This is a genomic window from Alteraquisediminimonas sediminicola (assembly GCF_019740335.1).
GTDB lineage: Bacteria > Pseudomonadota > Alphaproteobacteria > Sphingomonadales > Sphingomonadaceae > Alteraquisediminimonas > Alteraquisediminimonas sediminicola.
The window spans coordinates 111,920-222,289 of the sequence record NZ_JAHXZS010000005.1 but is presented as its reverse complement, the minus strand read 5'-3'; the positions used below and the strand labels follow the sequence as shown (position 1 = coordinate 222,289).

Genomic DNA, 110,370 nt, shown 5'->3' with positions numbered 1-110,370 from the left:
GCAGCTCCGGCTATTGCAGGCCGCGGCTGGTCCGGCCGACCATCGACAAGCTTGCCCGTATGCAGGCCCGCTCGGTGATGTTCGAGACCGGCAAGGTGCTTTTTCCGCGAGAAGCCCCCTGGCTGGCCATCTATCTCGACGAGCTGCTGGGATTTCCCAACCGACGCCATGACGATCAGGTCGACAGCACCTCTCAGGCGCTCGACTGGTTCCAGCAGAAGTTCTCGGGCGACATCTCGCCGCGCATTCGCAAACGCCCAGAGGGCAAGCGTCGGCCAGCCGGAGCACCCCGACGGACCTGAAGTCAGTCTCGTGCGGATATCAGCGACTGATATCCGCCGAGATCAGCGTGGCACTGCAGTCACTGCTGTTGACCATGCCGATCGCCTGCTGGACATTCATGCCGCCAAAGCCGTTGCGGGCACGGTATTGCATGGCGATCGCGTGGCTCCCGTTCCCGTCGAGCGGTCCGATGCGGGTGGCCGCATGCTCGAACGAGTCGGGGTCCCGCAACACTGCCTTTACCTGCTCGATCAGGCTCCTGTTGCCGCCATCCCAATCGTTCAGGCAATGCTGGCCAAGTCGACGATCCTCTGCCTGCCGGACAATCTGTGCCGGGTCAGGCTCCTCCTTGCTGTCCGGCACAAGGGTACAATAGGCCAGTGGCAGCAGGATGAGCGCGACCATGATGCCGGCCTTCGTGTTCACCCGTCGTTTGCGGATCTCGATCTCGGCATCGCTGAACGCGTACTGACAGTGCGGACAGACGGCGGCTTCAGCCGCGATAACCTTCCTGCACTCGGGACAAGGTAAATCCCACATTCGTCATCCCCCTTGCATCTGGCGCCCATTGCACCAGCTTTCCTCTTCCATTTCCGAAGCGATGCCGCGATCCTGAGCCTTGGCGGATCGCCCGGATCAGCGATCCCATACGACGGCATAATGGCCGCTCCTGATCACGACGAGCGCCGTGTCCGGTACCGGCCGATAAGTATAGGTAGCGCCTCTGCCGCCGAGATAGGCGAGGAAATCAGCCCGTTTGAACCGCAGCGTCTCCATGGTGTCGCGAACATCCTCATGGATGGACTGGATATTGCGGTTGGCAAAGAACAGTCCGCCAGTGAACCGGATATTGCGGCTGCCGGGCCCGAAGCTGGACACACTGATATCCTCTGACCAGAGGCCTCTGCTGTACAGTTTTGCCTGCAGTTTCCTCACGCGTGGCAACGCCTCTGCCTGAAGGGCACTTGCACGCCGGGCATATTCGGCACGCAGGGACTTGTCCTCGTCCGTCAGCGTGAACAGCTCTCCTTGCTGGTAGATCTCGCCCATCGCGACAAAGAGAGCGGCAGCCAACTTCACCGCGGACTTCGGATCACCCGCCAGTTCCAGTCGACCGTCACGCTTCAGGCTCGCCACCTCCCTCGCCAGCACCGCGCGATAATTGGTATGGGCTGGCGGCACGTCGGATTTGAGGACCGCTGTACTGGTCTTCAACGCGTGTGACTTACGCTGTGTTTGCCACGCCGGTGGCATGGGTGCGCCCGCGCGAGGCGCCGGACTGCGGCCCTGCATCACGATGAGTCCGGACACCGCGAGGATCAGCCATGTTAATCCCAGCAATCGGATGGCGACACTATAGGGCTTCGACAACAGCACCCACACGAACAGGAACGGGAAGACGGCAATGGCCATGACCAGCCATATATCGACCCGGGCGATCTCCTGGCCACCTTCCGACTGTTCCTGGTCCATGCGCATGATCCGATTCACTGCAGACAATAAGTAACATGGATAGCGCTCGATACGGGCACACAAGTCAAGTCAATTGTCACTGATCGTCTGTAGATTGATTGTCGACATCCACGCACTCCTCAGGCGTGGATATCCGACTTCGTCTTGCCGCCAATCTCAGGCGCCTTCGTCACCAGAAGGAATGGAGCCAGGAGCATCTGGCGTTCGAGGCCGGCATCCACCGCACCTATATCAGCGACCTCGAGCGCGGTGCCCGCAACCCGACAATCACCATTGTGGAAAAGCTGGCCACCTGCCTGCAGACATCCGCCGGGGAACTGCTGGACTGAGGACGGAGCGACAAGCATAGAGGTCGCGGGCTGCTCCCGACCTCGATCAGCTACCCATATGGATCGGCTTTTTTCGCAGAAAAGCGGTGATTCGCTCCCTTCGCGCAGCACCCCGAAACCCGTCGTTCGTTCACAGTGATATCGTTAAATCGGATTAGCTTGAATTGGGCCGATCTCAGCGGACAGTCAGCAATTAGGATCAACGTGCCCTTACTCGGACATTACTGACACTGAAAGATCTACCGGCACAAGCGTCTGATCGCTAATGATGCACCGGACGCTCCCATTGTCGGGCCAGCAGTACACACCGATGCTCCAGAAGAGTCGCTCAACGTGCCGGCTCAAGGTGGTCACGACAGACAAGTCGAGCGCGCCGGCGTCAGTGTAGCTCGAGGCAAGGTCGCGTCCGAACAGCGCAAGCCAGTGGTCGAGGCCATAGGGAGCCAGCCTCGCCTTGAGGCCGTCGCCCACGAATGGCTGGTCTTGTGCCAAGCCGTCTCGGTGGCCGATCCAATCGGCAGCATGAGACAGGATGGCAGAGACGGTTTCCAGCGCGACGTTGAACCCCTCGCCCACATCGCTGCTGTCGGTCATGTTTATGCGCGCCGCGCTGACCGCTTCGCGCGCATGTTCTAGGCTGTCGAGTACGAGGTCCGCGTAGGTAATGCCCTCGTCCGGAGCGACAAACGCGGCCTGCTTTGCGCTCCAGTACCCCGAAGGTGCGCGGGCGACCGCAAGGTGGAATTCGCGCGCCATTTCGTCCGGCTTGAAGCTCGCCGGGGTGGCGAAGCGCGCCGAGTTCGCAATCCCCGCCAGCATCTTAATAAGGAGATGCAGCGTCATCGCCCGATCTTCGGGGTTTTCCGAGGTCCAGCCTGCAGCGATCCATGCTGCTAGGACGAGATGCTCCTTGCGCTTGCCATTTCGCTTGACGGTCACCGGCATCGCCGCGCCCGTTCCATAGGCCAGCGCGCCACTTACCATCGGCGGGAGATTGGGATCGCCACGGTCGAGCGTGGCAAGCGCGTCCGCGTAGTCTGCGGCGATCGTGATCCCGTCCAGATCGTGAAGCGGCATGTCCCGCGTGAGCGCTTTGATGACCGACTGGAGGATATCGGCATACGCGCGCGCCAGCAGGTCATCGCCGAAGTCATGAAGCGTCACGCTATAGGAGAACTGCTCCTGCTCGAATTCGCAAGGCTGGGCCGGCGGAAGTTGGTCAAGCGCAAGCGACCTCACCTCCTCCGCTCTCGCGATGGACTCCGCAATTGCGTTGGTGAGCGCCTTGGCTGGGCCGCTTCCGATAGCAGAGGACAGTTTATCTTCGTCGTGCGACCGCGCGCTTATGAAGAAGCCTTGGCAGGCCGCCGCCGCCGCCGCGTTGAATGTTGAGAGATCAACGGTTATGGCTGGATCGCGGCGCCCAACCAGCATGCGATCGTGTGCTAGCGGAAGAAGAACCACCTCGGCGTCCCTGCCACAAGTGAATAGAAGCGGCTCGAGCGGCCCATCGGCAGACCTAGACAAAGCGACCGCGTCCGGAAGGATGAGATCGGACGCTCCTTCCATCGACCACGTGAAACCGCTCAGGACTCCCACCCATCCATGGTCATCAAGCGGCTTAGCGACGAGCTCGTTGTGGCTATCTCGAACCATGTCCGCGAGACCATTGAGTACTGTCGCAAGGAGGGGGGAGAGCATAGTGGCGGCGCTGGCCGCAAGCTCGTCTCCACGTTCGCGGATAATGAATGTGAGGAAACGCTCACTGAAGGCTGGCGGGAACCCTGCCGGCACGAGCTTGAGGGCTGTGTCCCTGATTGCTTCCGTAACGACACTGGCCAGGGCGGGGGTGGCGAAGCCGAGCATAGTCGCAAACCGCTGCGGATCGGTAAAAAGCGCCTCAATCTCCTCCATCATGCTGACCATGCCCGAGGATATAGTGCGGCGCAGGTGCGCGGTACGCATGACAAGATGGACCACGGTTCTCGCAGCGTGCTCTGGCTCGACGCTGGTCCTTGGCGCTGATCCGCGCAGGATCGCCACGTCGCGGCTGAAGTCTCTCTCGAATTCGGTTATTGCGTCGTCGAGCGTCACTTCTCCAGGTAGGCCCTTGCGCGAGTAGAACAAGTCCTCGACCCCCACATCACCGATGCCAACTGGTCGGGCGCGCGCACAGAGACGATGCAGCCAAGTGCGTTCCCCCTCAGTTCCAGAGTCGTCGCGTTCGATCAGAAAACCGCGCTGAAGAAATCGCGGAACGTAATGCTGTCGCTTACCTGTCATTGGCCCTCATTAAGTTCGTTTTCAGGTTAACACCGTGACTGCCGCATTGTAGCAGTCTCAGGGGGGCAACATATGCAGAGTATAACTACTGGTGCCAAGCTTGGCTTACGCACGGCCCTGAGGCTTCCCAGCGGTGAAGTCGAGCACTACCACATCGATGAGTGCGCGGCGCGCGCCGGGTATCCGTTCGATTAGCATGGTGCGCATCGCCTCCGCGCTGGCAGGGGCTGGATGACCATCGGGATGCGCCTTCAGTCGCCGGTTGGTCGCCGACGGTAGATCGCCGAACCACAAGACGCAGTAGATGCCGCGTTGTTCGGAACGCCAGTCGATCAAATATTGGACGTCGAGTTGGCCGGTAGCGGCGTCCCAGACCTCGTTGTGCCACTGGCCTTTGACCTCAACCGGCAATTGCATCGTGCCGCGCGCAAACGCCAAGTCGGCGCGCTTGGTCTGCGGCATGTCCGCCTCGGTGATCCGCTGGATATCGTACCGGGCAAGCTCGGGTCCGATCATCGCAGTCAAGCGGTCGCGGCAGCGATTCTCGTCACGTGGGACGCCCTTGTCAGTCCAGAATTCGACGACCGAATCCAGATCGTCGCCGATGAGCTTGCGCTGTGCGATGGCCATCTCTTCGCGCACCAGCGCCTTTAAGTCCTCAATGTTGCCCGGAAGGCCATCGTGGAGCAGTGCGGCGAGATCAGATGGCATGAGTGCTGAAAAATTCTCTTCGGCACGCTTCTGGCGTTGTTCCACCGCCATGTGCCGGATCAACTCGGCATAACTATCCTTCGGCCCGGTGATGAGGCGCTCCATTGCCTTAGCTGCCTCCATGCTGGGATCGTCGGCGATCCGGCTGATAAGGGAGCGCAGAAAGTCGGTCGCGTCGTAATCGTTGGTATTGCCTGATCCGGTGCCTTCGAGCACTGCATATTGCCATTGGTCACGGAATTCGCTGATGATCCATTCAGCTTGCGCCACGGTCAATGGCAGCATCCCACCACGCCGCTCAAACTGTAGCCGGTTGCGCAGAAACCAGATGAAATTGGGGTAATTCACGCCGATCCCGGAGAGAGCAGGCCGCACCAGCTCGAACTGGACCAGCACGTCGATCGCCAGCCACGACAGCATATGGTCGAAACTGCGGAACACCGTCACGGCGCGCGTCTCGGCCACATCGCGCAGCGCGTCGAGTGCGCCACCATAGGTCAGGCAATCGACCAGATCCGCCTCTACGGACTCCGGCACATTGGGAAACATGGTCAACCAGTCGGCGCTGAGCGCCGCCCCGGTCGCCTGCCATTCGGGATCGTGGGCGAGCTTGTAGAGCCCGGCGACATGCTCGTTGCCCGCTTTAAGCGCGGGCTCGATCCAGAGCCGCGCGAATGCATTGCGTGCTTCGAGTGTGGGGATTACCTCGGCTTCCAGCGCGACGCGCAGCGCTTCTTTTTCCTCGTCGAGATTCCAGCCATGATCGTCATGGCTGAGCAGCAACGCTGCCTGTTTGAGCGGCTCGGACAGGTCCTCAAGGCCCTTGCCACGACGCAGGCGCTCGTAAAGCCCGGCCATGATCGGAAAGCCGTAATTGTAGATCGTGCCGCGCGTGAAACCGTCGGCGATCTCAGCCGGCGTCGGCAGGTCGGGCCGGTGCAGTACCTCCTCGAACCCGATCAGCGCGTCGTCGCGCAGTTCCGGCCCGATCCAGGACGCCAACCGCTCACGCGGCGGCAACTCGCTTGATAGGTCGTGGAACCGGTCGAGATAGGCTTGCGCCGACGGGAGGAGCGCCGACAATTTGCCCGCGCGCAGATCGTCGCGGACCTTGCCCAGCTTGCGGCGTGCGGTCTCGAACTCCACCTTGCGCTTGCGATCGCGCTTGGCCGCTTCCATCTCCTGACGGACCTCCCACGCGGGTTTCTTGGGATTTTGGAGCTTGCGAAGGACGTCGCCGAGCGGCTTGTCACCGCGGCGGAACTTGTCCGCCGCCGCGCGCACGTCGGGATCGAGACCATCGGGACCCCAGGCGATGCGCACCAGATCCTGCCAATCCTGGCGCAGCGCCGGATCCTTGTTGTCGCCTCGCGCAAGGCGGTCGAACACGACGATGATGTCGCTAGGCCGTCCGACCAGCTGTACGAGGCGACGCTGCAGATTGAATTCGGTAACCCACAGGCTGTCCTTGCGGTGATCGTTCGCCAGTGCGTGCGCCTGGACCGCACGACGCAACCCGTCCTGCGCCCCAAGTCGTGCGGCAAGCGTCTGCTGGACGTCGCGGTGATAACGGTGCGCCTGTTCGATCGTCCCGAGCCAGCGCCACAGCGACGGTGCCTCGGCCGGTCCGATCACGCCTTCGTCGATCCCACGAACGACGAGATTGGCCACGATGTCGGCGACCTCGCCGGCATTCTCCCAGTTGCCGTCGCGCAGCAGATCGGCATAATCGGAGATCAGGTTGAGCACCCCAACCAGCCGCGCCGAGGGGATCACGGCGAACAGTCGTTCATAGCTGCGTGCGGTACGGACGCGCCGTCCCGTGCGGCGCGGCAGCGGAAAACTGGTCACCCCCATTTCGGCGAACAGGGTCGTGACCAGTAAATCGTCTGACACGTCGGCATTGATCTGCTGGATCAACTGACGCGCGAGCCGCGGCGCATCGTCGCCGCCCTGATTGGTGAGCACCGCGATCGTCACCTGCCACCAGGCACGGTCGCGGTGCGGCAGCAAGGCCTCGGCAGCAGCGTTGCGCTCGCGATAGAAGCGCTCCGGTGCGAACACAATCTCTTCCAACGTATCGGCAAGCTCGGCCGCGAGCGGCGTGCCCTGAAGCCCTTCGATCAGCAGCGAGCGGAGGTGCGCGCTGCTAGTTGCCGAGGCGATGATCGCCTTGATCTTGGGTTTGAGCGCCGGGATCATCAGCCCGGCTGCAGTCTTATTGTCCCAGTCCGCCGCACGGAAATAGGGGTCGCCCTCGGCGAGCCGGCACAACGCCTCGAACAGGCAATCCGAGAGATGCGGCGTAAGGGCCGCGGTTTCGCCGTAGCGCAGCACGCCATAGGGGTCTTCGGTGATCACCCGCACGGCCATCATCGGGCTGTGATGGGCGATCCAGGCATGAAGCCCGCGCAGGCTCGCCGGAACACCGCCGCTGCCATGCAATTGGGCGAGCACGCGTCGTTGCGCGCGTGGCGTCGCCGCCTGACTCGCGAGCCATCGCGCGCCGAGATATTCGGTGATGACCCGGTGGATCGGCTTGGCGCGCGACGGGCCGACGCTATGGAACAGCTTGGAGGAAAAGATCGCTCGGGCGGCCCTAGCATCGGGCAAGGTCTCCAGGTCGGCGAGCCGGATATCGCCTTGCTGCACCTGCGCCGCACCCGCCACGCTGGCGGCTTCGGCGCCTGCGAACAACAGTCCGGCGGCGATTGCCCCAGCGGCATCGAGTGCTTCGTCCTGCGTCAGCTGGGCCAGACCCTCATCCTGCCGATCGGAATCGTGTTCGGGCCAGATCAGGGTGCAGACACGCTCGAACAAAGCCGCGCGCGTCGCCGGCAATTGCGTGTCGGTTTCGGCGACTCGCCCCATCAAGCCGAGCGTCAGCGGGTTGCGGTAAAGTTCTTCGAGGCCGTGGCTCGCGAGGTGTTCGAGCACGTGATCGGCATCCGCGCTCGGATACTGCGCGACGAGAAACGTGTGCGCTTCGCTGCGATCGAACGATTCGAGCGTTAGGATTCTCGGTTCGACGCCATAGAGTTGGCGCAGGTTCGTCACGCTGCGCGTCTGCCATTCGCGCGAGCGGCACGACAGGATAAACGGCGGCAAGTCTGCTTCTTCGAGCTGCGCCAGGATTGCGTCGACCGCGTCGCCTTCGCGTCGCGACAGTGCTTCGTCGAGGCCGTCGATCAGCAGCGGCTTGCCCGCCGGGACAAGTTTGGCCGGGGTCTTGGCATTGATGAAGCGGGTCGCGGTCACCAGCTCGACCCCGAGCCGCCGACCAAGCTCGTACATCAACTCGCTCTTGCCCATGCCCGGTTCGCCGAGGACGATCTTGCTGCCAGAAAGCGCGAGTAGCCCGGTTTCATCGACCCAGTTTTCGAGAAGCGTCTTATCGTTGATCGCGAGCCTGCGCGGGAAATAGGAGGGCACCGACGATAGGCCGAAGTCTTCCACTAGATCGTGAGACGGGGCTGATGTGGTCACGGGCACCATGTCAGGCACTCCCTGGCCCGATAGTTGTGCGGGGGCCCCATGAAGCGAGCGGACGCCGAAGCACCGCTCGATCAACCCCGGCACTCGATCCGATTATCGTCGTCATTCACTCCCTTTCGCTCGGCAACATAGCCGTAAGGACGTGCCTACAAAAACACCCGAACCGCGAAATTACGGACGGCTGCTGGGGCTCCACTTCTTGGAACTAGAACCGGCCCTCGCGGTGCGCCGGTTGAAGTTATCGTCGTTCGGTCATCGGCATCTCGCTGTAAACCAGATGCTCGACTTTATCCAAGAAAGAACGACCGCCGGGTAGCATTCTGAACGAACGGAAGAAATTTTCTCGGCGTTCCTGAAAGAAGCCGTTCCGGACTGCCAACACAGCGGACAATCACGTAGGTCATAACTTATCTGCCGAGTTGCGTGAGTACCTTAGCGGCCTCAATCAAGGTAGCCATGTTCTGAACTGCCGTAGCGAGTTGTTCAATATCTTGGGGTTTTGTGGCAGTCTGTGTCGCCGACAATGAGACCGCCAGCAAATGGTGGTCTTCCATGATTATGCCCACGACGGTGCATAACCGGTCAGCCATATCCAGTAGCTCGTTCCCAAATGGTATTTCGTCCATGGGACGACACATGCCCGAGACTGTGCGGAAGTCCATATGCAGCTTTTTAAAGGCCTGACTTTCTTGACTGGACTTCCTGATTGCTGAGGCTGTCAACCTCGACCGGCGGTACGCTGACCGGACGGGGTGGTGACTTCATCATTATCGACGACCCGATCAAGGCCAAGGACGCGCATAGCGAGGTCGCGCGACAAGGTGCAATCGACTAGTTTACCGGCACCATGTTGAGTCGTCTCAACAATCCAAAGACAGGTAGAATCCTCCTAGTGGCCCAGCGATTACATTTGGAGGACCTGCCCGGACAACTCGCGGCTGGCGGTGGATGGGATGAGCTCTGCCTGCCGCTTATTGCACCACGACAGCAGACCATCCCATTATCAGACGGCGGTGAGGTAACGCGCTATCCGGGCAATATCCTTCATCCAGAACGGTTCGATGAAGCAGAAATCGACCGGCTCCGCCACACGCCAGCTTTGTTCCCGATGCTCTGGAGCAGGCGATCCATGATCGGCGACCTGTCCATCGTGGAGGGCTGGTCCATTACAGTGATCGTGGGTCGTAATATGTATCCATCAAGTACACTGAACGCCTGGCGGAAGCCGGAATCGAGCCATCAGTTGGCAGCGTTGGTGACAGTTATGACAACGCCTTGGCGGAGACAATCAATGGCCTTTACAAGGCTGAGGTGATCCACCCGAGAGGACCATGGCGATCGTTCGAAGCCGTCGAATATGCCACGCTGGAATGGGTCGAATGGTTCAACAACAAGCGCCTGCTGGAACCCATCGGTAATATCCCGCCCGCTGAAGCCGAGGCGCGCTACTACGCCATACTGGACGAACAGTCCATGGCTGCGTAACTTTAACCAAATAGCCTCCGGTAATCCCGGGGCGGTTCAATATCGCCTAATCGATATCATGGTTATCTGTGTTGACATTGGAACCCGACAGGACCGAATATCTGAAATCTCGTGGTGAAATATTGAATTCGCGACGAAATACTTTGCTAAAGGTACTCGAATCGCTGAACCCCCATCGAAACGCGATGTCAGTTATTGTGGATCGTGTAAAAGCTGGGGATGAGAGTTCCTGTCTGCAGCGGTCTAGTCGACGTCGCATGATATAATTTGCAGCCGTTGTATCCAAAGAGTGGAATAGGCGATGCAGGTGTCGGGCTGATATCCCGTTTTTCTCCGCAACTGCGGCAATCGATAAATCGAAATCGTCGAGGTTTTTGTCTATATAGTTTTTCACCCGTTCAAATAATTTGGCATTGGAAGTTTGGTTGTTCCTTGCCTCTGATGCACCAATTGTGATTGCAAGCATGTTGAGTGTGGCGTCGAGTATGCTATCCGCGCGGTCGCGAGGAAGTTCGCCAAACTGGTTATCTAGTGACAGAATGTGTTCCGCGAACAAACGATTAAGACCTGATTTGGCTATAATCGGCTTCCCCACATAATCGCTAACCTGCGGAAGGACCCGGTGTAGGCGGTCATGTGAGACGGCCAAAGTGATCTGGTGGAGTTTTTCGCCTGTGATAAATGTCATCGGACGGGTGCTATCCCATACGACGAAATTTCCGGGCAGCAGTTCAATCTCCCGTCCGTCGATTATGAGACATTCGGAACCGCTCGCAATATAGAGGATATTATAAAGCGCTTCTTTGTCTTGAGCAATTTCTGCTGGGCCACGCACTCCTCTCACATTCGGATGTGCTGCTGTTAGGTTGACCATGCGAAAGTCGCCGAACCGACCGTCGCGAATGAAGGCGGGGAAACTATCATATGATTCCCGTTGGATTGCCCAATGTAAATGAGCTTCGTTGACAAAGTCACACCATCTCGCGAATTGCTGATTCGGAAGGACATTTTTTGTCGACCAGCCGGATAGATTGGCCCAACTATCCGCGATCATTTCGTTGGCGCCCATCAAGCTCTCCATTTCTTTCTCGGCATTCTGCGACCGATAAAAGTGCTTTAGATCGTGCTGAAGTCTGCTTGTCAATGAGAGATCTGGGTCGCAGAAAACGGAGAACGGCAGGACAGATCGTTGTAGCTGATTGAGAGCCAATGCTGCGTTCCCGGGTGCGCTGAGGACCGCAAAGTGCCAGAAGCGCCATGATCCAGGACGGCTACCCGTGGAGACAAGTTGTGCCGCCTGATGTCACTCTGCGACAAGCGCCCCGTCCTTAGCCGCCAAGACGCGTCGTCCGAGTTGCTCTAATTCTTCATCATCAGAGATGAAAGGGTATGATGTTGACGAATGAACCGATCGCGATAGTGACGCCCGAGCAGGTGACGCCAGCTTGGATGTCTCAGGCTCTGGCATGCCGAGGGATAGGTGCCACAGTTGAGAGCCTGACCGTGGACCTCGTGGGAACCGGGCAACTTGGCGAAACTCGACGGTTCCATTTGAACTATAAACGGGGCGCGCCCGCTAGTGCGCCCCGCACACTCATTGGCAAATTCCCTTCAGACAGTGCGATTGCAGCCAGCAGCGGCCGCTCGATGGGTCTTTATCGCGCTGAGGTGATGTTTTATCGCGAGTTGGCCCATCGCGCTCGTATACGAACTCCGGATGTTTATGTCGCCGAAATTAACGAGAGTAACGACTTCATCCTTTTGCTTGAGGACATGGCGCCCGCAGTAATGGGCGATCAGATGCGTGGATGCACCATCGATGAGGCAAGTAAGGCCCTGTCCGAAGCAGCACTTTTGCACGCGACCTTTTGGAATGACACCGAACTTCTAAAACAGGATTGGCTTTCTGTACCGCCGGGTGCGCAAGGTCTTTACACAACCGATCTTATCGAAAAGTCTTGGTACCATGTTAAGAAGGACTATGATGGTCAGCTGTCGCCGGAAGTAACTGAAGTTTGCGATAGGTATGTCCGTAATCACGCGTGGTGGAATAGGCCTCGAGATACCCCGAAGTGCTTCTCTCACAATGACTTCCGTCCTGATAATCTGCTCTTCGGCGGCCCCGACGATCGGGTCGCAGTAGTGGATTGGCAGACAAGCTCTTACCTTAGTTCGGGTATGGATGCCGCTTATTTTCTAGGGGGTATATTCGATCGAGAAACTCGCAAGGCTAACGAGCGCGATCTTCTCAAGCAATATCATAACGATCTATTGAAGCATGGAGTTACCGATTACGACTTTGATCAGATGATGAGAGATTATGCATTTTTCAGTTTTGCTGCGATTGCCGTTGCGATGGCGGCGACCTTGATCGTTAAGCGCACCAATCGCGGTGACAAGTTATTCATGCATATGATTACCGGAGCAGCACATCAGGCGATCGACAATAATGCTCTAGACCACTTCCCGGAGTAAATCCATGCGATTAGCCAAGCCGCATCTGGACATTGGTCTGTTCACCCAGAATATTGAGCCAGCCGCTAATTTCTGGAGTAAGGAAGTCGGCCTACGCATCGACACGATATTGCCGATGCGTTCAGGCTGGGCGCAGCACCGATTTGACGCCCATGACTCTGTTATTAAGATCAACCATTATGTCGACCCGCTGCCACAAATTCCTTTGACTGGCTATGTCGAGCTGATCATCGCCTGTGAGGCAGGGACGGTGTGGGCGGGCAAAGACCCCGACGGTAATCGAGTACGTTTAGTGCCTAGGGGACTGGACGGAGTAACTGGAGTCGGTATCGTTATTTCTTCCCCCGATCCTGCAAGACTGATCGATTTTTACGTCAACGCCATGGAGTTCGACCTCATCAATACACGAACAGCATGTTGTGGTGATACGTTACTGTTCTTCGTGGATGGGCCGGGAGGAAGCGAGACGACCGATTTTATTGGTTTTGGCGGTTACCGCTATTTAACAGTCCAAATCTATGATGCCGATGATGCCTGCAACGGCATCATCGCACGCGGTGGAAGGCTTGCCCGAGCACCTGAAAACTATGGCAAAGTTGCCCGTGTCGGCTTCGTCAAGGATCCTGACGGTAATTGGATCGAGATATCAGCGCGAGCGTCGTTGACCGGTGTAGTGCCAGCCTAGAACATCGAGCGTGAAATCGAAATTGAGGGATTCTTAAGAGGTCTGAGTTGTGCTGCGCTATGGTCGGAGGAGGATCATGAGAAAAGCCTGTTCATCCGATCGCCGCGCACGCGTAATGGCGGGCGTCTCATTGGGTCATTCGTATCCGGATGCCTTACTGCGCTTTGGAGTGAGACTTGGCCTTGCGGTGATGTTCTTCAAGCGAGTGACAGTGAGGGCTGGGAGGCATCGGCATGCCAACTATGACGACCCGGAGAGGGCAAGTTGGTGAGCTACATGGCCACGCTGGTTGGCTGGTTGGAGGCGCGGTCGGAGGTTACCATGCTGGCACTGGTGGCACGATTGAAAGCGGCTGTTGGAATCTGCGCTCAGGCCATAGGGGGGCGAAGATAGAGCGCTTGAAACTGCTAGAGCTTGTTAAAATGTAGGACGTTGAATAGCGCGGCAAGGCTAAAGAGAGGATGTAGTGATTGGCTGAGTTAGTCACCATCGATGAATTACCGAGATGGGTGCCGGGCACGATGCTTGAGTCAAGCCAGGACTTGGGTTGGAAAAACGTCGGCCTTCGCAGTTATCGCTATCCGGGACATGACGTCCTGTTGCCTGGGCTTCAGGATTTTATGATCGTCGCCTATCTCGAAGGGGCAACGAAGATGCAGCGCCGGTTCGAAAGCGCCTGGACCCAGACTCAATGCGCTCCCGGGAAACTTTCTCTCCTCACCCGATCGCAGGACTCTCACTGGTTTTGGCCAGAGAAGGTAGACGTCTGTCATGTCTATCTGTCCGAGAAGATTATTGCAGGGGTGGCTTTCGACGTTCTTGGACGATCGATCGCAGATGTCACTCTACGGGACATACTCTCGCTGGAAGACCCAATAATGAGCACGCTCGTTCAGGCTTTCCGCTGCGAAGCGGCTGCGGGAGGTGTGGGCGGGGCTATTTATGCAGAGGCTCTAGGTGTCCAAATGGCGGTCCATCTCCTACGGAACTACGCCGATGTTCAAATTAGAGACAAGGCGACTGGGAAGCGGCTTGCTTCAGACTTCATCCGACGAGCGCAGGAATATATTGAGAGCAACCTCGGGCAATCGTTGACGCTCGAGGACATAGCGGCTGAAGTTGGTCTCGGCACCTGGACCTTTGGCAAGCTCTTTCGCGAGACGCTTGGCCGCTCTCCACACACATATGTGATCGAACGGCGCGTAGAGCGTGCCGAGAGATTCCTGAAACAAGAAAATATGCCCCTAAAGGAGATAGCGTTCGCTTGTGGGTTTGCGGATCAAGCCCATATGACGCGTGTGTTCAGGACGTTACGCAATGTAACTCCCGGATCGCTGCGTCCCGGTCGGACAGCCGCCTAGCCCTATTTTGGTGGGAGCGTATTTTTTGGGAATCCTTCGGCCTAAAATACGTGCTTCCAGAGGAGGGGGGCAATTCTGATCGCGACGGGGAGAGGCTTCGGCCCGCAGCCGCAGCCCAACTCGCTGGCAGCCCGCTATGCTATCCTTGAACATATTTCACATTTCAATGCCCCCATTGCGGATGCTTGCTGGCGGCACGGCAAATCAGACATCTGCCGAAGTAGTGCTATCACGATGCTAGTGAAGGCAGCTTGCGTGAAAGTTCACGAGATTCTTCAACATTGAGCACGGTTTGTTCAATACATCCCTCCGGCAACGCAGATAGGAGAGAAGGTAAGAGGTGCGTAGATATTCTCGCGCTACCCAAAAATAATGCGGGGAAGTGATGGCAGAAAATTCAAACATGATGGCAGAGTATGCCGGAGATAGTTCTAGTCTCTCCCGTTTCCTTGCCTCGCGCGACTATCTGCTTCGGTCGCTAAGCGGCCAGAATGAGGTCGTTGAAGAGTTTGAATGGCCCATCATGACGGAATTCAATTGGGCAATTGACTATTTCGACGGCATGGCGACAGACAACGATGCACCGGCTATCTGGATAGTCAACGAGGGTGGCGGCGAATACAAAGCATCTTTTAAGCAGCTCTCTCAACGGTCAAATCAGGTTGCCAACTTTCTTAGTTCCCAAGGCATCAGTCGCGGCGATCGCCTGCTGCTCGTGCTGGGCAACGAAATCGCCTTATGGGAGACGATGCTCGCGGCGATGAAGTTGGGTGCGATTATCATTCCTGCCACCACACTTCTGACTGCCGACGACCTTGAAGATCGCATTTCTCGAGGCGGCGTCCAAGTGATCATCGCCGCAGTCGACCTCGTGTCGCGATTGGAGGGCAGTGCAGACAATTGTATACGGGTAGTCGTAGGCGGGGACGCATCGGGTTGGGTTAATTATGATGCGGCGAAGGCTGAGTCGACGGAATTTGTTCCGGATGCCCCGACGAAGGCAAGTGATCCCCTGTTGTTATATTTTACATCGGGAACAACATCGCGACCGAAGTTAGTGTTGCACACCCATGAAAGTTATCCGGTCGGACATCTCTCAACGATGTACTGGATCGGTCTACGGCCCGGGGATGTGCATCTCAACATAGCTTCGCCAGGTTGGGCAAAGCACGCATGGAGCAGTTTCTTTGCTCCTTGGAATGCAGGTGCCTGCATCCTCATCCACAACAATGCGCGTTTCGATCCAGCCGCGTTACTGAGCGTCGTTGAGCGCTGTGGAGCAACGAGCCTCTGTGCGCCGTCTACTGCTTGGCGAAGACTGATTCAGGAAGATTTGGCCGCCTGGCGCGAACGCATTTCGCTTCGTGAGCTCATTGGAGCTGGCGAGCCGTTAAACCCGGAAATCATCAATCAGATTCAAGCGGCTTGGGGCCTCACGGTCCGAGATGGCTACGGACAGACAGAGACATCTGCACAGATCGGCAATTCGCCAACTCTGCCACTGAAGCCAGGTTCGATGGGTCGACCGCTACCGGGATATGCAATCGCGCTGCTGGACCCGGACGGAATCGAGGCGGCGGAGGGCGAGATTTGTATTGACCTGCGACACCGGCCCACAGGCCTGATGGTGGGATATATCGATAGTTTAGACGCAACCGCAGAGGCGATGCGCGGAGGTTATTATCATACTGGTGATACGGCGTTCCGCGACGATGACGGCTACTACACATTTATAGGTCGAGCAGACGATGTTTTCAAATCGTCAGACTATCGCATCAGCCCCTTCGAGCTCGAGAGCATCCTCATCGAACATCCATTAGTAGCCGAGGCCGCGATCGTTCCAAAGCCTGACGCCATTCGTCTCGCGGTCCCGAAAGCCTATCTAACAGTCACAGCTGACGCAGAAATCGGTCGCGAACTGGCGGAAGATATCTTCACCTTCGCTCGCAGCCGGACTGCACCGTACAAACGAATCCGCAGCATAGAATTCGTCACCGAGCTCCCCAAGACGATATCCGGCAAAATTCGCCGGGTCGAATTACGCATCGAGGAATCTCGCCGTTCAGCGGCAGAACAACGTGGTGCCAACGAATATCTTGAGAGTGAATTCGCTTCTTTTCAGATTACTCACAACTGAGAGTGGGACGATGTCTGATCGCACAATCCCTCACATAATTGTAACGCTATTTTAGAGGATTTTCTACGATGAACACAGAACATGCCATTGCCTCTCCTGAGATTTTGGCTCCGCCACTTAAGCTGGATGTGATGATCATTGGCGCGGGAATCGCGGGCCTCTACCAGCTCCACAAGCTGCGCGAAATGGGCCTAAAGGTACGTGCTTTCGAAACAGGGTCGGGCGTTGGTGGCACATGGTATTGGAACCGCTATCCAGGTGCACGTTTCGACTCTCAGGTCGAGGATTATAACTATTTCATCTCTAAAGAGCTCTATGCTGCATGGAAGCCATCGGAGCGTTATCCCGCGCAATCGGAAACGGAGCAGTGGCTGAACTTTATTGCGGATCGGCTCGATCTTAAAAAGGACATCCAGTTCAACTCAAAAGTTGAGTCAGCGGTCTACAATGAGACGACCGGTCGATGGCTGATAACGACTGCTGACAGCCAGCAGATCGACGCGCAGTATCTAGTTGCCTGCTGCGGCATGCTGTCTGCGCCGATAACCGATATCTTCCCCGGCCAATCGTCGTTCAAGGGGCGGGTGATACAGACGGCTCTTTGGCCCAAGGAGGACGTCGAACTGGCAGGCAAGCGTATCGCCGTAGTGGGAACGGGTGCCAGCGGGATTCAAGTCATTCAGTCCATCGCGCCCATATCCGGGCATCTGAAGGTGTTTATCCGCACGCCGCAATATATCGTTCCCATGAACAACCCAAAATATGATCAGGCGGAGTGGGATAAATGGACGTCTCAGTTCGATTACCTTAAAAAACGTACTCGTGAGACCTTTGCTGGATTCCATTACGACTTTGAAGTTGGTGCATGGGCGGACAAGACCCCGGAAGAACGTAATGCTATACTCGAGAAATACTGGGACCAGGGCTCGCTACAGATCTGGCTCGGTACATTCCCAGAGATGTTTTACGATGAGGCGGTCAGTAAGGTTGTGTCTGAATTCGTTGCCGAAAAGATGCGCGAGCGACTGCACTACGATCCCGCGCTTTGTGACCTGCTAATTCCTGTCTTTGAGGACTACGGCTTCGGTACGCATCGGGTGCCGCTGGAGAGCAAATATCTCGAGGTCTATCATCGCGATAACGTTGAGGGCGTGAACTGTCGGATGACGCCGATTACGGCAATCGTGCCCGAGGGCATCTTGACCGCCGATGGCAAAGTTCATGAGGTAGATATTATCATCCTCGCGCTAGGCTTCGACGCTGGATCCGGCGCATTGTCTAGGATCGACATTCGTGGGCGTGATGGTCGCTCCCTCAAGGACCAGTGGAAGCAGGAAATTCGCACTGCACTTGGCCTCCAGGTTCACGGTTACCCGAACCTTTTCATGACTGGTGCGCCGCTCGCACCTGCCGCTGCGCTCTGTAATATGACGACCTGTCTGCAACAACAGGTGGACTGGATCGCTGAGTGTATCGATTATGCACAAAGGCATGACCGCAAGACCGTGGAAGTCACTCAGCAACTGGAAGATGAGTGGGTCACCCACCATGATGAGACGGCAGCGGAAACTTTAATCGTAAAAACAGACTCTTGGTACATGGGTTCCAACGTGCCTGGGAAACCTAGGCGGCTGTTGGCCTATATCGGCGGCGTGGCGGCCTATAACGCCAAATGCAAAGAGTTGTCCGACGCGGAATATTCGGGTTTCAAAATCGTTTGACCTCAAAAATTGGACAGCACGCCATGGTTGACTTTTACACATCCGAAAAACATGGGCCGTTCACGCTCATCGACGTTGGAGATCTACCGCTTGAGGATGGCGGCGTGCTGCCTCGCTGCCAGCTTGCCGTAGCTACCTACGGCGAGCTGAACACAGAGAAAGATAACGCGATCCTTGTTCCAACCTGGTATTCGGGGACGAGCGGTATCATCCAGCAGGTGCTAATCGGCGATGGGAGAGCACTTGATCCGCGTCGCTATTTCATCATTGTTGTCAATCAGATCGGTAGCGGGCTTTCGACCTCACCTCACAATGCCGCCAATGAATTGGCGGGCCCGGCTTTTCCTCATGTGAGGATTGGGGACGATGTTTGCGCACAGCATAGACTGGTGACCGAAACATACGGAATCAACCGTTTAGCGCTGATGGTGGGGGCCTCAATGGGCGCGCAGCAAACTTATGAATGGGCTGTACGCTACCCCGATATGATAGCACGCGCGGGCATCATCGCCGGAACCGCGCGTAATAGTGAACTAGACTTCCAGCTAGCCCAGACACTGATCGATGCGATCACCAGCGATCCCGGGTATCTGGACGGCGCCTATACGTCCGCGACCGACGTGTCGGCAGGCCTCGCTCGTCATGCGCGATTGTGGACAGTTTTGGGCTGGAGCGACGAGTTCTTCCGCGAGGGCCGCCATAAAGCGATGGGCTTCGCAAGCATGGAGGCTTTCATCGACGGTTTCATGGTTCCTTATTTTTCGCCGATGGATCCAAACAACTTATTGAATCAGATATGGAAATGGCAACGAGGTGATGTGAGCCGACATACAAATGGTGATCTCGCCGCTGCGCTGGGTCGCATTCGCGCAAAGACCTTTGTCATGCCGCTCGCCCGCGACGCTGTATTTCCCCCAGCGGATTGCGCTGCCGAACAAGCAATGATTCCAAGTAGCGAATTACGAGTGCTCGATAGCATAGATGGCCATCTCGGCTTGTTCGGGACGGACCCCGCCATGCTGGCTCAGCTTGATGCCAATCTGATCGAGTTGCTCGCACGCTCAGAGAGCTAGAACATCGGGTGTCGGAGCTATGAATGACGATCGGGTTGTACCGGCACATCCCAAAAGGAGAGAGAGAATGATTAAGGTGAGTGTGATGTATCCCTATTCTGTAGGCGGACGGTTCGATCACGATTATTACCGGGACCGCCACATGCCACTCGCAAAAGCGCGTCTCGGCGAAGCCCTTCTGTCGTATGGCATCGACAAGGGGGTGAGTGATGGTACGCCTGATGGCGCCCCGTCCTTTCACGCCGTGGGTCACCTCTTGTTCAAGTCGGAGGAAGCGTTTCAAGCAGCTTTTACGCCGGTCTCCGGTGAAGTGCTCGGAGATATTCCGAATTACACCGATGCCGCTCCGGTTCTGCTGGTGAGCGAAATCGTTATCGACCACACGGCTTAGCCTAGGGCAGATAACTTAGTCCTTACCGCTTTCGCTATGCCAAAATCAGCCCAAATTGATTGGATATTGTGTCATGCATCTAGCCCGTGTTCGCGATCTTATTTCACAAAGAGCATTGAGTTTTCTGGAAAAGCAGGAGCATGGTCTCTTGATCGATGGAAAATGGCAGCCCGCCGAAGGTGGTGCCACATTCACTACCATCGATCCGTCGAATGAAGAATGTGTCGGCACGATTGCGAGCGCAGGCGCCGTCGATGTAGATCGCGCGTTGCGGTCGGCGAAAGCTGCGTTGGACTTCGGGCCTTGGAGCCGTATGCGACCGGTTGAGCGACAGAAACTGATGCTTCGGCTGGCTGATCTGATCGAGGCAAACGCGGACACCCTGGCGCAGCTGGAATCGATCGATAGTGGCAAGTCGGTAGCGATGGCTCGCGCCGTCGATATTGCGCTGAGCATTGACTTCTTCCGCTACATGGCAGGCTGGACGACCAAGATCGAAGGCACCACCTCCGAACATTCAGTGCCCTACGCGTTGCAGGCCGAAATGGTGCACTTTACGCGCCGCGAGCCTGTGGGTGTTGTCGCGGCGATCGTGCCTTGGAATTTTCCTTTGCTGACTGCGGCGTGGAAGCTCGGACCGGCGTTGGCTGCTGGCTGCACAGTCGTTCTCAAACCTGCCGAGCAGACACCTCTCACAGCCTTGTTTCTCGGGGACCTGATCCTCGAGGCTGGCTTCCCCGCAGGCGTCGTCAACATCGTGACCGGAGATGGCATGAATACCGGCGCTCGGTTGGTTGCTCACCCTCTAGTCAACAAGGTCAGTTTCACAGGGTCAACTGAGGTCGGCAAGCGGATCGGACATGCATCTGTAGAGAACATGACCCGCTTCACGCTCGAACTGGGCGGCAAATCACCAGTGATAGTGCTCGACGATTGCGACCCTGCCAAGGCTGGTGCCGGCGCAGCTAGCGCTATCTTCTTCAACCAAGGACAAGTTTGCTGCGCCGGCAGCCGCCTCTATGTGCCGAAGAAGGATTTCGACAACGTCGTCGGAGAGATTGTGCAAATTGCTGAAGCGATGAAGGTCGGGAGCGGACTTGATCCAGTGGCAACAATCAACCCCTTGGTCACACACGAGCACATGCAACGTGTAATGAACTATATCGATATCGGCCTGAGCGGTGGCGCGCGGCTTGCAACCGGTGGTGAGCGCGCAGCGAGCTTGGGCTATTTTGTCCAGCCAACCGTCCTCGTCGATGTGGATCATGATCATCGCGTGGTGAACGAGGAGATCTTTGGACCCGTGCTTGTGGCCATGCCTTATGACGATCTTGACGATGTTATCGCGAAAGCGAATGATTCTCCTTACGGATTGGGAGCCAGCATCTGGTCCAACGATCTCGCTCGCGTCCATCAGTTGATCCCGAAGATCCAGGCAGGGACTGTATGGGTCAATTGCCACAGTATGCTAGACCCATCAATGCCGTTTGGTGGCTTCAAGCAGTCCGGTATCGGCCGTGACATGGGCAAGGCGTCGCTCGACGCCTATCTTGAGACAAAGTCGGTCATGATGATGCTTGGATAGGCTTTCAGCCCCTGTGATTAGGGTTGGACGGGTTCGGAACGAATATGGATCTCCGCATCATAGCGGTATGAACTGATGCCGTTAGAAGTAAAGGGTTTCTCTGGTGGTGATGACCTGCTGATTTTGTCATCCATGTCCCTCAAGGGGGACGGGACTTGTCTTCGGGGGCCTTTCACTCGCGTTATGTGATCGCACTATGCCCCTCGAGCCATGAGAGACGTTGGCGGTTTGCGGTAAGAAATCACATCATTCATTTGTCTGAAGATCGATATTGGCACTCTGCGCCAATTTTTGGGTCACGGTAAACCAATCGGTCAGCTTAAGGGCGGCCTATGATGCAGATACCTAAACTAAGCTCATACCAAAAAGAAACTTAGGGAGAGATAAAAATGAAGAAATTTGATACTTTCACATACTTTCTGATGGCGACCTGCGCCTTTCCCTCCGCGTTATTTGCTCAAGATCGACAGCAGTCTGCGCCCGCCGAACAAGTGTCTGCCGGTGAGCCGACCGGTGCAGTCGGCGACATAGTCGTCACGGCCAACAGACGTGCGGAATCCATCCAAAAGGTCGGCGCATCGGTGATGGCATTTACCAGCAAACAACTCGAAAGCCTCAGAGTGGACTCGGTCGGCGAACTTGCTGGTCTCACGCCGAACGTATCGTTCAAGAAGCAGTGGGGTTCAAAGGGTAACGCAAGTCTGTTTTACGTCCGCGGAATTGGCCAAGCGGACTTCAACGAGGGAAGTGAATCGCCGACGACCGTCTACATCGATGACTTCTATATCCTTTCCAGCTCTGCCGTGGACTTCCAGACCGACGACATAGCCACTGCCGAGGTTCTTCGCGGGCCGCAGGGCACGCTCTTCGGTCGCAACTCTAGCGCCGGCGCCGTGGTGATGCGCACCAACCAGCCGACCTATGAGTTGGAGGGGGGCGCGAAAGTCTCCGTCGGCAGCCGCGATACTACGGGCATGTCGGGAGCATTGAATGTCCCGATCGTGGAAGATCGGCTCGCCATCCGCTTCTCCGCAACGCGGGAGACCAGCGGCGCCACCACGAAGAACCTCTATGACGGCCCAGGTGAAGGCGCTAACGATACGCATGAAGGCAACTTCTTGGCAGCGCGAGCAATCGTGCGCTGGGATCCGCTTGATGACCTGAGCGTTCGCTACAAATATCAATATGGCCTCTCCAAGGGGCGGAACGGAGGCGATAGCTCAGAACCGATGCTCCAGATTGCCGGCGCTACGATCAGGAAGCCGGATGGAACCGATGGTTTCGGCTATAATCCGTCCCAAGCTGGGCAAAACAGCACCACGGTAATCTCGGACGGCATCAACGACTTCCGGAACAAGGTGCAGAACCACCTCTTGACGATCAGTTATGACCTTACCAGCCGGTTCAACATTACTTCGGTAACGGGTTATTTGAAGCAATTCAAATTCACGCTTGAGGAATGCGACGGTACGCCGCGGACTATTTGCGCAGCATACCAGACCAATAATCAGAAATATTGGACACAGGAACTGAGGGCATCACTGGACCTTGATAAAGCGCGGCTGACGTTCGGCGGATTTTATCTCAACCAGAAATATGCTAATCAGTGGACCCTGCCGATCGTTAGCGGTACCGGCACCGCTCAAGGCCATCAAACGATCCAGCTCGGCGATACGCCTGGGGGTCTGGTCCAATACACGCCGAACACTTCCAAGGTTGAATCGTACTCTTTCTTCGGCAATGTGTCCTATGACGTCACTGACAAGCTTACCGTAGCAGCGGGCCTTCGCTGGAACCACGAAACGCGCGATTTCAGGGAAGTCGAGGGCCTATACACGCATAATTATCCAGACACCGGACGTTACACATTCAACGGGAACACTTTTGGCATCCTCGCGCTCGACGCAGATGGCATGAGGGATCTGATCGCAAACCATTTGACTGGTGTGGCCGATCCGGTTGGCGATCCTGTCGTGGATTATTCGGACAGATTTAAGACCAGCTTCCTCAATTATCAGCTTAGCGTTGACTACAAGGTTACCAGTGATGCGCTGCTGTATGCGAGTTTCAAGCGGGGCGTCAAATCAGGCGGATTCAATAACGGCTTGGTCAATTTTTCTGCATTCGATTTAGGCGCTATTCCCTTCAAGAATGAAGTCAATAATGCTTATGAGTTAGGCGCGAAATGGCAAAGTGCCGATCGCCGGATCAGGATCAATCCGGGCTTATTCTATTACGACTATAAGAACTTTCAGGCGACGGCGTTCACCGTCATCAACGGAACCCTCGGCATCCAAGTAATCAACAAGGATGCGATTGTGTACGGAGCCGAAATTGACACTTGGGCCAATCTGGCGTCCGGATTGGACCTGACCCTCGGCGCCGGCTATGTGCATACCAAGGTCAAGGATGTTACTAACGTCGGCGCTGGCGTGGCCGTTACGAAGAATCGCGAACTCGGATCTGCGCCGCATATACAGAGCACCGGCTCGTTGCGCTATGAAGCGGAGGTGCTCAATGGAAAGGGTACTTTGAGCAATCAGGCGTCGTTCAACTATACGGGTTCCCGCTACGTCGACGTGCTCAATGACCCCACCACCAAATTGCCTTCCTTCATCAACATCGACTATAATATCACTTACGAGTCCACTGATGCTGGATGGCATGTCACATTGTACGCGAAGAATTTGACCAATAATACTAAACCCCTCCAAAAATTTAATTTTGCGAGTCTGTATAACACTGGGCAGGTAAATTATGCCCCGCCACGAGTTTTCGGAGCAGAATTCGGCATCAAATTCTGATGTAAAATTGTTCGATAAATGGAGGCCCGGAACGAGAAAATCGTACCTGGTCTCCATCTTTTCAGTCCCATGAGTATTCGTTATTTTTATCATCGGACACTTTTGGAAGCGTTGTGAGCTGCCATGACGGACATAGGTAAATTGGCAGTCCGGATCGACAACTTGGCGCCGTATATTTGGACTTGAACGGATTGGTGCCGGTCACCTGAGCGCTTTATGCTCGCATTGGTGCACCCGTCAGACATCGAACTTGCGCTCTTTAAATTGTCATCCCGCATTTCACCAAAGCACTCGACTTCCGATTTTATCAGAGCATTGGTGTGATTGAGCATTCGTCGAGATGACGGTGCCGGGTGCTGGCCTTGATGGTGCGACCATCAGGGCATTGGGTGGTGGGAGCGGGCGCGGTGCCGGCTCCATCTGGAGGCACCCCCATGATCAATATACATCCCCAGCAGGATGCCCTCTCGCAACGCTGGTTACCTCGCCCCGACAGCAAGATGGCACAAGTGCTGCATCTGCTTGGACGGCAGGACGGTGTTTCACTCGCTGACCTAGGTGAACTCACCGGCTGGCAACCCCATAGTATCCGCGCGGCGGTGAGTGGCTTGCGCAAACGCGGCTATAAGATTGAATATACCATCAAGGATGGCACTTCTCGCTATTACCTTATTGGCGCAGAACAATGACGCGCGAGGTGTCAGACAGGGTGGCGCATCTTTCCACCCTTTCACCCGCGGAGACCAAAGCCGAGTGGCAGCAGCTATTCGGCGAGGCGGCACCCCAAGTGCCGATCTCGATGTTACGGTTATCACTGGCCCATCACCTTCAACAGGAGAGACTGGGTAGCTTGCCACCGTCAGCACTGCGGATGCTGGAGGCGCTGATGAGTGATGGCGAGGTTAGCGAGTGTGAGCCGGAGATTCACCTCAAGCCGGGTACAAGGTTGCTGCGGGAGTGGAACGGGCATGTCCATGCGGTGATGGTGACGGAGGAGGGGTTTACCTATGCGGACCGGCATTATGGTTCGCTCTCCCATATCGCCCGCGACATCACCAAGGCCCATTGGTCGGGTCCGCGGTTCTTCGGTCTCCGGCGACCATCGTTGCCACCGGCTCGCAAGCCGCAGATGCAGTGCCGGGAACAGGAGCAAAATCATGGCGCGGCGTAGCTCGGCAGTACGGTCCAATGCGCCATCAGGACCATCAGCGGGCGTCAAACAAATCCGCTGCGCCATCTATACCCGTAAATCGACAGAGGAGGGGCTGGAACAGGAGTTCAATAGCCTTGATGCCCAACGTGAAGCCTGTGCTGCCTATATCGTCAGCCAGCGCCATGAGGGCTGGGTGCAGATGCCAGACTATTATGATGATGGCGGTTATTCGGGCGGGAATATGGAGCGTCCTGCACTCAAGCAACTGTTGGCGGAGATTGAGGCCGGGCGCGTCGATGTCATCGTCGTTTATAAGGTCGATCGCCTGACGCGGGCCTTGTCCGACTTCGCCCGGATCGTGGACATCCTTGATCGCAGCAAGGCGAGCTTTGTCTCGGTCACACAGGCATTCAACACGACCACCAGCATGGGGCGCCTGACCCTCAATGTCTTGTTGTCCTTTGCCCAGTTCGAGCGCGAGGTCACCGGAGAACGTATCCGGGATAAGGTGGCCGCTTCCAAGAAGAAGGGGATGTGGATGGGTGGGCCCGTGCCATTGGGCTATATGGTCCAGGATAGAAAGCTGATCATTATCCCGGAGGAAGCAAAGACCGTACAACTAATCTTCCAACGCCATCAGGCCTGTGGCTCGCTCAAAGCCTTGGCCGATGATCTGGCGGCCCGGGGGATCACATCCCGGCTACGGACGATGAAGGATGGCCGGACCATTGGTGGTCAGGCTTTCAAATCCGGCGCGCTCTATTGGATCATTCGCAATGTGATCTATGCCGGTCTGATCCCGCATAAGGAAGCGCTTTATCAAGGCGAGCATCAAGGGATCATATCACGCGCACATTGGGATGCATCACAAGCGTTGCTCAATACCAATGCCCTTCGACCCCATACGGGTCAGCCCTCTATCCTACGCCATATGATCGTCGATGGGTTGGGACGATCCATGACCGTGGCGCATGGCCGCAAAGGCACACGGCGCTATCGCTATTATGTGTCCAAGCCAGTGGACGGCATATCGGAACCGACCTGGCGTCTCCCCGCTGGGGATCTAGAATCACTGGTCCGTATCGCGATGACGGAACTGCTGACAGATCCACTGCGTTTGCAAACCGAACTGGGTCAGCTCGATCGCGATCATCAACTCGCCGATGCGGGCAATACATTAGCAGAGCAGCTGAAAGCTCCCATGACCATGCGTGCCCTGCTGGAAGATCTGCAGGCGGCCATTACGCTCAAGCAGGATGAGATCGTGATCTGCATGGAGGGTGCATCGCTGATTAATAAGCTCGGCATCGTCAACATCTCCTTGCCCATCGGCCATCAGGTGCAGTTGCACGTGCCGGTCCGCCTGCGGCGCAGAGGGCATGAACTGCGGCTTGTCATTGCGGCCCCCAATAGTCGACCAGCTGAACGGGATGAGCGGTTGATCAGATTGCTGGCTTCTGGCCGCGCGGCATGGCAGCAACTGGTGGCACGACAGCCTGCATTTGACAGCCATCAGCGCAGTCATCTGGTGCGATTGGCGCGGCTTAATTTTCTCGCCCCCGATATCATCATGGCGATCCTGGCGGGACGTCAGCCGGTTGAGCTGACCAGTCGCTCGCTGCTTCGCCTATCGTGTCTTCCACATGACTGGACCGAGCAGCGGCGGGTCTTAGGGTTTGGTTGATCGCAACCTAGCACCTCAACTCAGCATCACCGGCCTGATGGGCCGGTTTTTTATTGGCTGCCTTGCAGTGCAATAGGCCAGATATTCCGCAAATAGGTTTGAGGACAGCAAAGTGGCTAGTTGAGACGGCGGGCGATATTGGCGGTTTTGAGGCGCTGAAAGCCCGCGTCTCTGTCCTCAACCGAAAATGGTCCGTCGCAAATGGCGCAGAACTGCGCCATTCACCCGCCAGTTTATACTGAGACCCGAATATCGGGTTATCTGGGGGAGTGAATGGTGCTGCCGGTGAGGATTGAACTCACGACCTCAGCCTTACCAAGGATGCGCTCTACCACTGAGCTACGGCAGCACTCGAACCGCGAACGGTTATGGTGCGGGGGCTATGGACAAAGGGTTGCGCCCCGTCAACCCCATGGGTGACGAGGCGGCCCTTTTTTCCTGATTTATGCGTTCAAAGCCTTTTTCAGCAGTTCGTTCACGACCTGCGGATTGGCCTTGCCGCCCATCGCCTTCATCGTCTGGCCGACGAAGAAGCCGAACAGGGCTTCCTTGCCGTCCTTATATTGCGCGACCTTGTCGGCATTATTGCCGAGAATGTCGGCGATCACCGCATCAATCGCGCCGGTGTCCGAGGTCTGTTTCAGGCCGCGTTCCTCGACGATCTTGGCCGGGCTGTCGCCGGTGTCGAGCATGATCTCGAATACCTGCTTCGACAAAGTGCCGGACAAGGTGCCATCGGCGACCAAGGCCAGCAATTCTGCGGCCTGTGGCGGGGAAACGGGGCTGTCTGCGATGCCCTTGCCCAGACGATTGAGCGCGCCGAACAGTTCCGACATGACCCAGTTCGACGCCTGCTTCGGTTCTGCGCCGTTATCCAGCACCTTTTCGAACCAACGGGCCATTTCGGCCTCTGCCGTCAGGACATCGGCGTTATAGGCGCTGATGCCGAGCTGTTCGATATAACGCGCGCGCTTGGCGTCCGGGAGTTCCGGCAGCGAGGCGCGGCATTCTTCGATGAATTCTTCCGTCAAGACGAGCGGCAGCAAGTCTGGATCGGGGAAATAGCGATAGTCATGCGCGTCTTCTTTCGACCGCATCGACCGCGTGGTGCCGCTGTCCGGATCGAACAGGCGGGTTTCCTGTACGATCTTGCCACCGGCCTCCAGCACATCGACCTGACGATTCGCTTCATGTTCGATTGTCGCCATGACGAATCGGACGGAATTGACGTTCTTGGTTTCGGTACGGGTGCCGAATTCTTCGCCCGGACGGCGGACCGACACGTTGACGTCGGCGCGCATCGAGCCTTCTTCCATATTGCCGTCGCAGGAGCCGACATAACGGAGCAAGGCGCGCAGCTTGCGGACATAGGCACCGGCCTCGGCAGGCGAGCGCATATCCGGGCGCGAGACGATTTCCATCAGGGCGACGCCGCAACGGTTCAAATCGACATAGGACATGGTCGGATGCTGATCGTGCATCAGCTTGCCCGCGTCCTGTTCGACATGGATGCGTTCGACGCCGATGTGCTTGGCTTCCGGAATCCCGGCCTTTTCATCCGCGTCGATCAGGATCGTGCCTTCGCCCACCAGCGGGTGGTAGAGCTGCGAAATCTGATAGCCCTGCGGCAAATCCGCGTAGAAATAATTCTTGCGGTCGAACCGCGACCAGCGATTGATCTCGGCATTGATCGCAAGGCCGGTGCGGACCGCCTGCCGGATGCATTCGCCGTTCAATACCGGCAGCATGCCCGGCATCGCCGCATCGACGAGCGACACCTGCGAATTTTGTTCCGCGCCAAAGGCTGTGGCGGCCCCGGAGAACAATTTGGAGTTGGAGACGACCTGTGCATGGACTTCGAGGCCGATCACGACCTCCCAATCGCCGGTGGCGCCCTGAATGCGATAGTTGCTCATCTTACCACCATTTCCCCGCACGGGCCGTAAAGCCAGCGCGTTCCTCAATCGCCAGACCTGCGTTCAGCACGCCCTGTTCATCCAGCGCGCGGCCAATGATTTGCAGGCCAAGCGGCAGGCCTTGTGCATCCACGCCGCCCGGTACGGACATGGCAGGCAGGCCTGCGAGCGATGTCGGCACGGTGAAGACGTCGTTCAGATACATTTCCAGCGGATCGGCATTTTTCTCGCCCAAAGCGAAGGCTGCCGAAGGCGCGGTCGGCGTCAACAGCAGGTCGCATTGTTCGAACGCGCGTTCGAAATCGCGGGCGATCAAGGCGCGGACCTTTTGCGCCTGGGTATAATAGGCATCGTAAAAGCCCGCCGACAGCACATAGGTGCCGATCATGATCCGGCGCTTGACCTCTGGTCCGAAGCCTGCGGCGCGGGTGGCGGCGTACATGTCCTGCAAGCCTGCGCCATCGGGCAGGTTGCGTAGGCCATAGCGCACGCCATCATAACGGGCGAGGTTGGACGAGGCCTCTGCCGGGGCGATGATATAATAGGCCGCGAGCGCATATTTGGTGTGCGGCAGCGAGACGTTGACGATTTCGGCCCCGGCATCCTTCAGCCATTGAATGCCCTGTTCCCACAAGGCATCGATTTCGGCGGGCATGTTATCGACGCGATATTCCTTGGGAATGCCGATTTTCTTGCCCTTGAGATCGGCGGACAAAGCTGCTTCCCAATTCGGCACCGCGAGTTCGAGCGAGGTTGAATCCTTCGGGTCGAAACCGGCCATGTTTTCCAGCATGATCGCGCAGTCGCGCACATCATTGGCCATGGGGCCGGCCTGATCGAGCGAGGACGCGAAGGCGACCACGCCCCAGCGCGAACAACGGCCATAGGTCGGCTTGATCCCCGAAATGCCGGTGAAGGCCGCAGGCTGGCGGATTGAGCCGCCGGTATCGGTGCCGGTCGCCGCCGGGCAAAGGCGCGCGGCGATGGCGGCGGAGGAACCACCCGACGACCCGCCGGGTGCCAGCGGGGCGGTGTCGTTCGGACGCCGCCACGGCGAGATCACATTGCCGAAATAGCTCGTTTCATTCGACGAACCCATGGCGAATTGATCGAGGTTGAGCTTGCCGAGCATGCCCGCGCCCGCCGACCATAATTTGCCCGAGACGGTCGATTCATATTGCGGCTTGAAGCCTTCCAAAATGTGGCTGGCCGCGGTGGTCTGCACATTTTTGGTGGCGAACAGATCCTTCATGCCGATCGGCACGCCGGACAAGGGCTTGAGATTGCCCTCGCTACGGTCGCGGTCGGCCTGTTCGGCGGCCTGTAGCGCATGATCGGGGGTTTCGACGATGAACGCGTTCAGCGCCTTGGCGGCGGCGACATTTGCGTTGAACGCATCGGCCACTTCGCGGGCGGAAAAATCACCGGCGCGAAAGCCGTCGCGCAGGGCGGCAACGCCGAGTTCAGTGAGATTGGTCATTATTCGATCACCTTCGGCACGCCAAAGAAGCCATGTTCTGCGGCGGGTGCATTGGCCAGCACGGCATCGCGGATATTGCCATCGGTGACGACATCTTCGCGCAGGCGCAGCGTATTCGGGATGACGGCGGTCATGGGCTGGATAGCAGAGGTATCAACCTCGCCCAGCTGTTCGACAAAGCCGAGAATGGCGTTCAGTTCGGGCACCATCGCCTCAACTTCCGCATCGCTGACGGCAATGCGGGCGAGCGAGGCGATCTTGCGGACGGTGGCATGATCGACGGACATAGTTTTCCCAACAGATGGAATGTTGTGGCTGGCCCTATCGCGAATTGCGGTGGAAGGGAAGGGGATGCCGCGCATTCGGGTTCAACACTGTTCAGCTTTGTTCAGTGGCGATACAGACGGGGTGTGATTATGCGTCGGGCGATGAAATGGAGATATGTGTGATGTTGATTGCTGTGCGCCTGACCTTGAAAACAGGCCGGGCCTTGGGAGTGGGAATTTTATCGGCGGCGATGCTGGCGGTGCCGGTGGCGGCCCAGCAAGCGCCAACGGTCCCTGCGCCCAATGCGGTGAGCCCGCTTGCCCAAGTGCAGCGCCATTTGCGCGAGGTGACCAGCATGACGGCGGATTTTGCCCAGACCGACCGGCGCGGGCGTGTCGTGACCGGGAAATTGACCCTGAAACGTCCGGGTCGCGTGCGATTCGAATATGAAAAGTCGGTGCCGATGCTGATCGTCGGCGATGGCCGCGCACTGACCATGATCGATTATAGCGTGAAGCAGGTATCGACTTGGCCGATCGGCAATTCGCCTTTGTCGGTGCTGCTCAACCCCGATAAGGATATGTCGCGTTTTGCCAAATCGGTACCGAGCGGCAATCCCAATCTGGTGCTGGTGGCAGCCAAGGACCCCAAGCACCCGGAATATGGGGTGATCAGCCTTGCCTTTAATCGCATGGCGTCCGCCCCGGCGGGGTTGATGTTGCAGGGCTGGAGCGTGATCGATGCGCAAAATAATCAGATGACGGTGCGGCTGACGAATCAGCAGTTCAACGTGCCAATTTCCGACAAAGCGTTCCTCTGGCGCGACCCACGCCCTCGGCAGAAGATGTAAACTTAATTTTATTCATCTGGGGGACAGCTTTCCTGTCGTATAAATGACCCATGCAGTTCGGTTGCTGATGCGGGTTTCCCCCCTGTTGCCCGCTCGATTTCAACCGACTGTGCCTGCGTGATGAACGTCATGGCGGCCCTCGCTCCCTGCCCCCGGAGCGGGGGCCTTTGGCGTTTTGGGGCATGGCGCATTGGCGCGTCCTGCAAGGACGAGGCAGGGCCAAATCTGAAATGTGGGAGAAGTGGGAGGCGTTCTGTTGCCCGGTGCCCCCCAAACCGCTGGAATCTGATTCTGTTGCCCGGTTCAGCCCAAACCGCGTTCTTTTAGGGTAATGTCAGGCCACGAAGGCCCTCAATTACGCAGCAAGAGCAAGTGCTTCGTTATCGTTGGCACTTATAGGTTTTGAACGGTTTCACAGCGCATTCAGGCCGAGTAAAAATATCGCTTTTCAACACACGTCGATCCTAGTTCGGCCCCATCATGGCCGGCCTTGCCGCGAACTACGCCAAGGTCGGTGATGGTGGAGCCGCCGGGTACCGCCCCCGGGTCCGCTGCATTTATTGCACGACACAATTTATCACCATAGCCGGACGAATCCGGCATGGCTGATATAGGTAGGCGGCCTTGATCAATCAAGGGGTGGCCCTGTTAGGGTCAATCAAGATTCGGGCGCAGCCATCTTTCTGCTTCGGCCAAAGGCATGCCCCGGCGCTTGGCATAATCTTCGACCTGATCATGGCCGATGCGCGCAACGCCGAAATATTCGGCCTGTTGATGGCCGAAATAAAAGCCGGATACGGCGGCTGTCGGTAGCATCGCGAAGCTATCGGTAAGGGTGATGCCGGTCGCGGGCGTGGCGTTCAGCAGATCAAACAGGATCGGTTTCAGGCTGTGATCCGGGCAGGCGGGATAGCCGGGGGCCGGGCGGATGCCGCGATATTCTTCCTTGATCAGCGCTTCATTCGTCAGTTGTTCGCCCGGCGCATAGGCCCACAAGGTGGTGCGGACATATTGATGTAGCCGTTCGGCAAAGGCCTCGGCAAAGCGATCGGCCAGCGCCTTTAACAAAATGTCGGAATAATCATCATGGCCTGCCTGAAAACGGGCGATATGCGCGTCGATCCCATGGATGCCGACGGCAAAGCCACCGATCCAATCGCCATCATGGCTGATGAAATCGGCAAGGCACATATTGGCACGGTCGCGGCTCTTGCGGATTTGCTGGCGCAGGAACGGAATGCGGACATGTTGTTCCTGTTCGACGAGATGGATGATGACGTCATCGCCCTCGCGGCGGCAGGGCCAGAGCCCGACCACGCCGGTCGCCGTCAGCCATTTTTCCGCGATGATCTGATCGAGCATCTTTTGTGCGTCGGCAAACAGGCTGGTCGCGGTTTCGCCGACGACCTCATCCGTCAGGATCGCCGGGTAATTGCCTGCCAATTCCCATGCGCGGAAGAAGGGCGTCCAGTCGATGCAGCTACGCAGATCGGCGAGATCCCATGACGGGAAGACATGCAGGCCGGGCTGGGCGGGCGGCGGCGCGATATGGGCCATGTCGGCAGGGAAGGCGTTGTTGCGCGCATCTTCCAATGACAGCAAGGGATTGGCTTCCTTGCCTTCACGCAGATCGCGAATGTGCTGATATTCCGCCGCTACCTTTGCGATAAAATCTTCGGCCTGTGTATCGGACAGCAGCGTGGAGGCGACACCGACCGCGCGGCTGGCGTCGAGGACATGGATCACCGGGCCTTCATAGGCCTTATCGATGCGGAGCGCCGTATGGACCTTGGAAGTCGTCGCGCCACCGATCATCAGCGGGATCGTCATGCCGATGCGCTGCATTTCTTCGGCGACCGTCACCATTTCATCGAGCGATGGGGTGATGAGGCCGGACAGGCCGATGATGTCGGCGTCATGTTCTTTCGCCGCCTCCAGAATCTTCGGCCATGGCACCATGACGCCAAGATCGATCACCTCATAGCCATTGCATTGCAGCACGACGCCGACGATGTTCTTGCCGATGTCATGCACATCGCCCTTGACCGTGGCCATGATGATCCGGCCCTTGGCCTTGGCGCCCGGTTCTTTGGCGGCTTCGATATAGGGGATGAGATGGGCGACCGCCTTTTTCATTACGCGGGCCGATTTCACCACCTGCGGCAGGAACATCTTGCCCGAGCCGAACAGATCGCCGACGACGTTCATGCCGTCCATCAGCGGGCCTTCGATCACTTCAATCGGACGCGCGGCCTGTTGGCGGGCTTCTTCGGTGTCTTCGACGATATAGGCATCGATGCCCTTGACCAGCGCATGTTCAAGCCGACGGCGGACTTCCCAGCCGCGCCATTCTTCGGCAGCCTTTTCGGCGATGACATCCGTGCCTTTGAAGCGTTCGGCGATGGTGATCATCGTTTCGGTGGCTTCGGGGGTGCGGTTGAGGATCACATCCTCGCACGCATCGCGCAGCGCCGGGTCGATCTGATCGTAAATATCGAGCTGGCCCGCATTTACGATGGCCATGTCCATGCCCGCCGGGATGGCATAATATAGAAACACCGAGTGCATCGCGCGGCGCACCGGTTCATTGCCGCGAAACGAGAAGGACAGGTTCGACAGCCCGCCCGAAATATGGACATGCGGGCAGCGGGCCTTGATCTCGCGGGTCGCTTCGATGAAATCGACGGCGTAATTGTTGTGTTCCTCGATCCCGGTCGCGATGGCGAACACATTGGGATCGAAGATGATGTCTTCCGGCGGAAAGCCGATGCCGGTGAGGAGTTTATAGGCGCGTTCGCAGATCTCGACCTTGCGATCCTTGGTGTCGGCCTGCCCGACCTCGTCGAACGCCATGACGACCACGGCAGCGCCATAGGCCATGCACTTGCGCGCATGTTCGAGGAATTGGGCTTCGCCCTCTTTCATGCTGATCGAATTGACGATCGGCTTGCCCGATACGCATTTCAGACCGGCCTCGATCACCGACCATTTGGAGCTGTCGATCATCACCGGCACGCGGGCGATATCCGGTTCTGCGGCGATCAGCTTGAGGAAGGTCGTCATCGCCATTTCGGCGTCGAGCAGCCCTTCGTCCATGTTGACGTCGATGATCTGCGCGCCGTTTTCAACCTGTTGCCGCGCGACATCCACGGCCTTGGCATAATCGCCCGCCATGATCAGCTTTTTGAACGCGGCAGAGCCGGTGACGTTGGTGCGTTCGCCGATATTGACGAAATTGGCGGAGGAAGAGCTGGTCATATAATGTCCGTTCAATACGGGGAATGCAGATCGAAAATCAGGCCGCGATGGTCATCGGTTCCAGCCCGGCGAGATGGGTCAGCACCGGCGGGTGGCTGATTTCGCGGGGCTTGAGACCGGTGACGGCCTTGGCGATGGCGGCGATATGCGCGGGCGAGGAGCCGCAGCAACCGCCCAGCACATTGACCTGACCATGATCCGCCCATTCGCGCACCAAGGCGGCGGTTTGCGCCGGGAGTTCGTCATATTCGCCAAGATCATTGGGCAGGCCCGCATTGGGGTAGATCATGATCAACGTATCGGCGATGTCGGACAGCACGCGCACATGCGGGCGGAGCTGTTCCGCGCCGAAGGAGCAATTGAGGCCGATGGTGACGGGCTTGGCATGGCGCACCGCATACCAGAACGCCTCGACCGTATGGCCGGACAGGTTGCGGCCTGAAAGATCGGTCAGCGTCATTGACAGCATGATCGGAATATCGCGGCCCAGCGCGTCTTGCGCCTCCAGCACGGCCTTGATCCCGGCCTTGGCATTCAATGTATCGAACACGGTTTCGATCAGGATGAAATCGACGCCGCCTTCGACTAAAGCGTCGATCTGTTCGCGATAGACGTTTTTCAGCGTGTCGAAGTCGATTTCGCGATAGCCCGGATCATTGACGTCGGGCGACAAGGACAGGGTCTTGTTGGTCGGGCCAACGCAACCGGCGACAAAGCGCGGGCGACCGTCCTTGGCTTCATATTCATCCGCCGTGCGCCGCGCGAGCTTTGCCGATTCGACGTTCAGCCGATGGACGAGATGTTCCGCCCCATAATCGGCCTGGCTGATTTGGGTGGAGGAAAAGGTGTTGGTCGAGATGATGTCGGAGCCGGCATCGAGATAGGACCGGGTGATCTTTTCGATCACATCCGGGCGGGTCAGGATCAATATGTCGTTATTGCCCTTTTGATCATGGCTGAGGCCGAGATCACCGGCGTAATCTTCTTCTTTCAGGCCAAAACCCTGAATCTGGGTGCCCCATGCGCCATCGGTCATCAGGACGCGCTTGGCGGCTTCGGCGAACAGTTTTTCGCGGGCGCTGGTCATGCGGTTTTCTCCTGCGGGTGCTTGGAACGGATACCGAGCAAATGGCAAATGGCGTAGGACAATTCGGCTCGGTTGAGGGTGTAGAAATGGAACTGGCGCACGCCGCCCGCATAGAGATTGCGGCACATTTCGGCGGCAAGCGTCGCGGCGACCAACTGGCGCGCGCCGGGCAGATCGTCCAGCCCTTCGAACAGGCGATCCATCCATGCCGGGATTTCCGCGCCGCATTGCTGGGCGAATTTGCGGGCCTGTGCGACATTGGACACGGGCAGAATGCCGGGGACGATTTCGGCGGTGATCCCGGCGGCCAAGGCGCGATCCTGAAAGCGGAAGAACGCTTCTGGTGAGAAAAAGAATTGGGTGATGGCGCGGGTTGCGCCTGCGTCGATCTTCGCCTTGAGATTGGCGAGATCGGCTTCCGGGCTGATCGCTTCCGGGTGGGTTTCCGGATAGGCGGCGACCGAAATTTCGAACGGCGCGATATCGCGCAGGCCGCGCACGAGATCGGCGGCGCTGGCATAACCATCCGGGTGCGGTACGAATGTGCTGCCCATGATGGGCGGGTCGCCGCGCAACGCGACGATATGGCGCACGCCCGCATCCCAATAGGCACGGGCGACCTCATGAATTTCGTCCTTGCTCGCGTCAACGCAGGTCAGATGCGCGGCGGCGGGGATATGGCTTTCGCGCGCGATGCGGGCGACAGTGTTATGGGTGCGTTCGCGGGTCGAGCCGCCCGCGCCATAAGTGACCGAGACGAAACGTGGCCCCAAGGGTTCCAGCGTCTTGAAGGTTTCCCAGAGCTGTTCTTCCATCCGGGGGGTCTTGGGCGGGAAGAATTCGAAGCTGATGTCTACATCGCCAGCAAGATCGGCGAAGAGCGGGCCGGAGGTCAGCACCGGGCTTGTCATGCAGATATCCTTGTTACGTTTTGAGCAGGGCGTTTGGTCCCCTGCCAGATTTTTACGGTGAGTTCGCGGCCTTCAAGCGCCGCTATGACGTCGCAGTCAAGACCGTTTGCGGCCATCCAGCCCGAAATCTGGTCATCGGCAAAGCCGAGCCGGACATGGGCGTGTTCGACGCGCAATTCCTCGCGATGATGCGGGGCGAAGTCGATCAGGATCAACCGGCCATGATCGTCGAGCACGCGGGCGGCTTCGGCAATGACGGCGGCGGGGTGTTGGGCATAATGCAGCACCTGATGGAGGATGATCGTATCGGCCTGTGCATCGCCCATCGGCAGAGAGCCGATATCGCCTTGGCGCAATTCGATCCGTTCCAACCCGGATTCCGCGAGCTTGGCGCGGGCGAGGCGGAGCATTTCCGGGCTGCGATCAATGCCGATGGCGCTGGTTGCCTGCTCGCCGAACAACGCGAGCATCCGGCCCGTGCCGGTGCCAAGATCGACCAAGCGGCCAAGATTGTTATTGGCGAACAGATTTTGGAGCGCGGCCTCCACCTCGGCATCGGCGATGTGGAGCGAGCGTAGCGCATCCCATTGTTCGGCATGTTCGGCGAACCAGCGTTCCGCCGCAGCCGAGCGATCTGCGCGCACAGCCGCCAGACGGGCCGCATCCGCGATCAGCCAATGATCGGTACCGCTTTCGGCCTCCAATGCGTCGATGGCCTTGAGAATCGGTTCGACCCGTTGATCGGGGCCGAGGCCGAGAAAGACCCAGCTGCCTTCTTTATGGCGTTCGGCAAGGCCCGCATCGGCGAGAATCTTGACATGGCGGGACACGCGTGGCTGGCTTTGCCCCAAGACCTGTGCCAGTTCGCCGACGGATAACTCCATTTCGCGCAGCAGATTCATCACGCGCAAGCGGGTAGGGTCGGCCAAAGCCCGGAAGACATGGAGCGCATCAGACATGATATAAGGACATAAAGAATTCTTTATATCATGTCAACCGAGTTGCGCCCGCCCTGCCCCATGCGTATTACTCCGTAACATTATTGTCGGGATATCTTTGTTGTGAAAATTGCCCAGATCATGTCGAAATGGCCTTTGTTGATGATGTGCTCGCTTGCTGCCTGCGCGACGACCGCCGACCGTGAAGCGGGCGACCCGCTGGGCGGTTTCAATCGCGGGGTGTGGAAGTTTAACGATACGCTTGATAAGGTCGCGCTGAAGCCCGTGACCAAAGTATACCGCGCCGTTACCCCGCGACCGGCGCGGCGTGGGATCACCCGCATTTTTGATAATCTGGCGGAACCATTTTCGGCGGCGAACGCGTTATTGCAGGGTAGGCTCAAGCGTGCGGGCCAATCCTTGGCGCGGTTCGTGATCAATACGACCCTTGGCGTGGGCGGCATTGCCGATCATGCGACCGGCTTTGGCATCAAGGCGGCGCCGGAAGATTTCGGCCAGACCATGGCGATTTGGGGCATGCGGCCGGGGCCGTATCTGGTGTTGCCATTGCTTGGCCCATCGGATTTCCGTGATGGAATTGGCACCGGTGTGGGCTTTTTCACCAATCCGTGGCGGGTGGCGTTGCGTGAATCCGGTGCATCGCAAGGGCTGCGCTATGGCGTATCCGCGCTGGAGGTGATCGATACCCGTAATCGACTGATCGAAAGCGGCGCTGATGGTGCGCTGGAAACCAGTGCAGATTCCTATGCGATGGCACGTTCGGCATTCCAGCAATTCCGGCAGGCGCAGGTCGAGAACCGGGATGAGGGTGGCGATAATGGCCATCATGGCGAAAGCGATCTGGATCGCGCGCTTGATGCGGCGGTGAGCGATGCAGCGGCGAGCGATGTGGGCGTGACCGATGGCGCCAATCCGGCAGAGGTTTCGCCAGAGGTTCCAGAGGTTGCGCCGGGGGTGGCAGACCCTGCTCAGGAAAATATAGCGCCAGATCAGATGAATGCGCCGATGCCGCCGGTGGATGCGGGCGCGCCTGCGCCGAAGGTACTGCCTTGAGCCTTATGGTGAAATTCGGACCGATTTGATCATTGCATGCGCAGATGGGCCGGGTTACCACATGGCCGCTCTGGCGATTTCTCGCTGTAGCCGGTTTTGTACTTAGGAGGATAAGCCTATGAAGAAGTCATTTGCTCTTTCACTCATATTGGTAGCCTCGCTTGGCCTTGCGGCCTGCGGTCAAAAGACTCAGGAAGAAGGCGCGGAAGCAGCCGATGCGGCGGCGGCTGATGTGGCCAATGCTGGCGAAGCGACGATGGAAGCTGCGGCGGGCGCTGCCGATGCGGCTGGCAATGTGGTAGATGCCAAGGTTGATGCGGCTGGCGAAGCGGCGGCTGCGGCGGGTGAAGCTGCCAAGGATGCGGCTGCCGGTGCGATGGAAGCTGCTGGCGGCACGATGGAAAAGGCCGGCGCTGCGACCAAGGATGCCGCCAAGAAAATGTAATTTCTGCCCTTGGGCATGAAATGATGATAAGGGGGCTGCACCTGCGGGTGCGGCCCTTTTATATGGGCCTTGCGCCTGTAGTGCCTATGGCATGCATGCCGAATATGGAGTCGAGCATTGATACGGATCGTCAGCAATTTGCGCCTGAGCCTTTTTGCCCTTGCGGCATGTGTGGCGCTGCCTGCCTGTCAGCAGGCCAGCAACGAGCCGGCACCGTTGGAAGGTGCTGCCATCGGCGGACCGATCAACCTCACTGACACCAAGGGCCAGCCATTTACCGAGGCGATGCTGCAGGGCAAATATCGCATGGTCTATTTCGGCTATAGCTGGTGTCCGGACATTTGCCCGACCGATATGCAGCAGCTTGCGCTCGCGTTCCGCAAGTTCGAGGAAGAAAGCCCGGCATTGGCGGCCAAGGTCCAGCCATTGTTCATTACGGTTGATCCCAAGCGGGATACGCCGGAAAAATTGGCGCAATTCGTTGCGGCCTTTCATCCGCGCTTTATCGGCCTGACCGGTAGCGACGCGCAGATCGCGGAAGTGACTCGCGCCTTTGCGGTGCCGGTGATGAAGGGCGATGCGGATGACAAGGGCAATTATCTCGTCAACCATGGCCGCATGACCTTTTTGATGGACCCGAATGGCAAGCCGATTGTGCTGCTGACGCCCGATCAAAAGGCGGAGTCGGTGCTGGCCGATCTGGAAAAATGGGTGCGATGAGCAGGCCGTTCTGGGAGGAGAAGCCGCTCGAAAAAATGACGCGGAGCGAGTGGGAATCGCTGTGCGACGGATGCGGCAAATGCTGTCTGCATAAGTTGGAAGATGAAGATAGCGGCGAATTGCTGCCGACCAATGTGGCGTGCCGGATGCTGGATCGTCGCACGGGATTCTGTTCGGATTATCGCAATCGGCGAATTCATGTGCCGGAATGCGTGCGGTTGACCCCGCGTCTGGCACGTGAGATCGAATGGCTACCGGGGACCTGCGCCTATCGCTTGCTGGCGGCGGGCGAACCGTTGCCGGAATGGCATCCGTTGATCACCGGCGATCCGGATAGTACGCGCAAGGCGGGGCAATCCGTTTCGGGCTGGACCGTATCGGAAGATGAAGCGGGCGACCTTGAATATCATTTGATTGACCGTGACCTCTGATCCGGCGCTGCATCGCATTCGCATTGCCGAACGCGAGATGACATTGCGGCTGGTGCGCCGTCCGCGCGCCCGGCGCTGGACGTTGCGTTATGATGGACGACAGCATCTGTTGTGCCTGTCGGTGCCGCCGCGGGGATCGGTCAAGGCGGCGCTCGATTGGGCTGCTGGACAGGGTGATTGGCTGGATCGGATCTTGGCACGCCGGGTCGCGCATCAGCCGTTGGATCATGGAGCAACCATCCCATTTCAAGGTGTGCCGCATCGGATTGATTGGCTGGAGACCCGTCCGCGCCGGGTCGAAAAAGCGGATGGCGTGTTGCTGGTGGGCGGTGATCGCGCCGGGATCGAGCGGCGCGTCTTGCGCTGGCTGCGCGAACAGGCGCGGCATGAATTGAGCACGCAGAGCAGCGCGATGGCGGTGCAGGCCGGGCGGGTGATCCGTTCGGTCGGGGTGGGCGATCCGCGCACGCGCTGGGGGAGTTGCACCGCATCCGGGGCGATACGTTATAGCTGGCGGCTGATTTTGGCACCGCCCGACGTGTTGACGGCGACGGTCGCGCATGAGGTCGCGCATCTGGTGCATATGCACCATGGACCGGAATTTCATGCGCTGGTCGCGGCGCTGCTCGGGCGGGAACCGAAGGCGGAGCGGGCGTGGTTGCGCCAACATGGCGTGGCGCTGCATGCCATTGGCGCCGGGGCGGCGGTGACCGGCGCGTAAAGCGTTATTTTTTGTCGGTGTCGAACAGGCTGGCGAGTTGTTCGACCATTGTGCCGCCTAATTGTTCGGCGTCCATGATCGTCACGGCGCGTTGATAATAACGCGTTACATCATGGCCGATGCCGATGGCGCAGAGTTCGACCGGCGAGCGGTTTTCGATCCAGGCGATCACCTGCCGCAAATGGCGTTCGAGATAGGCCCCATTGTTGACGGACAGGGTTGAATCATCGACCGGCGCGCCATCGGAGATGACCATCAGGATTTTGCGTTCCTCGCGCCGGGTGATCATCCGGTTATGCGCCCAGAGCAGGGCTTCGCCGTCGATATTTTCTTTCAACAGTCCTTCACGCATCATCAGGCCGAGCGAATTGCGCGCGCGGCGATAGGGTTCGTCGGCTTGTTTATAGATGATGTGGCGCAGGTCGTTGAGGCGGCCCGGCGTGGCCGGGCGACCGGCGGCGAGCCATTTTTCGCGGCTTTGCCCGCCCTTCCATGCGCGGGTGGTGAAGCCGAGAATTTCGGTTTTCACGCCGCAGCGTTCGAGCGTGCGGGCCATGATGTCGGCGCTGATCGCGGCGATCGAGATTGGGCGACCGCGCATCGAGCCGCTATTGTCGATTAACAAGGTGACGACGGTGTCGCGGAAATTGGTTTCCTGTTCGATCTTGTAGCTGAGCGAATGGCCGGGGCTGGTGACGATGCGGGCGAGGCGCGCCGCGTCGATGATGCCTTCTTCCTGATCGAAATCCCAACTGCGCGATTGTTGCGCCATCAAGCGGCGTTGCAGCCGGTTGGCGAGCTTGGTCACCGCGCCTTGCAGATGGACGAGCTGTTGATCAAGATAGGCGCGCAGCCGGGTCAGTTCCTCGGCCTCGCATAATTCGGTGGCGGCGATTTCTTCGTCGAACGCGGTGGTGAAGGCCTTGTAATCGAAATCAGGCGCAAGATCGGACAAGGGCCGGTTGGGCCGGACCGGCATCATGCCCTCTTCGCCATCATCGCCCGTTTCGGCGTCCGTGTCTTCGGGCATGTCTTCGTCGCGCTGTTCGAATTCGCCCTCGTCGCCGTCGCTGTCGATCGGTTCGGCGCGCATCTCCATCTGGCTGTCAGAGGAACCGGCATCGTCTTCGCTGTCGCGGTCTTCTTCGCCCTCGGTTTCGTCGTCGCCGCCTTGCTGGTCCTGCTCTTCGGTCGGCTCCATCTCGTCGCTGGGGGCCTGGGTGAGGTCGAGATCCTGCAATAATTTGGTGGTGAGCTTGGCAAAAGCGGATTGATCGTCAAGCGCTGTGTCGAGCGCATCGAGATCCTTGCCAGCCTTGTCCTCGATCCATTGACGCACCAGCGCCAGACCCGGTTCGGCGATGGCGGGCGGGGCATCGCCTGTCAGCCGTTCGCGCACCAACAGGGAAAGGGCGGTGGCCAAGGGCACGTCTTCGGCCCGTTGGGCACGTACCAGCGGGTCCGAGCGCAGGCGCACGTCGAGCGCATGGCCGAGATTGGCGCGTACGCCTGCCATGTCGCGTGCGCCCAAGGCTTCGACCCGGGCGGTTTCGACCGCATCGAACACGGCGCGGGCGATGGGATCGCTGGGGGCGGCGCGCAGGTGCAGGCCAGTGTCGTGATGGCGCAATTGCAGCGCCATGGCATCGGCAAAGCCGCGGGCTTCGGCGACCTGATCGGCGGGGAGCGAGCGGGCGGGCAAGGGCACGCGCAGCACCTGCCCCACATGATGCGGTGCATCTGCCGTGAAGGCGACCTCGATTTCGGGTTCGTGCGCAATGGCCCTTGTCGCCCCGGTCAGGACGGACTTGAAGCGATCGAGCGGCGTAGTGTCTGCCATGATGCATTCGCCATAAAGGCGCTTTTGCAATTGTCCAAGCACTCAAGTGAGGTTTGTCGATCAAACTTAGGAGGACGGGCGTGGGAATCTTTGATCGGGGGCTGTTGGCGGGCGCGGAGAATGCTTAAGGGAATGTTTGTCAATTGATGCGACAAGGCCAAGAGATTGTCGGCATTTTTGACACAGGAGTAGATTAAAGGGTGGTAGCCGCGTGATCAGGTTGTTTAAACATTATATTCCCCATGCTGTGATGTTGCTGGGGTTGGTGGACCTGCTTGCGTTGTTTTTTGCCGCCGAAGGTGGCTGGATCATTCGATATGGGCATGTGCCGGAAGCGCTGGGGCCATTTCAGGATCGCTTGATTCCCAATCTTTCCTTTGCCGTCGCGCTCCAGTTCGCGATGATTGCGGTCGGCTGTTATGGCACGGATGCGCTCCAGTCCTTGCGCTTTGCGATTTCCCGATTGTTGGTGGCGATTTCGCTGGGAATCATTCTGCTGGCGTTGCTGTTGCTCGCCGTGCCGATGGTGGAATTATGGCGTTCGGTGTCGGTGATTGCCATGGCCCTTGCCTTTGGCATGTTGGTCTGCGTGCGGTTGATGCTGGGGCGGTTGCTGGGCGGCGAGGCGTTCAAGCGGCGCTTGCTGGTATTGGGCGCGGGACCGCGTGCCGCGCGGATCGAGGAAGTGGCCAATCGGACCGGCGCAGGATTTTCCGTCACCGGCTATGTGGCGATGAATGATGGGCCGCAGGAAATTGCCGGGGCGATCAACCGGCGCGATATCGAGAGTCTGGCCGATCATGTGGTGCGTCTGCGCGCGAGCGAGGTCGTGCTGGCGTTGGAAGAACGGCGCAATGCGTTGCCGCTGGCGGATTTGTTGCGGATCAAGACGACCGGCGTGCATGTCAATGAATTGTCGACTTTCATGGAGCGGGAAACGGGGCGGGTCGACCTCGACAGCATCAATCCGAGCTGGTTGATTTTCTCGGACGGATTTTCATCGGGGCGGCGTTTGTCCGGTATGGCCAAGCGCATGTTCGATATTGTCGCGAGCGGGATGTTGTTGGTGGCGACCGCGCCGTTGATCCTGTTGTGCGCGGCCCTGGTACGGCTGGAAAGTCCCGGCGGGTCGTTTTACCGACAGCAGCGGATCGGACTTTTCGGCGTGCCGTTCAATATGATCAAGCTGCGGTCGATGCGCCATGATGCAGAGGCCGGGGGCGAGGCGATCTGGGCGCAGGCGAATGACCCGCGCATCACACGGGTGGGCGCGTTGTTGCGGATGACGCGGATCGACGAATTGCCGCAGGCGTGGAGCGTGCTGAAAGGCGAGATGAGCTTTGTCGGCCCGCGTCCCGAACGGCCAAGCTTTGTTGCCGATCTTGAAAGCAAGATCGCTTATTATGCCGAGCGCCATATGGTGAAGCCGGGGATTACCGGTTGGGCGCAGATTAATTATCCTTATGGCGCGTCGATCGAGGATGCGCGGGCCAAGCTGGAATATGATCTTTATTATGCCAAGAATTATACGCCGTTTCTTGATGTGTTGATTTTACTGCAGACGGTGCGCGTGGTGCTGTGGCCGGAGGGTGTGCGATGATGACGGCGGTGTTTGTCAGCCTGTGGACCCATGCGCTGGCGTCCGTTGCCTTTGCCATGCTGGCGTTGTGGCAGGCAGGGCGGCCCACACAGGCATCGCGGGGATGGGTGTTGGCGCTGGCCTTTGCACTGACATCGGTCTGGGCGCTGACCATTTCGGTGTTCGGGCCATATTCATTGGCGGCGATCATGTTGGAATCGATGCGCAACATGGGCTGGCTCGGATTCATGCTGGTGCTGTTTCTGCATGGGCATCGCGGTCCGCAGCGGCGCTCGGTCATTGCGGTCTATGCTGCCTTGTGCATGGTGACGGTGGTGGCCGTGCCGGTGCTGGTGTCGTTCAATGCGCAACCCGGTGCAAGCCATGTGTCGGAAACATTGTTTTATTCAGGCACTGCGTTGCGGATGATCTTTGCGGTCGGTGCGCTGTTGTTGGTGCATAATCTGTATACCGCCACATCGCCCGATGGGCGCTGGGGGATCATGATGCCGATCGTCGCGCTGGCGGGGATGTGGATGTATGATCTCAATATCTACACCACGACCTATTTGACCCATCAATTATCGCCCATGCTGTTTGCGATGCGTGGCATGATCATGGTGATGCTGGTGCCGTTGTTCGTGTTGGCGGCACGGCGCAACCGCATGTGGAAGCTGCAATTGTCGCGTCGCCTGACGTTTCAATCCTTGTCGTTGGTGGCCATAGGTTTTTACCTGATTTGCATGGCGATTGCGACCCGCGCGATTGAGGCCGTCGGTGGCACCCGCGCCGAGATAGGCCAGATTACGGTCGTGTTCGGCATGTCGGTGGTGGCACTGGTGTTGTTGCCATCGGGTCGGGTACGGGCGTGGTTGAAGGTAAAAATCGCCAAGCATTTCTTTCGCCACCGTTATGATTATCGCGAGGAGTGGCTGCGATTTACCCGGACATTATCCAGCCCCTTTGATAGCGATGAGCCGATTGCCGAGCGCGTGATCCGGGCGATTGCCGATATTACAGAGTCGCCGGGCGGTGCATTGTTCATGCCGGACGATACGGGTCGGCTGAAACTCACGGCACGGCGTAATTGGAGTGGCCTTGCGGATGAGGATTTCGGCGATGCGGCAAAGATGAGCGCATGGCTGGAAGACACCGGGCGGGTGATTGAATTTGGCGCATTGCGTGATCCGCGCGAGGATGGCTATGCGGATGATGGTGTCGATGCTGTGCCGGGGCGTTTGGTGGAAGAGCAACTGGCATGGGCGGGCGTGCCGTTGATCCATGGCGACCGATTGTTCGGGCTGGTGGTGGTGCAGTCGCCCTTGGTCGATCGCGCGCTGGATTGGGAAGATTTCGATCTGCTCAAGATCGTGGGAAGGCAGGCGGCGAGCTATCTGGCCGAAGCTCAGGGACAGGAGGCTTTGTCGGATGCGCGGCGATTTGACGAGTTCAATCGCCGATTTGCGTTCATCATGCATGACATCAAGAATCTGGTGAGCCAGTTGAGCCTGTTGGCCCGCAATGCAGAGCGCCATGCGGATAATCCAGCATTCAGGGCGGATATGATCGCGACGATACGCGCCTCGGTCGACAAGATGAACGACATGTTGGCGCGGCTTTCGCAGCATCATCAATCGCGGGCGGATGAGCCGCGGGCTATGCCGATCAAGCATCTTGTGGCGCAGATATTGGCCCCTAAACAAAAGCTGGCCCCGGTCACATTCGGAGCGATGGACGATCTTGATGTGATCGTCGATCCGGCTCGGTTGGAACAGGCGTTGCTGCATCTGGTGCAAAATGGCTTGGATGCCAGTTCGACCGGTGGCGGGGTGGCGGTCAGTATCAAATGGATGGGCGGGATGGCCCGGATCGAGGTGCGGGACGAGGGGTGCGGCATGACGGCGGAATTTATCCGGACCCGATTGTTCAAGCCCTTTGCCTCTACCAAAGAAAATGGTTTCGGGATTGGTGCATTTGAAGCGCGTAGCTTGATACAGGCGATGGGCGGGCGGATTGAAGTGGAAAGCCAGCCGGGCAAGGGTAGTTGCTTTGCGATTTTATTGCCGCTGGTCCAAATGGCGGGCGGTGAGGGCGAGGCGGCGATGACGAGCGATATTACAAGCGGAAAGATGGTGGCCTGATGTCGGAAAACCGACCGAAATTGTTGATCGTCGAGGATGATGAGGGGCTGCAGCGTCAATTGCGCTGGGCCTATGAGGATTATGATGTCGTCATTGCCGGGACGCGCGCGGCGGCGATTGATGCGTTGCGGGCGGAAGAGCCGGCGGTGGTGACGCTGGACCTTGGCCTGCCGCCCGACCCGGATGGGACGAGCGAGGGCTTTGCCACGCTGGCCGAGATTTTGGCGCTGAAACCCGACACCAAGGTGATCGTTGCGAGCGGCCATGGCGCGCGTGAGAGCGCATTGCGGGCGATTGCGGGCGGGGCCTATGATTTTTACCAGAAGCCGGTCGATATTGACGAACTCGGCCTGATCGTGCGGCGCGCGTTTCATCTGCATGGGATTGAGGCCGAGAATGAGCGGCTGGCGCAGATGGGCAGCGGGGATGTGACGGTGTTGGGCGGGATGATCACGGCCGCGCCGGAAATGTTGAAGGTCGTGCGGACGATTGAGCGCATTGCGCCTGCGGATGTGTCGGTGATGCTGTTGGGGGCGTCTGGCACCGGCAAGGAATTGCTGGCCAAGGGGGTGCATGACAGTTCCAAGCGGCGCAAGGGGCCGTTTATGGCGATCAATTGTGCCGCGATTCCGGAAAATCTGTTGGAAGCGGAACTGTTCGGATACGAAAAGGGCGCGTTTACCGGGGCGATCAAGACCACCGAGGGCAAGGTGGAATTGGCCGAGGGCGGGACGTTGTTCCTGGATGAAGTCGGCGATATTCCGTTGCCGGTGCAGGTAAAATTGCTGCGGTTTTTGCAAGAGCGGGTGATTGATCGGATTGGCGGGCGCAAGTCGATTGCGGTCGACACGCGGATTGTGTGCGCGACCCATCGCAACCTTGATGAGATGATCGCGGCGGGGACGTTTCGCGAGGATCTTTATTATCGATTGGCCGAGATTGTGGTGAAAATCCCGAATCTGGCCGAGCGCCATGGGGATGTGACCTTGCTCGCGAAGCATTTCGTCAGTCGATTTGCGCGCGAGATGAATCCTCAGGTCAAGGGGTTGGCCCCGGATGCGTTGTCGATCCTCAATGATTGGGGCTGGCCGGGTAATGTGCGCGAGCTTGAAAACCGGATGAAGAGGGCCGTCATCATGGCGGATGGCAAATTGTTGACGGCTGCCGACCTTGATCTTGAGGGGCGCGAGGGGGCCGGGGAGTTGCTGAACCTCAAGGCGGCGCGCGAGGTCGCGGATCGACGCGCGATGCGGCAGGCGATTGCGCGGTGCGAGGGCAATGTCACGGCGGCGGCCAAGCTGCTTGGCATCAGCCGTCCGACTTTATACGATTTGTTGAAGCAATATGGGATGCAGGCGGACGGGTGATGCGCGCCGCCGGTTGATGCATTCGGTTTGGGGAGGTTCGGAAATGAAGTTATTTGGCAGCAGCTTTTCGCCTTTTGTCCGTAAGGTCATGGTCTATGCGGCGGAATGCGGGATCGCGCTGGATGTCGTGCCAGCGGGACCAGATAGCGTTGATCCCGAATTTTTGAAGGCCAGCCCGTTCAAGAAAATACCGGCACTGCTGGATGAGGATTTCAGCTTGCCGGATTCATCGGCAATCATTGCCTATCTCGATGCCAAATTTCCTGGCAGCGGCTTGATTCCGTCTTCGCCGCAAGACCGGGCAAGAACGATCTGGTATGAGGAATATGCGGATTCGATTTTAGCTGCGGGCGTGTATGCGATATTTTTCAATCGCATCGTCGCGCCGAAATTCATGAAAATTCCGGGGGATCAGGCGGTCGCGGACAATTTCGAGCGCGATAAATTGCCGGCCTTGATCGATTATCTTGAGGGCGTGGTGCCAGCATCGGGCTTTCTGGTGGGGGATTGTTTCAGCCTTGCGGACATTGCGGTGGCATCGCCCTTTGTCAATTTTCAATATGCCGGGGTGAATTTGGACCCGGCGCGTTGGCCCAAGGTGAATGCCTATTTGGCCAACATCCTTGCACGGCCCAGTTTTGTGCCGATTATAGAGAAAGAGCGCAGAGTGTTGGCGAAGATTGGCTGAGTATAAATAACCATATAGGTTATATTGTCTTGACATCGTCACGCTGATTTGGTACACAACAGGAACACTGAAGAATTGCGAGCAGGGCCTTGGCGATGGGGACACCCGGCGTCGAGGCTGACCGGCCCTTTTCATTGGGGGTGAGGGATGGCGGGCGATGTAGGCGGATCGGTGGCATCCGGTGGCGGCGCAGGGCCGCGCAAGGTCGGCGGTGTAAGGCGAGCGAGGGTTACCAAGAAAGCGGGGACGAATCTGCCGGTCAAGGCGGGGGCCAAGGCCAAGGGGCGCAAATTGCCGTCGCAAGCGATCCGGCGGGCGTGTTTTCTGGAAGTGTTGCGGCGGACGGCCAATGTCAGCCGGGCGGCACGTGAGGCGGGGCTGGCGACCAGCACCGTTTATGCCCAGCGCGGACGGAGCGCGGGCTTTGCCGCCGAATGGGATGCCGCAGTGACCGAGGCATTGGACGCGCTGGAGGAAGAACTGGTGCTGCGCGTGCGCCAAGGGGTCGAAAAGCCAGTTTTTTATGGTGGGCAGCAGGTCGGCAGCGTGCGGCATTATTCGGATGCGCTGGCGATGTTCATTTTGAAAGCACGCAGGCCCGATGTCTATGGCCGGGTGGTGGCCGAACGTGCTGCCGCCGAGCAGGGCGAGGGCGATGAGCCGAGCCAGGATGAGGCGCGGGCCGAGGTGTTGCGGCGGCTGGCGCGGCTGGGGGCATCGGGGGATGTGGACGGGGCGGACGGTGATTGATCCATGAGGATGTGCGATGACGATGCAGGCGAATATGTCGGTCGCGGCGCAGGTGGCGCGGGCGGGGGGGGCGGGCCTTGCGGCTTTGACGCACGCGACCGGCGATTGGCGTGCCTTGTTGCGGGATTGGTCGTTCTGGGCGGATAAAAGGCAATTGCCGCCCGATGGCGATTGGCGAACGTGGGTGATCATGGCGGGCCGGGGCTTTGGCAAGACACGGGCGGGGGCGGAGTGGGTGCGGTCCGTTGCCGAAAATGCGCGTGCCGGTGAGACGGTGCGGATTGCGTTGGTTGGCGCGACGATGGAAGAGGCGCGGGCGGTGATGGTCGAGGGGCCGAGCGGCCTGTTGGCGATTGCGCCAACGGCGACACGGCCCGTTTGGGAGCCATCGCGCGGGCGGTTGCGCTGGAAAAGCGGCGCGGAGGCGTGGCTCTATTCAGGGGAAAGTCCGGAGAAATTGCGCGGGCCGGAGCATAGCCATGGCTGGTGCGATGAATTGGCGAAATGGTCGCAGGCGCAAGCTGTGTGGGACAATCTCGCGATGACGATGCGGGCGGGGCGTGATCCGCGTGTGCTGGTGACCACCACGCCGCGCGCTGTGCCGATATTGCGGCGAATTTTGGCGGCGGCGGATACGGTCGTCACCAAGGGCAGGACGCGCGATAATCTGATGCTACCCGATGCGTTTCGCCACGCCATGATGGCGCATTATGGCGGGACAAGACTTGGCCGACAAGAACTGGAGGGCGAATTGATCGAGGATGTCGCGGGGTCTTTATGGCCGCGCGCGTTGATCGAGGCGAGCCGGGTGGGCGCGGATCAATTGCCGCTGTTGCGGCGGTTGGTTATCGCGGTCGATCCCCCGGCAGGCGCGGGCAATGGCGATGCGTGCGGGATTGTGGTGGCCGGGTTGGGGCGTGACGGCGTAGCGTATGTGATTGAGGATGCGAGCGTCGAGGGGCGCGGGCCGGAGGGCTGGGCAAGGGCGGTGGCCGCCACGGCGATGCGGCATCAGGCCGACCGGGTGGTGGCCGAGGCCAATAATGGCGGGGCGATGGTCGAGAGCGTGTTGCGGGCCGCCGCCTTTGATCTGCCGTTGCGGCTGGTGCATGCGAGCAAGGGGAAATCGGCGCGGGCGGAGCCGGTGGCGGCGTTGTTTGAAGCCGGGCGGGCGAAGCTGGTCGGCGGGTTTGCGGCGTTGGAGGATGAATTGTCCGGGCTGATTTTGGGCGGTGGATATGAAGGACCGAGGCGATCGCCGGACCGCGCCGATGCGATGGTTTGGGCGCTGACCGAGCTGATGTTGGGCCGGGGGCGCGGTGAGGTGCGGGTGCGGGGGTTGTGAGGCTTTGGCCTCGCGTTGCAGTGATGCGGGCAATCTAAAAGGACATTCGATCATGAAATGGTTCGGCAGGAAATCGGCCGGGCGCGATGTGTCGCGTCCGGCGTTGGCGCGTGGGGTGGGGTTTGCTTGGGGGGGGGAGGAAGCCGGCTATTGGCCGCGTTCTTATGAGGCGCGGGTGCGGTCTGCCGTGATGGATAATCCCGTGGCGTTGCGCGCCGTGCGGATGGTCGCGGAAGGGGCGCAGAGCGCGGCGATTTATGGCGAAGGGCCGGACGGCGCGGCGATGGCCGGGTTGATCGGCGGGGCCACTGGCGATGGCTTGATCGAGGCCGTGGCGGCGCAATTGTTGCTGCATGGCAATGCGTTTGTGCGCGTGGCCTTGGGGGGCGCGGGGGAGATGCCGGTGGCGCTCTATCCGTTGCGGCCAGAGCGGGTGACGGTGATTGCCGATGCGGCGGGCTGGCCGATGGCGTATGAATATCGCGTCGGCCAGACGATTGAGCGGATTGCGGCGGTGGATGAATTTGGGCGCGTGGGCGTGATCCATATTCGCCAGTTTCACCCCATGGACGATCATTATGGATTGGGGTGTTTGGAGGCGGCGGCCGGATCGGTCGCGATTCATAATGCCGCGCAAAAGTGGAACAAGGCGTTGCTGGATAATGCGGCGCGGCCATCAGGCGCGCTGGTGTTTGATCCGGGCGAGCCGGGGGCGGCGTTATCACCCGATCAGTTCGAGCGATTGAAGGCCGAGATCGAGGCCGGGTTTCAAGGCGCGGCCAATGCCGGGCGGCCTATGTTGCTGGAAGGCGGATTGAAGTGGCAGGCGATGAGCATGTCTCCTGCGGATATGGATTTTGCGGGCCTGAAAGCCGGGGCGGCGCGGGATATTGCGCTCGCGTTCGGGGTGCCTTCGATGTTGATGGGCCTGCCCGGCGATGCGACCTATGCCAATTATCGCGAGGCCAATCGGGCGTTGTGGCGGCTGACGATCTTGCCGTTGTTGAGCAAGATCACCGGGACGATCGAGCGCGGGTTGAAGGGATATTGGCCCGAGGGGCGGTTGTTGGTCGATACCGATATGATCCCGGCGTTGAGCGAGGATCGCGAGCGATTATGGGCGCAGGTGACGGCGGCGGATTTCCTGACGGATAGAGAGAAGCGCGAGATGCTGGGCTTTGCGGCGCAGGTGGCAGAAGGGGGGCGCGGATGACCGAGGCGGCGTTGCTGGCGCAATTGGTGGCGCAGGGCGAAGGGCGGGGCGCGGATTTGATTACGCTGCGCGCGATGATTGAGGAGGCGAGCGATCTGGGCGCGGCGCGGGCGTTGCACCGGCTGGGCCTGTCGGATGACCATGCGGCGCGGGATATGAATGAGCTGCGGGAGTTATTGCGGGCGTGGCGCGATGCCAAGGCATCGGCGCGACATGCCGTGATTGGCTGGCTGGTGCGAATGATGTTGGCGTTGATGGTGTTGGCGCTGGCGTGGCGTTTGGGGCTTTCCGACAGGTTGGCGGCGTGATGCGCTTTGCGGGCTATGCGGCGGTGTTTGACCGGGTGGACCGGGGCGGGGATGTGATCCGGCCCGGCGCATCTGCGCGGACTTTAGCCAGAGCGGGAAGCGGCGTGCCGTTATTGTGGCAGCATGATGCGGGGCGCGTGATCGGGCGGGTGGAGCAGTTGCGCGAGGATCGGCGCGGATTGCGCGTTATTGGTCGGATCGAGGGCAAGGGACCCGTCGCGCAACAGGCGATGGCGATGCTGCGGGCCGGGCGCGTGGATGGATTGTCCTTTGGCTATCGCGTGGTGAAGGGGCGGGCCGGGCGCGTGCGCGAATTGCAGGAGCTGGAACTGATCGAGGTATCGGTGGTGGCGACGCCGATGCAGCCATTAGCGCGGGTGCATATGGTGGAGGGTTAGGCTGCCAATCGGGGTGGCGTGACGAGGGTGTGGATGGGCCTGTCTCTGGCAACAGAGGCGGGCCTTTTTTGTGGGTTTTTAACTTGGAGCGACAAGATGGGGAGCGACAAAATGGGTGATGTGGACTTGGGCTATGAAGTGAAGGCCGATGCGTTGGAGGCGAGCTTTGAGGCGGTCGAGCAGGCGGGCGATGCGCGGATTGAGGCGTTGACCAATGAGATTGGCGCGTTGAAGCGACTGGTGGAGCGCCAGACGTTGCAGGCCGGGCGACCCGCGCTTGAGGGCGGGGTGAAGAGTGCGGATGGCGAGGCGGCGCGCAAGCAGTTTGTCGATGGCTATTTGCGCCGGGGCCTGTTGGGCGTGGAGATGAAGAGCCTGATCGGCTCCAATAACGCCGATGGCGGCTATGCTGTGCCGCGCACGATCGATAGCGTGATCGATGCGACGATGAAGTCGATTTCGCCGATCAGGGCGATTGCCAATGTCGTGCAGGTCGGATCCGCTGGTTATCGCAAATTGGTGACGACCGGGGGGGCACCATCCGGTTGGGTGGCCGAGGATGCGGCGCGGCCTATGACGGATACCCCGGACTTTAACGAAATCGCGCCGCCGATGGGCGAGCTTTATGCCAATCCGGCGGCGAGCCAGACGATGCTGGATGATGTGCAGTTCGATGTTGAGGCGTGGCTGGCCGATGAGATTGCGCGTGAATTTGCGCGGGCCGAAGGGGCGGCGTTTATTGCTGGCAGTGGTGTTAATCGGCCCAAGGGCTTTTTGAATGGGCCAGTGGCGGCGACCGGCGATGCGATCCGGCCTTTTGGTACGTTGCAATATCTGGCGACGGGGGCGGCGGGTGGCTTTGGCGCGACCGGGGCGGATAAGCTTATTGACCTCGTGCAGACATTGCGCGCGCCGTATCGCCAGGGCGCGGTGTTTGTGATGAACAGCGCGACGGCGACCGTGATCCGCAAGTTCAAAACCGCCGATGGCGCGTTTTTGTGGCAGCCGGGCCTGAGCGATGGTCGGGCGGATACGTTGTTGGGCTATCCTGTCATCGAGGCCGAGGACATGCCGGATATGGCGGCGGACAGCCTGTCGATTGCCTTTGGTAATTTCAAGGCGGGCTATCTGATCGCCGAGCGGCGCGAGACGACGATTTTGCGCGATCCCTATAGCAATAAGCCGTTTGTCCATTTTTACGCGACCAAGCGCGTGGGCGGCGCGGTGATGAACAGCGAGGCGATCAAGCTGTTGAAGTTTGGCACGGTGTAAAAATCGAGTGATTTCTAGCCGGATGCTTGCATTCGGCGGCTCGGAAATAACGGCAATTAAAAACGTTCGTTTTGAGGGTCGGGGGCGTGTGCCTCCGGCCCGTTTTGTTGGTGGCGTAACGGGAGTTAAGGGCATGAAGAAATGGATTTTCAAGCGGCTGCGTGAGCCGAGCAGCTGGGCCGGATTGGGGGCGCTGGCCTTGGCGGCGGGCGCGAATGTCGAGCAGGTGCAGGCCGTGGGCCAGATCGGGGCGGGCATTTTTGCATTGCTGGCGATTGGCATCGGTGAGCGCGGGGGGGCGGCATGACTCTGGTGGCGCCGTTGATCGTCGAACAGGCGGCGATCAACGAGGCGCGGGCGTGGCTGCGGCTGGATGATGTGGCCGAGGATGGGCTGATCGAGGGATTGGTTCATGCGGCGATATTGTTGGGCGAGGCGTATATCGGCCAGTTGATGGTCGTGCGCGAGGTGACGGAGCGGGTGCCCGCTGCATCGTCTTGGCAGCGGTTGCGGCATCGGCCTGTACGGGCAATTCAAGGGGTGTCTGCAGTGTCCGATGCGTTTGAGGTCAGCCTGTTGGGTAGCGGCGATTATGCGGTGGATATTGATCCGGCGGGGGATGGCTGGGTCCGGCAGGCGGGCGATGTCGGGGCGCGTTGGCTGGAGGTGCGCTATCGGGCGGGGCTCGGCTTGGGCTGGGGTGATGTCCCCGCGTCGCTGCGCCAAGGGGTGATCCGGCTGGCGGCCCATGGCTATACCCATCGCGATGACGGCAATGATGAAGGACCGCCCGCTGCGGTGACCGCCATGTGGCGGCCCTGGCGGCGGATGATGTTGTGAAGACCGGCGGCGAGCTGGCCGGGCGGATGCGGCATCGCGTGGCATTTGAGCGGCGCGACCCGGCGCGGGATGCGTTGGGCGGGGCGGTGGGCGAATGGGTGACGGTGGCGTGTTGTTGGGCCGCGATTGAGGCCGAGCGGCCCGCCGCGCCGGTATCGGGCGTGCGGGTGACATCTTGGCCGCGATATTTGGTCACGATCCGGACGCGCGGGGACATTGATCTTGATTGTCGGGTCGTCTGGGCGGGGACGAGCTATCGCCTGATCTCCATTTTGACGGACCCGGTGTGGCCGGATCGGATGATGCTGGTGATGGAATTGGCGGCATGAGGGCGCGGGCGGTGGCGCGGGCCGAGGCCTTGGCGGCGGTGCGCGTGGCGGCAGTGATCGCGCAATTGGTGGAGACGGCGGCGGCGCGTTTGCCCGGCGATGTGCGGGCCGAGGCGGGCGCGGCGGGGGAATTGGTGCTGATTGGCCGGGGGCTATTGCGGCGCATGGCCTTTGATGCGCGGCTGCGGGATTTCGGGAGGGTTGACGGATGAGTGCCGAGGCGATGGCGGTGCAGCAGGCGGTGGTGGCCGCACTGGTGGCGGACCCGGTGTTGATGGCGGCGGTATCGGGCGTGTTTGACGGGTTGCCGGTACGGGCGGTGTTGCCTTGGGCCGGGGTCGATTGCGGGCCGGTGACGGATTGGAGCCACAAGACCGGGCAGGGGCGCGAGGTGCGGGTGACGATCAGCCTGTGGAGCGATGGCGCGGCGGCGAGCGCGTTGCATGGCCTGATGGCGCAGGCGGAAAAGGCGATGTTGGGCGTGGATTTGGCCGCAGGGGCGATGCGGGTGGTGAGCCTTGTGTTTTTGCGGTCGCGGATCGTGCGGGATGCCGATGGGCCGTGGCTGGGCATGATCGAATATCGCGCGCGGATTTTGGCAGAATAAGGGGGATTGAGATGGCGGCGGAGAAGGGAAGTGCCTTTCTGTTGAAGATCGGCAATGGCGCGCAGGTGCCGGTATTTACGACGGTGGCGGGGCTGAAGACGACGCAATTGACGATCAATGGCGATCCGGTGGTGATTACCAACAAGGATTCGGGCGGGTGGCGCGAATTATTGTCGGGCGCGGGGGTCAGGTCCGTGTCGGTCGCGGCGAGCGGGATATTTACCGGATCGGCGGCGGAGACGCGGTTGAAGGCCAATGCGTTGAGTGGCGAGGTCGATGAGTATCGGTTGAGCTTTGAAGGCGGCGAGCAGTTGCAGGGGCGGTTTTTGTTGACCCGGCTCGAATATGCCGGGGATTTCAATGGCGAGCGCAATTACACTTTGGCACTGGAATCCTCTGGTCCGGTGACGAATTCATGAGTGCGGCGAACCCGGCGCGGGGCGAGGCGTTGCTGCGGGCGGGCGGAATGGAATTGGTGCTACGGCCCAGTTTTCAGGCGTTGGTCGCGGCGGAGGAGGAATTGGGGCCGTTGTTTGAACTGGTCGAGCGCGCGGCATCTGGCCGGTTGGGGATAAGCGAGCTTGTCACCTTGTTCTGGCATTGTGTGACGGATCGACCTGAAGGGTTGCAGCGCGAGCGATTGGGCGAATTGGTGATGGCGCAGGGGCTGGCGGGCGTGACCCCGGTGTTGCGGGTGTTGCTGGGCCAGATTCTACAGGGGCGATGATGTTCGCGGCGCAGGCGCGGCGGCTGTGCGGGCTGGCGGCGGTGCTGTGCGGCTGGCGGCCCGAGGAGTTCTGGCGGGCGACGCCGCAGGAATTGGGCGATGTGATCGCGGCTTTTGCGGGCGAGATGAGGCTGGATGCGGCCATGCCGGTCGATGCCGGGGCGTTGCGTGCGCTGATGGAAAGGTTTCCGGATGGATGAGGTGATTGACCGATTATTGGTGCAGGTGCGGGCCGATACCGGCGCATTTGGCAAGGATGTGGATGTGTTGCGCGGCCAGATGGGCGGGCCGTTGGTCGATGGTGCCGAAAAGGCGGGGCGGATGATCGAGGGCGCGTTGTTGCGCGCGGTTCGGACCGGGAAATTCGGCTTTGAGGATATGAAGCGGGTCGCGCTGTCGGTGTTGGCGGAGATTGCTGCCAGCGCGATTTCGAGCGGAATTGGTGGGATTGGCGGCGGTGCGGGTGGCGGACTGGTCGGCGCGGGGGTCAAGTTGCTCGGCGGCCTATTGGGTGCGCCGGGGCGGGCGACCGGCGGGCCGGTATCGGCCGGGCGGGCCTATCGTGTCGGTGAAAATGGGCCGGAATGGTTCACGCCCGGCGCGGAGGGGCGGATTGCGGCGGCGGGTGGGGGTGGTGGCGGTGGCGGGCGCGAGGTGCGGGTCGCGATCAGCATCAATGCGCCCGCAGGCAGCGCGCCCGATATGCTGGCGCGATCATCCAAGCAGGTGGCGCGTGCGGTGCGCGGGGCGATGGAGCGGGCGGGCTAAGCTGGCGGCCTGAATTGTCGGATGCGTGTTGATCGTTGAGTAATAAAGGGGAAGCGGCATGGGATATTGGCTGGCAAGAGCTGGTGATGCCTTGGCGCAGGGCTGGTTGAAGCGGTTTGATCCGCGTTTCTGGACGGTGAATTTTCCACGACCGATGATGGCCTCGGTCACGACCAACGGTTTTGATGCGTTGCGGGTCGATGTGGTGTTTTACAAGGCGAATGATCTGGCCGGACTGATTTGGGATGCGGTCGATCATTATGACCATCCGTTGTTGGCTTATGCCACCAACCGCGATTTTCGCGGATGCAAGCTCCAGTTTCGGTGGCGGTCGGGCGGGATTATTCCGCTCAATCAATTGAATGGTCCGGTGTTGACGATTGAGGGGCGCGACCAGAATGGCACGCCGCGTAGCTGGTATGTGCGGCTGTGGAATTACGCTAAGGGGTCTGCGACCGATGCGGTGGTGTCGCTGGATTTCGATGCGATGGCGGGCGGGTTTTTATTGCCGCGCGAGGCCGTGCCGGTATGGGCCGGGGATATTGACCGGATGTTTATTTCGCTGGTGCCGCCGGGATATGATGCGGGCGGCGCGAGCCTGCCGGGGGCGGTGGAAGGCTGGGCCGAGATGAGCGGCATTCGGTGCGATGGGCCGGGGTCGATGCTGGCGCTGGGCGATATGATCGCGCCGGAGCATGGACTGCGGATCGCGACTGGATATGACGATAGCTATAATCTGACGCCGGAGCGGATGCTGCGGAACATACGGCAGCTTGGGTATCGCGGAACGATCAATCATTATGTCGGGATGAGCCATTATTTTCGGCTCGAACCCGCATCGGGCGGACATTATGTGAGCCTGTCGGGCGGGGTGTTGAATGCGCCGTGCAGCGCATGGCATCACGATTTTGCGGCGCGGGCGCGGACACAGGGATATGAGGTGATCTGGTCCCTTTCCTATGAATTGTTCGATGCCCATTGCTGGAACGATTGGAAGCAGCGCGACCTGAATGGTGTTGCGGCGCAGACCGGATGGGTGCCACCGTCCACGTTATTATCGCCCGCGCATCAAGGGGCGATGGGATATTTGCAGGCGGTGGCCCGCGCCTTTTGCGCGATTGCGGGCGGGGCGGGTCTGCGGGTGCAGTTTCAGGTCGGCGAGCCCTGGTGGTGGACGACCAATGATGGCCGGGTGCATCTGTATGATGAGGCGGCCAAGGCGGTATTTGGCGGTAATCCGGTGGCGATTGCGGATGTGCGCGGCGCGATGACGGCGGCGCAGACGGCGTTGCTGGACAAAGCCGGGGCGGTGCTGGCGGCATCGACGGCGGCGCTGACGGCGGCGGTGCGGCTGGATCATCCCGATGCGGTGTTGTTGATCCTCGTTTATTTGCCGACGGTGTTGGATGAGGCGGCGCCGGCATTGAAGCGGGCGAATGTGCCTTTGGGATGGGCGCGCCCCGCGTTCGATGTGTTGCAATTTGAGGATTATGATTGGGTCACGGCCAATAATGCCGGGTTGACCGCGCGCGGCACGGCGGTGGCGGGCAAGCGGCTGGGCTATCCGGTGTCGGCGCAGCATTATTTTGCGGGTTTTGTCCTGTTGCCTGCCGACAAGGCGCAATGGGCGCAGATTGATGCAGCCGCCGAGGCGGGCCGGGCGCGCGGGGTGGCCGAGACCTTTATTTGGGCGCTGCCGCAGGTGATGCGCGATGGCTATTTCCATTTTGATGAGGAGGACGGGCGCATGCAGGCATTTGACGATGTGGCGTTCCCATTGGCTTTGGGTCGTGAGGCGACCATTGCGCCGCAATTTTCGACGGCGATTGTGACGACGGCATCGGGCGCGGAGCAGCGCAATGCCGAATGGGCGGATGCGCGGTTGCAGATCGATGCCGGGCCGGGGTTGCGGTCCGAAGCGGATATCGAGACGCTGATCACGTTTATTCGGGCGCGTCATGGCGCGGCGCGGGGGTTTCGTTTTCGCGACCCGTTCGATTTCAGCAGCAATCATATGACGGATGCGCCCGGTGTGCTCGATCAGCAGATCGGGATTGGCGATGGCAAGACGACCGCGTTCGACCTAGTCAAGAATTACGGCATCGCGCCCGATTATCAGCATCGCCGGATTACCCGACCTTTGACCGGATCGGTGCGGATTGCACTGGCCGGGGTCGAGATTTTGGACGGCTGGACCTTAAGGCCAAAGGGGGTGGTGAGCTTTGATATTGCCCCGGCAGCAGGCGTGCCGATTACGGCAGGATTTTTGTTTGAGGTGCCGGTGCGCTTTGCCGAGGATCGCTTGGAGGTGAGCCGGGCGACTTTTCGCGCGGGCGAGGCGGCGAGCGTGCCGATGGTCGAAGTTCGGGAGGGTTGAGCCATGCCGGACTGGCTGCAACCGGAGGTGATGACGGTCGCTTTGTGCTGGCGATTGCAGCGGCGCGATGGCGTGGCGATCGGGCTGACCTCGCATGACCGCGATCTGTGGCGGGATGGCCTGACCTATCGGGCGACGCCGGGGATCGTGCCGAGCGCGATCCATCAGAAAAGCGGGATGGGCGTCGATACGATGGAGGTGACGGGTGCGCTATCCAGCGATGCGGTGCGTGAGGATGATTTGATCGCGGGGCGTTGGGACGGGGCGCAATTATTGCTGTTTGCGATTGATTGGAGTGACCCTGAGGGCGAGGCGCTGGTGATGGCGCGGGGCGAATTGGGCGAGGTGGCGATCAAGCATGGCAGCTTTACGGCGGAGTTGCGAGGGCCGACATCGATATTGGAGCGGCCTGTGGTGGAGCTGACCTCGCCCGAATGTCGCGCGGCGCTGGGCGACCGGCGGTGCGGGGTGGACCCGGCGGGCTTGACGGTGTTGGCGCAGGTATCGGCTGTGGCGGCAGCCGATGCGTTCACGGTGACGGCGGTGCCGTCCAAGCCATTGGCCTATGGCCGGGTGCGGTGGATGAGTGGCGCGAATGCCGGGCTTGAAAGCGCGGTGCTGGCGGCGAATGGGGGGCAGATTACCCTGCGGGAGCCGCCGCCTTTTGCGGTGGTGGCGGGGGCGCGGCTGGAATTGATGGCGGGGTGCGACAAGCGTCTCGTCACCTGTCGATTTACCTATGGCAATGTCGCCAATTTTCGGGGTGAGCCGCATTTGCCGGGGAATGACCTGCTGACGCGTTATCCGGGGGCCTGAGCCATGCAAGATATGGGGGAGGACGTGCCGCTGGTGCAGGCGGCGCGGGCGTATGTTGGCGTGCCGTTTCGGCCACAAGGGCGCGATCCGGCGCTGGGGCTGGATTGCATCGGTCTGGTGCTGGTGGCGCTGCGTGGTGTCGGGGTGTCGGGGGTGGTGCCAGCGGATTATCGGCTGCGCGGCGATCAAGAAGCGCGATTATTGCGGGAAATGGCGGCCTTTGGCCTGCGGCGGATCGAGGCGGTGACGCCGGGCGCGGTGTTGGTGATCGCGACGGGGGTGATGCAGTCGCATCTCGCGATTTGGACGGGCGAGGGGCTTATCCATGCCGATGCGCATGCGCGGCGCGTGGTCGAGCGACCCGGGCCGTCGCCCTGGCCGATACGGTCGATCTGGGCCGCACATTATCAGGGGAATTGAGATGGCGACATTGGTGCTGACGGTCGTCGGGACGTTGGTGGGCGGGCCGATTGGCGGTGCGATTGGCGGTGCGATCGGCCAGTCGATTGATCGGGCGGTGTTTGCGCCGAAGGGGCGGCAAGGGCCGAGGCTGGGCGAGCTTTCGGTACAGACCTCGGCTTATGGCACGCCCTTGCCCCGCATATTCGGGCGATTGCGGGTGGCGGGGACGGTGATCTGGGCGACGGATTTGCTGGAAACGCGGCAGCGATCTGGCGGGGGCAAGGGCAAGCCCAAGGTGACGACCTATAGCTATGCCAGCAGTTTTGCGGTGGCACTGTCAGCACGGCCAATTCGGGCGGTGCGTCGCATCTGGGCGGATGGCAAATTGTTGCGCGGTGCGGCGGGGGATTGGAAGTCCGATCTGTCGGCCTTTCGGCTGTGGCGCGGGGATGAGGGGCAACGCGTCGATCCGTTGATTGCGGCCTATAAAGGGGCGGATGCGCCGGCCTTTCGCGGGCTGGCGGTGGCAGTATTCGAGAATTTGCAATTGGCCGATTTTGGCAATCGCATTCCGTCTTTGACATTTGAAGTTGAAGCGGATGCGGGCGATGTGTCGTTGCTGACCATCGCACAGTCATTGAGCGGCGGGGCGGTGGCGGGCGTGTCGGGCGGCGTGGTGAGCGGTTTTGCCGCGAGTGGCGATAGCGTGCGCGGTGCGTTGGAAGGGCTGGTGGCAGCATTTGGGCCGACCTTGGCGGATGATGGGGCGCGGCTGCGTCTGATGGCGGAGGATGAGGCGGTCTGGACCATTCCCACCGATGATATCGGGGCGCGCGCTTTGGAAGCGCGCAGCGACCCGATGCGGGTCGCGACGGAGCAGGCGGGGGCGGGGACACTGCCCGATGGGGTGGGGATCGCCTTTTACGATCCGGGCCGGGATTTTCAGGCGGGTTTGCAACAGGCGTCGCGTCATGGGTTGGCGCTGCGCAGCGAGCGGGTGGAATTGCCCGCGGCACTGCCTGCGGCCCAAGCGAAAAGAGTTGCGGAGACGATGTTGGCGCGGCTGTGGCGCGACCGGATGACCGCACGGGTGAAGCTGCCGTGGCGCTGGGCTTTTTTGCGACCGGGTCAGCGCGTGGTTTTGCCGGATTTTGCGGGGGAATGGCGGATCGTCGAGCGTTCGGTGGAGCGCGGGGTGGTTGAGTTGACATTGGTGGCGCTGGGGCGGCCTCTACCGATAGACGATGCGGCGGCGGATAGTGGCGAGGCCATTGCCAATCCGGATGTTGTGCATGGCGAAACGGTGTTGGTGCCGATCGACATGCCGATGTTCGATGAGGCCGCGCCGGATGTGCCGCGATATTGGGTGGCGACGGCCGGGATGTCGCCGGGGTGGCGACAGGCGGTATTGGCGGCGAGTGTGGATAATAAGGTGAGTTGGACCGATCTCGGGCTGACCGCGCCGCCTGCGTTGATCGGATCTGTGGAGCAGGTGCTGGCACCGGGATCGGCGTTGTTGATGGACCGGATTCACACGATCAATGTCGCGATGCTGCATGAAGATATGTGGCTGGAAGCGGCAGATGACGATGCGTTGCTGGCGGGTCGCAATTTGGCGCTGGTGGGGGATGAATTGATTCAATTCGGCGCGGTGCAGCCGCTGGGCAATGGGCGATTTCGGCTGTCGCGGCTGTGGCGCGGGCGGTTGGGAACGGAATGGGCGATGGCGATGCATGGGGCTGGCGAGCGGTTTGTCCTGATCGAGCGCGATAGCTTGTTAGCAGTGGAACCGGGGCGGGCGGCGTTGAATACGTCGGTAGCCTTGTTGGCGAGCGGTATTGGCGATGTGACCGGCCCGGCGACGGCGGATATGTTGTTTCGAGGGCGCAATGTCCTGCCTCATGCGCCGGTGCGGCTGGAGGCTGAAGAGCGGGCGGACGGCGATCTTGCGGTGCAGTGGATCAGGCGCGACCGGACAGGTTTTGTCTGGACGGACGGGGTTGATGTGCCGATGAGCGAGGCCGTTGAGGCTTGGCAGATTCAGGTGATGCGCGGCGAACTGGTCCTGCGCAATGTGACGACCGATGTGCAGGGTTGGATCTATGATGCGGCGTTGCGTCAGGCGGATGGCACGATGCAGGGCGCTACGTTTGAAATTATAGTCCGGCAGGTGGGTGTTTTTGGTCCCGGCCAGCCGGGGCGGGTGATCATCCCCGCCTGATATCATCAAATTGTCGCCGGTTTTGATGGGGGCGGGTCGAGGCAAGGCCGGTTGCCGCGCAATGAGTGGAGTAAGTAATGTACACAGATCGCTATAGTCTGCCGTTATTATATGCTGGTCAGGCACAAAAGGAGATGACGTTCAATGAGGCGCTGACAAGGCTGGATTTTTTGACTAGCCCAGCGGTGGAGGCGATGGCATTGGATGCGCCGCCGGATAATCCGGTGACGGGGCAATGCTGGATTGTCGGTGCAGCGCCGAATGGGAGTTGGATCGGCCATGCGGGCGCATTGGCTGGATGGACCGAAGGGGGGTGGCGTTTCATGGCACCCCGGGCAGGCATGTTTGTCTGGGTCTTGAATGAAGGCTGGTGGGCGCGATTTGATGGGGATATATGGTTGGGCGGCGATATTGCAGCCCGATCAATTACGATTGAGGGCGTTCAGGTAGTCGCGGCACGCCAACCAAGCATTAATAATCCAATTGGCGGCGGGACTGTCGATATTGAAGCACGCGAAAAGCTGATCCAAATATTGGAGGCATTGCGGGTGCATGGTCTTATCGCATCTTAACTGACAATTTCATTACGGATATATTAACAATATCTAGTCAGGCGCATTGCATATGCTCTGCTTATTTCCTTGATTGTGGGACATTATTGCAACAGTTCGCAACGTTGCTCACTTGCCAGAATATAAAGCATACCTTAAATGATCTCGTATTCCGAAAGGAATAGCGATGAAAGGAAATAATATGCGGAAGCTCGCTTATACGCTCGCGCTCGTCTCGACGGCGCTCGCGACGCCGGCGCTGGCGCGCGACAATACCTGGTATGTCGGCATTGAAGGTGGCGGCATGATCGTCGAGGATATCGACTATGATGTGATCGCTACGCCAAACGCTGTTACTGTCGATAGCAAGACCGGCTACGATGTTGACGGCAAGATTGGGTATGATTTTGGTCCGTTTCGTGCGGAAGGCGAAGTCGCCTACAAGCGTGCCAAGGTATCTGGCCTACGTGACAATGTTCGTGCGTTGGACTTCGACGGCAAGGGCAGTCATTCGGCGCTCAGCTTCATGCTGAACGGCTTGCTTGATTTCGGCAATGATGATGGCTGGCAGGCTTCAATCGGTGGCGGTGCGGGTATTGCCCGCGTACGTGCCTCGCACGTTCGTGCCACGTCGGTGAGTGCTGATCTTGTGAGCGATTCGGATTCGAAGTTCGCTTGGCAGGCGCTGGCTGAAGTGCGCCGTGCACTGAGCGCAAATGTTGATGTCGGTGTGAAGTATCGCTTCTTCAACGTCGATAATGCCAAGATGAACCTCGCAGATGGTTCGGGCACGACCAAGAACGATTTCCGTTCGCATTCGTTGCTCGCAAGCTTGATCTACAATTTCGGTGAACCGGCTGCACCGCCGCCGCCGCCACCGCCGCCGCCGGTTGAAGTGGCACCGCCGCCACCCCCGCCGCCACCGGTTGTTGAATGCCAGGCCGGGCCGTACATTGTGTTCTTCGATTTCGACAAGAGCAATGTCACCCCGGAAGCGGCGTCGATCCTCGACAATGCTGTGGCGAATTATGCGAATTGCGGCACCGCCGCCGTCCAGCTTGCCGGCCATGCCGACAAATCGGGACGTCCGCAGTATAATCAGGCGCTGTCCGAACGTCGTGCTGCGGAAGTCCGCGGTTACCTCGTGTCGCACGGCATCGCCGATGGCGTGATCGCTAGCCAGGGCTATGGTGAAACCCAGCCGCTGGTTGAGACTGCGGATGGTGTGAAGGAACCGCAGAACCGTCGCGTGGAAATCAAATACGGTCAGTAATTCTGCGGGGGCTTTGCCCCGGCTGATGCACTGCAAGAGAGGGCGGGCCTTAATGGTCCGCCCTTTTTTATTGTCCTGATTTCGGGGCGCGTGCGGATCGTTTTCATATGCGTATTCAATGGAGGCGAATATGTCGGCTAAAAATTATGCGCTTGTGGCCGCTCTTCAGCAGGCCCTGCAGCAGTGGGGCTATGATCCCGGACCGATAGATGGCGTGAATGGGGTAAGGACGCATCAAGCGATCCGTGCATTTCAGCGGGATCAGCGTCTGTCAGTCGATGGGGTTGCGGGTCCGATGACGCTGCGCCGCCTCCGGTTGCATAGGGGCGGGACCAATATATTTGGCTGGTTGGAGGAAGCGCGCGCGCAAAAAGGCGTATCTGAGTTGATCGGGGTTGGGAGCAATCCGGTTTTGATCGAATGGGCCAAGCGTCTTGGCCTCGCTTATCAGGATGATCGCCAGCCTTGGTGCGGATTGTTCGTGGCGCATTGCATTGCGCAAGCCTTGCCCGTCGAGGCGCTGCCCATGCGCCCGTTGGCAGCGCGTAGCTGGCTGCAATTTGGTCAGCCGTGCGATGTGCAGATGGGGGCGGTGCTAATATTTTGGCGGGGTACGCCAAGCGGTTGGGCTGGACATGTCGGTTTTTGTGTGGGAGCCGACAGGGCGGCTTATCATATCCTTGTTGGGAATCAGGGGGATGCCGTCAGCACGGCTCGCATTGCGCGTAACCGGTTATTGGGCGCGCGATGGCCAAAGTCCGTGGCCCTGCCGGTGCATCCCGATCCGCTATTAGGCAATGCCGCACCGGTGTTGTCGCAAAATGAGGCGTGATTGCGCGTAAGTGCGAAGTCTTTGCCTTTTTGCATCCTATGGTCGATAGGGCGGTCATATGAAGCATCTATGGCATCTGCTCCACCATTCCGATCATGTCTTTGCACAGATCGTCCGCTATGGCCTGACCGGCGGGTTTGTGACGATTATCGCGGCGGGCATTTATTGGATATTGGCCGATCCGGTCGGGATCAATCCGCAATTGTCGAATGGTATTGCGTGGTTATTTGCCGTGATGACCGGCTATGCGATCCATAGCCGGTGGAGCTTCAAGGGCCATAATAGCACGGCATCCGAAGCAGTGATCACGGCGCGCTTCTTTGCAGTGGCGTTGATCGGCCTTGGTCTTAACAGCCTATGGGTATGGCTGATGACCGACTGGCTTGGCGGCCCCGACTGGTGGCCGGTGCCGCTGCTGGTGTTCGTAACCCCGGTGCTGGTGTTTCCGCTTAATCGTTATTGGGTGTTTCGCTGATCGCCTGATCTTTTTGTCCCGAGCTGGGGCGCAGGCGGAGCTTGGGTACGCTGCTCTTGCTTTGCAGCGAAGCGCCACGGCCGGACAGCGACGGGTTGGTCATGAAATAATGGTGGAGATTGAAGGGCCGTGCGGTCGCCTCCACGCGGTCATAATGACCATCGGATGCCAGAATCCAGCTTTGTTCGGTGTCGATCAGATTGGCGACCATCACCTGATCGAGGATCTGCGCATGGACCGTCGGGTTCTCGATCGGCAGCAAATATTCGACCCGGCGGTCGAAATTGCGTGGCATCCAATCGGCGGATGAAATGAATACCTTTGCCTTGCGATTGGGCAGAGCGGCGCCATTGCCCGTGCAAATGATCCGGCTGTGTTCGAGGAAGCGTCCTACGACTGAGCGCACACGGATATTGTCCGATAGGCCCGCCACGCCGGGACGCAGGCAGCATATACCGCGCACGATCAGTTCGACTTCTACCCCGGCGCTGCTCGCTTCATATAATTTGTCGATCACTGCGGGGTCCACCAGCGAGTTCATCTTGGCCCAGACGACACCGGGTCGACCGGCGCGGACATGGGCGATTTCCTCATCGATCAGCGCCATCAGGCGATTGCGCAGTCCATGGGGCGAGATCGTCAGCAACTCCATATCATGCGGCTCAACATAGCCGGTGATATAGTTGAAGAGCTGTGCCGCATCGCGACCGGCACGCGGATCGGCGGTGAAGAAGCTGATGTCGGTATAGATCTTGGCCGTGATGGGGTGGTAGTTGCCGGTCCCGAAGTGGCAATAGGTGCGGAAGCCATCGCCTTCGCGTCGCACCACCATTGAAACCTTGGCGTGGGTTTTCCATTCGATGAAGCCATAGACGACCTGCACGCCTGCGCGCTCAAGCGCACTTGCCCACATCAAATTCTGCTCTTCATCGAAACGGGCCTTCAGCTCGACCACGGCTGTCACCGATTTGCCTGCCTCTGCCGCGTCGATCAGCGCGCGAATGACCGCCGATTGCTTACCTGCGCGGTACAGCGTCTGTTTGATCGCGATGACATCGGGATCTTGCGCAGCCTGTGCGAGGAAGGCGAGCACGACATCGAATGATTCATAAGGGTGGTGGACGACGATGTCCTTCGACCGGATGGCGGCGAAGCAGTCGCCACCATGTTCGCGGATGCGTTCCGGGAAACGGGCGGTGAACGGCTTGAATTTGAGTGCCGGCAAGTCTTCATCGACCAATTGTGCGAGGTCTGCGATGCCGATAAAGCCGTCGACTTCGGTGATGATGCTATCCGGGCTGCCTAGTTGATCACGGATCAATTCGGCCAACACAGGCGGCATATTCGCGGTGTGTTTCAGACGAATGACCCGGCCGCGTCGCCGCCGCTTGATCGCGCTGCGGAAGAAGCGGACGAGGTCTTCGGCCTCTTCTTCCACTTCGATATCGCTGTCGCGGATGATGCGGAATGTGCCATGACCATCAACGCGATAGCCGGGAAACAATGTCCCGACATGGCGGATGATGAGCGTTTCCAGCGCAATATAGCGCCCTTCTGTGCCCGGCATCCGCACAAAGCGCGGGAGTGTGCCGGGGACCATCACCAATTCCTTGATCGGCTCATTATCGCTCAGCCTTACCAGATCGAAGATGATGCTCAATCCCTTGTTCGGGATGAACGGAAAGGGGTGGGCGGGGTCCAGCGCCTGCGGGGTCAGTACGGGGAAGATCTGGTCGCGGAAATGCTCTGCAAGCCAAGCTTCGCTCTCAATGTCGAGTGGGTCCAGGCCGACGACCCTCAACCCTTGATATCCAAGGTCGAGCCGAAGTGCGCGCCAGACTCGCTGTTGTTCCATCATCAGTGCATCGGCGCGTTCATAGATCGCGGCCAGTTGGCGTGCAGGCGTTAACCCATCGGCGGATCGTTCTTCGACCCCTTCCAGCACCTGACCAACCAGACCCGCCACGCGGACCATGAAGAACTCATCAAGGTTGTTGCCCGAAATCGAGAGGAAACGCAGGCGTTCCAACAAGGGATGGTTCTCGTTGCAGGCCTCTTCCAGTACGCGCTCGTTGAAGCCGAGCCAGCTCAGTTCCCGGTTGATGAATCGCTGTGTATTTTCGCGACCTTTGTCCGCCAACCCATTGGTGCTGCTGGTGGTAGGGGTAGAATTGTCATTTGCGCGTTGTGTCGAAGATTCGGTCATATTCATGACTATACACGCAATTTATGACGGGTCGATGACGGATGGCGTGGCCATTTGGAGCGCTGCGCGCGCCTGTGGAATCGTGAATGCGCCTTGCTTGCCTGCCGCCAATATCAAGGCGCGATCGACAAAGCGGTCCGCGGCGACATAGTCGCGTTCAAGACGGCTGGAGAGATAGGCGCGGGTCTCAGGCTCGACTATCAACCCATGACGTTCCAACTGCGCAGCGATAATGTCGATCAGCAATTGCTCGTCAGGATATTGAATTGTCACCGTCGGCGTCGCCGCGAGTCGTGATGCGAGGTCGGGGAGGGAAACCTGCCAATGGGGCGGGGCCTCATTGGCGATCCACAACTGGAATTTACCGGTTTCTTGTGCCTGGTTCCATGCATGGAACAATTCTTCTTCCGGCACATTATCCGCATTGTCGATTAAGCGTGCGTCGGTGCGGGCGGCAAACGCCCGTCCCAATAAAGACTTGCCAGATTTCCGAGGGCCGACCAGCAATGCCGTCCGCACCGGCCATATCGCAGGGCGATCAAGATAGCGCACGGCGAGCCGGTTCGCTTCACCGACAATGAAGGACAAGGGCTCGTTCCACTGGCGCCAATCCAGCGGCAGAGCGAGCTGGCTCATTGCCCTGTTCGCGCCTTACGAATGATGAGGCCGCTGCCGGTGCTGTCCACCTGCCAGCCGCGTGCCGCGAGCGCGGTGCGAAGGGCATCGAGATTGCCATCATAGCCGATGCGATACACCGATGTGCCGCCAATCGCGAGCGATCCCATGTTCAGGCTGCGCACGCCGAACATGCCGCGTAGCTGTGTTTCGGCGGCGGCAACCGAGGCGGAATCCGGCGTATCGATCTGAAGCGAGAAGCTTTGGGTCGAGGCGGATGGTGTTACCACCTGAAATTCATCATCAACGAGTTGTTCATTGGCGCTCTCGACCAGTTCTTCTGCTGTCGGCTCCGGTTCGATGATCAGCGACGGATCGGGATGCAGGCGGCCCTCGGCCATCGCTTGGGTCAGCGCGACATCAACCCGTTTGACCCCTTCGTCCATCAGCTTGGCGATGGCGGCATCCGTGCCGACACGCAAGGTGAAGCGGCTGATGATCTGCCCATCCGGCCCGTGGCGCACGGTGAATATCCCGATCACCGGGCCACCCGGATAATGCCATGTCAGCCGCACTTCCGGTATGATCACATCCGCCGCGCCATATTGATCGAGCAGCATCCGCCACCAGCCGCGCCCCGGGCGTCCGCTTTGCGCAGCGTTCAACAATAGTGGGTCCGCCCCGGTGCCGGTGGGCCGGACATAATCGATCGGGCTGCTGCCCGCGCGAAAACGCGCCCACGCCTTTTGCCATTCGGTGCGGGATTCGAAACTTTGCGGCGTGGTGCCGATCCATTGCACCGGCAAGACGAGCATCGGCGCAGAGCGCGTGACCTGCCCGGTAATGCCGAGCAACTGTCCGGCGCGCGCGCGGTCGAACAAAACGCCCAGCCGGGCGATATAACGGCGCGGCGCGATGAATTCTTCTTCGACCACCACGGCAGAGACAATGCCGTCCAGTGCCGAATCGGACAGGGTCGGGGCGGTACCGCCATTCATCTTGGCCCAAAGCGCGCGCCATGCGCGGCGCTGCGCTTCGCGCCAGCCAGCGATTCGCGCGGCCTCGGATGATTTTGACGCTACGTCTACGACAACGCCCGTGACCTCAAAGCTGCCGGAACTGTCAATCGGCGGCACGCCGCGGTCCGTGCCCTCGATTTGGGCGCGCAGCAGGCCGGTTGCGCCCAACGCGAGCGCCAGAAACGCCACGGCCACCAGCCCATAACGGCGCAATAACGCACCGACGCGCAAGGTCGTCTGGTGGTTTGAAATGGCGGGCGCAAGCATCACGTGCGCCTTTTGGCGACTTATCCATGGAATTCCAAGTCCGATATGGCTATCGGCGGAAAAATGGATAGCAAAAAAACCCCGACCGAATCCTACACCTATGCCAAGGCAGGCGTTTCGATCGCCGCCGGTAACGCATTGGTGCGGGCCATCGCACCCCTTGCTAAGTCGACCCGTCGCCCCGGCGCGGATGCCGAACTTGGCGGCTTTGGCGGCTTTTTCGACCTGCGCGCGGCGGGTTTCACCGATCCGCTGCTGGTCGCGGCCAATGACGGGGTCGGCACCAAGCTCAAGCTCGCAATCGAATCCGGTCGCCATGAAGGCGTCGGCATCGATCTCGTCGCGATGTGCGCGAACGATCTGATCGTGCAGGGCGCGGAGCCATTGTTCTTCCTCGATTATTACGCGAGCGGCAAGCTCGATAATGTCGTCGCCGAATCGGTTGTCGCCAGTATCGCGGCAGGCTGCATCCAAGCGGGCTGCGCGTTGATCGGCGGCGAAACGGCGGAAATGCCGGGCATGTATGCCGAGGGTGATTACGATCTCGCGGGCTTCTGCGTCGGCGCGGTGGAGCGCTCGCAGGTGTTGACTGCCGATAAGGTGGCCGCAGGCGATGTGATTCTCGGCCTCGCGTCTTCCGGCGTGCATTCCAACGGTTTCTCGCTGGTGCGCCGCCTCGCGACCGACAAGGGCTGGAAGCTCGACCGTCCGGCCCTGTTCAATCAGGACGTGCTGCTGATTGATGCGCTGATGGCGCCGACTCGCATTTATGTGAAGTCGCTGCTGCCGCAGGTTCGCGCCGGTAAAATTCACGCGATGGCGCACATCACCGGCGGCGGTCTGCTCGAAAACCTCCCCCGCGTCCTCCCGGCCCATCTTCATGCCTATGTTGATGCCGATGCATGGCCGCAGCCCCGGCTGATGGCGTTCCTGCAGGCGCAGGGCAATATCGAACCGGGCGAAATGGCCCGCACCTTCAACTGCGGCGTCGGCATGGCGGTTGTGGTGGCGGCGGACGATGTCGCGGATGTCACCGCCGCACTCGAAGCTGCGGGCGAAACCGTGCATCGCATCGGTCATATTACCGAAGGGCCGAAGGGCTGCACCGTCTCCGGCTCGGATGAAACTTGGGGTGGCCGGGGCAACTGGACCGCCACGCATTGTGAATAAGACTGGGGTGAATAACAAGCGGGCCAAAGTCGGCGTCCTGATCTCCGGGCGCGGGTCGAACATGGCGGCGTTGCTATACGCCGCCAAACACCCGGATTGTCCCTATGAAATCGTGCTGGTCGCGGCGAATGATCCGGATGCCAAAGGGCTGGTGCTGGCCAAGGCCGAGGGCATTGCCACATTCGCGCACAGCCATAAGGGCATGAAACGCGCCGAATTCGATGCCATTATCGATGCCGAACTGCGCAAGGCCGGGGTCGAATTTGTCGCGCTCGCGGGCTATATGCGCCTGCTCTCGCCGGAGTTCGTGTCTGGTTGGGCACAGCGGATGATCAACATCCACCCGAGCCTGTTGCCGAAGTACAAGGGACTACACACCCATGAACGGGCGCTGGCCGCGGGCGACAAGGTCGGCGGCTGTTCGGTCCATGTGGTCACGGCTGAATTGGACGATGGCCCGGTGCTGGGCCAGACCGAAGTCGCGATCCTCGCTGATGACACGGCGGATAGCCTTGCCGACCGCGTGCTGATTGCCGAGCATCAGCTATATGCGCGCACCTTGGCCGCGTTCGTGCGACGAGAATCCGCCCAAGGTTGACGCCATAGCCCCCGACTTTGTATAGGGCGGGCCAAGGCGACCAACAGGGTCGCCTTTTTCTTTTGCAACACAGGACGTCTGTTTTCCGTTAGATTTCGTCAGAAAGGAAATTTTGCCATGACCATTACCCCGCTGATGCCGGTTTACCCGCGGTGCGGCGTGCGTCCGGTCCGAGGCGAAGGCTGCTATCTGATTGGCGAGGACGGTCGGCGTTTCCTTGATTTCGCGAGCGGCATCGCCGTCAACGCATTGGGCCATGGCCATCCCCATCTCGTCAAGGCGATTGCCGATCAGGCAGCGACCCTGATGCATGTGTCGAACCTTTATGGCTCGCCACAGGGTGAACATCTGGCGCAACGGCTGGTGGACAACAGCTTCGCCGACACCGTGTTTTTCACCAATTCCGGCGCGGAAGCGGTGGAATGCGCGATCAAGACGGCGCGGCGTTTCCATTATGCCAATGGCAATCCGGAACGCTTCACCCTCATCACCTTTTCCAACGCCTTTCATGGCCGCACGCTCGGCACGATTTCGGCGACCAACCAGCCAAAGATGCGCGACGGGTTCGAACCTTTGCTACCCGGCTTCAAGGTCGTTGAATTTGGCGATCTTGATGCGGTGAAGGCGGCGATGGACGAGACCACTGCCGGTTTCCTGATCGAACCGATTCAGGGCGAAGGCGGGCTGAAACCAGCCACCCCCGCATTCCTTAAGGCATTGCGCGATCTCGCTGATGAAAACGGGTTGATGCTGATCTTGGATGAGGTCCAGTGCGGCTATGGCCGGACCGGCACCTTCTTCGCGCATGAACAATATGGCGTCACGCCCGATATCATGGCCGTGGCCAAGGGCATTGGCTCGGGCTTCCCGCTCGGCGCGTGTCTCGCGACCGAACATGCCGCCAAGGGCATGGTCGCGGGCACCCATGGCTCGACCTATGGCGGCAATCCGCTCGCGATGGCGGCGGGCGAGGCGGTGCTGGACGTGATGCTGGAGCCGAGCTTCTTTACCAACGTCAAGGCGATGGGCGACCGGCTCCGGTCCTCGCTGGAACAGCTCATCCCGAATCATGACGATCTGTTCGAAGAAGTACGCGGCATGGGCTTGATGCTCGGCCTCAAGCTCAAGGTCGATTGCCGTGCCTTTGTCGCCCATTTGCGCGATAATCATGGCCTGTTGACGGTCGGCGCGGGCGAAAATGTCGTCCGCATCCTGCCGCCGCTGATCATCGACGAAAGCCATATCGCCGAAGCCATCGAGAAAATCTCCGCCGCCGCGCGGGATTATGAGGTCGCCGCATGACAACGCCGCATCGCCATTTTCTGAACCTGTCGGATGCGGGCGGCGACGCCATCGCATTGATGCTGAATGACGCGATTGACCGCAAAGCGGCGCGACGCGGCCTCCCCAAAGGCACGCCCGATGCGGATGCGCCGCTTGCGGGCCGCACCTTGGCGATGATCTTCGAGAAAAATTCGACCCGCACCCGCGTATCGTTCGATATGGCGATGCGCCAATTGGGCGGCACGCCGATGGTGATGGACGCAGGCTCGATGCAACTTGGCCGGGGCGAACCGATTTCGGATACTGCACAGGTGCTGTCGCGCATGGTCGATGGCGTGATGTTGCGGACCGATGATCATGCCAAGGTCGTGACCATGGCCGAAACCGGTTCCATCCCGATCATCAACGGCCTGACCGATCTCAGCCACCCCTGCCAGATCATGGCCGATCTGCTGACCGTGATCGAACATGGCAAGTCGCTGCCGGGCCTGAAATGGGCATGGCTGGGCGATGGCAACAACGTCCTCCATTCGATCATCGAGGCCGGAGCCTTGCTCGGCTTCTCGGTCATGGCCGCCTGTCCGGAAGGCTATGATCCCGATCCGGACTTCACCGCACAGCATGATGCCAATTTCTCCCTGACCCGCGATCCGTTGGAAGCGGTGAAGGACGCGGACATCGTCGTCACCGATACCTGGATTTCCATGGGTCAGGCCCATGCCGAGGCCAAGCTCGCGGCGATGATGCCCTATCAGGTGACGACCGCGCTGATGGCCAAGGCCAAGCCCGACGCCCTGTTCCTCCACTGCCTGCCCGCCCATCGCGGGGAAGAAGTGACGGCAGAGGTGATCGACGGCCCGCAATCGGTGATCTGGGATGAGGCCGAAAACCGCCTCCACGCCCAAAAATCGATCCTGCTCTGGTGCTTCGGGTTGCTCGGATGACCAGTCCCGCGCCTGCGCATAATGTGGCGCTCGGCTTCACTATCCCGGCGCGCAATGCGCGTGGGCGCGTGGTCAAGCTGTCGGATACGCTCGACCTCATCCTGTCGCACCATAATTACCCCCCGGTCATTGCAAAGCTGCTGGCCGAGGCCTTGGTCCTCACCGCCTTGTTGGGGTCGTTGCTGAAGGAAGAAGAAGGCCAGCTCACCGTGCAGGCCCAGTCCGAAGGCGGGATCGTCAGCCTGTTGGTGTGCGATTATCGCAATGGCGAATTGCGCGGCTATATCCAGCATGATGACGAACGCCTCGCCGAAATCGGCCCGACGCCGTCTTTATTCGGCCTGTTCGGCAAGGGCTATCTCGCCATCACCTTCGATCAGATCGTGTCCGGCGAACGTTATCAGGGCATCGTCCCGCTGGAGGGCGCATCGCTCGCCGATGCGGCGCAGAGCTATTTCGCGCAAAGCGAACAATTACCGAGCCTCGTCCGCATCGCGGCGGATGTGCAGGGCGAAACCGGCAATCTCGCTGGCGGCCTGTTGATGCAATATCTGCCGGAAGGCGAAGAAGGCCGCACCCGCCTGCATGTCGATGATAACCACCCCGGCTGGTCCGATGTCGAGGCGCTGGCGCTGACCGTCTCGCCCGCCGAATTGATCGACGACCGGGTCGCGCCCGACCTCTTGTTGTGGCGCTTGTTCAACGAGGAACAGGTCCACATCCTCCCGACCGTGGAGATCAAGCGCGGCTGCCGCTGCACGCTCGAATATTACAAGGGCGTGCTCAGCCGCTTCCCGGCAGAAGAACGCGCACACATGGCCGATGAACAGGGCATCATCGGCGTCGACTGCGCCTTTTGCGCCAAGCTTTTCCCGATTGTCGCCGCAGAGCTTTGATCCGGATCATGCGGCGCAGAGGGAGGGGAAGATGTTGAAATCCGCTCGCAGACTTGCCGCCTTGGCCCTGATTGTTGCGTTGCATGTCCTCCCCGGCGTCGCCAGCGCCGATAGCCGGTTCGAACCGGGGCAATATCAGGTCCGCGAATTCGGCCCCACCGCGCATCCACAGCCGGTCGCGATCTGCGTCACTGATCCGGCCATATTATTGCGTCGCGAACATCCGGGCAGCCATTGCATCCAGACAGTTCTTGCCCAAAACCCGATGGGCCTGACGGTCCATTACACCTGCGCGGCCAAGGGCTGGGGCCGGTCGGTTTTGCATTTCGAAACCCCGCGTCTGGTCCGGCTTGAAACACAGGGCATCGCCAATGGTCTGCCCTTTTCCTATAGCGCCGAGTTGCGCCGCATCGGCGATTGTGGAAAATTACCCTAAAATCTGTGCGGCTGAATCCGCACACATGACGTCCAGCAAGGGCAAGGGGGATCACATCATGGATAGCACCGCATCCGACACCGTATCCAGCACCGCATCCGATATCGTCACGGCCTTTGTGGCGGCATGGAATCGGGTTGATATGGATGGGATCTGCGCGTTGCTGGCGGATGATGTATTCTATCACAATATCCCGATGGATCCGATCATCGGCAAGCAAGCCGCCATGGCCTTTATAGCTGGTTTCCCGCCATTCGAAGCGTGCGATTGGCAAGTCCATCATCAGGTCGCAACCGGCAATATCGTGATGAACGAACGCACCGACCGCTTATGTTTCAACGGCGTCTGGGTGGGCTTCCCGATCGCGGGCATCTTCGAGATCCGCGACGGCAAGATCGCCGCATGGCGCGATTATTTCGACCTCGCGATGTTCGAACGCGAAATGGCCAAGATCCCTCCCCAGCCCGCGGCCTGACGCGGTCTTAAATCAACCCGGCCAATGGGCTGGAGGGGTCGGCATAGCGCCTTTTGCCCATGCGCCCGGCGCGATAGGCAAGGCGACCGGCCTCGACCGCATGGCGCATTGCGGTGGCCATCATGATCGGGTCTCCGGCTTCGGCAATCGCGGTGTTCATCAACACGCCCTCGCAGCCCAGTTCCATCGCGGCCGCCGCATCCGACGCGGTGCCAACGCCCGCATCGACCAGCACCGGCACCGATGCACCCTCGACGATCAGGCGGATCATCACCTCATTCTGGATGCCAAGGCCCGATCCGATCGGCGCGCCCAATGGCATGATCGCGACCGCGCCGACATTTTCGAGCCGTTTCGCCATGATGGGATCATCCGCGCAATAGACCATCGGCAAAAAGCCTTCCTTGGCCAGCACTTCGGTCGCCCGCAATGTTTCCACCATGTCCGGGTACAGCGTCTTCGCCTCGCCCAGGACTTCCAGCTTCACCAAATCCCAGCCGCCCGCCTCGCGCGCCAGCCGCAACGTGCGGATCGCGTCATCGGCAGTAAAACAGCCCGCCGTATTCGGCAGATAGGTGATCTTCTTGGGATCGATAAAATCCGTCAACATCGGCGCCTTGGGATCGGAAATATTGACCCGCCGCACCGCCACGGTGACGATTTCCGCGCCTGACGCCGCAACGGCGGCGGCATTCTGGGCAAAATCCTTATATTTCCCGGTCCCGACGATCAATCGCGACCGGAATGTCCGGCCCGCCACTGTCCAGCTATCATCCGCATGATCGCCACCGCCAACAAAATGCACGATTTCGAGCTGATCCCCATCCGCCAGCGCCACATCCGCATAGGTCGAGCGCGGCACGATTTCGAGATTGCGTTCAACGGCGATCTTGGCCGGATCGAGTTCAAGCAAGGCGGCCAGTCCGGCAAGCGTCGTGCCGGTCGGCACATGGCGCGCGTCGCCGTTGATGGAAAGGGCGATAGTGGCAAGGGTATCAGTCATGTCATTAGCCCTAATCAATGGCCGTGGGCGATGCAATGGTCCCGCGCGTCAGTCGGGCCATTCGCGATTGGCATCCAGCACCACGCCCGCAAGATAAAGCGACCCCATGATCAACACGAGAGGCCGCTCCGCTTCCCCCATCCGGGCGGTCAGCATCGCCAGCGCCGCTGCGACATCCCCCGCGACATCCGCAGCGATGCCCAACGCCCGCGACTGTGCCGCCAGCACATCCGGCGCATGATGGGCATGATCCGGCACCGGCACGGCGATTAACGAGGCGGCAATGCCCGCAAAGGGGGCCAACACCCCCGTCAATTCCTTGTTCGCGAGCAGTCCGGCCACCAGATGCACGCGCTGCCCCGGCAACAACATCGCGCGCAGATGATCGGCTACGACTGTGGCCGCCGTCGGATTATGCGCGCCATCCAGCAGTAATGTCGCGTTTTCCGGCAACAGATCGCGCAACGGCCCGGCATGCAATGGCTGCAACCGCGCAGGCCAGCGGGCCGCCATCAACCCCTGCGCCATGGCCTCGGGAGATACCTCCAGCCGGTCCTGATGCCGCAACATCGCAACGGCAAGCGCGGCATTATCCGCCTGATGCTGGCCCGCCAGCGCAGGCAATGGCAGGTCCAACGCCCCGGCGGCATCGCGATAATGCAACCGGCCCGCCTCGACCTGCGCCTCCCAATCGCCCCCGCGCGGATAATGCACCGCCCCGGCCAGCGTCGCCGTTTCCGCCACTACCTGACGCAGCGCCGCCGGATAATCTTGCGTCACCAATGGCCGACCCGGCTTGGCAATCCCGGCCTTTTCCCCGGCAATGACGGGCAGGCTGTCGCCCAGAAATGCCTCATGATCCATGCCCAATTGGGCAACGCCCGCGACCAATGGATCGATCAGCACATTGGTCGCATCCAATCGCCCGCCAAGGCCCACCTCGATGATACAGGCATCGGCAGGCGTGCGGGCAAAGGCAAGGAATGCCACGGCGGTCGTCACCTCGAAAAAGCTCGGTTCAATCCCCGCCGCCACATCCAGCACTTCGGACAGCAGCGCAGCCAATGGCGCATCATCGATCAACCGCCCCGCCAGCCGTATCCGCTCGTTAAACCGCACCAGATGCGGGCTGGAATAGACATGGGCGCGATGTCCCGCCGCCTCCAGCATCGCGCGGAGCAGGGCGCAGGTCGATCCCTTGCCATTGGTCCCGGCGACATGAAACACGGGCGGCAGCGCCAGTTGCGGATTGCCCAGCCGCGCCAATAATAGCGATATCCGTTCAAGGCCCAGCACATCGCGCCCCGGCGACAGCATCGTCAGCCGGTCCAGTTGCGCCTGTACTTGAGGATTGGAAGATCGCGCCTTGTCGGCCATGGGCCAGTTCGGGCGGCTTACGCCGCCTTCTTGCCAGGTGCGAGATAGCCGATCAACTGTGCCAGCGTCGCCCGCAGTTCATGGCGATGGACGACCATATCGAGCATCCCGTGATCAAGCAGATATTCCGCCCGCTGAAAGCCTTCCGGCAATTTCTCGCGGATCGTGTTCTCGATCACCCGCTGCCCGGCAAAGCCGATCAACGCGCCCGGTTCGGAAATCTGGACATCGCCCAACATGGCATAGCTCGCCGTCACGCCGCCCGTGGTCGGGTCGGTCAGCACGACAATATAGGGCAGGCCCGCATCGCGCAGCTCGGCAATCGCCACGGTCGTCTTCGGCATTTGCATCAGCGACAAAATGCCTTCCTGCATCCGCGCGCCGCCCGCTGCCGTGAAGATGATATAGGGGCATTTGTCGGCAATCGCCTGACGCGCGCCGACGACAAAAGCCGCGCCCACGCCCAGACCCATTGATCCGCCCATAAACGCAAAGTCCTGCACGCCGATCACGGCCTTCTGGCCCTCGATCTTGCCCTTGGCGTTGATCAGCGCGTCCGTCTCGCCGGTCGCGGTCCGTGCGGCCTTGATGCGGTCGGTATAGCGCTTTTGATCGCGGAATTTCAGCGGGTCTTCGCGCACGGCGGGCTGGGCCAGCACCGTCCAGCTGCCCTCATCGAACAGCGCGTGAAAGCGTGCCTTGGGGCCGATGCGACCATGATGCTCGCATTTGGGGCAGACATGGGCATTGTCTTCAAATTCGCGGGTGAAGATCATCTGCGCGCATTTGGGGCATTTGTGCCAGAGATTGTCGGGCGTCTCGCGCTTGGTGATCGATGCGATACCCTTGCGTACCCGGTGGAGCCAGCTCATCTGTTTCTCCTATCGCAGCGCAGCGGACAGCTTGGCGACAAGGTCGCGCACTGGTCCGGCTGCCTGTTCGCCATGTTCGGCAACAAGGTCGACAAGCGCCGACCCCACAACAACGCCATCCGATACCTTGCCAATGGCGGCTGCCTGTTCTGGCGTGCGTACGCCAAAACCGACGGCAATCGGCAGGTTGGTAAAGGTTTTCAGCCGGGCCACAGCTGTATCAATGCTCGACTGGGCGGCCTGCTGCATGCCGGTAATCCCGGCGACCGACACATAATAGATAAAGCCCGATGCCCCATCCATGATGGTCGGCAGGCGTTCCGCATCCGATGTCGGCGTCGCAAGGCGGATGAGATCGATCCCCGCCGCGCGCAAGGCGGGGCCAAGCTCGGCATCTTCTTCCGGCGGAATATCGACGCAGATGACGCCATCGACGCCCGCTTGCTTGGCGGCGTTCGCAAACCATTCCGGCCCGCGCTTCACCATCGGATTGGCATAGCCCATCAACACCAACGGCACCTGCGGGTGACGCGCACGGAATTCCGTGGCGATCCGCAACAGATCGGCGGTCTTGGTCCCGGCCTCAAGGCTGCGGATATTCGCGCGCTGGATCGCGGGGCCATCGGCCATCGGATCGGTGAACGGCATGCCGAGTTCGATCACATCCGCACCGCCTTCGACCAGCGCATCAAGAATCGCAGGCGTGGCCGCCGGGTTCGGATCGCCCCCGGTCACAAAAGTAACCAACGCCGCCCGCCCTTCGGCGCGGCAACGGGCAAAGCTGTCGGCAAGGCGGCTCATATCGTCACCCCCAAGGCGTCGGCGACCGTGAAAATATCCTTGTCCCCCCGACCGCAAAGATTGGCGATAATGATCTGGTCCGCATCCATTTCGGCGGCGCGCTTGATCACGGCAGACATGGCGTGGCTCGGTTCCAGCGCCGGAATAATGCCTTCAACCGCGCACATGGTCTTGAATGCTTCCAGCGCCTCCATATCGGTGGCCGAGGTATATTCGACCCGCCCGATGCTGTGGAGCCAGCTATGTTCCGGCCCGATGCCCGGATAATCAAGGCCAGCGGAAATGCTGTGCGCTTCGATGATCTGGCCATCGTCATCCTGCAACAAATAGGTCTTGTTGCCATGAAGAATGCCCGGTTCACCCCCGGCGAGCGACGCCGCATGGGCATCGGTATCAAGGCCATGGCCTGCGGCTTCTACGCCCAGCATCGCCACTTCCTCATCATCGAGGAACGGATGGAACAGGCCAATCGCGTTCGACCCGCCACCAATGGCCGCAACCAGCAAATCCGGCAAACGACCTTCGCGTTCGAGAATCTGTTCGCGCGCTTCCTTGCCGATCACCGATTGGAAATCGCGCACCAGTTCGGGATAGGGATGGGGACCAGCGGCGGTGCCGATGATGTAAAAAGTATCGTCCACATTGGCGACCCAATCGCGCAACGCATCGTTCATCGCATCTTTCAGCGTGCCTGCGCCCGATGTCACCGGGCGCACTTCCGCGCCGAGCAATTTCATCCGGAACACATTCGGCTTTTGCCGCTCAACGTCCGTCGCGCCCATGAAGATAACGCACGGCAGGCCAAATAACGCCGCCACGGTCGCCGTCGCCACGCCATGTTGGCCCGCGCCGGTTTCCGCGATGATGCGGGTCTTGCCCATGCGCTTGGCCAACAGAATCTGGCCGACGCAATTGTTGATCTTGTGCGCGCCGGTATGGTTCAGCTCATCGCGCTTGAGATAGATTTTCGCGCCCTTGCCGGGCTTGGCCGTAGAGCGAACAAATTCGGTCAACCGGCTCGCGAAATATAAGGGGCTGGGCCGACCGACATAATGGGTCAACAGATCCTCAAACTCGGCGGCAAACGCGGGATCAGCCTTAGCCGCCCGATATTCGCGCTCCAGTTCCAGAATCATCGGCATCAATGTTTCGGCGACATAGCGGCCACCAAATTGCCCAAAATGCCCGGAATCATCGGGTTGGGCGCGGAATGAGTTGGTCAGGGTCATAATAACGACGTTGCTTTAAGGAATTGGGCGATTTTGTCCACATTCTTCACGCCCGGCGTGCTTTCGACCCCGGAAGAAATGTCCAATAGCGTTGCCCCGGTGATGGCAACGGCCTGCGCCACGCTGTCTGCATCCAGCCCGCCGGATAAGGCCCAAGGCAAGGCATGGCGCACGCCGCGCAGCAATTCCCAATCGAAACTGATGCCCAATCCGCCCGGCAAATCGGCACCTTCCGGCGGCTTGGCATCATATAATAACAGGTCCGCCGCCCCGACAAATCGCGCGGCCTCGCGCAGATCGGCCCCGGTCCGCACCGCCACGGCTTTCCACACCTCAATCCCGGTCAATCTTTTGACCTCGGCCACGCGCTCTGCCGTTTCCTTGCCGTGCAACTGAATGGCGGTGAGCCGTCCGGCCTGCACCATTGCTGTGATCATTTCATCATCGGCGTCGACAATGACCCCAACCCGCCCGATCCTATCCGGCACGTGCTGCGCCAGCCCGGCCAAGGCCTCAAAGCCGAGATGGCGCGGGCTTTTCGGGAAATGTACAAAACCGACATGGCTTGCGCCATGCAGGATTGCCGCCTCCAATGTATCGGGCGTGGATAGTCCGCAAATCTTGGCCTGAACGGGCATTTTTCGGCCTCTTACAGCGTCGCTTCAATCTCGCGCGCGGCTTGATCGGGATTTTCCGATTTGGTGATCGGACGACCGATGACCAGGATCGATGCGCCATTATCCATCGCCTGGCGGGGAGTCATCGTACGCTTCTGATCACCGATCACGCCATTGGCCGGACGGACGCCCGGCACCACGAAATAGCCCTTGGGCCAGATCTTCTTGGCGGCGGCGACTTCATTGCCCGAACAGACCACGCCATCCAATCCGGCCTCCATCGCCAGACGGGTCAGGCGTTCGACCTGTTCATGCGGGTCGGAGTCGATGCCGATGGCGGTCAGATCATCGCTATCAAGGCTGGTCAGCACGGTCACCGCAACGACCTTGGTGCCAAGCGGGGCCGCGGCCTTCGCATCTTCCATCATCGCCCGGCCACCTGCGGCATGCACGGTGATGATCGCCGGTTCTAATGGACGCAACGCCTGTATCGCCTTGCCGACGGTATTGGGAATGTCGTGAAATTTCAGGTCGAGAAAGATCGGCAGGCCCAATGCCGCCATGTCCTTTACCCCAGCCCGGCCATTGGCGACAAAGAATTCAAGCCCCAGCTTGATCCCGCCGACATGATGATGGACCTGTGCCGCGATCTGCTTGGCGCGCTCCAGATCTGGCGTATCGATAGCAACAAAAATCGGTGAACGTGTCATGCAACCCCCGGAGGAACGGCCATTGGCGCCGCAGATGGTGCCGGTGTCAGGTCTGAGGCGTCTTTGTCAAGCGGGTCAAGCCGATCATGGGGCCGGGTCGCTTGCTCATTCGCCAATGCGGCCTCCAGCCGGGACAATTTCCGCCGCAACAACCATTTCGATGCGTGATGCCACAGCAGCAACGGCACAAGGCCCAACAGGAATGAGACCAGCATCAACACTGGCAATTTGGTGTCGAGGCTGGTTTCGCCCCATAATTTGATCGATACGACGATCCAGTTATTGGCCGCAAAGGCGACCGCAATCACCGCCAGCATGACCCAAAACAGGGTTTTCAGAAACTGCATCGTCCAAACACCCCCATGCGCCCAAATTGATGTCGCCATCATCTATCAGGATTTTACCCCTGCCAAGCCTGCAATCCTAGCCTTCATTCGGGGCGCTGCCTACTCCCAACCGGCAATCTGCGCCTCCAATTCGTCAATCAACGCGGCGATCAGCAATAATCTTGGCCGTTCTTCCGCCAAAATCCGGCCAAATGCCGCCCGTTTAAAGCCCATGATCGTTTTGGGATCGGGATAATCATCGCTTTCCAGCGAAGATAGCACAATGTCGATCATCCGCTCCGCCCCGTGCAACCGCCCCCAAAGATAATCATTCTCGCGATAGCGGCGGCTGAAAAATGCGCCAAAGCTGTTGAACTGTATCCCTTTAAGCGTCGCCTCCGGCCCGCCCTTGCGTAAAGATTGTGCATCGACCGGCGAAATGCGATCGACCGTGATCGGATCGAATTCATCGACATCCGCCTCTTGCAACAATGGCAAGGTCGCAATGTCGTAAAAAGGAAATCCCAAATAACCGAGCAACATATCGCGCCGCAATGGCTTCGGCAGTTGGGCAAGGCCATCGGCGAGCAATTGCTCCGCCTTTTCATCCACCGCGCGCAAATCCCGGACCTCCGCAATTGCGTCCAGCACGGCCTCAGGCCTTGTATGTATTTCGGATAAGATCGGTCCGATCCGATCCCGGTGAAAATCGACCCGTTCGCGGTCGAGATAATCCGCGAGCGACGTAAAAATCACTTCGCGCAACGTCTGTACCGCGTCGCGTTCCGGTCCCGGCTTGGTCGCGGCATGCAGCGTCGCCGCCTTGCGATTGAGCATCCGCAACCGCCGAATGCGAAAGCCAAGATCATGGTTGCGGAAAAAATCGATGGTCGCGTCCGATGCCCCTTCGGCAGTCATGGCCGACAGTGAATCAATGCCGCGCACCCGGATCGCGGTCCAGATCGACTGGCGCACGATTTCCTGCGTCAACGCATCATGGTTCCCGCACATCGCATTGACGATCCGGGCCAGCTCTTCCGCAATTTGGCTCAATTTCAAATGGCCATAGCTCGGATAGAAATAGCCCGCCCTTTTGGCCGCCTCATGCTGCGCCTTTTGCCGCCATGTATTGAGCCGCGCCGGGGTGGGCCGATCAAGAAACAGTGTATGGCCAAAGGTCTCGGCCATGACGACCTCGACTTCTGGCCGCACCGCATCAAGGATGTGCTGCATGCGCCGGATGCGGCTGGAACGCTGTTCCAGCGCCTCCAGATTGTCGCGGATCGGCTGTTCGCGGGGAATGTCCGACAAAGCGCCAAAAATCGTGGTGAAAAACCCCGGCGGCCCTGCCTTGCGACCCGGTCGTCCACCGCCGCCGCGCAGGCCCGGCTTGGGATCGATATAGACGAAGCGTCGGTCGATTTCGCGCCGTGCCGGGCGGTCGCGCAAGGCCTGCATCGCGGGCTTGAACGGCGCATTGGCCAGTACCGATCCATCGATCAGTACCAAGGATTCAGGGTCTGTCCCTTGGCCCATATGCGGCAGCAACCGTGCCATGAACGCCTCGCGATCCGCCCATTCGCGGTCATCGGCATGCAACACGTCATCCATTTCGGTCACGGTAAAAGGTGGAAATGCGCCGGGAAAAGACGCCGTCGCCCGCGCCGCAAAGGCAAGGCTCGGGATGCTCGCGCCCGCCCGCCGCCCGTCATCGGTAAAGCCGATGGTCAGGCGATGCTCATGTTCTTCGACCGTGACGGTGCCGCTCAATTTCAACCATTCCGCATGGCCGCCAAAGTCTGTCACCGTCACTAGCAAATCGAGCGGATGATCGGCGGGCAACAATCGCGGCCCGGCGGGCTGTCGCGCCATCGCATCCAGCGCCGTCAGCAAAATTCGCGTGAACAACGGTCCACCAAAGGGCGGGGCGAACCACCGCCCCCGCACAAAGTTCGACAATTTGCGACGCACCTCGGCCCGGCTTTCCGGTTCGACCGTCGCGTTGATCGATCCGCCGGGGCGTCGTAACGCCAGCCACGCAATCGGCACCGCCCACCATTTGCTGAACCACGACCATGGCCGCGCATCGGGATCGAGCAATTGATCGACATCGGCCTTATCCAGCCAGAGGTCCGTCAATGGATCGAGCGATTGGCCGGTCGCGATGGCCTGCCCCAGAAAAATCCCGTTGATCCCGCCCGCGCTCGCCCCGGCGATAATATCGACCATCACCCGCAACCGGATGCCCCGTCCGGCCACATAGGCCAGCAATTCGTCATAAGGGCAGGGGGCAGGCGGTGTTTCATCCAGCGCAATGATGTGACGATTGAACCGCTCGCTCGCTCGGATGATCTGCCAGATCTCCCGGGTGATGCCATGCATATATACGGCGAGGCTAATGCCGCCGTAACAGATCAGGGCGAGGCGAAGCTCCTTGTCGCGCATGGTCTTACCGTGTCAGCCGCTGCCGTCCCTGTCGAGGATTATCGACATAAACCAACGCAGTTCGACGATTATCGACCGCGATGACGAATATTGGCCGGGCGGCCACGCTTGTTCGCGGTTGGACGTCGATCCTTGCCGCCCGCTTTGTTGTTGCGGCCCGATTCCGGACGCCGTCCCCTGAATGGCAAATGGTTCGCCCCTTCCGGCAGTTCGAATCGCAATGCGGCGGAAATCGGGTTGGCCTCGGCCAGCCGCAATTCAAGCCTTTGCCCGACGCGATATTGCTCACCCGTTTCCGCACCCGTCAGCGTGCGGGCCTTTTCATCGAAGTGAAAACGCTCCACCCCAAGGGTCGATACCGGCACCAGTCCATCTCCGCCCAGCCCTTCGACCGTGGCAAAGAACCCGAAATCCATCACCCCGGTAATGCGGGTTTCCAGCACTTCACCGACCTTGGTCGCCAGAAAAGCCGCGACATAGCGATCGACCGTCTCGCGCTCGGCCTCCATCGCGCGGCGTTCGCAGGCGGAAATCAGCTCGCCAATCGGGGTCATCCTTTCGGCCTCGGTGCCGGTCAGCGATGTCTCCCGGCGCGCCGGATCGAGATGATAGGCCCCGACCAACGACCGATGCACCAGCAAATCGGCATAGCGGCGAATGGGCGAGGTGAAATGTGCATAGCTGCCCAGCGCCAGCCCGAAATGCCCTGCATTGACCGGCGCATAATAGGCCTGCATCTGGCTGCGTAAAATCTGTTCAGTGATGAGGACGCGGGTTTCATCCGAATCCGGATACAGAATATCGACCCGATCAAGGATGCGATTGAACGTCTCCGGCGTCACCACCTGCCCAAGGGCCAGCGGCACATTGAAGGTTTCGAGATAATCCTTCAACGCCGCCAGCTTTTCGCGGCTCGGTGGTTCATGGACGCGATACATCACCGGCTGCTTCTTCGCCTCCAACGCCTTGGCAGCGGCGACATTGGCCGAAATCATGTAATCTTCGATCACGCGATGGGCATCCAGCGGTTCACGCGGCGCAACCGATAAAATCCGCCCCTCCGCATCCAGCACCACGCGCCGTTCGGGCAAGTTAAGTTCCAGCGGATCGCGCTTCGCCCGCGCCTTGGATAGCAACTGCCAGCACGCCCATAACGGTTCCAGCGCCTCCGCCTTCCACGGATGCTCGCCGCCATCCATCGCGGCCTGCGCCTGTTCATAAGGGATATTCGCCCGCACCCGGATCAACGCGCGGGTAAAGCGCCAAGTCGCAATCTGGCCCTTGGCATCGATTTGCAGATGGCATGCCATCGCCGCGCGATCATGATCGGCCCGCAACGAACAGACATCGGCGGACAGCGCCTCCGGCAACATCGGCACCACCCGATCGGGGAAATACACGCTGTTGCCGCGCTTTTTCGCCTGACGGTCAAGCTGCGATCCGGGGCGCACGTAAAAGCTGACATCGGCAATGGCGACAATCGCCTTAAACCCGCCGGGATTGGCGGGGTCATCATCCGGCGTCGCCCAGACGGCATCGTCAAAATCGCGGGCATCGACTGGATCGATGGCGATGATCGGCAGATGGCGCAGATCTTCCCGGCCTTCGCCCAATGCCTGCGCCGCCATCTGTTCGGCCTCGGTTATCACTTCTGTGGGGAAATGATCGGGAATGCCGAATTTATGGATCGCGATCAGGCTGAACGAACGCGGCGCAAATGGGTCGCCCAGCACTTCCGTCACCCGCGCGGTAATGCGCGGTGGGCGTCCGGCCTTTTCGGCCAGCACGAGATCGCCGGGCTGGGCATTGCCAAGGTCGCTGATGATCGTGTCGCGGCGCTCTTTCTTGTCGACCGGGCGCAGCCACGCCCGATTTTCCATCATCTCGACCACGCCAAGGATCAATTCCTCGCCGCGCGCGAGCTTCTTCATCGGATGGGCGATCACGCCATGGCCCGCCTCTTCGGTGCGGGCGAGAATGCGATCCCCAATGGCCAGCGCCGACCGCCGCCGTCCTTCGATCACCCGGATACGGGGCGGGGGCTTGCCCTCGGCCTGCCAGCTTTCCGGCACGGCGAAAACCTGATCGCCATCGGCATCGACGATCCGCAGCACCGTCACCTTCGGTACCCCGCCCATTTTATGAAAGGCGCGGCCCGGGGCGGAATCGATCAACCCTTCATCCGCCATGTCCTTCAACAACGCCTTGAGCGCGATCTTGTCATGCCCGCGCAACCCAAAGGCGCGCGCAATCTCCCGCTTTCCGGCAGGCTGGGCCGACTTGGCGATGAAGTCGAGGATTTGCTGCCGACTAGGCAAAGGGTCATGTGAAGAACGGGTCATTCGAACACATGTAGGGCCGGTGCCGCCCGGATGAAAGCGCCAAAAAAAGGGGACACGGTCGCCCGCATCCCCCCTTTGTTATTCATCAAAGCAAGCAGGTCAGAATTTGATCGCGGCCCCTGCATAGAAGCGGCGGCCATAGGGGTCATAAGTATCTGCCGCCGTTTCGGTGCCGGTGATGTGCGATGCGCCATTCTGGTTGATGACCGGTGGCTTCACATCAAACATGTTGTCGATGCCAAAATACAACTCAAGCGTTCGGTTGGTATCGCCGCCAAAGTTCCAACGCAATTGCGCATCATTGTAGAAATAGGATTTGACGGTGTTGGTTTCGTCACCCAGCGGCGAATCCACATCCGGCCCCAGCGTGTCCTTCATCTTGCTGAGGAAATTGGCGCGCCAGTTCAGGCTGACATCCCCCATGTCGAGCGTGGTCGACAGATTCCAGCGATGCTTGAAACCGGCGCCCAAGCGACCATCGCCATCAAGCTGGCCTCGGTTGTTTTCGACCGGCAGGCCTGCCAGCGGCTGGAGCGTCAACTTGTCCAGATAGGTATAGGCCAGATTGAAGCTGATCGCCGATGTGGCCTTGAACATCTGGAATTCAGGTGTCTTGTACCGCACGGCCACATCGATGCCGCGTGTCTGGATAGAGGCTGCGTTTACCGGGCGGGAATCTATCTGCCAGACAGTGCCCGGGGTGCGACCACGCGGATTACCACCTGCGCCTTCCCGCACGATCAATTCGCACAAAGGCGAAGCACCCGCCATATCGACGCAAGTCTGGAGGATGCTGTTGCGCGGAACAAATTGGATCGCATCCCGGACTCGGATGTCGAAGAAATCGACCGTCATTGAGAAATTGCGGATCGATTGCGGGGTGAAGACCACGCCCAATGTCAGCGTCTTTGCGGTTTCTTCGGACAAATTGAGGTTGCCGCCATCCGTGCCTTCAATGCTCTGCACATCGGTATTGTCATCATAGGTGAACGCGCCACCGCCAGCGATCTGAGAAGCGATACCCGGCACCGCCCGGCAATAGACATCCTGTGGCCGGTTGGATGTTAGCGTCACGCCTTCGCAGGGATCGACGATCCCATTCGGGAAAGTTTGTGACGCGCCTTGGTACAGTTCACCGATATTCGGGGCGCGGGTCGCGACCGAATATACGGCGCGAAACCGGATGTCGCGGCTTGGCGCGTATTCGGCGCCGCCTTTCCAGCTCCAGACAGTGCCGACGGTCGAATAGTCGCCATAGCGCACCGCACCTTCAACCCCCAGATATTCCGCCCATGGCTGGTCGGCGATCAGCGGGATGACGGTTTCGGCATAGCTTTCGAACACCTTGTATTTGCCAATGGTGTTGGTCAGCGCATTGCCCATAGTGTTGCCGAGCTGGGTTTGCAGGTCGAAGACTTCTCGACTTTTTTCAGTCCGCCGCTCTGCCCCTACGGCGATTTTCACGTCACCGGCAGGCAGCGTGTATATCGGGCCGGAGAGATTGGCGCCAAATACGGATTGGCTGACCTTGGAATCATAGGTCGACAACTGGCCATTGTTGGTGATGTAGGCGGCGGCTTGCGGACTGGCCGAGTTGAATCCGAAGGGGTTGAACGGGACGCAGCCCGCCGCCCGTGCAGCGGCATCCCGACAAATGGCTGTGCCGCCCGGACCGGCGATGGCATCCAACGCATAATAATAGCGGTCACGCAGCGCGGTTTCAGACGCGGTGGACTCAGTTGTCTGCCCATAATTATAATAGGCATCCCAATTCCATTTGCCCGCGATCTCACCCTGAAAGCCTGCGACCACACGATAATATTCGCGTTCATTCACATTGGATCGATCAAACACGCCGACCATGCGCTTGCGGAACAATAGGGTGTCGGTACCCAATTCCGTCATCTTTGCCTTGATAATATCCGGGATAAAGGGATTGTCGATGGTCAGGCCGCCATAGGGTGTGCCATCTGGCATCGTCGCATCGCTATTGTCAGTGGCGAGGGCCTCCAACCTACTGCGCGACTTGGTCTTGGCGTAATTGCCTTCGAAGAAGACGCCGATTTCATCCGCAAAATCATAATGAGCAAGGATCGATCCCATATAACGCTCGACTGGGACCGAGATATAACGTTGGGCGTTCCGGTTATAGCCATCTACCGCGCCGACATAGCCTTCTTTCAGCTGGTTATCGGGGCCATAGGTGTAAACCGTCGACAGGTCCTGAATATCGTCGCCATTGGGGTCGATCACGTCAAAACGGCCCTGTGGGACAAAAGAACTGCGGAACGGATTGTCCTCAGCCGAAATTTTCCGCTTGCGCGATAGCAGGCCTCCATCCTTGTCATATTGGCCATAGACGGTGATATTGCCCCGGCCATCGTTGAAATTCGTGCCTGCGGTGGCGGCAAACAAACGTGTCGGTAAATCGCCCTTGGACGTGATCCCGGCTTGTGTGCGCAGCGCGACCCCTTGATAGTTCTTCTTGAGGATGAAGTTGACGACGCCGGCCATGGCTTCCGACCCGTATAGCGCGGATGCCCCGCCGGTCAGCACTTCCACGCGCTCAATCAATTCGGTCGGGATATTGTTGAGGTCGACCGCAGAGCTGCCACCGATGCCGGATACGAGGCGGCGACCATTTTGCAGGACGAGCGTGCGATTAGAGCCAAGATTGCGTAGGTTCACCGTCGCCTGACCATTGCCCGACGTTGCAAAGTTCGAATTGGTGCGGGTGGTGCCGATCCCGACTGCGGGCAGTTCATTCAGCACATCGCTGACATTGACGGCACCTTGTTCCGCAAGGTTCGTCGCGCTCACCACTTGGATTGGTGTCGATGCCTGCAGGTCGGGGCGCGCGATGCGCGAGCCGGTGACAATGATAACCTCGTTGGATTCGGTCTCTGCCGTCGCCGCAGCAGCATAGGCTGGCAGGGCGATGGCGCTAGCGAGAATGGAACTCGCCAAAAGATGTGTGGTGTTTTTAAGCGACATTATAAACCCCCATTACACAGGGACTTGCATCGCCCTGCGATTAACGGTGAACGCAGTCTCCGCCCCCTGCGGCGACTGACTGGAAAGGTTTCAACGTCATTTATGTTCGGTGGCAACACAGCACAAAGGCGGTGCAATGAGAATGGTGGATACCTGTAATAAATTTGTCACAAAATCATGCCGAAATAGTTGTTTATTAATAGTTTTTATCTTATTTTGGCGGTAAATTTATACTCACCCCACCCGATACGGCACGACATCGCGCACATCCGGGTCCACCAGCGCCGGTCGGTCTGCGGGCGGGAAGGCGCGTTGGTCGCAATCGGGGCGGGGGCATAGGCGGCAGCTAATGCCAATCGGTGTCGGGTTGCCGTTCCCGCCCATATCCACATGATCGGCATAGATGAACTGATGGGCCTGCCCGACTTCGCACCCCAAGGCCACGGCATAGCGCCTCGGCGCACGGGTGAAGCTGCCGGACGGCTTCACCAGCCCCTTGGCCATCGATACATAACGCACCCCATCGGGCGTTTCGGCCAATTGGACCAAGATACGGTCGGGAATGGCGACGGCCTCATGCACAATCCACAACGGGCAAGCGCCGCCAAAACGCGCAAATTGCAGCCGGGTCGCGCTGTGGCGCTTGGTGATATTGCCCGCCATGTCCACCCGCAGGAAATAAAAGGGGACGCCGCGTTCGCCCGGGCGTTGCAGGGTGGAGAGGCGGTGGCAGGCCTGTTCAAAGCTCACTCCGAATTGCTGGCACAAAGCGTCGATGTCATGGCGCAGCGCTGCCGCTCGTTCGCGATAGCGGCCATAAGGCATCAAAATCGCGCCCGCCGCATAATTGGCAAGGCCGATCCTCAACAAGGTCCGCGCCTCATCCGACAGGCCGGGCGATGTCCACGCGATTTCGCCCATATGCGCCGCCATTTCCAGCGCCGCGAGTTGATGGGCGATGACGAAACGGCGGCTTTCGGGCGGCAAAGCGGCATTGACCCGCAATTCGCGCTGGGATCGGCTGAATTGTCGCAGCGGCGCGGATACGGGCGCGCTCGCGACCCGAATGCCATGGCGGGCCAGCAGGCGCTGATGAAGCGCGGCCTCGCTCACCATCTCGCCAGCGGCAATGTCGCGCGATAATCGCTCGGCGGCGCGGTCCAGCGCATCGACATAATTGCCCGACCAATGGAACCAGTCGCGCACTTCTTCCCATGGCAGGCGAGCCGGATCGCCCACGCCGCTGGCCAACGCATCGTCATGGATACGGACCTGTTCCTGGCTTTGGCGAAAGCCGTCGTGCATCGCGATCATCCGTTCTGCCAAGGCGGGTTGCTGTTCGGCAAAACGATAAAGGGTCTCGGCATCGATCGGCGGCCCCGGTATCGCGGGATCGGCCAGTGCCTCGGCCAGCGCCGCAATCCGGCCCGTGACCTGTTCCACCCCCATCGGCTGCCAATCACCGGCAAAACGTTCGCTGAGTGTCGTCAGCAGTGCGGCGGTCAATGGCCGGTCGTCATGTTCGATCTGGCTGAGATAGCTGGTCGAAATGCCCAAAAGCGCCGCCATATCCGCCTGTTTTAACTGGCGGGCGGCGCGCAGCGCCCTGATGCGGCTACCGGCGTAAATGCGATGTCGGGACATGAAGTGCAGCCTATTCCGCAAAGTCTATATTTGCAACTTTGCAAGATTACACAAAATTCATGTTGCAATGCAACCGCCAATGCAGAAAGGGCAGGCCAAAGCGAATCCGAACATGCAAAGGGGCCGTTATGTCTTCCAATATCGCCGAACTCGAAAAGCGTCGTGATGCAGCCCGCATGGGTGGCGGTCAAAAGCGCATCGATTCACAGCATGCCAAGGGCCGCCTGACGGCGCGCGAGCGGCTGGAGGTCCTTCTCGATGAAGGCTCATTTGAAGAATATGACATGTATGTCGAGCATAATTGCACCGACTTCGGCATGGATGAAACCAAGATCCCGGGCGATGGCGTCGTCACCGGCTCCGGCACGATCAACGGTCGTCTGGTATTCGTGTTCAGCCAGGACTTCACCGTGTTCGGCGGCTCGCTCTCCGAACGCCATGCGCAGAAAATCTGCAAGGTGATGGACATGGCGCTGAAGGTCGGCGCACCGGTCATCGGCCTCAACGATTCCGGCGGCGCGCGCATTCAGGAAGGCGTGGCATCGCTTGGCGGCTATGCCGAAGTGTTCCAGCGCAATGTGAATGCTTCGGGCGTGGTGCCGCAGATCTCGCTGATCATGGGGCCATGCGCGGGCGGCGCGGTCTATTCGCCCGCGATGACCGACTTCATCTTCATGGTGAAGGACAGCTCCTATATGTTCGTGACCGGCCCGGACGTGGTCAAGACCGTCACCAACGAAGTCGTGACGCAGGAAGAACTGGGCGGTGCCGTCACCCATACGGCGAAATCGGGCGTGGCGGATGTCGCGTTTGAAAATGACATCGAAGCCCTGCTCGCGGCGCGCGACTTCTTCGACTATCTGCCGGAAAACAACCGGATCGGCGTGCCGGAACGGCCCACCGACGATCCTTGGGATCGGATTGAGGAAAGCCTCGATACGGTCATCCCGGCATCGGCGAATATGCCCTATGACATGCATGAAGTTATCAAGAAGACCGTCGATGAAGGCGATTTCTTCGAAGTCCAGCCGACCCATGCAGGCAATATCATCATCGGTTTTGGCCGGATCGAAGGCCGCACCGTCGGCATCGTCGCCAATCAGCCGATCGTGCTGGCGGGCTGTCTCGATATCAATGCGTCGAAAAAGGCGGGTCGTTTCGTCCGCTTCTGCGATGCGTTCGAGATTCCGATCATTACCTTTGTCGATGTGCCGGGCTTCTTGCCGGGCGTCAGCCAGGAACATAACGGCATCATCAAACATGGCGCCAAGCTGCTGTTCGCTTATGCTGAAGCGACCGTGCCGAAAATCACCATCATCACCCGCAAGGCCTATGGCGGCGCGTATGACGTGATGGCGTCCAAGCATCTGCGCGGCGATTTGAACTATGCATGGCCGACCGCCGAAATCGCCGTGATGGGCGCCAAGGGCGCGGTGGAAATCATCTTCCGTGGCAAGACGACGGAAGAAATCGCGGAGCGCACCAAGGAATATGAAGACCGTTTCGCCAACCCGTTCGTGGCGGCGTCAAAGGGCTTTATCGACGAGGTGATCTATCCGCATTCGACCCGTCGCCGGATCGCTCTGGGTCTTCGCAAGCTGCGCAACAAGGAACTCGAAAATCCTTGGAAGAAGCACGACAACATTCCGCTTTGAGTCTCGTCGTCACGCGGTGCCTTGTCGCCGCGTGACGAGTTGAAAGGATGAAGCCAATGAAACTGGGCCGTCTCAATCATATCGGCGTTGCCACGCCGTCCATCGAAGCCAGCATCGCTTATTATCGCGATGTCATGGGTGCGACGAAAATCCATGCGCCGTTCGACCTGCCGTCGCAGGGTGTGAAGGTGTGCTTTATCGATACGCCGGGCGAAAATGAAACCCATGGCACGCAGATCGAACTGATCGAACCATTGGGCGAAGGCTCGCCGATCCACAGCTTCATCGCCAAGAACCCCCATGGGGGCCAACATCACATGTGCTATGAAGTGCCGGACATTTTCGTCGCCAAGGCCGAGTTTGAGGCCATTGGCAAAAGGGTGCTGGGCGAACCGCGCATCGGCGCGCATGGCACGATGATCTTCTTCCTGCACCCGAAAGACATGAACGGCGTGCTGACTGAAATCATGGAAACGCCGAAGGGGGCGCACTAATGACTGACAAGACTGTTGCCGATTGGCAGGCCGCTGCTGACAAGGAAGTCAAGGGCAAGGACCTGAACTGGAACACCCCGGAAGGGATCACCGTCAAGCCGCTGTACACGGCACAAGACGTGACCGTCGATCCCGGCCTGCCCGGCTTTGCCCCGTTCACCCGTGGCGTGAAGGCATCGATGTATGCCGGTCGCCCGTGGACGATCCGCCAATATGCCGGTTTCTCGACCGCCGAGGAATCGAACGCTTTCTATCGCCGCAACCTTGCGGCGGGGCAAAAGGGCCTGTCAGTCGCGTTCGATCTTGCAACGCACCGTGGCTATGATTCGGATCACCCGCGCGTGGTTGGCGATGTCGGCAAGGCGGGCGTGGCAATCGACAGCGTCGAAGACATGAAGATCCTGTTCGACGGCATCCCGCTCGACAAGATGTCGGTGTCGATGACGATGAACGGCGCGGTGATCCCGATCCTCGCCTTTTTCATCATCGCGGGCGAAGAACAGGGCGTGCCGACCGAACAGCTCGACGGCACGATCCAGAACGACATTCTCAAAGAGTTCATGGTGCGGAACACCTATATCTATCCGCCCGAACCCTCGATGAGGATCATCTCCGACATCTTTGGCTATACCAGCACCAAGATGCCGAAGTTCAACAGCATCTCCATTTCCGGCTATCACATGCAGGAAGCCGGTGCGACGCAGGTGCAGGAACTCGCCTTCACCATCGCCGACGGCATGGAATATGTGAAATATGGCGTGGCTTCCGGCCTCGACATCGACAAATTCGCCGGTCGTCTGTCCTTCTTCTTCGCCATCGGCATGAACTTCTTCATGGAAGTCGCCAAGCTGCGCGCGGCCCGCGTGCTGTGGCATCGCGTGATGACCCAATTGGGCGCGAAGGACGAACGTTCGAAGATGCTGCGCACCCATTGCCAGACATCGGGCGTGTCGCTGACGGAACAGGACCCGTATAACAACGTGATCCGCACCACGATCGAAGCGATGGCGGCGATGCTGGGCGGCACCCAGTCGCTGCACACCAACGCGCTCGACGAAGCGATTGCGCTGCCGACCGACTTCTCTGCCCGTATCGCGCGCAACACGCAGATCGTGATTCAGGAAGAAACCGGCATGTGCAATGTCGTCGATCCGCTGGGTGGCTCTTATTATATCGAGTCGTTGACGCAGGAACTGGTCGACAAGGCATGGGAAATCATCAACCGCGTCGATGGCGAAGGCGGCATGGCCAAGGCCGTGGCGGCGGGCTGGCCGAAGGCGATGATTGAAGAAGCAGCGGCCGGTCGTCAGGCGCGGGTTGACCGCGCGGATGATGTGATCGTCGGCGTGAACAAATATCGCCTTGCGACCGAAGATCATCTTGAAACGCTCGAAGTTGATAATGCCAAGGTTCGCGATGGCCAGATTGCCCGTTTGAAGGCGACCAAGGCGGCGCGTAACGAAGCCAAATGTCAGGCTGCGCTCGATGCGCTGCGCGAAGGCGCCAAGGGCAATGGCAATCTGCTGGCATTGGCGGTCGATGCCGCCCGCGAACGCGCCACGCTCGGTGAAATTTCGCTGGCGATGGAAGATGTGTTCGGTCGTTATGGCACCACCCCGACCCCGGTGAAGGGTGTCTATGCCGCGCCTTATACGGGCGATACCCGTTGGCAGCAGGTGCTCGACGGCGTGGAAGCCGTGAAGCGCCGCATGGGTCGCGCGCCCAAGGTGATGGTCGCCAAAATGGGTCAGGATGGCCATGATCGCGGCGCCAATGTCATCGCCTCCGCCTTTGGCGATATGGGCTTTGACATTGTTTCCGGTCCGCTGTTCCAGACGCCGGAAGAAACCGTCGTGCTGGCGCTGGAGTCGGGTGTCGATGTCGTCGGTGCATCGTCTTTGGCCGCTGGTCACAAGACGTTGATCCCGGAACTGATCAACCTGCTCAAGGAAAAGGGGCGCGGTGATATCAAGGTGATCGCCGGCGGCGTGATCCCGCCGCAGGATTATGATTATCTGCGCGATGCTGGGGTGCAGGGCATTTATGGCCCCGGCTCCAATGTCGTTGAATGCGCGGCGGATGTGCTCCGTCTGCTTGGCCACAATATGCCGCCGGCTGGGGAGGCCGCTGAATAATGTTCAAGAAAATCCTGATTGCGAACCGTGGCGAAATCGCTTGCCGCGTCATTCGCACGGCCAAGAAGATGGGCATTGCGACCGTCGCTGTCTATTCCGACGCCGATGCCCGCGCGCCCTTTGTCCAGATGGCGGACGAAGCCGTGCATATCGGCCCGTCGCCTGCGGCGCAGAGCTATTTGATCGCTGAAAAGATCATCGAAGCCTGCAAGCAGACGGGCGCGGATGCTGTCCATCCGGGCTATGGCTTTCTGTCCGAACGTACGTCGTTCGCACAGGCGCTGGCCGATAATGGCATCGCCTTTGTCGGCCCGCCGATCAACGCGATTGCCGCGATGGGTGACAAGATTGAATCGAAGAAGCTGGCCAAGCTCGCGGGCGTGAATGTCGTCCCCGGCTTTGTCGGTGAAATCGAGAGCACCGAACATGCCGTGCAGATCTCGAACGAGATCGGCTATCCGGTGATGATGAAGGCGTCGGCTGGCGGCGGTGGCAAGGGCATGCGCCTTGCCTATAATGAAAACGATGTCCGCGAGGGCTTTGAAGCGACCAAGCGCGAAGGGCTGAACAGCTTTGGCGATGATCGCGTGTTCATCGAAAAGTTCATCCTCAACCCGCGCCACATCGAAATCCAGATCTTGGGCGATCAGCATGGCAATGTGCTGTATCTGAACGAGCGCGAATGCTCGATCCAGCGTCGCCACCAAAAGGTCGTGGAAGAAGCGCCGTCACCGTTCGTGACGCCGAAGATGCGTAAGGCGATGGGCGAACAATGCGTCGCGCTCGCCAAGGCCGTGGGCTATTATTCCGCAGGTACGGTGGAACTGATCGTCTCGGGTGCGGACCCGACGGGCGAAAGCTTCTATTTCCTCGAAATGAACACCCGTTTGCAGGTGGAGCATCCGGTCACCGAATGCATCACCGGGGTCGATCTGGTCGAACAGATGATCCGCGTGGCGGCGGGCGAAAAGCTCGCCCTGACGCAGGATGATGTGAAGATCGACGGTTGGGCGATTGAAAACCGCGTCTATGCCGAAGATCCGTATCGCGGTTTCCTGCCGTCCACCGGTCGGCTTGTGCGCTATAACCCGCCGGTTGCGGGCTGGACGGGCGATATTCGCGGCGTCGATGGCGTGCGCGTCGATGATGGCGTGCGCGATGGCGGCGAAGTGTCGATGTTCTACGATCCGATGATCGCGAAGCTCATCACCTGGGGTGCCACCCGCGACGAAGCGGCGGACAAGCAGGTCGCCGCGCTCGATCGGTTCGAATTGGAAGGCCTTGGCCACAATATCGACTTCCTCTCCGCGATCATGCAGCACCCGCGCTTCCGCTCGGGCGAATTGACCACGGGCTTTATCGCCGAGGAATATCCGGACGGTTTCACCGGGGCCGCGACCTCGCCCGATCTGATCCGCAGCCTTGCCGCTATCGCTGCGTTCGCCGCGACGGCGGAAGCGGATCGCGCGCGTCAGGTAGATGGGCAATTGGGTGACGAACTCGATCCGCCGCTCGCATGGCAGGTCAAGATCGGCGATGTCGTGCATGATGTCGCGTTTGAGGGTGAAGAAGTCACCATCGATGGCCATGATTTCGATCTGGCGATTGAATATACGCCGGGCGACCGCATGATCGAAGCCGAGGCGGAAGGCGACAATCTCTCGGTCAAGATCGCAAAGACCCGCATGGGCTTCAAAATGACGACCCGTGGCGCGATCCATCAGGCGCGTGTCCTGCCGGCAAATATTGCCCGTTTGGCCGCGCATATGATCGACAAGGTGCCGCCGGATCTGTCGCGCTTCTTGTTGTGCCCGATGCCGGGCCTGCTCGTCGCGCTGCATGTGCAGGAAGGCGATAAGGTCGAGGCCGGTCAGGCGTTGGCCGTGGTCGAAGCGATGAAGATGGAAAATATCCTGCGCGCCGAAAAGACGGGCGTGGTGAAGACCGTCAATGCCAAGGCAGGCGAAAGCCTCGCCGTGGATGCCATTATTCTTGAAATGGAATAACGCGTCTAAAATTGAGTATGGAATGAAGGGGAGGGCGGCTGTGGCTGCCTTCCCCTTTTTCTTGGGCGATGTTCAGGGAGTTGTCGCCGGGGTCGTCACTGGGGCAGGTGGTGCGGTCAGGCTCTGCAATGCGCGCTGCGCATTTTCACCAATCGGCCCGGATGCATCCGCCGCGGCTGCCCGCTCCCATGCGGCCTGTGCGGCCTTGGGCGCATCCATCGCATAAGCGATATTGCCCGCCTCATAGGCGACTGCCGCATCGTCCGGCGCTTTCTGCATCGCGGTGCCGATGTCACTTTCCGCACGGGGAAGTTCCCCCATCCGCCGCGCCAGCGTAGCCGATAACAGCCATGCCATCGGGTCCGCCGGGACCAATTTCAACGCGGCATCAAGATCACCACGCGCCCCGCCAAGATCATTGAGCACGACCAGCGCCCGGGCGCGGTCGAGATGCGCCTCGCCTTGCTGGGCCGCGCTTAACGAAGGGATGGACAGTGCCGCATCGAACATGTTGCGCGCCTGCGAAGGATCATCGCCCGCCAGCGCGGCATTGCCCGCCTGGACATAGAAGAACGCCGCCCGGCCATCGCGATTGATTGCGGCTTGGCGGGCGGCCTGTTCAAAGGTCGTGACCGCCGGGCCGAACCGATCCTGCGCGACAAAGGCGAGGCCAAGGCAATGCAAGGCGGGTGCGCCGCCATTTTCCTGCCGCCATTTTTCCGCATCTGCCTGCGCGGCGGCGGCATCGGTGGCGATCAGATTGACGCAGGCGTTGAAGTGGGTTTCAAGACCGGGATTGGCGGCGCTTTGCACCAATAGGGCAGCAAGGATCATCATAGAGTCGGCATGTAGCATGAAAGCTGCATCCTTGCTGAACAGTCTTTAGGTCGCGCCTCCTCTCCCCCCGTCATTCCCGCGTAGGCGGGAATCCAGACAGAGCGAACCGGCATGGGTGCGCGCCCTTTGATCCGATGGCGTTTCTGGATTCCCGCCTTCGCGGGAATGACGAGAAGGGGTGCGGGAGGGATGAGGGAGGGATGAGGGAGGGCGCGGGAATGATAATATGGAAAACCGGTGCCCAATTTCCGAACGATGCTTTAGCTCTTGGGCCTTCCTGCCTGCTCGGCTAATGCAACGCGCATGACTGAGATCGCCCCCCTGTTTTTCGCGATTGGCACATGGCTGGTGCCGCTGACCATCGCCATTGTTTTTCACGAGGTCGCCCATGGTCTGATGGCCCGCGCCTGTGGCGATATGACGGCGGACCGCATGGGGCGGTTGAGCTTCAACCCGCTGCGCCATGTCGATCCCATCGGCACGATTGTCCTGCCAATGATCCTCGCTTTATCCAACGCCCCGATTTTCGGCTGGGCCAAGCCGGTGCCGGTGGTGGCTGCCCGGATGCGCAATCCTCGCTGGAACATGGTGGCAGTGGCGCTGGCGGGCCCGATGATGAATCTGCTGCTGACGGTCGTGGCGACCTTGATGCTGGCGGTGCTGCTCAATGTCGTGCCGCACCCGCAAGGCGGCGTCGCCGGGTTCCTGAAGGAGAATTTCAGCAATCTCATCATCATCAATGTGATGCTCGCGATTTTCAATCTGATCCCGATCCCGCCCTTTGACGGCAGCCATGTGATGCAGGGCATTTTGCCGCGCGCGCTGGCGGTCCCCTATGCGAAATTACAGCGATTCGGCCTGTTGATCCCGATCTTGCTGCTGATCGTCCTGCCGATGATCGCGCCCAATGCCCATCTGCTCGAACGGGTGATCGGCCCGCCGGTCGATTGGGTGCTGGGGCTGGTCGATAACGCGCTGGATATGTTGGTCGGGGGCAAGGCCTGATGACGGACCAAGCACAGGCCCTGCCCAAAGCCCTTCACGGCTGGATCATTCTCGATAAGCCCTTGGGGCTAGGTTCGACACAGGCCGTGTCGGCGGTCAAACGCGCATTGCGGGAGGCCGGTTGCGCCAAGGTCAAGGTCGGCCATGGCGGCACGCTCGATCCGCTCGCGACCGGGGTATTGCCGGTCGCGCTGGGCGAGGCAACCAAATTGGCCGGGCGGATGCTCGATGCGAGCAAGATCTACGATTTCACGATCTGCTTCGGCACCCAGACCGACAGCCTTGATCTCGAAGGGCAGGTGATCGCGACCAGCGATGTGCGCCCGACCTTGGCACAGGTGGAGGCCGTGCTGCCGCGCTTTACCGGGCCGATTGAACAGGTGCCGCCCGCTTTTTCGGCGCTGAAAGTCGATGGCAAGCGCGCTTATGATCTGGCGCGTGCTGGCGAAGAGGTCACGCTCGCGACTCGGGCGGTCACGATCCACGCCCTTGATATTCGGGGGTCCGTGCCGGGCGATGCAGGGTTGGAGTCCGTCACTTTGTCCGCTTTTGTGTCCAAGGGGACTTATATCCGATCCTTGGCACGCGATATCGCGGCGGCATTGGGGACAGTCGGCCATGTGACGATGTTGCGGCGGACCAAGGCCGGGCCGTTCACGCTGGAACAGGCGATTTCACTGGACAAATTGGCCGAAATTGCTAAGGCGCGGTCCCTTGAGGACTTATGCTTGCCCATAAGGACGGCGCTGGACGACATCCCGGCTCTCGCCCTTGGACCGGAACAGGCAAGGCTGCTCCGTCATGGACAGTTTCTCTCCGGGGTTGCCGTGTTGGACGGTCTCCACCTCGCGCTGCTGGATGAAATGCCGGTCGCGTTGGTGGAATGCTTGTCCGGGACCGTCAAGGTCGAACGCGGCTTCAACTTGTAAAGCACGATGTCGAAGGAAGACACATGACGATTACCACTGAACGCAAAGCCGCTTTGATTGTTGAACATGCCCGCGCCGAAGGCGACACCGGTTCGCCGGAAGTCCAGATCGCTATTCTGACCGAGCGTATCAACAACCTGACCGACCACTTCAAGACCCACGCCAAGGATAACCATTCCCGCCGCGGTCTGTTGATGCTGGTCAACAAGCGTCGTTCGCTGCTCGATTATCTCAAGCGCGTCGACAATGGTCGTTATGCGGCCTTGATCGCGAAGCTCGGTCTTCGCAAGTAACCTGATAAAGGACGGCCCCCGCTTCCGGGGGCCGTTTTTTTTCCGGAATGGAATGCAATTCGGCATTTTTTCCGGCGTAAACGGGACCACGACCGGTCCCAGACTCAAGAGGCCTCCGGCGCGCATAGGGCCGCCGGATCGAAGGAAAACACTATGTTTGACGTGAAGAAAGTATCGATCGAGTGGGGCGGACAGACCCTGACACTCGAAACGGGCAAGGTTGCTCGTCAGGCTGATGGCGCGGTTGTCGCGACCCTCGGCGAAACTGTTGTATTGTGCGCCGTCACCGCTGCAAAGTCGGTCAAGGAAGGGCAGGATTTCTTCCCGCTCACCGTGCATTATCAAGAAAAATATTTCTCATCCGGTCGTATCCCGGGTGGCTTTTTCAAGCGTGAACGCGGCGCGACGGAAAAGGAAACCTTGGTTTCCCGCCTGATCGACCGTCCGATCCGCCCGCTGTTCCCGGAAGGGTTCTATAACGAAATCAACGTCATCTGCCAGGTGTTGAGCTATGACGGCGAAAACGAACCGGACATCCTCGCGATGATCGCGGCATCGGCTGCGCTGACGCTTTCCGGCGTGCCGTTCATGGGCCCGATCGGCGCGGCGCGCGTTGGATTCAAGGATGGCGAATTCATCCTCAACCCGAATGATGCTCAGGTTGCCGAAGGCGAGCTGGAACTGGTCGTTGCCGGTACGCATGACGCCGTGATGATGGTCGAATCGGAAGCCAAGGAGCTTTCGGAAGACACCATGCTGACCGCCGTGATGTTCGCGCATGAAGCCAGCCAGAAGGTGATCGAAGCGATCATCCGTCTGGCCGAACAGGCTGCCAAGGAACCTTGGGAAATGGCCCCGCAGGCTGATCTCAGCGACCTTAAGGCCAAGCTCAAGAAGCTGGTCGGCAAGGACATCGACGCCGCGTACAAGCTGGTCGACAAATCGGCCCGTTCGAACGCGCTGAACGAAGCCCGCGCCAAGGCGAAGGCTGCGAATGCGAGCGAAAGCCCGCAGGACCAGATGGCGGCGATGAAGCTCGTGAAAAAGCTCGAAGCCGATATCGTCCGCACCGCCATCCTGAAGGAAGGCCGTCGCATCGACGGTCGCGACACGAAGACCGTTCGCCCGATCGTGGCGGAAGCGCACTTCCTGCCGCGCGCCCATGGTTCGGCCCTGTTCACCCGTGGCGAAACCCAGACCATCGCAAGCTGCACCTTGGGGACCAAGGAATCCGAGCAGATGATCGATGGCCTGACCGGCCTCAAGTACGAACATTTCATGCTGCACTATAACTTCCCGCCTTATTCGGTCGGTGAAGTCGGTCGCTTCGGCGCACCGGGTCGTCGTGAAGTGGGCCATGGCAAGCTCGCATGGCGCGCGCTGCATGGCGTGCTGCCGACCAAGGAAGAATTTCCTTACACCATCCGTCTGACCTCGGACATCACCGAGTCGAACGGTTCGTCGTCGATGGCGACGGTGTGCGGCGGTTCGCTCGCGCTGATGGATGCCGGCGTGCCGATCAAGCGTCCGGTCTCTGGCATTGCCATGGGCCTGATCTTGGAAGGCAAGAACTTCGCGGTGCTGTCGGATATTCTGGGTGATGAAGATCATCTCGGCGACATGGACTTCAAGGTTGCGGGGACGTCGGAAGGCATCACCTCGCTCCAGATGGACATCAAGATCGCTGGCATCACCGAGGAAATCATGAAGGTGGCTTTGGCGCAGGCCAAGGACGGTCGTCATCACATCCTCGGCGAAATGGCCAAGGCGCTCGATCACACCCGTGAAGAGTTGTCGGCCCATGCCCCGCGCATCGAAACCTTGCAGATCGACAAGTCGAAGATCCGTGAAGTCATCGGCACCGGCGGTAAGGTCATCCGCGAAATCGTCGCCACCACCGGCGCCAAGGTCGACATCGATGATGAAGGCCTGATCAAGATTTCGTCGTCCGACCTGTCGCAGATCGAAGCGGCGCGTCAGTGGATTCTCGGCATCGTAGAAGAAGCTGAAGTCGGCAAGATCTACAACGGTAAGGTCGTGAACCTCGTTGATTTCGGCGCATTCGTGAATTTCATGGGCGGCAAGGACGGTCTCGTCCACGTTTCGGAAATCCGCAACGAACGCGTTGAAAAGGTCTCTGATGCCCTGTCCGAAGGTCAGGAAGTCAAGGTCAAGGTGCTCGAAATCGATCCGCGCGGCAAGGTGCGTCTGTCGATGCGCGTTGTCGATCAGGAAACCGGCGAGGAACTGGAAGACACCCGTCCGCCAGCCGCGCCGCGCGCTGACCGTGGTCCGCGTCGTGACGGCGAAGGCCGTGGCCCGCGCCGCGAAGGTGGCGACCGTGGTCGTGGTCCGCGTCGTGAAGGCGGCGACCGTGGTCCCCGTCGCGAACGCGAAGATGGCCCAGAGCCAGAATTCGCGCCAGCCTTCCTGAAAAAGGACGACTGATATTCGGGTCGGAGCCTTCGGGTTCTGCCTTGAATATACAGGCAAATGATAAAGGGGGGTCGCGGCAACGCGGCCCCCTTTTTCATGACGGCGATGGCGGTTAGGCTGCGGCCATGATCATGACCAATCGATTCGCCCCTATCGCCGCCCTGCTGCTGGCCCTTTCCCCTCTGTCGGCGGCCATGGCCCAAACCCCGCCGCCCGCGCTCGGCATGGCCCAACCGACCGCGCCTGACCGCCAAGGGCTGGTTCGGGTGACGCTCACCACCTCAATGGGGCCGATTGCGCTGGATCTCGATGCCCGCCACGCGCCGATCACCACCGCCAATTTCCTGCGCTATGTCGATCAAAAGCGGTTCGACGGGATCAGCTTCTATCGTTCGATGCGGCTGGCATGGGGGACGCCGGAAAAGCCGGAGGGGCTGATTCAGGCAGGCACGCGCGGCGATCCGAAAAAGACGCTGAAACCCATCGCGCATGAACCGACCAGCAAGACCGGCCTGTTGCACCTCCCCGGCGCGATTTCGATGGCGCGCTTTGCGCCCGGCACGGCGACCGCCGATTTCTCGATCCTCGTCTCGGAAATGCCGTCATTGAACGCCCATCCCGAAAATCCCGGCGATAATGCGGGCTATGCGGTGTTTGGCTATGTCGTCGAGGGCATGGATGTGGTGCGCAAGATTCACGCCGCCCCGATCTCGCCCACGCTCGGCCAAGGGCCGCTCAAGGGCCAGATGCTCAGCCCGCCGGTCAAGATCCTGACCGCACGTCGCACCCGCGTGGTGGCCATCCCAGCGCCAGTGCCGCCGGTGTCGCCACCCCAGCCTTAGGTCCGGGTCAGCCCCACAGTCTCCCGCATCGTCACCCCGATCCCTCTTCCCCCGTCATTTTGGTCCCTTGTCCTTCGTCATTCCCGCGAAGGCGGGAATCCATAAAGCGCCATCGGATCGAGAGATGCACGCCCCTTGTTGGTCCACCCTGTCTGGATTCCCGCCTTCGCGGGAATGACGAAGTGGGGGGCGGGAGTGACGAGGAGCGAGTGACCGGGTTGACGGGGGAAGAGGGGTCGGAATGACGAACAAAAAGGGGCCGATGCGTTGGCATCGACCCCTGATTGTGCATGCGTATGTGCAGCCGATTACTTCGTCTGCGAACCCGCCTTGGCCTTGCCGCGCGGTTTCTTGGCGGCGGGCGGTGGGGCCGGGGCGACTTCAAAGCTCGGTTGTCCGTCCTTGATCCGCACCTTGACCTCACCCCCATTGACGAGATTGCCGAACAGCAATTCCTCGGCCAGCGGCTGCTTGATCTTTTCCTGAATCAGTCGCGCCATCGGGCGTGCGCCATAGAGCTTGTCATAGCCCTTGTCGGTCAGCCATTTGCGCGCCTCATCATCAAGGCTGATATGCACATTGCGATCCGCCAGCTGCAATTCGAGTTGCAGGATGAACTTATCGACGACCATCGCGACGACTTCCGGCGGCAGATAGCCGAACTGCACGACCGCATCGAGACGGTTGCGGAATTCCGGGGTGAACATCCGCTTGACCGCATCTTCGCTTTCGCTTTCGCGGCTGAGTTCGCCAAAACCGATGCTTTCGCGCGCCATATCGGCGGCGCCCGCATTGGTCGTCATGATCAGGATCACATTGCGGAAATCGACCGTCTTGCCATGATGGTCGGTCAGCTTGCCATTATCCATTACCTGCAACAGGATGTTGAACAGGTCCGGATGCGCCTTTTCGATTTCATCGAGCAACAACACGCAATGCGGTTGCTGATCAATGGCATCGGTGAGCAGGCCGCCCTGATCATAGCCGACATAGCCCGGCGGTGCGCCAATCAGGCGCGATACGCTGTGCCGTTCCATATATTCCGACATGTCGAAGCGTTGCAGCGGAATGCCGAGCAAATTGGCCAATTGCCGCGCGACTTCGGTTTTCCCCACGCCGGTCGGGCCGGTGAAGAGATAATTGCCGATCGGCTTGTCCGGATCGCGCAGGCCTGCACGGCTGAGCTTGATCGCGCTCGACAGCGCGGCAATCGCCGGGTCTTGCCCGAATACCACCCGCTTCAAATCGCCTTCCAGCGTGCCGAGCACGGCCTTGTCGTCGCTCGATACCGTTTTCGGCGGGATGCGGGCCATGGTCGCGATCACGGCTTCGATATCGGCGGGACCGATGATTTTCTTCCGCTTGGACGGCGGGACGAGCATCTGCATCGCGCCGACTTCGTCGATCACATCGATGGCCTTGTCCGGCAGCTTGCGGTCGTTGATATAGCGTGCCGACAATTCGACCGCCGCCTTGATCGCTTCCGGCGTATAGCGGACCTTGTGATGCTCTTCAAAGGCGCTACGCAGCCCCTTGATGATCTTGATCGTGTCCTCGATCGTCGGTTCGTTGACGTCGATCTTCTGGAACCGGCGCAACAGGGCGCGGTCCTTTTCGAAATGGTTGCGGAACTCCTTATAGGTGGTCGAACCGATGCAACGGATCGTCCCCCCGGACAAAGCTGGCTTCAACAGGTTCGACGCATCCATCGCGCCGCCCGATGTCGCGCCCGCGCCGATGACGGTGTGGATTTCATCGATGAACAGCACCGCATGCGGCATTTTTTCGAGTTCGTTGACGACCGCCTTCAGCCGCTCCTCGAAATCGCCGCGATAGCGCGTCCCGGCCAGCAATGCCCCCATATCGAGCGAGTAAATCACCGCTTCCTTCAATACATCCGGCACATCGCCTTCGATGATCTTGCGGGCAAGACCCTCGGCAATCGCGGTTTTGCCCACGCCCGGTTCGCCGACATAGAGCGGGTTGTTCTTGGAGCGGCGGCACAGGATCTGGATTGTGCGATCAACCTCCGGCCCGCGCCCGATCAACGGGTCTACCTTGCCGCGCCGCGCCTTTTCATTGAGGTTGACCGTATATTGATCAAGCGCGCTTTCCTGCTTGTTCTTGCTGTCCTGCTTGGGTGCCTTGTCGTCTTCCGCGCCCTTGACTTCGCGCGGTTCGACCGGCGTCACGCCATTTTTGCCGACGCCATGCGAGATGAAGCTGACGGCATCGAGGCGGCTCATATCCTGTTGTTGCAGGAAATAGACGGCATAGCTCTCGCGTTCCGAGAACAAGGCGACCAGCACATTCGCCCCGGTCACTTCATCGCGGCCAGAGGATTGGACATGCAGGATCGCGCGCTGGACCACGCGCTGAAACCCGCTGGTGGGGGACGGCGTCGTGTCCTTGCTGCCTTTCAGGGCTTCAAGCTCGGTATCGAGATAATGGGTGACCGCGTTGCGTAGCTCATCGAGATCCACGCCACAGGCCACCATGACCTGCGCCGCATCGTCATCATCGGTCAGCGCAAGCAGCAGATGTTCAAGGGTCGCATATTCGTGATGACGCTGCGAAGCGGCGCCAAGGGCGTTATGCAGGGTTTCTTCAAGCGCACGAGCAAAGGATGGCATAAAATTACTCCTTGCAACCAATATCAGGTGCGCTCGTGTCGAGCACAAGAGGGGCGATCAAGTTTTTCGGAACAGTGCATCGGCAGAGCTGCGATGATCCTTCGCCCGGTTCAGGCGCGCGCGACTACGCTCGATTTCTGCGGCAAGGATCGCCATACGGGCCTCCAACTCATCGACCGACAGCGGATCGAGATCCTGACGGCACAAAAGCGCCAGCGGATCATCGGGGCGGCTGCGTAAAAAATCGTCCATATCCATCAGGCGGAAGTTGACCCGATCCCGCCCCCAAGTCAATAAAGCCCGCAGCATTTGTGTCCGAACCGGTCATGTGGGGAGAGCTGATCATCCCTGAATGCGCGGTCATAGGGGAAATCATTGTATGCGTAACGTGCCGGAATTGATGATGGCGATCGACCCTGAAATGGCAGGCGGCCCGGATGTGTTGGTACCGGTCGAACGGCCTGTGCCGGTGCCGGGGCCAGGAGAAGTGCTGATCCGCGTCGCTTATGCCGGGGTCAATCGGCCCGATGTGCTGCAACGCCGGGGCATGTATCCGCCGCCCATTGGGGCGCCGAGCATTCCGGGGCTGGAAATCGCGGGCGAAGTGGTGGCGCTGGGCGCGGGGGTCGAACCTCTTTTGCTGGGCCAGAAAATGTGCGCGCTGATCGGCGGGGGCGGCTATGCCCAATATGCATGCGCGCCTGCGGGCCAATGCCTGCCGGTGCCCGTCACTTTGTCCTTGGCCGAGGCGGCGGCCTTGCCGGAGACATTGTTCACGGTGTGGACCAATTTGTTCGAACGCGCTTATGTGGTCGAAGGCGATCGGGTGTTGGTCCATGGCGGCACGAGCGGCATCGGCACCATGGCGATTACCCTTGGCAAATTATTCGGCCTGACGATGATCGTGACCTGTGGCTCGGATGAAAAATGTGCCCATGCCATCACCATCGGGGCCGATCATGCGATCAATTACAATAGCGGTGATTTTGTCGAGACGGTGCTGCATCTGACCGGCGGCAAGGGGGTGCAGGCGGTGCTGGATATGGTCGGCGGCGATTATGTGCCGCGCAATCTCAAAGGCCTTGCCGAGGATGGCCGCCATGTCTCCATCGCGGTCCAGCGCGGGGCCAAGGCGGAAATCAACATCGGCCAATTGATGGTGCGGCGGCATGTGTTGACCGGATCGACGCTGCGGGCGCGCAATGTGGCGTTTAAATCGCTGGTCGCGGATGAATTGCATCGACTGGTCTGGCCTTATGTCGAAGGCGGGCGGTTGCGCCCGGTGATGGACCGCGTGTTTCCCTTGGCCGAGGCGGCGGCAGCGCACGCCCGGATGGAGGCAGGCGACCATGTCGGCAAGATTGTGCTGGAGATGCCGTGACGGGACATGTGATGATGCCGGATGATCGTCCGGTGCTGTTCTTCGATTCCGGCATGGGTGGGCTGTCCGTGCTGGCCGAGGCGCGTCGCCTGCTGCCGCAGATGCCGGTCGTCTATGTCGCGGACAATGGCTATTTCCCTTATGGCACGCGGACCGAGGCCGAAATCGCGACGCGGGTGCCGGTGCTATTGGGTCGCTTGGCGGAGCGTTATCATCCGCGCCTGATCGTCATCGCCTGCAATACCGCCTCGACGATTGCGCTCGCCCATGTCCGCGCCGCGCTTGATCTGCCGGTGGTCGGTACTGTCCCCGCGATCAAGCCGGCTGCTGCGTTGTCGCAGAAGCGCGTGATCGGCGTGCTGGGCACCGAAGCGACGGTGCGCCAGCCCTATGTCGACAATCTCTCTGCCGAGTTCGGCGCGGATTGCACGGTGTTGCGTTATGGGTCGGCCCGGCTGGTCGAATTGGCCGAGGCCAAGCTGCGCGGCGCGCCGCCCCCGGTTGATGCGGCCAAAGCCTATCGCGCGATTCTCGATGGCCTGATCGGTCAACCGGAGGGCGAACTGATGGATGTGGTGGTGCTTGCGTGCACACATTTCCCTTTAGTGGCGGAGGAACTGGCGGAGGCCGCGCCCCAGCCGCTCCATTTCGTGGATGGCGCGGCGGGCATATCGCGCCGCATTGCGCATTTGACCCAAGATCAAAGCTGGCCCGCACATCCGGGCGCGGGCGTCATGCTGCTCACCGCACCGATGGAGGTGTCGCCGGAGATGCGCGCCAATCTTGCGGCTTTTGGACTGGAAGACATTGCATGGCTGTAAGACGGACGGCGTGGCTGATCCTTGGCATATTGTTGCTGGCGGGGCTTGGCCTGTGGCTGCGTATCGTCAATATCAGCTTGAAGCCCTTATGGCTGGACGAGGCCTATAGCGCCTTTGCCGCCGCGCATGACCTGCGCTTCTTGTGGACGGTCGTGCCGCAATATGAAACGCACCCGCCAGTCTATTATTCCATGCTCCATGGCTGGACCTCGGTTGTGGGCGACAGCCTGATCGCGTTGCGGAGTTTCGGCGTCATCGGCGGGATGCTGGCGCTGGGGGCCGTGCTGGC

97 protein-coding genes, 1 tRNA gene, 1 other RNA gene and 2 pseudogenes (1 of these 101 running past the window's edge) are annotated in these 110,370 nt (G+C 59.9%); 68 read left to right on the top strand and 33 right to left on the bottom strand.

The annotated features are described in order from the left end of the window. On the top strand, positions 1-302 hold a 302-nt coding region (gene terL, locus K6117_RS11435; protein WP_221795093.1), incomplete at its 5' end, for a phage terminase large subunit. A 19-nt stretch (positions 303-321) separates the two neighbouring features. On the opposite strand, the gene K6117_RS11430 is transcribed toward terL, so the two are convergent. Beyond that, entirely contained in the window at positions 322-822 is a 501-nt protein-coding gene (locus K6117_RS11430; protein WP_221795091.1) for a zinc ribbon domain-containing protein, read from the bottom strand. Between the two features lie 96 nt (positions 823-918). Next, on the bottom strand, positions 919-1,755 hold the full coding sequence (locus K6117_RS11425) for a hypothetical protein (protein ID WP_221795089.1): 837 nt from the start codon (positions 1,753-1,755) through the stop codon (positions 919-921). Positions 1,756-1,880: 125 nt separating this feature from the next. Here K6117_RS11425 and K6117_RS11420 point away from each other — a divergent pair, with 125 nt between their 5' ends. Continuing rightward, positions 1,881-2,084, top strand: coding sequence for a helix-turn-helix domain-containing protein (locus K6117_RS11420; RefSeq protein ID WP_221795087.1), 204 nt, complete (start codon positions 1,881-1,883; stop codon positions 2,082-2,084). Between the two features lie 210 nt (positions 2,085-2,294). On the opposite strand, the gene K6117_RS11415 is transcribed toward K6117_RS11420, so the two are convergent. Both K6117_RS11415 and K6117_RS11410 read right to left on the bottom strand, forming a co-directional pair. Then, on the bottom strand, positions 2,295-4,367 hold the full coding sequence (locus K6117_RS11415) for a DUF4238 domain-containing protein (RefSeq protein WP_221795085.1): 2,073 nt from the start codon (positions 4,365-4,367) through the stop codon (positions 2,295-2,297). 105 nt (positions 4,368-4,472) lie between these two features. Beyond that, entirely contained in the window at positions 4,473-8,573 is a 4,101-nt protein-coding gene (locus K6117_RS11410; protein ID WP_221795083.1) for an NACHT domain-containing protein, read from the bottom strand. 706 nt (positions 8,574-9,279) lie between these two features. Here K6117_RS11410 and K6117_RS14560 point away from each other — a divergent pair. Beyond that, positions 9,280-9,408: a hypothetical protein gene (locus K6117_RS14560; protein ID WP_281422139.1), complete on the top strand. Its 129-nt coding sequence runs from the start codon at positions 9,280-9,282 to the stop codon at positions 9,406-9,408. 263 nt (positions 9,409-9,671) lie between these two features. Continuing rightward, positions 9,672-10,058 (top strand): annotated as a pseudogene (locus K6117_RS11405) (integrase core domain-containing protein); the annotation flags it as partial. Positions 10,059-10,104: 46 nt separating this feature from the next. Here K6117_RS11405 and K6117_RS11400 read toward each other — a convergent pair. Then, entirely contained in the window at positions 10,105-11,127 is a 1,023-nt protein-coding gene (locus tag K6117_RS11400) for a helix-turn-helix domain-containing protein (protein ID WP_221795081.1), read from the bottom strand. Between the two features lie 320 nt (positions 11,128-11,447). Here K6117_RS11400 and K6117_RS11395 point away from each other — a divergent pair, with 320 nt between their 5' ends. The 12 genes from K6117_RS11395 (at position 11,448) to K6117_RS11340 (ending at position 27,127) form a co-directional block, all read left to right on the top strand. Further along, positions 11,448-12,533 carry a phosphotransferase gene (locus tag K6117_RS11395; RefSeq protein ID WP_221795079.1) on the top strand — a complete coding sequence of 362 codons (1,086 nt, stop codon included), beginning with the start codon at positions 11,448-11,450 and terminating at the stop codon, positions 12,531-12,533. 4 nt (positions 12,534-12,537) lie between these two features. Further along, the gene (locus K6117_RS11390) at positions 12,538-13,218 is read left to right on the top strand and encodes a VOC family protein (RefSeq protein WP_221795077.1); all 681 of its coding nucleotides are present in this window, start codon (positions 12,538-12,540) and stop codon (positions 13,216-13,218) included. Between the two features lie 470 nt (positions 13,219-13,688). Next, a complete protein-coding gene (locus K6117_RS11385; protein ID WP_221795075.1) occupies positions 13,689-14,579 on the top strand; it encodes a helix-turn-helix domain-containing protein in 891 nt (296 codons plus the stop codon). Positions 14,580-14,964: 385 nt separating this feature from the next. Then, positions 14,965-16,716 (top strand): AMP-binding protein, encoded by a 1,752-nt coding sequence (locus K6117_RS11380; protein ID WP_221795073.1) that lies wholly within the window; start codon positions 14,965-14,967, stop codon positions 16,714-16,716. Between the two features lie 68 nt (positions 16,717-16,784). Continuing rightward, the gene (locus K6117_RS11375; protein WP_221795071.1) at positions 16,785-18,437 is read left to right on the top strand and encodes a flavin-containing monooxygenase; all 1,653 of its coding nucleotides are present in this window, start codon (positions 16,785-16,787) and stop codon (positions 18,435-18,437) included. 23 nt (positions 18,438-18,460) lie between these two features. Continuing rightward, a complete protein-coding gene (locus K6117_RS11370) occupies positions 18,461-19,510 on the top strand; it encodes an alpha/beta fold hydrolase (RefSeq protein ID WP_221795070.1) in 1,050 nt (349 codons plus the stop codon). Between the two features lie 67 nt (positions 19,511-19,577). Further along, a complete protein-coding gene (locus K6117_RS11365; protein ID WP_221795068.1) occupies positions 19,578-19,901 on the top strand; it encodes an EthD family reductase in 324 nt (107 codons plus the stop codon). Positions 19,902-19,974: 73 nt separating this feature from the next. Continuing rightward, on the top strand, positions 19,975-21,486 hold the full coding sequence (locus tag K6117_RS11360; protein ID WP_221795066.1) for an aldehyde dehydrogenase family protein: 1,512 nt from the start codon (positions 19,975-19,977) through the stop codon (positions 21,484-21,486). A 389-nt stretch (positions 21,487-21,875) separates the two neighbouring features. Further along, on the top strand, positions 21,876-24,290 hold the full coding sequence (locus tag K6117_RS11355; protein WP_221795064.1) for a TonB-dependent receptor: 2,415 nt from the start codon (positions 21,876-21,878) through the stop codon (positions 24,288-24,290). A 434-nt stretch (positions 24,291-24,724) separates the two neighbouring features. Then, the gene (locus K6117_RS11350) at positions 24,725-24,979 is read left to right on the top strand and encodes a DUF3489 domain-containing protein (protein WP_221795061.1); all 255 of its coding nucleotides are present in this window, start codon (positions 24,725-24,727) and stop codon (positions 24,977-24,979) included. Further along, on the top strand, positions 24,976-25,461 hold the full coding sequence (locus tag K6117_RS11345; protein ID WP_221795060.1) for a DUF2924 domain-containing protein: 486 nt from the start codon (positions 24,976-24,978) through the stop codon (positions 25,459-25,461). Before K6117_RS11350 ends, K6117_RS11345 begins: the two co-directional genes overlap by 4 nt. After that, positions 25,448-27,127, top strand: coding sequence for a recombinase family protein (locus K6117_RS11340; protein WP_221795057.1), 1,680 nt, complete (start codon positions 25,448-25,450; stop codon positions 27,125-27,127). Before K6117_RS11345 ends, K6117_RS11340 begins: the two co-directional genes overlap by 14 nt. A gap of 274 nt (positions 27,128-27,401) precedes the next feature. Here the strand turns inward: K6117_RS11340 and K6117_RS11335 are convergent. The 4 genes from K6117_RS11335 to gatC form a co-directional block, all read right to left on the bottom strand. Further along, positions 27,402-27,476: transfer RNA gene (locus K6117_RS11335), tRNA-Thr, on the bottom strand. Between the two features lie 94 nt (positions 27,477-27,570). After that, positions 27,571-29,043: an Asp-tRNA(Asn)/Glu-tRNA(Gln) amidotransferase subunit GatB gene (gene gatB / locus K6117_RS11330; protein ID WP_221795055.1), complete on the bottom strand. Its 1,473-nt coding sequence runs from the start codon at positions 29,041-29,043 to the stop codon at positions 27,571-27,573. A 1-nt stretch (position 29,044) separates the two neighbouring features. Continuing rightward, on the bottom strand, positions 29,045-30,523 hold the full coding sequence (gatA, locus tag K6117_RS11325; protein WP_221795054.1) for an Asp-tRNA(Asn)/Glu-tRNA(Gln) amidotransferase subunit GatA: 1,479 nt from the start codon (positions 30,521-30,523) through the stop codon (positions 29,045-29,047). Then, complete coding sequence (gatC, locus tag K6117_RS11320) at positions 30,523-30,810, bottom strand: Asp-tRNA(Asn)/Glu-tRNA(Gln) amidotransferase subunit GatC (protein ID WP_221795052.1); 288 nt, start codon at positions 30,808-30,810, stop codon at positions 30,523-30,525. Before gatC ends, gatA begins: the two co-directional genes overlap by 1 nt. Positions 30,811-30,971: 161 nt before the next feature. On the opposite strand from gatC, the gene K6117_RS11315 reads away from it, so the two are divergent. Further along, positions 30,972-31,640, top strand: coding sequence for a LolA family protein (locus tag K6117_RS11315; protein WP_246605055.1), 669 nt, complete (start codon positions 30,972-30,974; stop codon positions 31,638-31,640). 280 nt (positions 31,641-31,920) lie between these two features. On the opposite strand, the gene ssrA is transcribed toward K6117_RS11315, so the two are convergent. From ssrA to K6117_RS11290, 5 genes are all read right to left on the bottom strand, one after another. Further along, positions 31,921-32,280, bottom strand: a transfer-messenger RNA (tmRNA) gene (ssrA, locus tag K6117_RS11310). Between the two features lie 14 nt (positions 32,281-32,294). Beyond that, the gene (gene metH / locus K6117_RS11305; protein WP_221795050.1) at positions 32,295-34,898 is read right to left on the bottom strand and encodes a methionine synthase; all 2,604 of its coding nucleotides are present in this window, start codon (positions 34,896-34,898) and stop codon (positions 32,295-32,297) included. Positions 34,899-34,935: 37 nt separating this feature from the next. Beyond that, positions 34,936-35,985, bottom strand: coding sequence for a homocysteine S-methyltransferase family protein (locus K6117_RS11300; protein WP_221795047.1), 1,050 nt, complete (start codon positions 35,983-35,985; stop codon positions 34,936-34,938). After that, positions 35,982-36,896: a methylenetetrahydrofolate reductase gene (gene metF, locus K6117_RS11295; protein WP_221795045.1), complete on the bottom strand. Its 915-nt coding sequence runs from the start codon at positions 36,894-36,896 to the stop codon at positions 35,982-35,984. Before metF ends, K6117_RS11300 begins: the two co-directional genes overlap by 4 nt. After that, positions 36,893-37,855, bottom strand: a complete 963-nt coding sequence (locus tag K6117_RS11290) for an ArsR/SmtB family transcription factor (RefSeq protein WP_221795043.1) — start codon at positions 37,853-37,855, stop codon at positions 36,893-36,895. Before K6117_RS11290 ends, metF begins: the two co-directional genes overlap by 4 nt. Positions 37,856-37,975: 120 nt before the next feature. Here K6117_RS11290 and K6117_RS11285 point away from each other — a divergent pair, with 120 nt between their 5' ends. The 5 genes from K6117_RS11285 to K6117_RS11265 all read left to right on the top strand — a co-directional run bounded on the left by K6117_RS11285 (position 37,976) and on the right by K6117_RS11265 (position 41,225). Further along, positions 37,976-38,908: an MlaA family lipoprotein gene (locus K6117_RS11285; RefSeq protein ID WP_221795041.1), complete on the top strand. Its 933-nt coding sequence runs from the start codon at positions 37,976-37,978 to the stop codon at positions 38,906-38,908. A gap of 118 nt (positions 38,909-39,026) precedes the next feature. Then, a complete protein-coding gene (locus K6117_RS11280; protein ID WP_221795038.1) occupies positions 39,027-39,353 on the top strand; it encodes a hypothetical protein in 327 nt (108 codons plus the stop codon). Positions 39,354-39,470: 117 nt separating this feature from the next. Then, positions 39,471-40,073: an SCO family protein gene (locus tag K6117_RS11275; protein ID WP_246605044.1), complete on the top strand. Its 603-nt coding sequence runs from the start codon at positions 39,471-39,473 to the stop codon at positions 40,071-40,073. Beyond that, the gene (locus K6117_RS11270; RefSeq protein WP_221795036.1) at positions 40,061-40,504 is read left to right on the top strand and encodes a YcgN family cysteine cluster protein; all 444 of its coding nucleotides are present in this window, start codon (positions 40,061-40,063) and stop codon (positions 40,502-40,504) included. Before K6117_RS11275 ends, K6117_RS11270 begins: the two co-directional genes overlap by 13 nt. After that, positions 40,494-41,225, top strand: a complete 732-nt coding sequence (locus K6117_RS11265) for a M48 family metallopeptidase (RefSeq protein WP_343211778.1) — start codon at positions 40,494-40,496, stop codon at positions 41,223-41,225. The genes K6117_RS11270 and K6117_RS11265 overlap by 11 nt, the downstream gene beginning before the upstream one ends. Positions 41,226-41,229: 4 nt before the next feature. Here the strand turns inward: K6117_RS11265 and cobT are convergent, their stop codons facing one another. Continuing rightward, positions 41,230-43,065 (bottom strand): cobaltochelatase subunit CobT, encoded by a 1,836-nt coding sequence (cobT, locus tag K6117_RS11260; RefSeq protein ID WP_221795032.1) that lies wholly within the window; start codon positions 43,063-43,065, stop codon positions 41,230-41,232. A gap of 211 nt (positions 43,066-43,276) precedes the next feature. On the opposite strand from cobT, the gene K6117_RS11255 reads away from it, so the two are divergent. The 27 genes from K6117_RS11255 (at position 43,277) to K6117_RS11125 (ending at position 66,344) form a co-directional block, all read left to right on the top strand. Continuing rightward, complete coding sequence (locus K6117_RS11255; RefSeq protein ID WP_221795030.1) at positions 43,277-44,665, top strand: TIGR03013 family XrtA/PEP-CTERM system glycosyltransferase; 1,389 nt, start codon at positions 43,277-43,279, stop codon at positions 44,663-44,665. Next, positions 44,662-46,785 carry an XrtA/PEP-CTERM system histidine kinase PrsK gene (gene prsK / locus K6117_RS11250; RefSeq protein ID WP_221795028.1) on the top strand — a complete coding sequence of 708 codons (2,124 nt, stop codon included), beginning with the start codon at positions 44,662-44,664 and terminating at the stop codon, positions 46,783-46,785. Before K6117_RS11255 ends, prsK begins: the two co-directional genes overlap by 4 nt. Continuing rightward, positions 46,785-48,152: a PEP-CTERM-box response regulator transcription factor gene (prsR, locus tag K6117_RS11245; protein WP_221795026.1), complete on the top strand. Its 1,368-nt coding sequence runs from the start codon at positions 46,785-46,787 to the stop codon at positions 48,150-48,152. The genes prsK and prsR overlap by 1 nt, the downstream gene beginning before the upstream one ends. 43 nt (positions 48,153-48,195) lie before the next feature. Continuing rightward, entirely contained in the window at positions 48,196-48,840 is a 645-nt protein-coding gene (locus tag K6117_RS11240; RefSeq protein ID WP_221795024.1) for a glutathione S-transferase family protein, read from the top strand. Between the two features lie 147 nt (positions 48,841-48,987). Next, complete coding sequence (locus tag K6117_RS11235; RefSeq protein WP_221795022.1) at positions 48,988-49,590, top strand: hypothetical protein; 603 nt, start codon at positions 48,988-48,990, stop codon at positions 49,588-49,590. A 16-nt stretch (positions 49,591-49,606) separates the two neighbouring features. Continuing rightward, positions 49,607-50,935, top strand: coding sequence for a DNA-packaging protein (locus K6117_RS11230; RefSeq protein WP_246605043.1), 1,329 nt, complete (start codon positions 49,607-49,609; stop codon positions 50,933-50,935). A gap of 52 nt (positions 50,936-50,987) precedes the next feature. Then, positions 50,988-52,148: a phage portal protein gene (locus tag K6117_RS11225; RefSeq protein WP_221795020.1), complete on the top strand. Its 1,161-nt coding sequence runs from the start codon at positions 50,988-50,990 to the stop codon at positions 52,146-52,148. Beyond that, complete coding sequence (locus K6117_RS11220; RefSeq protein WP_221795018.1) at positions 52,145-52,456, top strand: DUF6127 family protein; 312 nt, start codon at positions 52,145-52,147, stop codon at positions 52,454-52,456. Before K6117_RS11225 ends, K6117_RS11220 begins: the two co-directional genes overlap by 4 nt. Next, a complete protein-coding gene (locus K6117_RS11215) occupies positions 52,456-52,854 on the top strand; it encodes an HK97 family phage prohead protease (RefSeq protein WP_221795127.1) in 399 nt (132 codons plus the stop codon). Before K6117_RS11220 ends, K6117_RS11215 begins: the two co-directional genes overlap by 1 nt. 111 nt (positions 52,855-52,965) lie before the next feature. Then, positions 52,966-54,126: a phage major capsid protein gene (locus K6117_RS11210; protein ID WP_221795017.1), complete on the top strand. Its 1,161-nt coding sequence runs from the start codon at positions 52,966-52,968 to the stop codon at positions 54,124-54,126. Positions 54,127-54,259: 133 nt separating this feature from the next. After that, the gene (locus K6117_RS11205; protein ID WP_221795015.1) at positions 54,260-54,433 is read left to right on the top strand and encodes a hypothetical protein; all 174 of its coding nucleotides are present in this window, start codon (positions 54,260-54,262) and stop codon (positions 54,431-54,433) included. Then, positions 54,430-54,966 (top strand): head-tail connector protein, encoded by a 537-nt coding sequence (locus K6117_RS11200; RefSeq protein ID WP_221795013.1) that lies wholly within the window; start codon positions 54,430-54,432, stop codon positions 54,964-54,966. The genes K6117_RS11205 and K6117_RS11200 overlap by 4 nt, the downstream gene beginning before the upstream one ends. Next, positions 54,936-55,295, top strand: coding sequence for a head-tail adaptor protein (locus K6117_RS11195; RefSeq protein WP_221795011.1), 360 nt, complete (start codon positions 54,936-54,938; stop codon positions 55,293-55,295). The genes K6117_RS11200 and K6117_RS11195 overlap by 31 nt, the downstream gene beginning before the upstream one ends. After that, positions 55,292-55,507, top strand: a complete 216-nt coding sequence (locus K6117_RS11190; RefSeq protein ID WP_221795009.1) for a hypothetical protein — start codon at positions 55,292-55,294, stop codon at positions 55,505-55,507. Before K6117_RS11195 ends, K6117_RS11190 begins: the two co-directional genes overlap by 4 nt. Beyond that, positions 55,504-55,902, top strand: coding sequence for a DUF3168 domain-containing protein (locus K6117_RS11185; protein ID WP_221795006.1), 399 nt, complete (start codon positions 55,504-55,506; stop codon positions 55,900-55,902). Before K6117_RS11190 ends, K6117_RS11185 begins: the two co-directional genes overlap by 4 nt. 11 nt (positions 55,903-55,913) lie before the next feature. After that, positions 55,914-56,321 carry a phage tail tube protein gene (locus K6117_RS11180; RefSeq protein WP_221795004.1) on the top strand — a complete coding sequence of 136 codons (408 nt, stop codon included), beginning with the start codon at positions 55,914-55,916 and terminating at the stop codon, positions 56,319-56,321. After that, entirely contained in the window at positions 56,318-56,629 is a 312-nt protein-coding gene (locus K6117_RS11175; protein ID WP_221795003.1) for a gene transfer agent family protein, read from the top strand. The genes K6117_RS11180 and K6117_RS11175 overlap by 4 nt, the downstream gene beginning before the upstream one ends. Continuing rightward, positions 56,626-56,829 carry a phage tail assembly chaperone gene (locus K6117_RS11170; RefSeq protein ID WP_221795000.1) on the top strand — a complete coding sequence of 68 codons (204 nt, stop codon included), beginning with the start codon at positions 56,626-56,628 and terminating at the stop codon, positions 56,827-56,829. The genes K6117_RS11175 and K6117_RS11170 overlap by 4 nt, the downstream gene beginning before the upstream one ends. Beyond that, complete coding sequence (locus K6117_RS11165) at positions 56,822-57,397, top strand: tail tape measure protein (protein WP_221794999.1); 576 nt, start codon at positions 56,822-56,824, stop codon at positions 57,395-57,397. The genes K6117_RS11170 and K6117_RS11165 overlap by 8 nt, the downstream gene beginning before the upstream one ends. A 58-nt stretch (positions 57,398-57,455) precedes the next feature. Beyond that, positions 57,456-59,774 carry a DUF2460 domain-containing protein gene (locus K6117_RS11160; RefSeq protein ID WP_221794997.1) on the top strand — a complete coding sequence of 773 codons (2,319 nt, stop codon included), beginning with the start codon at positions 57,456-57,458 and terminating at the stop codon, positions 59,772-59,774. Positions 59,775-59,777: 3 nt separating this feature from the next. Next, positions 59,778-60,590, top strand: a complete 813-nt coding sequence (locus K6117_RS11155) for a DUF2163 domain-containing protein (RefSeq protein WP_221794995.1) — start codon at positions 59,778-59,780, stop codon at positions 60,588-60,590. Positions 60,591-60,593: 3 nt separating this feature from the next. Beyond that, positions 60,594-61,010 carry a C40 family peptidase gene (locus tag K6117_RS11150; protein ID WP_246605042.1) on the top strand — a complete coding sequence of 139 codons (417 nt, stop codon included), beginning with the start codon at positions 60,594-60,596 and terminating at the stop codon, positions 61,008-61,010. Position 61,011: 1 nt separating this feature from the next. Next, a complete protein-coding gene (locus tag K6117_RS11145; protein WP_221794994.1) occupies positions 61,012-63,213 on the top strand; it encodes a phage tail protein in 2,202 nt (733 codons plus the stop codon). A 77-nt stretch (positions 63,214-63,290) separates the two neighbouring features. Then, a complete protein-coding gene (locus tag K6117_RS11140) occupies positions 63,291-63,785 on the top strand; it encodes a DUF2793 domain-containing protein (protein WP_221794991.1) in 495 nt (164 codons plus the stop codon). 181 nt (positions 63,786-63,966) lie between these two features. Continuing rightward, complete coding sequence (locus tag K6117_RS11135; RefSeq protein ID WP_221794989.1) at positions 63,967-65,037, top strand: OmpA family protein; 1,071 nt, start codon at positions 63,967-63,969, stop codon at positions 65,035-65,037. Positions 65,038-65,167: 130 nt separating this feature from the next. After that, positions 65,168-65,869 carry an NlpC/P60 family protein gene (locus tag K6117_RS11130; protein WP_221794987.1) on the top strand — a complete coding sequence of 234 codons (702 nt, stop codon included), beginning with the start codon at positions 65,168-65,170 and terminating at the stop codon, positions 65,867-65,869. Between the two features lie 58 nt (positions 65,870-65,927). After that, positions 65,928-66,344, top strand: a complete 417-nt coding sequence (locus tag K6117_RS11125; protein ID WP_221794985.1) for a GtrA family protein — start codon at positions 65,928-65,930, stop codon at positions 66,342-66,344. Here K6117_RS11125 and K6117_RS11120 read toward each other — a convergent pair. The 3 genes from K6117_RS11120 to K6117_RS11110 are packed head-to-tail and all read right to left on the bottom strand — an operon-like array spanning position 66,319 to position 70,451. After that, positions 66,319-68,556, bottom strand: coding sequence for an RNA degradosome polyphosphate kinase (locus K6117_RS11120; RefSeq protein ID WP_425514709.1), 2,238 nt, complete (start codon positions 68,554-68,556; stop codon positions 66,319-66,321). The genes K6117_RS11125 and K6117_RS11120 overlap by 26 nt on opposite strands. A gap of 15 nt (positions 68,557-68,571) precedes the next feature. After that, complete coding sequence (locus K6117_RS11115; RefSeq protein ID WP_221794981.1) at positions 68,572-69,186, bottom strand: P-loop NTPase family protein; 615 nt, start codon at positions 69,184-69,186, stop codon at positions 68,572-68,574. Continuing rightward, the gene (locus tag K6117_RS11110) at positions 69,183-70,451 is read right to left on the bottom strand and encodes a heavy-metal-associated domain-containing protein (RefSeq protein ID WP_246605052.1); all 1,269 of its coding nucleotides are present in this window, start codon (positions 70,449-70,451) and stop codon (positions 69,183-69,185) included. Before K6117_RS11110 ends, K6117_RS11115 begins: the two co-directional genes overlap by 4 nt. A 63-nt stretch (positions 70,452-70,514) precedes the next feature. Between K6117_RS11110 and purM the strand changes: the two genes are divergently transcribed. The 7 genes and pseudogenes from purM to K6117_RS11075 all read left to right on the top strand — a co-directional run bounded on the left by purM (position 70,515) and on the right by K6117_RS11075 (position 76,254). Then, complete coding sequence (gene purM / locus K6117_RS11105; protein WP_221794979.1) at positions 70,515-71,621, top strand: phosphoribosylformylglycinamidine cyclo-ligase; 1,107 nt, start codon at positions 70,515-70,517, stop codon at positions 71,619-71,621. Then, a pseudogene (purN, locus tag K6117_RS11100) lies at positions 71,572-72,204 on the top strand (phosphoribosylglycinamide formyltransferase); the annotation flags it as partial. The gene purM and the pseudogene purN, both read left to right, overlap by 50 nt. A 132-nt stretch (positions 72,205-72,336) precedes the next feature. Beyond that, positions 72,337-73,521 (top strand): aspartate aminotransferase family protein, encoded by a 1,185-nt coding sequence (locus tag K6117_RS11095; RefSeq protein ID WP_221794977.1) that lies wholly within the window; start codon positions 72,337-72,339, stop codon positions 73,519-73,521. Beyond that, the gene (argF, locus tag K6117_RS11090) at positions 73,518-74,447 is read left to right on the top strand and encodes an ornithine carbamoyltransferase (RefSeq protein ID WP_221794975.1); all 930 of its coding nucleotides are present in this window, start codon (positions 73,518-73,520) and stop codon (positions 74,445-74,447) included. Before K6117_RS11095 ends, argF begins: the two co-directional genes overlap by 4 nt. Next, a complete protein-coding gene (gene hslO / locus K6117_RS11085; RefSeq protein ID WP_221794972.1) occupies positions 74,444-75,343 on the top strand; it encodes an Hsp33 family molecular chaperone HslO in 900 nt (299 codons plus the stop codon). Before argF ends, hslO begins: the two co-directional genes overlap by 4 nt. A gap of 31 nt (positions 75,344-75,374) precedes the next feature. Further along, positions 75,375-75,779, top strand: coding sequence for a DUF3617 domain-containing protein (locus K6117_RS11080; RefSeq protein WP_221794970.1), 405 nt, complete (start codon positions 75,375-75,377; stop codon positions 75,777-75,779). A 58-nt stretch (positions 75,780-75,837) separates the two neighbouring features. Continuing rightward, the gene (locus tag K6117_RS11075; RefSeq protein WP_221794968.1) at positions 75,838-76,254 is read left to right on the top strand and encodes a limonene-1,2-epoxide hydrolase family protein; all 417 of its coding nucleotides are present in this window, start codon (positions 75,838-75,840) and stop codon (positions 76,252-76,254) included. A gap of 7 nt (positions 76,255-76,261) precedes the next feature. On the opposite strand, the gene thiS is transcribed toward K6117_RS11075, so the two are convergent. The 12 genes from thiS to K6117_RS11015 all read right to left on the bottom strand — a co-directional run bounded on the left by thiS (position 76,262) and on the right by K6117_RS11015 (position 92,614). Next, positions 76,262-77,257 (bottom strand): sulfur carrier protein ThiS, encoded by a 996-nt coding sequence (thiS, locus tag K6117_RS11070; protein ID WP_221794966.1) that lies wholly within the window; start codon positions 77,255-77,257, stop codon positions 76,262-76,264. 48 nt (positions 77,258-77,305) lie between these two features. Continuing rightward, positions 77,306-78,634: a bifunctional folylpolyglutamate synthase/dihydrofolate synthase gene (locus K6117_RS11065; RefSeq protein WP_221794964.1), complete on the bottom strand. Its 1,329-nt coding sequence runs from the start codon at positions 78,632-78,634 to the stop codon at positions 77,306-77,308. A 17-nt stretch (positions 78,635-78,651) separates the two neighbouring features. Continuing rightward, the gene (gene accD, locus K6117_RS11060) at positions 78,652-79,506 is read right to left on the bottom strand and encodes an acetyl-CoA carboxylase, carboxyltransferase subunit beta (protein ID WP_221794962.1); all 855 of its coding nucleotides are present in this window, start codon (positions 79,504-79,506) and stop codon (positions 78,652-78,654) included. A 9-nt stretch (positions 79,507-79,515) separates the two neighbouring features. Then, a complete protein-coding gene (trpA, locus tag K6117_RS11055) occupies positions 79,516-80,307 on the bottom strand; it encodes a tryptophan synthase subunit alpha (RefSeq protein ID WP_221794960.1) in 792 nt (263 codons plus the stop codon). Further along, entirely contained in the window at positions 80,304-81,536 is a 1,233-nt protein-coding gene (trpB, locus tag K6117_RS11050) for a tryptophan synthase subunit beta (RefSeq protein WP_221794958.1), read from the bottom strand. Before trpB ends, trpA begins: the two co-directional genes overlap by 4 nt. Further along, entirely contained in the window at positions 81,533-82,174 is a 642-nt protein-coding gene (locus K6117_RS11045) for a phosphoribosylanthranilate isomerase (protein WP_221794956.1), read from the bottom strand. Before K6117_RS11045 ends, trpB begins: the two co-directional genes overlap by 4 nt. A gap of 11 nt (positions 82,175-82,185) precedes the next feature. Continuing rightward, positions 82,186-82,863, bottom strand: a complete 678-nt coding sequence (pyrF, locus tag K6117_RS11040; RefSeq protein WP_221794955.1) for an orotidine-5'-phosphate decarboxylase — start codon at positions 82,861-82,863, stop codon at positions 82,186-82,188. Next, a complete protein-coding gene (locus K6117_RS11035; RefSeq protein WP_221794953.1) occupies positions 82,860-83,210 on the bottom strand; it encodes a hypothetical protein in 351 nt (116 codons plus the stop codon). Before K6117_RS11035 ends, pyrF begins: the two co-directional genes overlap by 4 nt. 99 nt (positions 83,211-83,309) lie before the next feature. After that, the gene (locus tag K6117_RS11030) at positions 83,310-85,634 is read right to left on the bottom strand and encodes a patatin-like protein (protein WP_221794951.1); all 2,325 of its coding nucleotides are present in this window, start codon (positions 85,632-85,634) and stop codon (positions 83,310-83,312) included. A 68-nt stretch (positions 85,635-85,702) separates the two neighbouring features. Then, positions 85,703-87,976, bottom strand: a complete 2,274-nt coding sequence (locus tag K6117_RS11025; protein ID WP_221794949.1) for a ribonuclease R family protein — start codon at positions 87,974-87,976, stop codon at positions 85,703-85,705. A 99-nt stretch (positions 87,977-88,075) separates the two neighbouring features. Beyond that, on the bottom strand, positions 88,076-90,970 hold the full coding sequence (locus tag K6117_RS11020; protein WP_221794947.1) for a TonB-dependent receptor domain-containing protein: 2,895 nt from the start codon (positions 90,968-90,970) through the stop codon (positions 88,076-88,078). Positions 90,971-91,204: 234 nt separating this feature from the next. Then, positions 91,205-92,614 (bottom strand): helix-turn-helix domain-containing protein, encoded by a 1,410-nt coding sequence (locus K6117_RS11015; protein ID WP_221794945.1) that lies wholly within the window; start codon positions 92,612-92,614, stop codon positions 91,205-91,207. A 128-nt stretch (positions 92,615-92,742) separates the two neighbouring features. Between K6117_RS11015 and K6117_RS11010 the strand changes: the two genes are divergently transcribed. Genes K6117_RS11010 through K6117_RS10995 form a run of 4 tightly spaced genes read left to right on the top strand, consistent with a single transcriptional unit; the run spans position 92,743 to position 98,904 of the window. Continuing rightward, positions 92,743-94,269, top strand: coding sequence for an acyl-CoA carboxylase subunit beta (locus K6117_RS11010; protein WP_221794943.1), 1,527 nt, complete (start codon positions 92,743-92,745; stop codon positions 94,267-94,269). A gap of 56 nt (positions 94,270-94,325) precedes the next feature. Beyond that, complete coding sequence (mce, locus tag K6117_RS11005; protein ID WP_221794941.1) at positions 94,326-94,763, top strand: methylmalonyl-CoA epimerase; 438 nt, start codon at positions 94,326-94,328, stop codon at positions 94,761-94,763. Beyond that, the gene (gene scpA / locus K6117_RS11000) at positions 94,763-96,898 is read left to right on the top strand and encodes a methylmalonyl-CoA mutase (RefSeq protein WP_221794939.1); all 2,136 of its coding nucleotides are present in this window, start codon (positions 94,763-94,765) and stop codon (positions 96,896-96,898) included. Before mce ends, scpA begins: the two co-directional genes overlap by 1 nt. Further along, entirely contained in the window at positions 96,898-98,904 is a 2,007-nt protein-coding gene (locus tag K6117_RS10995; protein WP_221794937.1) for an acetyl-CoA carboxylase biotin carboxylase subunit, read from the top strand. The genes scpA and K6117_RS10995 overlap by 1 nt, the downstream gene beginning before the upstream one ends. A gap of 72 nt (positions 98,905-98,976) precedes the next feature. On the opposite strand, the gene K6117_RS10990 is transcribed toward K6117_RS10995, so the two are convergent. Next, entirely contained in the window at positions 98,977-99,741 is a 765-nt protein-coding gene (locus K6117_RS10990; RefSeq protein ID WP_221794935.1) for a tetratricopeptide repeat protein, read from the bottom strand. 303 nt (positions 99,742-100,044) lie between these two features. On the opposite strand from K6117_RS10990, the gene K6117_RS10985 reads away from it, so the two are divergent. From K6117_RS10985 to K6117_RS10965, 5 genes are all read left to right on the top strand, one after another. Further along, positions 100,045-100,746: a site-2 protease family protein gene (locus K6117_RS10985; protein ID WP_221794933.1), complete on the top strand. Its 702-nt coding sequence runs from the start codon at positions 100,045-100,047 to the stop codon at positions 100,744-100,746. Then, complete coding sequence (gene truB / locus K6117_RS10980; RefSeq protein ID WP_221794931.1) at positions 100,746-101,675, top strand: tRNA pseudouridine(55) synthase TruB; 930 nt, start codon at positions 100,746-100,748, stop codon at positions 101,673-101,675. Before K6117_RS10985 ends, truB begins: the two co-directional genes overlap by 1 nt. A 23-nt stretch (positions 101,676-101,698) precedes the next feature. Continuing rightward, positions 101,699-101,968 carry a 30S ribosomal protein S15 gene (rpsO, locus tag K6117_RS10975; protein ID WP_221794929.1) on the top strand — a complete coding sequence of 90 codons (270 nt, stop codon included), beginning with the start codon at positions 101,699-101,701 and terminating at the stop codon, positions 101,966-101,968. A gap of 153 nt (positions 101,969-102,121) precedes the next feature. Then, entirely contained in the window at positions 102,122-104,416 is a 2,295-nt protein-coding gene (gene pnp, locus K6117_RS10970) for a polyribonucleotide nucleotidyltransferase (RefSeq protein WP_221794927.1), read from the top strand. Between the two features lie 119 nt (positions 104,417-104,535). Beyond that, positions 104,536-105,246, top strand: coding sequence for a peptidylprolyl isomerase (locus K6117_RS10965; protein WP_221794925.1), 711 nt, complete (start codon positions 104,536-104,538; stop codon positions 105,244-105,246). 308 nt (positions 105,247-105,554) lie between these two features. On the opposite strand, the gene clpA is transcribed toward K6117_RS10965, so the two are convergent. Next, entirely contained in the window at positions 105,555-107,879 is a 2,325-nt protein-coding gene (gene clpA, locus K6117_RS10960; protein WP_221794923.1) for an ATP-dependent Clp protease ATP-binding subunit ClpA, read from the bottom strand. 57 nt (positions 107,880-107,936) lie between these two features. After that, on the bottom strand, positions 107,937-108,188 hold the full coding sequence (locus K6117_RS10955; protein ID WP_425514707.1) for a DUF1192 domain-containing protein: 252 nt from the start codon (positions 108,186-108,188) through the stop codon (positions 107,937-107,939). A gap of 70 nt (positions 108,189-108,258) precedes the next feature. Here K6117_RS10955 and K6117_RS10950 point away from each other — a divergent pair, with 70 nt between their 5' ends. The 3 genes in view from K6117_RS10950 to K6117_RS10940 are tightly spaced (at most 14 nt apart) and all read left to right on the top strand, a layout consistent with a single transcriptional unit that may run on beyond the window. Next, complete coding sequence (locus tag K6117_RS10950; protein ID WP_221794921.1) at positions 108,259-109,260, top strand: NAD(P)H-quinone oxidoreductase; 1,002 nt, start codon at positions 108,259-108,261, stop codon at positions 109,258-109,260. Between the two features lie 14 nt (positions 109,261-109,274). After that, the gene (gene murI, locus K6117_RS10945) at positions 109,275-110,081 is read left to right on the top strand and encodes a glutamate racemase (RefSeq protein WP_221795118.1); all 807 of its coding nucleotides are present in this window, start codon (positions 109,275-109,277) and stop codon (positions 110,079-110,081) included. Next, positions 110,072-110,370, top strand: partial view of a hypothetical protein gene (locus K6117_RS10940; protein WP_221794919.1) — the 5' end (the start) only. It continues 1,252 nt past the right edge of the window; 299 of the gene's 1,551 nt are visible here — the first part of the coding sequence; its start codon is at positions 110,072-110,074; the stop codon falls past the right edge of the window. The genes murI and K6117_RS10940 overlap by 10 nt, the downstream gene beginning before the upstream one ends.

What these genes read in the sequence shown, in the direction of transcription:
- K6117_RS11185 (WP_221795006.1), top strand. Translation starts at nt 55,504, where the DNA reads ATGAGTGCCGAGGCGATGGCGGTGCAGCAGGCGGTGGTGGCCGCACTG.
- murI (WP_221795118.1), top strand. Translation starts at nt 109,275, where the DNA reads ATGCCGGATGATCGTCCGGTGCTGTTCTTCGATTCCGGCATGGGTGGG.
- K6117_RS11395 (WP_221795079.1), top strand. Translation starts at nt 11,448, where the DNA reads ATGATGTTGACGAATGAACCGATCGCGATAGTGACGCCCGAGCAGGTG.
- K6117_RS11390 (WP_221795077.1), top strand. Translation starts at nt 12,538, where the DNA reads ATGCGATTAGCCAAGCCGCATCTGGACATTGGTCTGTTCACCCAGAAT.
- K6117_RS11160 (WP_221794997.1), top strand. Translation starts at nt 57,456, where the DNA reads ATGGGATATTGGCTGGCAAGAGCTGGTGATGCCTTGGCGCAGGGCTGG.
- K6117_RS11205 (WP_221795015.1), top strand. Translation starts at nt 54,260, where the DNA reads ATGAAGAAATGGATTTTCAAGCGGCTGCGTGAGCCGAGCAGCTGGGCC.
- K6117_RS11370 (WP_221795070.1), top strand. Translation starts at nt 18,461, where the DNA reads ATGGTTGACTTTTACACATCCGAAAAACATGGGCCGTTCACGCTCATC.
- K6117_RS11425 (WP_221795089.1), bottom strand. Translation starts at nt 1,755, where the DNA reads ATGGACCAGGAACAGTCGGAAGGTGGCCAGGAGATCGCCCGGGTCGAT.
- rpsO (WP_221794929.1), top strand. Translation starts at nt 101,699, where the DNA reads ATGACGATTACCACTGAACGCAAAGCCGCTTTGATTGTTGAACATGCC.
- K6117_RS11285 (WP_221795041.1), top strand. Translation starts at nt 37,976, where the DNA reads ATGTCGAAATGGCCTTTGTTGATGATGTGCTCGCTTGCTGCCTGCGCG.
- K6117_RS11400 (WP_221795081.1), bottom strand. Translation starts at nt 11,127, where the DNA reads ATGGGCGCCAACGAAATGATCGCGGATAGTTGGGCCAATCTATCCGGC.
- K6117_RS11035 (WP_221794953.1), bottom strand. Translation starts at nt 83,210, where the DNA reads ATGCAGTTTCTGAAAACCCTGTTTTGGGTCATGCTGGCGGTGATTGCG.
- prsK (WP_221795028.1), top strand. Translation starts at nt 44,662, where the DNA reads ATGATGACGGCGGTGTTTGTCAGCCTGTGGACCCATGCGCTGGCGTCC.
- metF (WP_221795045.1), bottom strand. Translation starts at nt 36,896, where the DNA reads ATGACAAGCCCGGTGCTGACCTCCGGCCCGCTCTTCGCCGATCTTGCT.
- K6117_RS11300 (WP_221795047.1), bottom strand. Translation starts at nt 35,985, where the DNA reads ATGACCAGCGCCCGCGAAAAACTGTTCGCCGAAGCCGCCAAGCGCGTC.
- K6117_RS11025 (WP_221794949.1), bottom strand. Translation starts at nt 87,976, where the DNA reads ATGACCCGTTCTTCACATGACCCTTTGCCTAGTCGGCAGCAAATCCTC.
- K6117_RS11165 (WP_221794999.1), top strand. Translation starts at nt 56,822, where the DNA reads ATGGATGAGGTGATTGACCGATTATTGGTGCAGGTGCGGGCCGATACC.
- K6117_RS11215 (WP_221795127.1), top strand. Translation starts at nt 52,456, where the DNA reads ATGCGCTTTGCGGGCTATGCGGCGGTGTTTGACCGGGTGGACCGGGGC.
- K6117_RS11010 (WP_221794943.1), top strand. Translation starts at nt 92,743, where the DNA reads ATGTCTTCCAATATCGCCGAACTCGAAAAGCGTCGTGATGCAGCCCGC.
- K6117_RS11365 (WP_221795068.1), top strand. Translation starts at nt 19,578, where the DNA reads ATGATTAAGGTGAGTGTGATGTATCCCTATTCTGTAGGCGGACGGTTC.
- K6117_RS11135 (WP_221794989.1), top strand. Translation starts at nt 63,967, where the DNA reads ATGCGGAAGCTCGCTTATACGCTCGCGCTCGTCTCGACGGCGCTCGCG.
- K6117_RS11150 (WP_246605042.1), top strand. Translation starts at nt 60,594, where the DNA reads ATGCAAGATATGGGGGAGGACGTGCCGCTGGTGCAGGCGGCGCGGGCG.
- K6117_RS11315 (WP_246605055.1), top strand. Translation starts at nt 30,972, where the DNA reads ATGTTGATTGCTGTGCGCCTGACCTTGAAAACAGGCCGGGCCTTGGGA.
- trpA (WP_221794960.1), bottom strand. Translation starts at nt 80,307, where the DNA reads ATGAGCCGCCTTGCCGACAGCTTTGCCCGTTGCCGCGCCGAAGGGCGG.
- K6117_RS11240 (WP_221795024.1), top strand. Translation starts at nt 48,196, where the DNA reads ATGAAGTTATTTGGCAGCAGCTTTTCGCCTTTTGTCCGTAAGGTCATG.
- K6117_RS11140 (WP_221794991.1), top strand. Translation starts at nt 63,291, where the DNA reads ATGTACACAGATCGCTATAGTCTGCCGTTATTATATGCTGGTCAGGCA.
- clpA (WP_221794923.1), bottom strand. Translation starts at nt 107,879, where the DNA reads ATGCCATCCTTTGCTCGTGCGCTTGAAGAAACCCTGCATAACGCCCTT.
- K6117_RS11430 (WP_221795091.1), bottom strand. Translation starts at nt 822, where the DNA reads ATGTGGGATTTACCTTGTCCCGAGTGCAGGAAGGTTATCGCGGCTGAA.
- K6117_RS11345 (WP_221795060.1), top strand. Translation starts at nt 24,976, where the DNA reads ATGACGCGCGAGGTGTCAGACAGGGTGGCGCATCTTTCCACCCTTTCA.
- K6117_RS11175 (WP_221795003.1), top strand. Translation starts at nt 56,318, where the DNA reads ATGAGTGCGGCGAACCCGGCGCGGGGCGAGGCGTTGCTGCGGGCGGGC.
- K6117_RS11340 (WP_221795057.1), top strand. Translation starts at nt 25,448, where the DNA reads ATGGCGCGGCGTAGCTCGGCAGTACGGTCCAATGCGCCATCAGGACCA.
- K6117_RS11190 (WP_221795009.1), top strand. Translation starts at nt 55,292, where the DNA reads ATGAGGGCGCGGGCGGTGGCGCGGGCCGAGGCCTTGGCGGCGGTGCGC.
- K6117_RS11045 (WP_221794956.1), bottom strand. Translation starts at nt 82,174, where the DNA reads ATGCCCGTTCAGGCCAAGATTTGCGGACTATCCACGCCCGATACATTG.
- K6117_RS11200 (WP_221795013.1), top strand. Translation starts at nt 54,430, where the DNA reads ATGACTCTGGTGGCGCCGTTGATCGTCGAACAGGCGGCGATCAACGAG.
- pnp (WP_221794927.1), top strand. Translation starts at nt 102,122, where the DNA reads ATGTTTGACGTGAAGAAAGTATCGATCGAGTGGGGCGGACAGACCCTG.
- thiS (WP_221794966.1), bottom strand. Translation starts at nt 77,257, where the DNA reads ATGACTGATACCCTTGCCACTATCGCCCTTTCCATCAACGGCGACGCG.
- trpB (WP_221794958.1), bottom strand. Translation starts at nt 81,536, where the DNA reads ATGACCCTGACCAACTCATTCCGCGCCCAACCCGATGATTCCGGGCAT.
- prsR (WP_221795026.1), top strand. Translation starts at nt 46,785, where the DNA reads ATGTCGGAAAACCGACCGAAATTGTTGATCGTCGAGGATGATGAGGGG.
- gatA (WP_221795054.1), bottom strand. Translation starts at nt 30,523, where the DNA reads ATGACCAATCTCACTGAACTCGGCGTTGCCGCCCTGCGCGACGGCTTT.
- mce (WP_221794941.1), top strand. Translation starts at nt 94,326, where the DNA reads ATGAAACTGGGCCGTCTCAATCATATCGGCGTTGCCACGCCGTCCATC.
- K6117_RS11225 (WP_221795020.1), top strand. Translation starts at nt 50,988, where the DNA reads ATGAAATGGTTCGGCAGGAAATCGGCCGGGCGCGATGTGTCGCGTCCG.
- K6117_RS11030 (WP_221794951.1), bottom strand. Translation starts at nt 85,634, where the DNA reads ATGCGCGACAAGGAGCTTCGCCTCGCCCTGATCTGTTACGGCGGCATT.
- K6117_RS11380 (WP_221795073.1), top strand. Translation starts at nt 14,965, where the DNA reads ATGGCAGAAAATTCAAACATGATGGCAGAGTATGCCGGAGATAGTTCT.
- K6117_RS11210 (WP_221795017.1), top strand. Translation starts at nt 52,966, where the DNA reads ATGGGTGATGTGGACTTGGGCTATGAAGTGAAGGCCGATGCGTTGGAG.
- K6117_RS11270 (WP_221795036.1), top strand. Translation starts at nt 40,061, where the DNA reads ATGGGTGCGATGAGCAGGCCGTTCTGGGAGGAGAAGCCGCTCGAAAAA.
- K6117_RS11120 (WP_425514709.1), bottom strand. Translation starts at nt 68,556, where the DNA reads ATGAATATGACCGAATCTTCGACACAACGCGCAAATGACAATTCTACC.
- K6117_RS11220 (WP_221795018.1), top strand. Translation starts at nt 52,145, where the DNA reads ATGACCGAGGCGGCGTTGCTGGCGCAATTGGTGGCGCAGGGCGAAGGG.
- K6117_RS11360 (WP_221795066.1), top strand. Translation starts at nt 19,975, where the DNA reads ATGCATCTAGCCCGTGTTCGCGATCTTATTTCACAAAGAGCATTGAGT.
- scpA (WP_221794939.1), top strand. Translation starts at nt 94,763, where the DNA reads ATGACTGACAAGACTGTTGCCGATTGGCAGGCCGCTGCTGACAAGGAA.
- K6117_RS11410 (WP_221795083.1), bottom strand. Translation starts at nt 8,573, where the DNA reads ATGGTGCCCGTGACCACATCAGCCCCGTCTCACGATCTAGTGGAAGAC.
- cobT (WP_221795032.1), bottom strand. Translation starts at nt 43,065, where the DNA reads ATGGCAGACACTACGCCGCTCGATCGCTTCAAGTCCGTCCTGACCGGG.
- K6117_RS11235 (WP_221795022.1), top strand. Translation starts at nt 48,988, where the DNA reads ATGGCGGGCGATGTAGGCGGATCGGTGGCATCCGGTGGCGGCGCAGGG.
- argF (WP_221794975.1), top strand. Translation starts at nt 73,518, where the DNA reads ATGACAACGCCGCATCGCCATTTTCTGAACCTGTCGGATGCGGGCGGC.
- pyrF (WP_221794955.1), bottom strand. Translation starts at nt 82,863, where the DNA reads ATGACACGTTCACCGATTTTTGTTGCTATCGATACGCCAGATCTGGAG.
- K6117_RS11415 (WP_221795085.1), bottom strand. Translation starts at nt 4,367, where the DNA reads ATGACAGGTAAGCGACAGCATTACGTTCCGCGATTTCTTCAGCGCGGT.
- K6117_RS11110 (WP_246605052.1), bottom strand. Translation starts at nt 70,451, where the DNA reads ATGCTTGCGCCCGCCATTTCAAACCACCAGACGACCTTGCGCGTCGGT.
- K6117_RS11080 (WP_221794970.1), top strand. Translation starts at nt 75,375, where the DNA reads ATGTTGAAATCCGCTCGCAGACTTGCCGCCTTGGCCCTGATTGTTGCG.
- K6117_RS11290 (WP_221795043.1), bottom strand. Translation starts at nt 37,855, where the DNA reads ATGTCTGATGCGCTCCATGTCTTCCGGGCTTTGGCCGACCCTACCCGC.
- K6117_RS10965 (WP_221794925.1), top strand. Translation starts at nt 104,536, where the DNA reads ATGACCAATCGATTCGCCCCTATCGCCGCCCTGCTGCTGGCCCTTTCC.
- truB (WP_221794931.1), top strand. Translation starts at nt 100,746, where the DNA reads ATGACGGACCAAGCACAGGCCCTGCCCAAAGCCCTTCACGGCTGGATC.
- K6117_RS10955 (WP_425514707.1), bottom strand. Translation starts at nt 108,188, where the DNA reads ATGCTGCGGGCTTTATTGACTTGGGGGCGGGATCGGGTCAACTTCCGC.
- metH (WP_221795050.1), bottom strand. Translation starts at nt 34,898, where the DNA reads ATGACCAGCTCTTCCTCCGCCAATTTCGTCAATATCGGCGAACGCACC.
- K6117_RS10985 (WP_221794933.1), top strand. Translation starts at nt 100,045, where the DNA reads ATGACTGAGATCGCCCCCCTGTTTTTCGCGATTGGCACATGGCTGGTG.
- K6117_RS11375 (WP_221795071.1), top strand. Translation starts at nt 16,785, where the DNA reads ATGAACACAGAACATGCCATTGCCTCTCCTGAGATTTTGGCTCCGCCA.
- K6117_RS11015 (WP_221794945.1), bottom strand. Translation starts at nt 92,614, where the DNA reads ATGTCCCGACATCGCATTTACGCCGGTAGCCGCATCAGGGCGCTGCGC.
- K6117_RS11350 (WP_221795061.1), top strand. Translation starts at nt 24,725, where the DNA reads ATGATCAATATACATCCCCAGCAGGATGCCCTCTCGCAACGCTGGTTA.
- K6117_RS10950 (WP_221794921.1), top strand. Translation starts at nt 108,259, where the DNA reads ATGCGTAACGTGCCGGAATTGATGATGGCGATCGACCCTGAAATGGCA.
- K6117_RS11020 (WP_221794947.1), bottom strand. Translation starts at nt 90,970, where the DNA reads ATGTCGCTTAAAAACACCACACATCTTTTGGCGAGTTCCATTCTCGCT.
- K6117_RS11180 (WP_221795004.1), top strand. Translation starts at nt 55,914, where the DNA reads ATGGCGGCGGAGAAGGGAAGTGCCTTTCTGTTGAAGATCGGCAATGGC.
- K6117_RS11125 (WP_221794985.1), top strand. Translation starts at nt 65,928, where the DNA reads ATGAAGCATCTATGGCATCTGCTCCACCATTCCGATCATGTCTTTGCA.
- K6117_RS11170 (WP_221795000.1), top strand. Translation starts at nt 56,626, where the DNA reads ATGATGTTCGCGGCGCAGGCGCGGCGGCTGTGCGGGCTGGCGGCGGTG.
- accD (WP_221794962.1), bottom strand. Translation starts at nt 79,506, where the DNA reads ATGAGCTGGCTCCACCGGGTACGCAAGGGTATCGCATCGATCACCAAG.
- purM (WP_221794979.1), top strand. Translation starts at nt 70,515, where the DNA reads ATGGATAGCAAAAAAACCCCGACCGAATCCTACACCTATGCCAAGGCA.
- K6117_RS11065 (WP_221794964.1), bottom strand. Translation starts at nt 78,634, where the DNA reads ATGGCCGACAAGGCGCGATCTTCCAATCCTCAAGTACAGGCGCAACTG.
- gatB (WP_221795055.1), bottom strand. Translation starts at nt 29,043, where the DNA reads ATGAGCAACTATCGCATTCAGGGCGCCACCGGCGATTGGGAGGTCGTG.
- K6117_RS11075 (WP_221794968.1), top strand. Translation starts at nt 75,838, where the DNA reads ATGGATAGCACCGCATCCGACACCGTATCCAGCACCGCATCCGATATC.
- hslO (WP_221794972.1), top strand. Translation starts at nt 74,444, where the DNA reads ATGACCAGTCCCGCGCCTGCGCATAATGTGGCGCTCGGCTTCACTATC.
- gatC (WP_221795052.1), bottom strand. Translation starts at nt 30,810, where the DNA reads ATGTCCGTCGATCATGCCACCGTCCGCAAGATCGCCTCGCTCGCCCGC.
- K6117_RS11115 (WP_221794981.1), bottom strand. Translation starts at nt 69,186, where the DNA reads ATGAGCCAGCTCGCTCTGCCGCTGGATTGGCGCCAGTGGAACGAGCCC.
- K6117_RS11130 (WP_221794987.1), top strand. Translation starts at nt 65,168, where the DNA reads ATGTCGGCTAAAAATTATGCGCTTGTGGCCGCTCTTCAGCAGGCCCTG.
- K6117_RS10990 (WP_221794935.1), bottom strand. Translation starts at nt 99,741, where the DNA reads ATGATGATCCTTGCTGCCCTATTGGTGCAAAGCGCCGCCAATCCCGGT.
- K6117_RS11095 (WP_221794977.1), top strand. Translation starts at nt 72,337, where the DNA reads ATGACCATTACCCCGCTGATGCCGGTTTACCCGCGGTGCGGCGTGCGT.
- K6117_RS11145 (WP_221794994.1), top strand. Translation starts at nt 61,012, where the DNA reads ATGGCGACATTGGTGCTGACGGTCGTCGGGACGTTGGTGGGCGGGCCG.
- K6117_RS11280 (WP_221795038.1), top strand. Translation starts at nt 39,027, where the DNA reads ATGAAGAAGTCATTTGCTCTTTCACTCATATTGGTAGCCTCGCTTGGC.
- K6117_RS11230 (WP_246605043.1), top strand. Translation starts at nt 49,607, where the DNA reads ATGACGATGCAGGCGAATATGTCGGTCGCGGCGCAGGTGGCGCGGGCG.
- K6117_RS11155 (WP_221794995.1), top strand. Translation starts at nt 59,778, where the DNA reads ATGCCGGACTGGCTGCAACCGGAGGTGATGACGGTCGCTTTGTGCTGG.
- K6117_RS10995 (WP_221794937.1), top strand. Translation starts at nt 96,898, where the DNA reads ATGTTCAAGAAAATCCTGATTGCGAACCGTGGCGAAATCGCTTGCCGC.
- K6117_RS11355 (WP_221795064.1), top strand. Translation starts at nt 21,876, where the DNA reads ATGAAGAAATTTGATACTTTCACATACTTTCTGATGGCGACCTGCGCC.